The 113004-nt window shown below is 54.8% G+C and carries 112 protein-coding genes and 3 pseudogenes (1 of these 115 running past the window's edge); 41 read left to right on the top strand and 74 right to left on the bottom strand.

What is annotated here, in order from left to right:
* A protein-coding gene (locus tag QEN58_RS05415) for a hypothetical protein (protein WP_280106129.1) crosses the window boundary here: on the bottom strand, window positions 1–423 show its 5' portion. Its footprint begins 174 nt before the window's first position; 423 of the gene's 597 nt are visible here — the first part of the coding sequence; it begins with the start codon at window positions 421–423; the stop codon falls past the left edge of the window.
* Window positions 424–567: 144 nt separating this feature from the next.
* On the opposite strand from QEN58_RS05415, the gene QEN58_RS05410 reads away from it, so the two are divergent.
* Both QEN58_RS05410 and QEN58_RS05405 read left to right on the top strand, forming a co-directional pair.
* On the top strand, window positions 568–1374 hold the full coding sequence (locus tag QEN58_RS05410) for a sulfite exporter TauE/SafE family protein (protein WP_280106128.1): 807 nt from the start codon (window positions 568–570) through the stop codon (window positions 1372–1374).
* Between the two features lie 114 nt (window positions 1375–1488).
* On the top strand, window positions 1489–2853 hold the full coding sequence (locus QEN58_RS05405; protein WP_280106127.1) for a hypothetical protein: 1365 nt from the start codon (window positions 1489–1491) through the stop codon (window positions 2851–2853).
* A gap of 213 nt (window positions 2854–3066) precedes the next feature.
* Here the strand turns inward: QEN58_RS05405 and QEN58_RS05400 are convergent, their stop codons facing one another.
* A complete protein-coding gene (locus QEN58_RS05400; protein ID WP_240716112.1) occupies window positions 3067–3336 on the bottom strand; it encodes a hypothetical protein in 270 nt (89 codons plus the stop codon).
* Window positions 3337–3657: 321 nt separating this feature from the next.
* On the opposite strand from QEN58_RS05400, the gene dusA reads away from it, so the two are divergent.
* A complete protein-coding gene (gene dusA, locus QEN58_RS05395; protein ID WP_280106126.1) occupies window positions 3658–4671 on the top strand; it encodes a tRNA dihydrouridine(20/20a) synthase DusA in 1014 nt (337 codons plus the stop codon).
* Between the two features lie 62 nt (window positions 4672–4733).
* Here the strand turns inward: dusA and QEN58_RS05390 are convergent, their stop codons facing one another.
* Window positions 4734–6206: a catalase gene (locus QEN58_RS05390; protein ID WP_280106125.1), complete on the bottom strand. Its 1473-nt coding sequence runs from the start codon at window positions 6204–6206 to the stop codon at window positions 4734–4736.
* Between the two features lie 207 nt (window positions 6207–6413).
* Window positions 6414–7445: a succinylglutamate desuccinylase/aspartoacylase family protein gene (locus QEN58_RS05385; RefSeq protein WP_280106124.1), complete on the bottom strand. Its 1032-nt coding sequence runs from the start codon at window positions 7443–7445 to the stop codon at window positions 6414–6416.
* Window positions 7446–7660: 215 nt separating this feature from the next.
* On the opposite strand from QEN58_RS05385, the gene QEN58_RS05380 reads away from it, so the two are divergent.
* On the top strand, window positions 7661–8272 hold the full coding sequence (locus tag QEN58_RS05380) for a TetR family transcriptional regulator (RefSeq protein WP_280106123.1): 612 nt from the start codon (window positions 7661–7663) through the stop codon (window positions 8270–8272).
* A gap of 77 nt (window positions 8273–8349) precedes the next feature.
* Window positions 8350–9282, top strand: coding sequence for an alpha/beta fold hydrolase (locus tag QEN58_RS05375; protein WP_280106122.1), 933 nt, complete (start codon window positions 8350–8352; stop codon window positions 9280–9282).
* A gap of 54 nt (window positions 9283–9336) precedes the next feature.
* On the opposite strand, the gene QEN58_RS05370 is transcribed toward QEN58_RS05375, so the two are convergent.
* The 5 genes from QEN58_RS05370 to QEN58_RS05350 all read right to left on the bottom strand — a co-directional run bounded on the left by QEN58_RS05370 (window position 9337) and on the right by QEN58_RS05350 (window position 18317).
* The gene (locus QEN58_RS05370) at window positions 9337–10023 is read right to left on the bottom strand and encodes a hypothetical protein (RefSeq protein ID WP_280106121.1); all 687 of its coding nucleotides are present in this window, start codon (window positions 10021–10023) and stop codon (window positions 9337–9339) included.
* A gap of 188 nt (window positions 10024–10211) precedes the next feature.
* On the bottom strand, window positions 10212–13400 hold the full coding sequence (locus QEN58_RS05365; protein WP_280106120.1) for an efflux RND transporter permease subunit: 3189 nt from the start codon (window positions 13398–13400) through the stop codon (window positions 10212–10214).
* Window positions 13400–14650, bottom strand: coding sequence for an efflux RND transporter periplasmic adaptor subunit (locus QEN58_RS05360; protein ID WP_280106119.1), 1251 nt, complete (start codon window positions 14648–14650; stop codon window positions 13400–13402). Before QEN58_RS05360 ends, QEN58_RS05365 begins: the two co-directional genes overlap by 1 nt.
* Before the next feature lie 77 nt (window positions 14651–14727).
* Window positions 14728–16191 carry a TolC family outer membrane protein gene (locus QEN58_RS05355; protein WP_280106118.1) on the bottom strand — a complete coding sequence of 488 codons (1464 nt, stop codon included), beginning with the start codon at window positions 16189–16191 and terminating at the stop codon, window positions 14728–14730.
* 167 nt (window positions 16192–16358) lie between these two features.
* On the bottom strand, window positions 16359–18317 hold the full coding sequence (locus QEN58_RS05350; RefSeq protein WP_280106117.1) for a sigma 54-interacting transcriptional regulator: 1959 nt from the start codon (window positions 18315–18317) through the stop codon (window positions 16359–16361).
* A 366-nt stretch (window positions 18318–18683) separates the two neighbouring features.
* Here QEN58_RS05350 and QEN58_RS05345 point away from each other — a divergent pair, with 366 nt between their 5' ends.
* Both QEN58_RS05345 and cynS read left to right on the top strand, forming a co-directional pair.
* Complete coding sequence (locus QEN58_RS05345) at window positions 18684–19496, top strand: formate/nitrite transporter family protein (RefSeq protein WP_280106116.1); 813 nt, start codon at window positions 18684–18686, stop codon at window positions 19494–19496.
* A gap of 60 nt (window positions 19497–19556) precedes the next feature.
* Window positions 19557–19997 (top strand): cyanase, encoded by a 441-nt coding sequence (gene cynS / locus QEN58_RS05340; protein ID WP_280106115.1) that lies wholly within the window; start codon window positions 19557–19559, stop codon window positions 19995–19997.
* A 53-nt stretch (window positions 19998–20050) separates the two neighbouring features.
* Here cynS and QEN58_RS05335 read toward each other — a convergent pair whose 3' ends face one another.
* The 12 genes from QEN58_RS05335 to QEN58_RS05280 all read right to left on the bottom strand — a co-directional run bounded on the left by QEN58_RS05335 (window position 20051) and on the right by QEN58_RS05280 (window position 32600).
* Window positions 20051–20893 carry a fructosamine kinase family protein gene (locus QEN58_RS05335; protein WP_280106114.1) on the bottom strand — a complete coding sequence of 281 codons (843 nt, stop codon included), beginning with the start codon at window positions 20891–20893 and terminating at the stop codon, window positions 20051–20053.
* A 44-nt stretch (window positions 20894–20937) separates the two neighbouring features.
* The gene (gene tal, locus QEN58_RS05330; protein WP_280106113.1) at window positions 20938–21891 is read right to left on the bottom strand and encodes a transaldolase; all 954 of its coding nucleotides are present in this window, start codon (window positions 21889–21891) and stop codon (window positions 20938–20940) included.
* A gap of 20 nt (window positions 21892–21911) precedes the next feature.
* Complete coding sequence (xylB, locus tag QEN58_RS05325) at window positions 21912–23399, bottom strand: xylulokinase (protein WP_280106112.1); 1488 nt, start codon at window positions 23397–23399, stop codon at window positions 21912–21914.
* Window positions 23399–24904, bottom strand: coding sequence for a mannitol dehydrogenase family protein (locus QEN58_RS05320; RefSeq protein WP_280106111.1), 1506 nt, complete (start codon window positions 24902–24904; stop codon window positions 23399–23401). The genes xylB and QEN58_RS05320 overlap by 1 nt, the downstream gene beginning before the upstream one ends.
* Window positions 24905–25019: 115 nt before the next feature.
* Window positions 25020–25640, bottom strand: a complete 621-nt coding sequence (locus QEN58_RS05315) for a nucleoside/nucleotide kinase family protein (RefSeq protein WP_280106901.1) — start codon at window positions 25638–25640, stop codon at window positions 25020–25022.
* A gap of 7 nt (window positions 25641–25647) precedes the next feature.
* Window positions 25648–26433, bottom strand: a complete 786-nt coding sequence (locus QEN58_RS05310; RefSeq protein WP_280106110.1) for an L-iditol 2-dehydrogenase — start codon at window positions 26431–26433, stop codon at window positions 25648–25650.
* 32 nt (window positions 26434–26465) lie between these two features.
* Complete coding sequence (locus QEN58_RS05305; protein ID WP_280106109.1) at window positions 26466–27146, bottom strand: HAD family hydrolase; 681 nt, start codon at window positions 27144–27146, stop codon at window positions 26466–26468.
* The gene (locus QEN58_RS05300) at window positions 27143–28294 is read right to left on the bottom strand and encodes an ABC transporter ATP-binding protein (RefSeq protein WP_280106108.1); all 1152 of its coding nucleotides are present in this window, start codon (window positions 28292–28294) and stop codon (window positions 27143–27145) included. The genes QEN58_RS05305 and QEN58_RS05300 overlap by 4 nt, the downstream gene beginning before the upstream one ends.
* Window positions 28295–28306: 12 nt before the next feature.
* Complete coding sequence (locus tag QEN58_RS05295) at window positions 28307–29173, bottom strand: carbohydrate ABC transporter permease (RefSeq protein WP_280106107.1); 867 nt, start codon at window positions 29171–29173, stop codon at window positions 28307–28309.
* Window positions 29174–29202: 29 nt separating this feature from the next.
* Window positions 29203–30093 (bottom strand): carbohydrate ABC transporter permease, encoded by an 891-nt coding sequence (locus tag QEN58_RS05290; protein WP_071695689.1) that lies wholly within the window; start codon window positions 30091–30093, stop codon window positions 29203–29205.
* A gap of 62 nt (window positions 30094–30155) precedes the next feature.
* Window positions 30156–31475: an ABC transporter substrate-binding protein gene (locus QEN58_RS05285; protein WP_280106106.1), complete on the bottom strand. Its 1320-nt coding sequence runs from the start codon at window positions 31473–31475 to the stop codon at window positions 30156–30158.
* A gap of 174 nt (window positions 31476–31649) precedes the next feature.
* A complete protein-coding gene (locus QEN58_RS05280; protein ID WP_280106105.1) occupies window positions 31650–32600 on the bottom strand; it encodes a sugar-binding transcriptional regulator in 951 nt (316 codons plus the stop codon).
* A 141-nt stretch (window positions 32601–32741) separates the two neighbouring features.
* Between QEN58_RS05280 and QEN58_RS05275 the strand changes: the two genes are divergently transcribed.
* A complete protein-coding gene (locus QEN58_RS05275) occupies window positions 32742–33053 on the top strand; it encodes a YqfO family protein (RefSeq protein WP_280106104.1) in 312 nt (103 codons plus the stop codon).
* Between the two features lie 27 nt (window positions 33054–33080).
* Here QEN58_RS05275 and QEN58_RS05270 read toward each other — a convergent pair whose 3' ends face one another.
* Window positions 33081–33638 carry an NUDIX hydrolase gene (locus QEN58_RS05270; protein ID WP_280106103.1) on the bottom strand — a complete coding sequence of 186 codons (558 nt, stop codon included), beginning with the start codon at window positions 33636–33638 and terminating at the stop codon, window positions 33081–33083.
* 94 nt (window positions 33639–33732) lie between these two features.
* Here QEN58_RS05270 and QEN58_RS05265 point away from each other — a divergent pair, with 94 nt between their 5' ends.
* Window positions 33733–34404 (top strand): CoA pyrophosphatase, encoded by a 672-nt coding sequence (locus QEN58_RS05265; protein WP_280106102.1) that lies wholly within the window; start codon window positions 33733–33735, stop codon window positions 34402–34404.
* Complete coding sequence (locus QEN58_RS05260) at window positions 34401–35069, top strand: 2OG-Fe(II) oxygenase (protein WP_280106101.1); 669 nt, start codon at window positions 34401–34403, stop codon at window positions 35067–35069. The genes QEN58_RS05265 and QEN58_RS05260 overlap by 4 nt, the downstream gene beginning before the upstream one ends.
* Window positions 35070–35072: 3 nt before the next feature.
* Here the strand turns inward: QEN58_RS05260 and QEN58_RS05255 are convergent, their stop codons facing one another.
* Complete coding sequence (locus QEN58_RS05255; RefSeq protein WP_280106100.1) at window positions 35073–36029, bottom strand: L,D-transpeptidase family protein; 957 nt, start codon at window positions 36027–36029, stop codon at window positions 35073–35075.
* A gap of 422 nt (window positions 36030–36451) precedes the next feature.
* On the opposite strand from QEN58_RS05255, the gene QEN58_RS05250 reads away from it, so the two are divergent.
* Complete coding sequence (locus QEN58_RS05250) at window positions 36452–36889, top strand: PRC-barrel domain-containing protein (protein WP_280106099.1); 438 nt, start codon at window positions 36452–36454, stop codon at window positions 36887–36889.
* A 191-nt stretch (window positions 36890–37080) separates the two neighbouring features.
* Here QEN58_RS05250 and QEN58_RS05245 read toward each other — a convergent pair whose 3' ends face one another.
* Window positions 37081–37503: an OsmC family protein gene (locus tag QEN58_RS05245; protein ID WP_280106098.1), complete on the bottom strand. Its 423-nt coding sequence runs from the start codon at window positions 37501–37503 to the stop codon at window positions 37081–37083.
* Between the two features lie 204 nt (window positions 37504–37707).
* On the opposite strand from QEN58_RS05245, the gene QEN58_RS05240 reads away from it, so the two are divergent.
* On the top strand, window positions 37708–38613 hold the full coding sequence (locus tag QEN58_RS05240) for a DMT family transporter (RefSeq protein WP_280106097.1): 906 nt from the start codon (window positions 37708–37710) through the stop codon (window positions 38611–38613).
* Here the strand turns inward: QEN58_RS05240 and QEN58_RS05235 are convergent.
* From QEN58_RS05235 to QEN58_RS05210, 6 genes are all read right to left on the bottom strand, one after another.
* The gene (locus QEN58_RS05235) at window positions 38567–39415 is read right to left on the bottom strand and encodes an MOSC domain-containing protein (RefSeq protein WP_280106096.1); all 849 of its coding nucleotides are present in this window, start codon (window positions 39413–39415) and stop codon (window positions 38567–38569) included. The two genes, QEN58_RS05240 and QEN58_RS05235, sit on opposite strands and share 47 nt — an antisense overlap.
* Before the next feature lie 70 nt (window positions 39416–39485).
* Window positions 39486–40481 (bottom strand): gluconate operon transcriptional repressor GntR, encoded by a 996-nt coding sequence (gene gntR, locus QEN58_RS05230; RefSeq protein WP_280106095.1) that lies wholly within the window; start codon window positions 40479–40481, stop codon window positions 39486–39488.
* Window positions 40482–40566: 85 nt separating this feature from the next.
* On the bottom strand, window positions 40567–41094 hold the full coding sequence (locus QEN58_RS05225; RefSeq protein WP_280106094.1) for a gluconokinase: 528 nt from the start codon (window positions 41092–41094) through the stop codon (window positions 40567–40569).
* 29 nt (window positions 41095–41123) lie between these two features.
* Window positions 41124–42404 carry a TRAP transporter large permease gene (locus tag QEN58_RS05220; RefSeq protein WP_280106093.1) on the bottom strand — a complete coding sequence of 427 codons (1281 nt, stop codon included), beginning with the start codon at window positions 42402–42404 and terminating at the stop codon, window positions 41124–41126.
* Window positions 42405–42406: 2 nt separating this feature from the next.
* Window positions 42407–43000 (bottom strand): TRAP transporter small permease, encoded by a 594-nt coding sequence (locus tag QEN58_RS05215; protein WP_280106092.1) that lies wholly within the window; start codon window positions 42998–43000, stop codon window positions 42407–42409.
* A gap of 70 nt (window positions 43001–43070) precedes the next feature.
* Window positions 43071–44144 (bottom strand): TRAP transporter substrate-binding protein, encoded by a 1074-nt coding sequence (locus QEN58_RS05210; RefSeq protein ID WP_280106091.1) that lies wholly within the window; start codon window positions 44142–44144, stop codon window positions 43071–43073.
* 200 nt (window positions 44145–44344) lie between these two features.
* Here QEN58_RS05210 and QEN58_RS05205 point away from each other — a divergent pair, with 200 nt between their 5' ends.
* Together QEN58_RS05205 and QEN58_RS05200 are read left to right on the top strand one after the other, a co-directional pair.
* On the top strand, window positions 44345–44794 hold the full coding sequence (locus QEN58_RS05205) for a MarR family winged helix-turn-helix transcriptional regulator (protein ID WP_280106090.1): 450 nt from the start codon (window positions 44345–44347) through the stop codon (window positions 44792–44794).
* 119 nt (window positions 44795–44913) lie between these two features.
* Window positions 44914–45345 carry an organic hydroperoxide resistance protein gene (locus QEN58_RS05200; RefSeq protein ID WP_071695673.1) on the top strand — a complete coding sequence of 144 codons (432 nt, stop codon included), beginning with the start codon at window positions 44914–44916 and terminating at the stop codon, window positions 45343–45345.
* A gap of 6 nt (window positions 45346–45351) precedes the next feature.
* Here QEN58_RS05200 and QEN58_RS05195 read toward each other — a convergent pair whose 3' ends face one another.
* Window positions 45352–46056 (bottom strand): aspartate/glutamate racemase family protein, encoded by a 705-nt coding sequence (locus QEN58_RS05195; protein ID WP_280106089.1) that lies wholly within the window; start codon window positions 46054–46056, stop codon window positions 45352–45354.
* A 106-nt stretch (window positions 46057–46162) separates the two neighbouring features.
* Here QEN58_RS05195 and yghU point away from each other — a divergent pair, with 106 nt between their 5' ends.
* Window positions 46163–47035, top strand: a complete 873-nt coding sequence (yghU, locus tag QEN58_RS05190) for a glutathione-dependent disulfide-bond oxidoreductase (protein WP_280106088.1) — start codon at window positions 46163–46165, stop codon at window positions 47033–47035.
* Between the two features lie 75 nt (window positions 47036–47110).
* Here yghU and QEN58_RS05185 read toward each other — a convergent pair whose 3' ends face one another.
* The 13 genes from QEN58_RS05185 to QEN58_RS05125 all read right to left on the bottom strand — a co-directional run bounded on the left by QEN58_RS05185 (window position 47111) and on the right by QEN58_RS05125 (window position 59495).
* Window positions 47111–47425, bottom strand: coding sequence for a DUF6693 family protein (locus tag QEN58_RS05185; protein WP_280106087.1), 315 nt, complete (start codon window positions 47423–47425; stop codon window positions 47111–47113).
* Between the two features lie 101 nt (window positions 47426–47526).
* A complete protein-coding gene (locus QEN58_RS05180; RefSeq protein ID WP_227404653.1) occupies window positions 47527–48048 on the bottom strand; it encodes a DUF421 domain-containing protein in 522 nt (173 codons plus the stop codon).
* Window positions 48049–48131: 83 nt separating this feature from the next.
* Window positions 48132–48464, bottom strand: a complete 333-nt coding sequence (locus QEN58_RS05175) for a hypothetical protein (RefSeq protein ID WP_227404652.1) — start codon at window positions 48462–48464, stop codon at window positions 48132–48134.
* 47 nt (window positions 48465–48511) lie between these two features.
* Window positions 48512–49495 (bottom strand): lipid A deacylase LpxR family protein, encoded by a 984-nt coding sequence (locus tag QEN58_RS05170; RefSeq protein WP_280106086.1) that lies wholly within the window; start codon window positions 49493–49495, stop codon window positions 48512–48514.
* A 247-nt stretch (window positions 49496–49742) separates the two neighbouring features.
* A complete protein-coding gene (locus QEN58_RS05165) occupies window positions 49743–50285 on the bottom strand; it encodes a YaeQ family protein (protein ID WP_280106085.1) in 543 nt (180 codons plus the stop codon).
* A gap of 69 nt (window positions 50286–50354) precedes the next feature.
* Window positions 50355–51056 (bottom strand): glutathione S-transferase family protein, encoded by a 702-nt coding sequence (locus tag QEN58_RS05160; RefSeq protein WP_280106084.1) that lies wholly within the window; start codon window positions 51054–51056, stop codon window positions 50355–50357.
* A gap of 54 nt (window positions 51057–51110) precedes the next feature.
* Window positions 51111–51728: a LysE family translocator gene (locus QEN58_RS05155; protein WP_280106083.1), complete on the bottom strand. Its 618-nt coding sequence runs from the start codon at window positions 51726–51728 to the stop codon at window positions 51111–51113.
* A gap of 103 nt (window positions 51729–51831) precedes the next feature.
* Window positions 51832–52605, bottom strand: a complete 774-nt coding sequence (locus QEN58_RS05150; RefSeq protein WP_133731228.1) for an enoyl-CoA hydratase-related protein — start codon at window positions 52603–52605, stop codon at window positions 51832–51834.
* Between the two features lie 117 nt (window positions 52606–52722).
* Window positions 52723–53571, bottom strand: a complete 849-nt coding sequence (locus QEN58_RS05145) for a 3-hydroxybutyryl-CoA dehydrogenase (RefSeq protein ID WP_280106082.1) — start codon at window positions 53569–53571, stop codon at window positions 52723–52725.
* Between the two features lie 55 nt (window positions 53572–53626).
* Window positions 53627–55255: an acyl-CoA synthetase gene (locus tag QEN58_RS05140; protein WP_280106081.1), complete on the bottom strand. Its 1629-nt coding sequence runs from the start codon at window positions 55253–55255 to the stop codon at window positions 53627–53629.
* 129 nt (window positions 55256–55384) lie between these two features.
* Window positions 55385–57172, bottom strand: a complete 1788-nt coding sequence (locus tag QEN58_RS05135) for an acyl-CoA dehydrogenase (protein ID WP_280106080.1) — start codon at window positions 57170–57172, stop codon at window positions 55385–55387.
* Window positions 57173–57296: 124 nt separating this feature from the next.
* The gene (locus tag QEN58_RS05130) at window positions 57297–58670 is read right to left on the bottom strand and encodes an MFS transporter (protein WP_280106079.1); all 1374 of its coding nucleotides are present in this window, start codon (window positions 58668–58670) and stop codon (window positions 57297–57299) included.
* A gap of 180 nt (window positions 58671–58850) precedes the next feature.
* Window positions 58851–59495, bottom strand: coding sequence for a class I SAM-dependent methyltransferase (locus tag QEN58_RS05125; protein WP_280106078.1), 645 nt, complete (start codon window positions 59493–59495; stop codon window positions 58851–58853).
* 40 nt (window positions 59496–59535) lie between these two features.
* Between QEN58_RS05125 and QEN58_RS05120 the strand changes: the two genes are divergently transcribed.
* From QEN58_RS05120 to QEN58_RS05105, 4 genes are all read left to right on the top strand, one after another.
* Window positions 59536–59919, top strand: coding sequence for a VOC family protein (locus QEN58_RS05120; RefSeq protein ID WP_280106077.1), 384 nt, complete (start codon window positions 59536–59538; stop codon window positions 59917–59919).
* Window positions 59920–59991: 72 nt separating this feature from the next.
* Entirely contained in the window at window positions 59992–60381 is a 390-nt protein-coding gene (locus QEN58_RS05115) for a DUF4870 family protein (RefSeq protein WP_280106076.1), read from the top strand.
* Between the two features lie 2 nt (window positions 60382–60383).
* The gene (locus QEN58_RS05110) at window positions 60384–61319 is read left to right on the top strand and encodes a lysophospholipid acyltransferase family protein (RefSeq protein ID WP_280106075.1); all 936 of its coding nucleotides are present in this window, start codon (window positions 60384–60386) and stop codon (window positions 61317–61319) included.
* 13 nt (window positions 61320–61332) lie between these two features.
* Entirely contained in the window at window positions 61333–61683 is a 351-nt protein-coding gene (locus tag QEN58_RS05105; RefSeq protein WP_280106074.1) for a DUF4870 family protein, read from the top strand.
* 20 nt (window positions 61684–61703) lie between these two features.
* Here QEN58_RS05105 and QEN58_RS05100 read toward each other — a convergent pair whose 3' ends face one another.
* Both QEN58_RS05100 and QEN58_RS05095 read right to left on the bottom strand, forming a co-directional pair.
* Window positions 61704–63113: a mannose-1-phosphate guanylyltransferase/mannose-6-phosphate isomerase gene (locus QEN58_RS05100; RefSeq protein ID WP_280106073.1), complete on the bottom strand. Its 1410-nt coding sequence runs from the start codon at window positions 63111–63113 to the stop codon at window positions 61704–61706.
* Window positions 63110–64774 carry an alkaline phosphatase family protein gene (locus QEN58_RS05095; protein ID WP_280106072.1) on the bottom strand — a complete coding sequence of 555 codons (1665 nt, stop codon included), beginning with the start codon at window positions 64772–64774 and terminating at the stop codon, window positions 63110–63112. Before QEN58_RS05095 ends, QEN58_RS05100 begins: the two co-directional genes overlap by 4 nt.
* Window positions 64775–65068: 294 nt before the next feature.
* Here QEN58_RS05095 and QEN58_RS05090 point away from each other — a divergent pair, with 294 nt between their 5' ends.
* From QEN58_RS05090 to QEN58_RS05080, 3 genes are read left to right on the top strand one after another with little or no spacing between them, the layout of a single operon-like run.
* Window positions 65069–66574 carry an OpgD/OpgG family glucan biosynthesis protein gene (locus QEN58_RS05090; RefSeq protein WP_280106071.1) on the top strand — a complete coding sequence of 502 codons (1506 nt, stop codon included), beginning with the start codon at window positions 65069–65071 and terminating at the stop codon, window positions 66572–66574.
* A 48-nt stretch (window positions 66575–66622) separates the two neighbouring features.
* Window positions 66623–67405 (top strand): FkbM family methyltransferase, encoded by a 783-nt coding sequence (locus QEN58_RS05085; protein WP_280106070.1) that lies wholly within the window; start codon window positions 66623–66625, stop codon window positions 67403–67405.
* A 32-nt stretch (window positions 67406–67437) separates the two neighbouring features.
* Window positions 67438–68214: a creatininase family protein gene (locus QEN58_RS05080; RefSeq protein ID WP_280106069.1), complete on the top strand. Its 777-nt coding sequence runs from the start codon at window positions 67438–67440 to the stop codon at window positions 68212–68214.
* A gap of 28 nt (window positions 68215–68242) precedes the next feature.
* Here QEN58_RS05080 and ribA read toward each other — a convergent pair whose 3' ends face one another.
* Window positions 68243–69346: a GTP cyclohydrolase II RibA gene (ribA, locus tag QEN58_RS05075; RefSeq protein WP_280106068.1), complete on the bottom strand. Its 1104-nt coding sequence runs from the start codon at window positions 69344–69346 to the stop codon at window positions 68243–68245.
* 115 nt (window positions 69347–69461) lie between these two features.
* On the opposite strand from ribA, the gene QEN58_RS05070 reads away from it, so the two are divergent.
* Window positions 69462–70337, top strand: a complete 876-nt coding sequence (locus QEN58_RS05070; RefSeq protein WP_341870843.1) for a RibD family protein — start codon at window positions 69462–69464, stop codon at window positions 70335–70337.
* 60 nt (window positions 70338–70397) lie between these two features.
* On the opposite strand, the pseudogene QEN58_RS05065 reads toward QEN58_RS05070, so the two are convergent.
* The 4 genes and pseudogenes from QEN58_RS05065 to QEN58_RS05050 form a co-directional block, all read right to left on the bottom strand.
* Window positions 70398–71306, bottom strand: a pseudogene (locus QEN58_RS05065) (lysylphosphatidylglycerol synthase transmembrane domain-containing protein); the annotation flags it as partial.
* Window positions 71307–71310: 4 nt separating this feature from the next.
* Complete coding sequence (locus QEN58_RS05060; RefSeq protein WP_280106067.1) at window positions 71311–73299, bottom strand: glycosyltransferase; 1989 nt, start codon at window positions 73297–73299, stop codon at window positions 71311–71313.
* Window positions 73296–73694, bottom strand: a complete 399-nt coding sequence (locus QEN58_RS05055; protein ID WP_280106066.1) for a 6-pyruvoyl trahydropterin synthase family protein — start codon at window positions 73692–73694, stop codon at window positions 73296–73298. Before QEN58_RS05055 ends, QEN58_RS05060 begins: the two co-directional genes overlap by 4 nt.
* 27 nt (window positions 73695–73721) lie before the next feature.
* Window positions 73722–74741, bottom strand: coding sequence for a zinc-dependent alcohol dehydrogenase (locus QEN58_RS05050; RefSeq protein WP_280106065.1), 1020 nt, complete (start codon window positions 74739–74741; stop codon window positions 73722–73724).
* A 360-nt stretch (window positions 74742–75101) separates the two neighbouring features.
* Here QEN58_RS05050 and QEN58_RS05045 point away from each other — a divergent pair, with 360 nt between their 5' ends.
* The 3 genes from QEN58_RS05045 to QEN58_RS05035 all read left to right on the top strand — a co-directional run bounded on the left by QEN58_RS05045 (window position 75102) and on the right by QEN58_RS05035 (window position 77570).
* The gene (locus QEN58_RS05045; protein WP_280106064.1) at window positions 75102–75830 is read left to right on the top strand and encodes a CDP-alcohol phosphatidyltransferase family protein; all 729 of its coding nucleotides are present in this window, start codon (window positions 75102–75104) and stop codon (window positions 75828–75830) included.
* A gap of 126 nt (window positions 75831–75956) precedes the next feature.
* A complete protein-coding gene (locus QEN58_RS05040) occupies window positions 75957–76907 on the top strand; it encodes an erythromycin esterase family protein (protein ID WP_280106063.1) in 951 nt (316 codons plus the stop codon).
* Window positions 76908–76916: 9 nt separating this feature from the next.
* Window positions 76917–77570, top strand: a complete 654-nt coding sequence (locus tag QEN58_RS05035) for a phosphoribosyltransferase (protein WP_280106062.1) — start codon at window positions 76917–76919, stop codon at window positions 77568–77570.
* 90 nt (window positions 77571–77660) lie between these two features.
* On the opposite strand, the gene QEN58_RS05030 is transcribed toward QEN58_RS05035, so the two are convergent.
* The 3 genes from QEN58_RS05030 to QEN58_RS05020 form a co-directional block, all read right to left on the bottom strand.
* Window positions 77661–77990 (bottom strand): four-helix bundle copper-binding protein, encoded by a 330-nt coding sequence (locus QEN58_RS05030; protein WP_280106061.1) that lies wholly within the window; start codon window positions 77988–77990, stop codon window positions 77661–77663.
* Between the two features lie 148 nt (window positions 77991–78138).
* Window positions 78139–78609 carry a GFA family protein gene (locus tag QEN58_RS05025; protein WP_280106060.1) on the bottom strand — a complete coding sequence of 157 codons (471 nt, stop codon included), beginning with the start codon at window positions 78607–78609 and terminating at the stop codon, window positions 78139–78141.
* Between the two features lie 181 nt (window positions 78610–78790).
* The gene (locus QEN58_RS05020) at window positions 78791–79750 is read right to left on the bottom strand and encodes a LysR family transcriptional regulator (protein WP_280106059.1); all 960 of its coding nucleotides are present in this window, start codon (window positions 79748–79750) and stop codon (window positions 78791–78793) included.
* Window positions 79751–79858: 108 nt separating this feature from the next.
* Here QEN58_RS05020 and QEN58_RS05015 point away from each other — a divergent pair, with 108 nt between their 5' ends.
* The gene (locus QEN58_RS05015) at window positions 79859–80818 is read left to right on the top strand and encodes a sodium-dependent bicarbonate transport family permease (protein ID WP_280106058.1); all 960 of its coding nucleotides are present in this window, start codon (window positions 79859–79861) and stop codon (window positions 80816–80818) included.
* Here QEN58_RS05015 and QEN58_RS05010 read toward each other — a convergent pair.
* Window positions 80791–83979 (bottom strand): efflux RND transporter permease subunit, encoded by a 3189-nt coding sequence (locus tag QEN58_RS05010; RefSeq protein WP_280106057.1) that lies wholly within the window; start codon window positions 83977–83979, stop codon window positions 80791–80793. The two genes, QEN58_RS05015 and QEN58_RS05010, sit on opposite strands and share 28 nt — an antisense overlap.
* Window positions 83980–83985: 6 nt before the next feature.
* A complete protein-coding gene (locus QEN58_RS05005) occupies window positions 83986–85182 on the bottom strand; it encodes an efflux RND transporter periplasmic adaptor subunit (protein WP_280106056.1) in 1197 nt (398 codons plus the stop codon).
* Between the two features lie 398 nt (window positions 85183–85580).
* Between QEN58_RS05005 and QEN58_RS05000 the strand changes: the two genes are divergently transcribed.
* From QEN58_RS05000 to QEN58_RS04990, 3 genes are all read left to right on the top strand, one after another.
* Window positions 85581–86540 (top strand): AraC family transcriptional regulator, encoded by a 960-nt coding sequence (locus QEN58_RS05000; RefSeq protein ID WP_280106055.1) that lies wholly within the window; start codon window positions 85581–85583, stop codon window positions 86538–86540.
* 338 nt (window positions 86541–86878) lie between these two features.
* Complete coding sequence (locus QEN58_RS04995; RefSeq protein WP_280106054.1) at window positions 86879–87439, top strand: manganese efflux pump MntP; 561 nt, start codon at window positions 86879–86881, stop codon at window positions 87437–87439.
* Between the two features lie 239 nt (window positions 87440–87678).
* A complete protein-coding gene (locus QEN58_RS04990) occupies window positions 87679–87939 on the top strand; it encodes a hypothetical protein (RefSeq protein WP_280106053.1) in 261 nt (86 codons plus the stop codon).
* A 143-nt stretch (window positions 87940–88082) separates the two neighbouring features.
* On the opposite strand, the gene QEN58_RS04985 is transcribed toward QEN58_RS04990, so the two are convergent.
* The 7 genes from QEN58_RS04985 to ilvY form a co-directional block, all read right to left on the bottom strand.
* Window positions 88083–88271 (bottom strand): hypothetical protein, encoded by a 189-nt coding sequence (locus QEN58_RS04985; RefSeq protein WP_280106052.1) that lies wholly within the window; start codon window positions 88269–88271, stop codon window positions 88083–88085.
* Between the two features lie 15 nt (window positions 88272–88286).
* Complete coding sequence (locus QEN58_RS04980; protein ID WP_280106051.1) at window positions 88287–89642, bottom strand: ammonium transporter; 1356 nt, start codon at window positions 89640–89642, stop codon at window positions 88287–88289.
* A gap of 10 nt (window positions 89643–89652) precedes the next feature.
* Window positions 89653–90387 (bottom strand): type 1 glutamine amidotransferase, encoded by a 735-nt coding sequence (locus tag QEN58_RS04975; protein WP_280106050.1) that lies wholly within the window; start codon window positions 90385–90387, stop codon window positions 89653–89655.
* A complete protein-coding gene (locus QEN58_RS04970) occupies window positions 90387–91247 on the bottom strand; it encodes a phytanoyl-CoA dioxygenase family protein (RefSeq protein ID WP_280106049.1) in 861 nt (286 codons plus the stop codon). Before QEN58_RS04970 ends, QEN58_RS04975 begins: the two co-directional genes overlap by 1 nt.
* A gap of 59 nt (window positions 91248–91306) precedes the next feature.
* Window positions 91307–92689 (bottom strand): type III glutamate--ammonia ligase, encoded by a 1383-nt coding sequence (glnT, locus tag QEN58_RS04965; RefSeq protein ID WP_280106048.1) that lies wholly within the window; start codon window positions 92687–92689, stop codon window positions 91307–91309.
* 124 nt (window positions 92690–92813) lie between these two features.
* Complete coding sequence (gene qhpR, locus QEN58_RS04960) at window positions 92814–93782, bottom strand: AraC-like transcriptional regulator QhpR (RefSeq protein ID WP_280106899.1); 969 nt, start codon at window positions 93780–93782, stop codon at window positions 92814–92816.
* A gap of 377 nt (window positions 93783–94159) precedes the next feature.
* Window positions 94160–95038 (bottom strand): HTH-type transcriptional activator IlvY, encoded by an 879-nt coding sequence (gene ilvY / locus QEN58_RS04955; RefSeq protein WP_280106047.1) that lies wholly within the window; start codon window positions 95036–95038, stop codon window positions 94160–94162.
* 230 nt (window positions 95039–95268) lie between these two features.
* Between ilvY and ilvC the strand changes: the two genes are divergently transcribed.
* Both ilvC and modF read left to right on the top strand, forming a co-directional pair.
* Window positions 95269–96741 carry a ketol-acid reductoisomerase gene (gene ilvC / locus QEN58_RS04950; protein WP_280106046.1) on the top strand — a complete coding sequence of 491 codons (1473 nt, stop codon included), beginning with the start codon at window positions 95269–95271 and terminating at the stop codon, window positions 96739–96741.
* A gap of 118 nt (window positions 96742–96859) precedes the next feature.
* Window positions 96860–98377, top strand: a complete 1518-nt coding sequence (modF, locus tag QEN58_RS04945; protein ID WP_280106045.1) for a molybdate ABC transporter ATP-binding protein ModF — start codon at window positions 96860–96862, stop codon at window positions 98375–98377.
* Between the two features lie 48 nt (window positions 98378–98425).
* Here the strand turns inward: modF and QEN58_RS04940 are convergent, their stop codons facing one another.
* Entirely contained in the window at window positions 98426–98596 is a 171-nt protein-coding gene (locus QEN58_RS04940; RefSeq protein WP_162836261.1) for a hypothetical protein, read from the bottom strand.
* A 238-nt stretch (window positions 98597–98834) separates the two neighbouring features.
* Between QEN58_RS04940 and QEN58_RS04935 the strand changes: the two genes are divergently transcribed.
* Window positions 98835–99698: an SDR family oxidoreductase gene (locus tag QEN58_RS04935; RefSeq protein ID WP_280106898.1), complete on the top strand. Its 864-nt coding sequence runs from the start codon at window positions 98835–98837 to the stop codon at window positions 99696–99698.
* 49 nt (window positions 99699–99747) lie between these two features.
* Window positions 99748–101034: an AGE family epimerase/isomerase gene (locus tag QEN58_RS04930; protein ID WP_280106044.1), complete on the top strand. Its 1287-nt coding sequence runs from the start codon at window positions 99748–99750 to the stop codon at window positions 101032–101034.
* Window positions 101035–101038: 4 nt separating this feature from the next.
* Here QEN58_RS04930 and QEN58_RS04925 read toward each other — a convergent pair whose 3' ends face one another.
* Together QEN58_RS04925 and QEN58_RS04920 are read right to left on the bottom strand one after the other, a co-directional pair.
* A complete protein-coding gene (locus tag QEN58_RS04925; RefSeq protein WP_280106897.1) occupies window positions 101039–101161 on the bottom strand; it encodes a DUF899 family protein in 123 nt (40 codons plus the stop codon).
* A gap of 14 nt (window positions 101162–101175) precedes the next feature.
* Window positions 101176–101934, bottom strand: coding sequence for an alpha/beta hydrolase (locus QEN58_RS04920; RefSeq protein WP_280106043.1), 759 nt, complete (start codon window positions 101932–101934; stop codon window positions 101176–101178).
* Window positions 101935–102102: 168 nt separating this feature from the next.
* On the opposite strand from QEN58_RS04920, the gene QEN58_RS04915 reads away from it, so the two are divergent.
* The 4 genes from QEN58_RS04915 to QEN58_RS04900 are packed head-to-tail and all read left to right on the top strand — an operon-like array spanning window position 102103 to window position 105010.
* Window positions 102103–102924 carry an aldo/keto reductase gene (locus QEN58_RS04915; protein WP_280106042.1) on the top strand — a complete coding sequence of 274 codons (822 nt, stop codon included), beginning with the start codon at window positions 102103–102105 and terminating at the stop codon, window positions 102922–102924.
* A 51-nt stretch (window positions 102925–102975) separates the two neighbouring features.
* Window positions 102976–103389 (top strand): hypothetical protein, encoded by a 414-nt coding sequence (locus QEN58_RS04910; RefSeq protein WP_280106041.1) that lies wholly within the window; start codon window positions 102976–102978, stop codon window positions 103387–103389.
* Window positions 103386–104345, top strand: coding sequence for an aldo/keto reductase (locus tag QEN58_RS04905; RefSeq protein ID WP_280106040.1), 960 nt, complete (start codon window positions 103386–103388; stop codon window positions 104343–104345). The genes QEN58_RS04910 and QEN58_RS04905 overlap by 4 nt, the downstream gene beginning before the upstream one ends.
* On the top strand, window positions 104342–105010 hold the full coding sequence (locus QEN58_RS04900; protein ID WP_280106039.1) for an MFS transporter permease: 669 nt from the start codon (window positions 104342–104344) through the stop codon (window positions 105008–105010). Before QEN58_RS04905 ends, QEN58_RS04900 begins: the two co-directional genes overlap by 4 nt.
* A 386-nt stretch (window positions 105011–105396) precedes the next feature.
* Here QEN58_RS04900 and QEN58_RS04895 read toward each other — a convergent pair whose 3' ends face one another.
* The 4 genes and pseudogenes from QEN58_RS04895 to QEN58_RS04880 form a co-directional block, all read right to left on the bottom strand.
* On the bottom strand, window positions 105397–105786 hold the full coding sequence (locus QEN58_RS04895; protein ID WP_280106038.1) for a YybH family protein: 390 nt from the start codon (window positions 105784–105786) through the stop codon (window positions 105397–105399).
* 99 nt (window positions 105787–105885) lie between these two features.
* A pseudogene (locus QEN58_RS04890) lies at window positions 105886–106242 on the bottom strand (GNAT family N-acetyltransferase); the annotation flags it as partial.
* Window positions 106243–106820: 578 nt separating this feature from the next.
* Window positions 106821–107594, bottom strand: coding sequence for a class I SAM-dependent methyltransferase (locus tag QEN58_RS04885; protein ID WP_280106037.1), 774 nt, complete (start codon window positions 107592–107594; stop codon window positions 106821–106823).
* Between the two features lie 36 nt (window positions 107595–107630).
* Window positions 107631–108185, bottom strand: a complete 555-nt coding sequence (locus QEN58_RS04880; protein WP_280106036.1) for a DUF8051 family protein — start codon at window positions 108183–108185, stop codon at window positions 107631–107633.
* Window positions 108186–108388: 203 nt separating this feature from the next.
* On the opposite strand from QEN58_RS04880, the gene QEN58_RS04875 reads away from it, so the two are divergent.
* Both QEN58_RS04875 and QEN58_RS04870 read left to right on the top strand, forming a co-directional pair.
* Window positions 108389–108640, top strand: coding sequence for a type II toxin-antitoxin system Phd/YefM family antitoxin (locus QEN58_RS04875; protein WP_280106035.1), 252 nt, complete (start codon window positions 108389–108391; stop codon window positions 108638–108640).
* Window positions 108637–108891: pseudogene (locus QEN58_RS04870) on the top strand (Txe/YoeB family addiction module toxin). Before QEN58_RS04875 ends, QEN58_RS04870 begins: the two are co-directional and overlap by 4 nt.
* A gap of 152 nt (window positions 108892–109043) precedes the next feature.
* On the opposite strand, the gene QEN58_RS04865 reads toward QEN58_RS04870, so the two are convergent.
* On the bottom strand, window positions 109044–109649 hold the full coding sequence (locus QEN58_RS04865; RefSeq protein ID WP_280106034.1) for an outer membrane beta-barrel protein: 606 nt from the start codon (window positions 109647–109649) through the stop codon (window positions 109044–109046).
* A gap of 268 nt (window positions 109650–109917) precedes the next feature.
* Here QEN58_RS04865 and QEN58_RS04860 point away from each other — a divergent pair, with 268 nt between their 5' ends.
* Window positions 109918–110055, top strand: coding sequence for a type II toxin-antitoxin system YoeB family toxin (locus QEN58_RS04860; RefSeq protein ID WP_280106033.1), 138 nt, complete (start codon window positions 109918–109920; stop codon window positions 110053–110055).
* A gap of 62 nt (window positions 110056–110117) precedes the next feature.
* Here QEN58_RS04860 and QEN58_RS04855 read toward each other — a convergent pair whose 3' ends face one another.
* The 3 genes from QEN58_RS04855 to QEN58_RS04845 form a co-directional block, all read right to left on the bottom strand.
* Window positions 110118–110966, bottom strand: coding sequence for a sulfurtransferase (locus QEN58_RS04855; protein ID WP_280106032.1), 849 nt, complete (start codon window positions 110964–110966; stop codon window positions 110118–110120).
* 336 nt (window positions 110967–111302) lie between these two features.
* Window positions 111303–111650: an anthrone oxygenase family protein gene (locus QEN58_RS04850; protein WP_341870842.1), complete on the bottom strand. Its 348-nt coding sequence runs from the start codon at window positions 111648–111650 to the stop codon at window positions 111303–111305.
* Between the two features lie 382 nt (window positions 111651–112032).
* Window positions 112033–112968 (bottom strand): LysR family transcriptional regulator, encoded by a 936-nt coding sequence (locus QEN58_RS04845; protein WP_280106030.1) that lies wholly within the window; start codon window positions 112966–112968, stop codon window positions 112033–112035.
* Window positions 112969–113004 lie beyond the last annotated feature (36 nt).

The following is a 113004-nucleotide window of genomic DNA, read 5'->3' as shown; positions in this document are numbered from 1 at the left end:
CGGCTGCACGCTGCCTTCGGAAACCTCAACCTGCACTATATAGCCGCCATCGGGTAAGCCACTGCCAGGGCCAAATGGCCCCGCTGCAAACACTCCATCTGCTACACGTGTCCTCTCCCGCCAACGCACACTGCTAATCTCGCGTTCGACAATAATCTGCACTAACGTTTCGTCAGGTAAATTGCTTTCGCCCTCGACCATTAAACGTCGATCGCTGCGCAGCGATACATGCGCCGTTATCTCGACGATAAGCGGCTCAACGTCTTCCGCCTCGGCAACTTCTGGCTCGGCAGCTGTCGGCTCAGGGGCTGACGTTTGTTCTGCGGCTGACACCGATTCACTCGGCTCGTCTGATTCGCCACAGCCCGCCAGTAGCGCAACGGATATCATCAACACGCCAACACTGCTTATTACATTGCGCATACACACTCCGAAATATTACTTGTTCTGCAGCTTACCACTGCATAGCTGCTACCACAGTGGAATACTTGTTTTGACTCCGCTGCAGGCGACGCTTCCGGTACAATATGATTATCATGCTAACAAGACATTTTAGGAGCAGCGGCTTTGGACATCATTTGGTGGTTGGCCTATGTAGCACTGGGCGGTTTTGTAGGTTTGATGGCAGGCTTATTGGGGATTGGCGGTGGCGGCATTATGGTGCCGATTCTCACCTCCCTTTTTGTACTCCAAGGCGTCCCCCACGAGCACCTTGCCCACTTGGCCTTAGGCACCGCCATGGCGGCCATCATTCCCGCCTCTACCGCTAGCTTGTTCTCCCACCACCGGCACGGCGCCGTTCGCTGGGACATCGTGCGCTTTATTACCCCTGGCATATTAATCGGCACTTTTTTGGCGACCTTTATCGCTGCGCTGATTCCCACCCGCGGCCTAGCCATCTTTTTCGCCTGCTTTATGGTGTTAATGTCGCTCCAGATGCTGGCTAACATCAAGCCTAAACCGAGCCGCGGCCTTCCCGGCCCTATCGGCGTCAGCGGTGTGGGCCTGGGCATCGGCGGTATTTCCGCGCTCGTCGCCATTGGCGGTGGATCACTAACAGTGCCCTTCCTCACTTGGTGCAACGTCAAGCTACCCCGCGCAATCGGCACCTCCGCAGCCGTAGGGCTACCCATCGCCATCGCCGGGGCGCTTGGCTACATCATCAACGGCTGGTCTACCCAAGGCCTGCCCAGTGCGGCGCTCGGCTACGTTTACCTGCCCGCCCTACTACTCATGGCGCCCTTCAGTATTCTTACCGCCCCCATCGGGGCAAAGTTAGCGCATAGGCTACCCATAAATCTCCTCAAACGGGTATTCGCTTTTATGCTGATGGGGTTGGCACTGCAAATGGTGTATGCAGTGTTTACGGCGTGAGCTATTTCGTGCGCACGCCTATGGGACGGCCTTCACGTTTAAAGCTTACGATTGACATTCAAAGTAAATTTCGCTCTTGTGGATTGATTAACCAAAAACAATTCAGGAGTCCACATGAGCGAAACTCGTCCCGATTACACATCACAAGGTAAATATGCCCGTTTAATCCCCACTCTGGCTGACAGTAAAAAAGAGGAACGAGCAACCTCTATACTGTTGGCAGCGCTCATGTCGGTATACGAGTTTCGTAAAGCAATGCTTCAATCGATCAACTTGCGTGTTGGAGCGCGTACAAAGCTTGAAGCCTGGACTGAAGTCGTTTTCAAAGACGAAACCCTAGCCAAAAAAAAGGGTCCCGACGACAGACCTGATGGCCTTATTGTCCTAGATACGGGACGTAAAAAATGGCATGCACTGATCGAAGCAAAAGTAGGAAGTGAGACCGTCGGAGAAGAGCAGCTACTAAAATACATCAAGCAAGCCAAAGAACACGGCATTGATGCTGTTATCACCATCACCAACCAGTTTGTAGCGTTACCAACCCACCATCCCGTTTCCATTCCCAAGAAGAACTTGCGCTCGGTTGAGATTTTTCACTGGTCATGGACATACATCGTTACGATGGCTCAGCTGCTCTTAACTCAGGACAAAATAGAAAGCCAGGATCAAAGGTTTATTCTGCATGAAGTGGTGAAATATTTAGAAGATCCAAGTAGTGGGAAGACTGGCTTTACCAGCATGAACGCCGAGTGGAAGACGGTGGTACAAAGCGCCTTTAACAACTCCAAACTTAACAAAAACTCTGATGAGGTATTAAAGACAGTCAGTAGTTGGCACCAGGAACAGCGTGAGCTTTGCCTTCAAATGTGGCCGTTGGTCGGAGAAAAAGTCGAAGTTAAGCTTCCTCGAACTCACCGTAATGACCCTAAGCAGCGCCTTACTGATGATTGTGACAAACTAGCTTCAGAGCAGCTTCTCTCCAGCACCATTGCCATTCCTAATGCTGCTGCGGACCTGCTGGTCACCGTCGATATTGCGCGAAAATCGATCACATGCAGCATGCGGCTTGAAGCACCTAAAGATAAGAAAAGCAGCTCAGCAAAAATCAATTGGCTCACCCGCCAATTACCTACTAGCGAAAAGGGGCCAGCAATTAGAGTAAAGGCTATCCGCAAAGGACAAGCCATGGATACCGATAAGCCTCTTGAAGAAGTACGCCAAAACCCAGTTATTTTAGATGCAGAAAACACAGACTCACTGCCTGTTTACTTTGAAGTATTTACATCACTCGACTTGGGCGGAAAATTCTCAGGCAACCGCGTTTTCATTGAGCATCTTGAAAAAATTGTTCCAGACTTCTATCGCTATGCAGGCCAATACCTGAAAGCCTGGGTAGCCCCAGCGCCACGTGTTAAGCACGTTGAAGAAGACCCTGAAGAAGAAACAGAAGCGCAGCTAACAAAGCCTGATGATGATTAACCAGCTTTCACCGAAATCCCCCCAGCCTTACATAGGCCGAAGTCTTACGCTAACAAAAGGCTTTTGCCTGTGCGTTTGATACATCAGCCGCCGTTGGTCTGCCCATTGCCATCGCCGACAGCGGCGTAGCCAAAAAATGCCCCAGCCATCTTTTATGACCGGGGCACTTTGCATCTATTGAGCATTAACCTGCACGCTGCTGCGATCAGTCGATTACAGGCGTTGATCAAGCCACTTTTTTACGTCCAACTGCTCGCGTGTATCGCTCGGCAACTCATCACGGATCATCTCTTCACCCTTGTGAAGCGCCGTGATGGGAGCGGAAGCGGACAACACCGTGTTCAGCATATAAAGCACTTCGTAACCCTGCTGGCGATTAAATAGCGTGCTGTCAGGCTCACCCGTTACGCGTGGATCATCGCTAGGAGCTGCGTCCCAATCGTAGTGATCCAGGCTCATGTTCGTTTGTGTAAAATTAGCCATGTGGCACCTCATTCATCCAATGAAATTGCCCCAGAAACCAGGGGCCGTAGCCGCCTCCTTCATGGCGACACCCCCAGCGTAGCAAAGAATTTCATTTATGCTCGCCCAATCACGGCGCTGTGGCATATACCCTGCTATGTGCGGCGCCCCCTTTCTTCCGTACAATGGCGCCCATACAACACGCTACCTGTGAGAAAGCTTTCAAGGTGTACCCGGTTTTTTGAGGCTTCAGTCACTACCGCTGCTGGGCACATCAGGTGCGTTAATTACGGTTTTAAGAGGCAATATGGCGGCCTTCATCGCAGCCAACTGTTTTATTAAATGACTAATTTATCTAAAGAAAATAGTGCAGATCGGGGCCGGCTTTTTTCGGTTGCGCCCATGATGGAATGGACTACAAAGGACTACAGAGCATTTGCTCGCACCTTAACCAAGCGAACGCTGCTGTATACCGAGATGGTGACGACCGGTGCGATTCTGCACGGGACGCCCCGTGAGCGCTTTTTGGGCTATAACGAGGTGGAGCATCCGCTGGCGCTGCAGTTGGGCGGTAGCGATGCCGGTGAGCTGGCGGAGTGCGCGGCGATTGCTGAGGCGTGGGGCTATGATGAGGTGAACCTGAACGTGGGTTGCCCGAGCGACCGCGTGCAGAACAATATGATTGGCGCGTGCTTGATGGGTTACCCCGAAAAGGTGGCCGATGCCGTGAGGGCGATGCAGGCGGCGGTGTCGATTCCGGTCACGGTGAAGTGCCGTATTGGCATCGATGACCAGGATGAAGACGCCGACCTTGAGCGCTTTATCGCTATCGTTGCTGACGCAGGCTGTGAAGTGTTTACCGTTCACGCCCGTAAAGCATGGCTGCAGGGTTTGTCGCCCAAGCAGAACCGCGATGTGCCACCGCTTAACTACCCCCGCGTTCACCGCTTAAAGCAGAGCCGCCCTGAATTGCATATTGGCATCAACGGCGGCATTAAAACGCTAGCCGAGTGCCGTGAACAGCTAACCCATGTGGATAGCGTGATGGTGGGGCGTGAGGCGTATCAAAACCCTTGGATGCTGGCAGGCGTCGATGAGCAGCTGTTTGGCGAGAAAGGCCCGGCGGCAAGCCGCTTGGATGCCGCAATAGCTTTCCGGCCGTATATTCAGCAGCGCTTGGATGAAGGCGCGAAACTGAATCACATTACCCGTCACCTGCTGGGCCTGTTTCAGGGTTGCCCTGGCGGCAGGCGCTTTCGGCGCCATTTGTCGGAACACGCCCACAAAGAAGGCGCGGGATTGCGCCTATTTGATGATGCGCTTAGCTTGGTGAACGAACCCGAGTGCGTTGTATAAGTGCGTCGTATAAAAAACCCGCTACGCAAGCGTAGCGGGTTCGTTTTTCTCATAACGTAGGCTTACTGACCGTTTTCCCGACGGTTCGCCATTACGCCCTTCTCGACACGCTCACCGATCGTTTGGTCGACGTTTTTCCAGTACTCAAATACTCTCGACAGCACCGGTTCTTCAACACCGTCGGAAACGTGGCCCACAATGTTGTTTACCAATCGGTCGCGGGCAGCGTCATCCATTACCTTATTGACCAGGTCATTGGCCTGGTTGAAGTCGCCATCGCCTGAGCGCAGCGTGTAGGCGGCGCGAACCAACTCGCCGTCAGTCTCCCATACCGCATCTTCCGGGAACCTTTCCGGGTTGGCGTGCGCGCCCCCTTTGCTATTAGGCGCGTAAACCGGATCGGTGGAGTGGTTAATACGCATCTGACCACCCTGGCTGTAACTGTTCACCGGGGTCTTGGGCGCGTTAACGGGGATATGCTGGTAGTTCACCCCTAAACGCGCGCGGTGCGCATCAGCGTAGGATATTACCCGCGCCAACAGCATTTTATCAGGCGAGAAACCGGTACCCGGTACCGCATTGCTAGGCTGAAACGCTGCCTGTTCGATTTGGCTGTGGAAATCGACGGGGTTGCGATCCAACGTCATCTTACCGACTTCATGCAGCGGGTAGTCGGCGTGTGGCCACACCTTGGTCAAATCGAAGGGGTTGATGTGGTAGGTCTTCGCATCTTCAAACGGCATAATCTGAACTTGCAGCGTCCAGGTTGGATAATCGCCACGTTTAATGGCGTCGAACAGGTCACGGCGATGGTAGTCGGCATCCGCGCCCGCCATCTTATCGGCCTGTTCCTGGGTCATGCACTTAATGCCCTGGTCAGTTTTGAAGTGGTACTTCACCCAAAAGCGCTCGCCTTCAGCGTTCACCCACATATAGGTATGGCTGGAATAGCCGTTCATGTGGCGCCAAGTGGCGGGGATACCACGATCGCCCATTAGCCAGGTTACTTGGTGTGCAGATTGCGGAGAAAGCGTCCAGAAGTCCCACTGCATATCGTGATCACGCAAGCCGTTATCCGCTCGGCGCTTTTGTGAGTGGATAAAGTGCTGGAATTTGAGCGGATCGCGAACGAAGAACACAGGGGTATTATTACCCACCATGTCGAAGTTGCCCTCTTCGGTGTAGAACTTCAACGAGAAGCCACGAGGATCGCGCCAAGTATCCGGACTACCCGCCTCACCGGCCACCGTCGAGAAACGAGCCAACATCTCGGTTTTCTTGCCCGGCTGGAGAAAGTCAGCTTTGGTGTATTGGCTAACGTCGTGAGTGACCTGGAAGTGACCAAAGGCGCCGCTCCCTTTTGCGTGGGGCTGACGATTCGGAATCATTTCCCGGTTAAAGGCAGCCATCTGCTCCATCAAATAGTGATCATGCAGAACAATCGGCCCATCGGGGCCTACTGAGAGTGAGTGTTCATCACTGTTGACTCCTATGCCCGCATCCGTTGTGGTGTGCTTAGGTTTATCGCTCGTCATCGCTTTTCCTCCGTGTCACGGTAGACGTGGCGTTTGATCGCCACTCGTTCGAGTACGATGAAAGCTTAGCTATCTATTTTAGTTGTTATCATTTTAACAGCCGCTAACAAAGCCCACCCTTAGGTATAGTCAAACGGCTGCTAACTTGCCATTTTTAGTAGCTATTTCTTAACTATGAGAGCAATAGCCTTTCATTATGATAAGCCATTAATAAAACGAATCAGGCGGCGGCACCAAGCTTGAGTTAAAGCTCTCGACAGCCGTTTCAGCCTCATCAATTTCATCAAAGCGGGCAATATGAAACAGTGCCTCGCCTTCATTGGCCAGGGGCAAACGGCTCATGCCAATCACAATGCCATCGGCGACGGCACGCACTTCGCCCTCATCATTGCCAAAGGGGTCGGCCACTTTGCCCAGCACCTCGCCTTTGGCAACGCGGGCGCCTAATCGAACCTTGGGCCGCAAAATGCCGTCGATAGGTGCCCGCGCCCAGCTTGACCCTTTGGCAAGCTCGGCGGGTGCTGGCGTTCGGCGGCGCTGTTCACCGGTCAGCATACCTAGCCGGCGCATGACGCGCAGCACACCACGCACCCCTGGGGCAATCGCCCACTCGTCAAAACGCAGTGCTTCGCCAGCTTCATAGGTCAGCACTGGAATCCCGCGGTTCTGGGCGTAGTGGCGCAGGCTACCTTCACGTAGTTCCGCATTTAGCACCACGGGGGCACCGAAAGCATCGGCCATGCGCTCGGTTTCGCTTCCAGGACGGAGTTGCGCACGAATTTGCGGCAGATTAGTGCGATGGATTGCGCCGGTATGGAGATCAATAATATGAGTAGCGTAATCGACGATTTGTTCGCGAAACAGATTTGCAATACGGGCGCCGAGTGACCCCGATTCGCTGCCTGGAAAACAACGATTTAGATCACGCCGATCAGGCAAATAGCGGGTTTGCTGCAAGAAACCAAGCACGTTTACAACAGGTACAGCGATCAAGGTGCCGCGAATACTACTAATCGCTTTCGCGCGCAGTACCCGACGAACAATTTCCACCCCATTGATTTCATCGCCGTGAATGCCGCCACATACCAACAAGACCGGGCCATCCTTGCGGCCATGAACGACTTCGACAGGTATATGCAGAGGCGTATGGGTATATAAGCGCGCCACCGGCACATCAACTTGTAAGCGTTGGCCGGGAATAATGGTATGTTCGCCCAGCTGAAAAGGAGCTCGCGTCATGCTTTCTATCCTGTTTTTTAATCCGTTTTGCTCACGACGTGAGTACGCATATGGACTAATCTCACCGCCTGTTTATACGCTTTAAGTCATGAAATGACGAATTTGTTAATCCACGTTATGAGATGGCTCATTTAACCATACAGTTTTGAATGTAAATGTGCTGCAGCTTAGGCTAAAATGTGACCATACTGAGTCGATAATGAGGTTCCATTTCCATGGCAAGAAAGACCAAAGCGGAAGCGGCTGCTACTCGCGAAGCCCTGCTTCACGCTGCTGAAGAGGTATTTTTTGCTAAAGGCGTGGCGCGCACTTCCCTTGAGCAAATTGCTCGCCATGCAGGCCTCACTCGCGGTGCCGTTTATTGGCATTTTAAAAACAAAGGCGATCTGTTTATGGCGCTGGTTGAACAGGTGCGTATGCCCTTTCAGTCGTTGATGGATGAGGTCGACAAAGCTGACGCTGAACTATCACCTCTGGAGTCTATACGCTTGGCGTGTCATGCGGGCTTGGTGCGCCTTGAGCAGCCCTCTTACCAGCGGATACTCTCCATCCTGCTGCATCGCTGCGAGTTCTTCAGCGATATTAACCCGCTCGATATGCAGGAGCAGATCGGCAACGAATGTTTTGAAGAAATGCTGAATGTCTTTGTACTCGCTGAACAACAGCAATTACTGCGCGAAGACCTTAGCCCGGAAGTGGCAACGCGCTTGATGCAGTCAATGCTCGGCGGCCTTTTCCACGATTGGCTGCGTAACCCCGAGGCCTTTTCGATTCGTGAACGCGGTGGCGAACTGATTGATACTTCTATTCGCATGATGCAGCGCTAAACAGCCAATCCCGCCCTCGCTGCAATGCAGCAAATATGCTTATACTGGCCTTACAGTTTTAGCCGTGTGAGTACACTATGGATGCCTTGGAGTTTGTCCGCGTACGCGAATTAGAAGTGGCCGTACGCATCTGGAACCCTACCGCCCCCCGCACCCTGATCGCCTGGCATGGCTTTGCCCGCCACGGTGGAGACTTTAGCGCGCTAGCGAGGGAACTCGGCAGTGAATGGCGGATTATCGCCCCGGATACCCCAGGTCGCGGGTTATCAAGTTGGTCGCTGTTCCCTGCCCACGACTACCTTTATAGCCATTACGTAACCATTGCAATCGCGCTACTTGACCACTTTGAACTCGAATACGTTGATTGGCTGGGCACCTCAATGGGGGGCCTGCTTGGCATGCTGATCGCTGCTGACCCACAGCACAGCGCGCGTATTTCTCGACTAATTCTTAACGACGTTGGCCCCGAGCTGAACACCCAGGGGCTTATTGGTCTTTCCAGCTATTTCGGCGTTACCCACCGTTTTTCCACGTTTAGCGAACTCCAGCAAGAGCTCAACCTGCATTACGCCAGTTTCGGTATTACCGGAGAATTTGCAAAACGCGAACTAGCCCTCAACAGTGCACGTCGGTTACCAGATGGTAGTTGGACATATCACTTTGATCCGCGTATAGGCGAACAGTTTGTGCATGATACGCCGCGAGACATGTGGGCGGACTGGACAAACATTCGCTGTCCGTTGATGGTGATACGGGGTGAGGAGTCGACGCTATTAGACCCCGAAACACTGCCGCGTATGGCCGAAGCACAGCCTAAGCTTGTGACCCTTACCGTGCCTAACTGTGGTCATGCACCCATGCTGGACATACCCGCACAGGTTGATCCCATTCACCAATTTTTAACTCCTCCCGCACCTCGTCCAGCCCCCGTTTATAAAACGCAACAAGCCACTCGCTGGCAGCGTGCAATACACTGGCTGGCGCAGCAGTGGCGGCGTTGGTGGAAGTAACCGGGATGTCTAAGGTCCGTGCTTCCCGGCGGCTCGACTGTGTGCAATGACGTATCAGTGAGAGGGAGAATAGTGGTTTGAATGGCGATTTTTGTGATTTAGCCGCAGCTTTTTCAAACGAACTCGCGTTTCAAGATACGCCTGCTCTGAGACGCTGCGGTAGGCTCCCTCATCAGGTAAGTATTTCACCAGGACTCGGCGCTCTCCCTGCACAGGCAGGGCATCGCTTTTGCTAAGTAGCTTCACCGTGCTATTGGGTTCATTATCAATCACTGCAGACGCCTGTTCACCCGTACCTTGATACCCAGTCACTACCACCGTTTGGCCTAGCAGGCAGCGCCGGGTGAAGGGACGGTAACGGTGCAGCCCACGGTGCAACGCCTGGCAGAGCATTGCCGCCACGGGTGAGGCAATCACCAACGTGGCCCAGAGCACCACCACGCCCACCGGAATACGTATCAAGCCGAGTGGCAGCCAGCGCAATACCAGTAGTTCGATTGCGAGTGTGAGTGCAGCAGCAATGGTCAGAATGACCGTTAAGGCTAACGTAGCGGGCACCCCAGCGAAACCTAAAGAAACCAGCGTGCTGGCCATGTGATCTTCTTTGAGGCTATCGCGTTCAAACAACTCTAAGGGGGCTAAGCGGATAATCACTAATAGCCAGTAAAGGGCTAACAGCCCGAGTAGAACCGTAAAGACAATGGTTGGAAATTGCGTAGCAGCGAGCACTAAGTGGTTCATGGCGACTCCTCCCCCGGTACTTAGCCGGCGATGTATTGTTACTTCCAGCTTAGCCCAGGTTAGCTTTTGGCCGCCAGCACTACCTTGATCTCGATCATCGCAATAAAAAACGGGCGCCACCCGAAGATGACACCCGCTTGTTCTCACCCTTTGTTGTTCGCTAAGGGCTAAAAGGTAACCGCTAAGCGTTAATGCTGGTCGTGCTCCAGCGCTGTCCGATTGGAATCATGCTTTTCCCCCTTCATTTTGCGACCCAACCAATCAGAGGCTGTCGCAATCATGGCATAAAAGCTGGGAATAAACAGACTCCCCAAGGTGGCAACAGAGAACATGCCCATGGCCACCGTGGTGCCAATATGGTGGCTGCTCACGTCGCTGGCGCCGGTCGCCAAGGCCAACGGCAAGGTGCCGAAAATAAACGCCAAGGAAGTCATTACAATGGGACGGAAACGCAGCTCTGCCGCGGTAATCGCCGCTTCACGGATTGATTTTCCCTGTTCCTTACGCTGCAGCTCGGCGAACTCAACGATCAGGATCGCGTTCTTCGCCGCAAGCCCGACCACCACCAGCATACCGATCTGCACATACACACTGGTATCCAGCCCGCGCAGCGCGATGCCACCTATACCACCAAGGAAGGCAAAGGGCGTTGCAGTGAGTACCGCCAGCGGCAACGACCAGCTTTCATACTGAGCCGCCAGAATCAGGAAGACCATCAATAGCCCGAAGACGATAGCCAGCGTCGCGGCGCTGCCCATGTTGGACTCTTGATAAGCCGTGCCGGTCCAGCCCATGCCCCAGTCAGAGCCTAGCGTCTCTTGTACGATCCCTTCCATCGCCTCAATGGCTTGGGCAGAGCTGTAGCCAGCCGCAGGCTCACCCTGGAACTGAGCACCCGCGTAAACCCCAAACCGTGATACGACTGCCGGGCCGGTTTGGCTCTCAAGCTCGACAAATTCGGAAAGCGGAATACGTTCGCCGTTGCCGCCGCGTACATAGACGCTGCTAACGTCTTCCGGTGTTTTACGGAATTCGTCTTCGTTTTGCAGATACACCTGGAAGTTGCGGTTTTGATAGCTAAAGTAGTTCACAAAACCATTACCAAACGTATTGCCTAAGGCCGAGTTAATATTCTCCAGTGCCACGCCATAACTCAACGCTTTCTGTTGGTCGATATTGGCGCGATATGACGGCACGTTCACGTTGAAGGTGGTGAAGACCCGGTTCAAGGCGGGATGCTGGTTAGCCTTTTGCATTATTTGCAACGAAGCCTGATAGAGCTCGCGTGTCGATGCTCCGTCAAAGGACTGAAGGTAACCGGTAAACCCGCCGGTGGTCGAAAGCCCCATGATCGGCGGCAAATTAAAGGCCATGGCAGAGCCACCATCAATACTTGCGCCTAGCCCCATAATACGCCCGACCAGATCGCTGGCTGTCAGTTCACGCTCAGACCAAGGGCTAAGATTGATAAACATTACTCCGCGAGCAGTATTCACTGCGCTTGAAAGGATGTCATACCCCGCCACCGCTGAGGAGTATTCCACCCCGGGAATATCTTCAATCGCCGCACTGAGTTTCGCCATATAACGTTGAGTACGGTCAAGCGAGGCCGCATCCGGCAACGACACGCTCACCAACACAACCCCCTGATCCGTTTCAGGCACCAACGTTGAGGGTGTATTAGCGTAAAGCCAGTAAGAGCCCACGCCCGTGAGCACCGTTAGCGCTAGCGCCAGCAGCCAAAACCGCACCAAGCCTTTTACGACCCACATATAGGCGGCGGTAATACCGGCAAACAGCCGGTCAAACAGGCGAAACGGTGTATTCAGGGCACGTTTGAACTTGGATTGACCGGCGCCCGCGATTTTATGTTTAATAAATATCGCCGATAGGGCTGGTGTAAAAGTCAACGCCATCACCGCAGAAAGCGCCACCGAGAGCGCCACAGTGATCGCAAACTGCTGATAAATCTGTCCGGTAAAGCCGCCCAGGAAAGCCACGGGTATAAACACAGCGGCCATAATCAGCGAGGTCGCAATCACTGGCCCGCCAACTTCTTTCATGGCCCGGATAGTGGCGTCGCGCACGCTGATATCATCCTCTTCACTCAGCACGCGCTCGACGTTCTCCACCACCAGAATCGCATCATCGACGACTATCCCTATCGAGAGCACCAGCGCAAATAGTGTCAGCAGATTGATCGAAAAGCCTAATAGATAGAAACCCGCAAACGTACCCACTACCGCTACCGGTACCACTGACATTGCAATCACGGTGAAGCGCCAGTTCTGCAAGAAAATAAACAGAATGACGATAACGATTAGAAACGCTTCAATGAAGGTATGAATGACCGTTTCTACCGAGGCATCGATAAACAGCGTGGTATCGTAAGGTGCCACATACTCAAGCCCGGGCGGGAAGCGAGTGGACAAATCTTCCATCGCCGTACGCACACCCTGAGCAGTTTCCAGCGCATTTGCACCGGGCTGTTGATTAATAATAATCGGCGCCATGCTTGAGCCGTTCAAACGCGCATCAACCCCGTAAGAAGAAGCCCCAAGCTCAAGGCGTGCAACGTCCTCCAAACGTAGTGAAGAGCCGTCGTTATTGGTACGCAAGTAAATGTTACGGAAGTCATCGACATTATTGAGGCGACCTCCAGCGGTAATCGTATAGGTGTACGCGCGTGGATCACTTTGCGGCGTCGATGCCAAACTTCCCGCTGGCACTTCCGTATTTTGCGCTCTAATCGCACTGGCTACTTCGCTAGGAGTGAGATCGTACTGGGCTAACTTATCCGGATCCATCCAGATTCGCATGGCAAACTCGCCGCCACCCAGTACTTCTGCATTACCTACCCCAGGTACCTGGCGAAGTTCGTCAAGCACATTGAGGGTAGCGTAGTTCTGCATGTAAATTTTGTCGTAGTCGCCGTCCGGCGAGGTCAACGCGATAAACATCAAAATAGAGTCGGAACGAAGCTCAACGGTGACGCCTTGCGACTGCACCGCTTCAGGTAGCTGAGAGAGCGCGCCTTGAACGCGGTTATTCACGTTAATCGTATTAATATCGCCATCGGTGCCGATATTAAATGCCACGCTCAAACTCATAGTGCCGTTATCGGAGCTGTTTGAGGTCATGTAAAGCATGTCCTCAACGCCGTTAATCGCTTCTGCGATAGGTGCCGCCACGGTCTGTGCAACAGTTTCCGCATCCGCCCCGGGGAACTGAGCCTGTACCGATACCGTTGGCGGTACCACGTTGGGATACTGCTCAATAGGCAGTATACGCATGGACATCACGCCCACCAGCGTCACGATTATCGCCAGTACCGTGGCAAATATCGGCCGACTGATGAAGAAGTTAGAGAAGTTCATTATTGCGCACCCTCTTCCCCTTCAGCGGGTTGGCCATCGGCTGCCCCCGCTTTCATCTCTTGCGCTTCTTCTTGCTCGGCCTCTTCGACCACCGCCTCAGCGTCGCCACTAAACGGCTGTGGATCAATCGTCATACCGGGTTCTAAACCGGCAGGGTCGCCGACAACAACGCGATCCCCCGGCTCGATGCCCTCACGAATCAACTGCCAAGGGCCTGCCACTTCGCCTAAAGAGATCGTCTGTTCGCGAGCCTTATTCTCTTCGTCTAGCACATACACCTGCGGGCCCATTAAGCCTTGGGTCACAGCGATTTCTGGCACGGCCAAGACATCAAAGCGCTTTAAGCCTTCAATACGAACGCGCACAAATTGGCCGGGCAGTACGCTAGCATCAGGATTTTCAAACGTTGCGGATGCCTGAACAGTGCTAGTGCCTTGATCCACACTGGAACCCAGGAAGTCTAAACGCCCTTCCAATTGGGAATCGCTGCCGCCGCTCACACCTGGAATACTCAAACGTGCGTGAATATCTGACGTTTCACCGCCCTCACTCAACTGGCGGCGCAGCTCAAAAGCGTCGCGCTGAGGCAGTTGGAAGCGAACTTCCAGCGGGTCTAAAGGCGTTATAGTGGCCAGTTCCGTTCCGGAAGTGACCAGATTACCGACGTTGACTTGGCTCAAACCAATCATGCCCGAAACAGGGGCGGTCACCTGCGAATAGCCTAAGTCCAGGTTAGCGCTGGTTAAGGCAGCCTCTGCTTGAGCAACGCTCGCTTGAGCGACCCGTTGGTCGGCCAATGCCTGGTCATACTGCTGACGGCTTACCGAGTTCTGGCTCAGCAACTGCTCGAAGCGCTGGGCATCACGCTGGGCGCGTGAAAGCTCGGCACGAGCACTTTGTAAATCGGCCTCACGCTGGTTGACGGTTGCCTGATAAAGATCTGGCTCGATGGTATAGAGATTATCGCCCTCCTCCACCAACTGGCCGGGTTCAAAGTGGCGCGCCTCCAGAAAACCGTTTACACGGGCAACCAGGGTGACTTCATCGTCACTGCGCAGCAACGAGGGGTAAGATTTATCCAGCGGTATGTCTTGACGCGCCATTTCGGCCACTTCGACCTTATGGGGCGGTGCTTCTTGCTGGGCACCCTGTTGAGGTGCCTCGGCTTGTTCTTGACCGCAGGCTGAAAGTGCCAGCGCAGCTACTAGCGTCACCAGACTCGCTCGGCGTGAGTGAATCATCTTCTTCATACGTTGCATTCCCATATATCTTTTTTAAGGTGACCGATAGCACATCCGCACCTGAATCACTTCCCACCGACGGGCAATTACATGCCAGGCTGGGGCGGTGCACCGATGTTGAGCGCGGGCTCATAGCGGTCATTGCCGCCGCTTTCTGGTAGGGTAAAGTTCACTTCATCGCCGGTTAACCACGCATTGACTTCCTCAATGGCACCGACATCCAGTCGGCCAGCCTGCTGGCGCAGCGAGAGTAGATTCACCACGTAGTCGTAGCGAGCCTCTGCGTAGTTGGCGATGGCGTTATAGAGATTTTGCTCAGCATTCAAAACATCCACGATGTTACGGGTGCCGACTTCATAACCAGCGCGAGTGGCCTCCAGTGCACTCTGGTTTGAAACGATGGCCTGCTCACGGGCCTCAACGGTTTCCACATCGTTGCTGACTTGGGTATACAGCGAGCGGACTTGTTGGATCGACGAACGCCGCTGGGACTCAAAATCGTACTGGCTACTTTCCAGTTGGTAAGTCCCTTGGCGGATGCTGGCACTGGTACTACCGCCGGTGTAGATCGGCAAATTGGCTCTTAAGCCCACCTGGCTAGAGGAGTCGTTTCCGGTGGTATTATCAATATCACTGTCACCATATTGATAGTTACCAAAGGCTTGAAGGGTGGGTAAACGACCCGCACGGGCAATTTCCACGCCGCTACGGGAAACCTCAATGCCCGCCTGCTGAGCTAATACTTGAGGGTTAAGTTCAAGGGCTTGCTCCACCCAGTAGTCGCGGCTGCTTGGCTCTGGGAGTGCAATTGGCATGCTGTCGCCCAACGCTTCAATGCTGGCGTAACGCTGGCCGGTCAATTGCTCTAATGCCTCAAAAGCCACCTGCAGATTACTCTCTGCGGTAATGCGATCAGCACGAGATTGGTCAAAGGTGGCGCGCGCTTCCTCAACTTCAGTAATTGCAATCAAACCAACTTCAAACTGCTCGCGCGCCTGCTCAAGCTGACGACCGATGGCCCGCTCTTGAGCTAAACGCGCTTCTAGCACTTCGTAAGCACGCAGAATGTCGAAATAGGCGCTGGCCACATCGATTAGCAACTGTTGCTCGGTCGCCGCTAACAGATAAAACTGCTGGTCAATTTGACGCTCGGCTTGAGTGACTTCTCGGCGAGTGACTTCATCATAAAGCGCTTGGGTGGCTTCTAACGAGAGCGATACGGTGTTGTAACGGTCATCACCTGCACTCACATTACCCGTGCCAGTACCTGCTCCCGCTCGGGTTGAACCCTGACTTTCATACTGTTCATTATGCGCCACGGTGCCCGACGCGTTGATTTGGGGGAGCAAGCCACTTTGAACAACATCTCTACCTGCTTCAACGCCCAAATACTCGGAACGTGCCGAAGCAAGCTCAGCGTTATTGTCCAACGCATCACGGGTAATCGTGATGAGGTCGGCAGCTTGAGCAGGCAAAACAAAGGAAGCGGCGAATACCGCTAACATTAGGGGTCGTAAAGGGGCATTGACTGCCCAGTGTGCCAGTCGCATGGGATTGCCTCTAGGTATCAACGTCAGGATGGCGCAAGTGCTAAACCAATTAGCGCATTAAACCATTCAGAAAGATGAGCATTATAGTTACATTCATGTATGTATGCTAGCCTTGAACAATCTAAAATTGTGTGTACAGCCTATTGTCAAGTCGCTTTCAGCTTACCTTAGTCCAAAGCGTGATGGGTTGGCGATAAATCGAACTTTCTTTTGCGAAACTCCCGTGTATCAATTCCCCATTTATTCAGGCGTGAAGCAAGCGTAGTGGGCTTGATGCCCAGCAGCTCCGCCGCACCTCCTGCCCCTGAAACTTTACCTCCCGCCCGCTCCAGAGCGGCAATCGTGCTCTCCCGCTGGCGCTGGCCAAGCGCATGTTCGGTCAGCAGCAGTGTTTCACTTTTCTCCACGCTAGCGTGGGCTGACGCGGGCACCGGGTTAGTACGACCTATTGAGCGCGGTGGCTCCCCCAACAGCAGGTCATCAAACATCAAGCGGCGGTCCTGGGTCACAATCACTTGGCGCTCAATAATGTTTTCCAGCTCACGAATATTGCCCGGCCATGGGTAGCGCTGAAGAATTTCCAACTGGGCGGGAGGAATGCGTACTCCAGGTTTATTAAATTTCAGGCAGGCACGCTGTAAAAAATGCCGTGCCAGTAGCGGTACATCTTCTATTCGTTTGCGCAACGGTACCGAATCAATCGGGAACACGTTGAGGCGGAAATAGAGATCCTCCCGAAAGTGGCCCGCGTCGATCATGTCACGTAGCTCACGGTTAGTAGCAGCAATCACCCGCACATCCACTTCGCGGGTGCGGTTATCGCCCACGCGCTCAAACTGCTGATCCTGCAACACCCGCAGCAGCTTGCTCTGCAGTTCCAAAGGGATTTCACCAACTTCATCCAAAAATAGCGTGCCGCCGTGTGCAAGTTCGAAGCGCCCTGGACGATCCTGTACCGCGCCGGTAAAGGCGCCTTTTACATGGCCAAAAAACTCGCTCTCAAACAGATCACGGGGAATAGCCGCACAGTTCACACGGATCAGTGGTCGATCACTGCGTGTACTCCCCGCATGGATGGCGCGGGCAATCAGTTCTTTGCCGGTACCCGACTCTCCGCTGATCAGCACGTTGGCGCTAGTAGGTGCAACCAGCTCAATCTGCTGGATCAGTTTTGCCACCGCCGGGCTATTGCCAACAATATCGCGGTGGTTAAGCTCCGCTTTTATCTCTTCTTGAAGGTACTCATTCTCCAGCTCCAGACGTTGCTTGAGTGACTCCACCTCTACAAGGGCATCACGCAGTTGCTGCTCGGCGCGCTTGCGCTCGCGAATATCGCGAAATAGCACCACAGCCCCTACCAAGCGGCCCATTTCAAAAATGGGGGTGCTGGTGTACTCAACCGGAATCGCTTCACCATTTTTATGCCAGAAGACTTCATTATCGACGTGATGCACCTGGCCATCGCTAAACGATGCGTGAATAGGGCACTGCTGCACCGGGAAGTGGCTGCCATCGGCGTGTGTGTGGTGGAACATCAGGTGCGCGCCGTGGCCTACCATATCCTCGGTACTCCAGCCCAGAATGCGCTCAGCAGCGGGATTAACAAAGGTGGTTTTACCCTCTGCATCCAGGCCATAAATGCCCTCACCCGCCGCGCCCAGAATCAGCTGGTTCTGTTTCTCAATCTGTTCGAATACCTGCTCGACCCGCTGCCAGCCCACCTCTCCCTGGCGGTGTTGGCGGCCTAATTCCGCTTTTGCTCGCCGCTGCTCAGCTTTATTGCGGTCGATCAGCGTCAGTAACAGCTGCGAAGAGTCTTCAATATGCTGAGCATAAACTTCTACTCGATAAGGCTGGCGCAGCATGTCTAGTATCACTAGGTCATCTGACCAGGCCGTTTTTTGCACCAGCGCCTCATCGGTAAAACACACCCATAACGGCAGTGAAGCACTCAAACGATGGCTAAAAGGCGCCTTTAGAGGGAGTGCTTCACCAATATTCAGCAACTCACAGGCGGCAGGGTTAGCGTCTAGCAACTGATCGGCAAAAGGGTCGACCACGACCATCGCTAGGGGTGAGAAGCCGCCCATCAAGGCTGCGGCGTGAGTGCGTTTTTGCTCATCCATTGGCATATCCATGGTTAAAGGTGGTCTCTCCTTAACCATTCAATTCCCGCGCCATTTACGAAATTTCGTCAATAAATCAACGAAATATCATTAATTACGATTTTTCGTAACGCATCAAGCGTTTCAAAAACATCTTCGTAAAATTAATTAATTAATTAAAAACAGATAATTAAAAACAATAAGCGCGAATTGGCACGCAAATAGCAGTAGTTAGGTGACAGTGCGATAGCGCCACACGCTTAATCTTTTTTGCACCAGGACGGCGCAGCCATCGGTTTTATTGCTCCTATTTATGGCTCCTAGCAGGAAACATTAAAACTCTTGGGTTAGGCGTTCATTAACCGAAATGACACAGGAGACATGCTTATGTCTTATCTAATGCCCAGTGAATTTGTCACCAAGTTGGTGGACCAGGGTGAGTCAAAAGTCTATATGGGCACCCGGGATACGCTTATCCGTGCCTTTATGGCGGGGGCGACCCTTGCGTTGGCGGTTATTTTTGCCATCACCATCGCTACGCAAACCGGCCACTTTTTGATTGGGGCGCTGCTCTTTCCCGTGGGCTTCGTCATGCTCTATCTGATGGGCTATGACCTGCTCACCGGGGTATTTATGCTCGTGCCTATTGCATGGCTCGACAAAAGACCCGGCGTGACACTGCCGAGAATGCTGAAGTGCTGGGCGCTGGTGGGGCTTGGCAACCTTGGGGGCGCCCTATTTATTGCCACCTTCGGCTACTTGAATTTCACCATGGGTGGTACTGAGGAGATCAACGCTGTTGGACAAACGATGATGGCCGTCGGTGAAAGCCGTACCGTGGGTTATCAGGATGCTGGCATTGCCGGTTGGATTGTGCTCTTTCTGAGAGGCATGTTCTGCAACTGGATGGTATCCATGGGCGTGGTTGGCGCTGCCATCTCCACAACGGTGTCCGGCAAAATCATGGCCATGTGGATGCCGATTATTGTGTTTTTCTATCTAGGTTTTGAGCACTCCGTGGTCAACATGTTCTTGTTCCCGATTGGTCTCATGCTGGGTGCTGATTTCACCCTGTATCAATACATTATGTGGAACGAAATCCCCACCGTACTGGGCAACCTGGTAGGCGGTCTGACACTGGTTGGACTGGTTCTCTATACCACCCACGTCCGTACCCAAGCCAAAAAAGTGTTGTCTTGATATCAAGCCTAATAGGCCAAAAAGGGCGTCAAACGCCCTTCACTCTAGAGGAGAACCATCATGGATAAGCTCGAAATGCGTCATACCCTGCTCGCCGCTAAAGCGCGTAAAAAGATGAGCTGGGACGATATTGGTAAAGCGGTCGGCATGTCGCCAGTCTGGGTCGCCTCCGCCTGCTACGGCATGAATAGCGCAAGCAAAGACGTTGCTCAACAGATATGCGATACGTTGGGCGTGGAAAGCGATGTCGCCGAAGCGTTAGTGGCGTTTCCCACCAAGGCCTGGGATGAAGCGATCCCCCAGGATCCCTTTATCTACCGCCTCTATGAAGTCGTCGGTGTGTACGGTGAGACCCTTAAAGATGTGGTGCAGGAGAAGTTTGGCGACGGCATTATGAGCGCCATCGACTTCACCATGGAGGTCGACAAAATCGAAGACCCCAAAGGCGACCGGGTATTATTAACCTTAAATGGTAAGTTTTTGCCCTATAAGTCTTGGTAAAACCTAGGCCCAGATAAAATCTAGATCCTGATGAAATATTAGACCCTGATAACTCAAGTGAAGGACTCAAGCCTCGCCACGCAGCGTTCAACCGCCGAACGATAACCGGCACCGAATAGCAGCAGATGATTCAGTAAGGGGTAGAGCTGAAACAGGGCTTCACGCCTCGGCCAATCGGTCGGGGCGTCACCGTTCCAATAGGCGTCAAAAAATGCCTCGCCCGGCGAACCAAATAGCGTCAGCATCGCCACGTCCACTTCTGGGTAGTGGCGATACACGGCCGGATCGATAATCGCTGGCCCCCTGGTGGTGAAGAGTACATTCCCCGACCAACAATCACCGTGTAGCAAGCCGGGCGGTGCATTCGGCAACCAGTGTTCTAAATCATGGGCTAAGCGCTCGATACGCCCTCGCAGTTCATTACCCAATAGACCATGCTGGTGGCATGCCTCACATAGCGGAAGTAGGCGCCGCACGCGCTGAAAAGCCCGCCCGTCGCTAAGCGGGGCATTCGGCTGAGGCGTTTGCCCACAGGCATTATCTTGATGCCATCCGTGGGCATCGCCAATTACGCTATGCAGGCCGCGCAGCCCTTCACCAAGCGCGGCCTCGCTCATCGGCTGCCCAGGCACTGTGTCTAATGACTCAATGACCAGCCAGCCCGCCGATAAACCTAGCACTTCCGGCACCACAAGCTTATCACAGGCGCTACGCAAAGCCCGTAGTCCCTCGGCTTCACCGCGCACCCGCGCCGCATCGTCGTGCTTGATAACCACCTGCCCCTGCTGGGTCTCCAAGCGATAAACGGCAGCAATATCACCCCCACTGAGCGGCTGCAAAGCGCCGGTGGGGGTTAACTCGATAGACTCGAGCAAATGGCTCAGGGTGGCATCCATCGCGTGACTCCCTATAGGGATGAGTGCGTCCGAAGGTTTGTAGATTAATTCAACCGTTTATCGATCAATGATTCCAGTTCCAACTGATCATCGTGGAAGCGGCGGATACCTTCAGCGAGCTTGTCGTTGGCCATGGCGTCTTGATTGTGCCCCCAGCGGAAGGCAGTTTCGCTTAGCGGCTCAGTAGGTTTGCCACTGCCTTTGCCAGATTGAATCTGCGCGGTGACGCTGCCTTCGGTGGCATCCAGCTCTTCCAGTAAGGCAGGCGAAATCGTTAGCCTTGGGCAGCCTGCTAAGGCGAGCACCTGGCCGGTGGTGCGGAAGCTCGCACCCATTACCACGGTGTCGTAACCGCCCTGGTTGGCACGCTCACAAACACCCTGAACAAACTGAACGCCTGGATCGTTCTCCGGCGTGTAGTCGTTGCCGGTCTCTTTTTTATACCAATCGGTCACACGGCCGACAAAGGGAGAGATCAGGAATACCCCGGCATCAAAGCAGGCCTGGGCCTGGGCATCGCTGAACAGTAGCGTCAGGTTGCACTGAATGCCCTCGCGTTCGAGCACCTCGGCGGCACGAATGCCTTCCCAGGTGGAGGCCAGCTTGATCAGCACACGGTCACGTGACACGCCGCGAGCGTCGTACAGTTCGATTAACTCATGGGCCTTGGCGATGCTGGCCTTAGTATCAAACGACAAACGAGCCGCCACTTCGGTGGAGACACGGCCCGGTACCACGGCGGAAATCTCACTGCCCATCGCCACCGCCAGACGGTCAACGGCATGCTTGACCTGCTCTTCACGGTTGCCGCCAGAGGCTTTTACGCTGCTCAGCTCTTCGTCGATCAGCGCTTGGTAACCGGACAGGCTAAACGCTTTGAGCAGCAGCGACGGGTTAGTGGTGGCATCCTGGGGCTGATAACGGCGAATAGCCTCAAGATCTCCGGTGTCGGCGACGACAAGCGAATGTTGCTTTAACTGTTGCAGCTGGCTGGTCATAAAATCTCCTTGATATGCTTTTAAGCGCCGCCATGGCGTTGTTCAAGTGCTGCGCAATAACGCGCATAAATCGGTTGGTAGGCGGCCACACTCTCTGGTTGTGGGTCGGCCAACGACTTGGCATCCAAATGGACGAGCCGCTCACACAAGGCCTCCAGAGTTACGCCCCCTGAACGCTGGTCACACCAAGCCGCTTGTATTGCCGCGCCAAGCGCGGCCGCGTCGGTAATCTCAGGGCAAATCACCTGGGTACCGGTAATATCCGCTACCATCTGCCGCCATACGGGGCTGTTAGCGCCGCCACCGATCAATCGAATCTGACTCGCCCCGGCGGGTAAATCGCCCAACAATTCCAGCCCATAGCGTAGCCCGAAAGTGGCCCCCTCCACCACGGCCCGACATAAATTAGCCTGGGTGGTATTCAGACTGGTCAGGCCAAGGAAATCCGCGGAAGCATCGGGCAGCATCGGCACCCGCTCGCCGTTGAAAAACGGCAATACGGTAATACCCTCGGCGCCTATCGGCGCGCTGGCTACTTTTTCGCCAAAGGCGGCCAGATCCAAGCCAAACAGCTCGCGCACCCGCGTAGTGGCTGACGTGACATTCATCGTACAGATCAGCGGCAGCCAGCCACCGGTACTGGAGCAGAAATTGGCGACCATGGCACTATCGCATTCAACAGGGTCAGCCGAGTAAGCGCAAACGGTGCCGGAGGTGCCTAAACTCAATGTGATGAGCCCTGGGGCAATATTGCCGGTGCCAATGGCCCCCAGCATGTTGTCACCGCCGCCGGAGGAGACGACAACCTGATCGCCAAGCCCAAGTTCGCGGGCCACCGCCGAGCACACAAAGCCTACCGGTTCATGGGCTTCCAACACCCGGGGCAATACCCGCGCTGGGTCTAGTTCTGGGGCTATTTCGGCAAAAACATCCAGCTGCCAGCAGCGCTTACGGGTATCGAAGTAGCCAGTGCCGGAAGCATCGCCCGCCTCGGTGACCCGTTCACCGGTTAGCCAAAAATTGAGGTAGTCGTGGGGTAGCAGCAGGCTTTCAATGCGTCGATACGCATCCGGCTGATGCTCTCGTAGCCAAGCGACTTTAGACGCGGTATAGCCGGTTTGCAACACCAGCCCCAGCTTCTTTAAACAGCCTGCCTCGCCACCCAGTCGGGCAACTAAATCAGCGTTCTGGGCGCTGGTCTCGGTATCGCACCACAGCTTGGCGGGATAGACCGGCATACCTTCGCCATCAAGCGCGACCATGCCATGCTGCTGGCCAGAAACACCTATGCCGCGCACTTGGCTAGCCGATACAGCAGCTTTATCCAACGCAGCAAAAAACGCCGCTTTCAAGGCGGCTAACCACTCCTCGGGCGCCTGCTCTCGACGACCATTTTCACCCTCGTCCAGGTGATGAGGGCGACTTGCTTCAGCCAGAATCTTGCCACGCTCAACGTCTACCACCACTACCTTGGTACTCTGGGTACCGCAATCTACCCCGATATACATCACAATGTTCCTTTGGACGACGCCAGACCCTCTAGGGTAGCGCGTGCGCCGCGTTCATGCAGTGAACTTAGGGTCGCTAAATAGGCATCAACAAAACGGGTGCTGTCGATTAAGTCACCAAACAGCTCGCGGTTTTCGATAAAGGCCGTTGGCCGTTGGCGGTTCTCAGCGGCAATCGCCATAAGCGGCGCTTTCAAGCGATCGACAATTTCAATGGGCTCGCCCTGCTCGTCTACCCCTTCTGCGTAGCGCGCCCAGCTGGCCACCACAGCGGCGCTGCGCTTTATCTCGCCACCTTGGGCCAACTGCTGGCGAATCACCGGTACTAGCCACTTAGGAATGCGGTCAGAGCTCTCGGCGCAGAGCCGTGCCAGGGTATCTTTGATTTGTGGGTTGGCGAAGCGTTCAATCAGCGTTAAGCGGTAGGTTTCCAAATCAACCCCCGGCACTGGCGCCAGGGTCGGCGTACCCTCTTCGCGCATATAGCCCAGTAAAAAATCAACGAATAGCGGATCTTGGCACACCTCATGGGCGTAGCGGTATCCGGCTAAATAGCCAAAATAGGTCAATGCCTGGTGGCTGGCGTTGAGCAGCCGCAGCTTCATCAGCTCGTAGGGTTCGACATCCTCCACGACCTGGACACCCACTTTATCAAAGGCAGGACGTCCAAGTGGGAAGTGATCTTCCAATACCCACTGGGTGAACGGTTCACAGACCACCGGCCATGCGTCCTCTACCCCAAAGCGCTGGCTCAGTTCATCAATATCCGTGGGCGACGTCACCGGCGTAATGCGATCCACCATGGCGTTTGGAAACGCCACTTCGCTTGTAACCCAAGCGCCTAGCTCGGCGTCCCGCGCCTGGGCATAGGCGCCAAACATACGCTTGGCCACATCGCCGTTGCCTTGAATATTATCACAGGACATCACGGTGAACGGCGCAATGCCCCGCGCACGACGGCGGACAAGCGCTTCCACTACCAGCCCGAAGCTGGTGGTCGGCTGGGTAGGGTTAGCGAGATCGGCGCGCACCTGGGGGTTATCGAGGTCGAACTCGCCGCTCACCGGATGAAAATTGTAGCCGCCTTCGGTCACCGTCAGCGACACAATGCGAATCGCTGGATCGGCCATCTGCTCAATGACGGTCTCGGTCTCTTCCGGTACAAACAGATAATTCACCATACTGCCAATGACCCTCGGCTCATACTGGCCATCGGGGTGTTTCACCACCAGAGTATAGAGATAATCCTGCGCTGCCAGTGCCTGCTGCATGCGTTTGTCGCCAGGCATCACGCCCACACCCACAATGCCCCAATCCAGCGCTTCGCCCTGGTTCATTAAAGCATCCAGATACATCGCCTGGTGGGCGCGGTGAAAGCCGCCGACGCCGATGTGTACGATGCCGGGGGTGAGCGTCTTGCGGTCATATTGAGGTTTGGCAACATCGCTAGGCGTGGCAACATCGTCGGTTAGCTTGCCCAGGTTGTGATTGTTAAGTCGGGTCATGGGACTCTCCAGCCAAGGCCTACTTGGCGCGATGGGGTGAATAACGTCAGGTAACAAGTGGCGATATAAGCGAGTTAACACAAAAGGCGAGCACAAATGGTCTAACAAGCAGGTATTAGCGCCAGCGCTGGTCGGGCGGTAAACAGCAATTTTTGACTAATTGAGCGTTGAGCATATCTTTGTGATGGGTGCGCTCCAGCGCACCGGCTCGTCCCTGGCCCATCTCAAGCCAGCGATTGATCAGCCGCTCAACCAGCACGACGTCATCGACGTCTATAAATAGCGTCCAATCAAACAGCGGGCGCAGTTCGCGCCAGGGGGAGCGATCCAGCAGAAGGTAGTTGCCTTCAACAATGACGATGCGCTGTTCAAGCGTGATGAGTCGTCCACCGGCACGGGCGATATCCAACGGGCGGTCAAAAACCGGCACCGCTACCGGATGAACCGCTTGGCGGATGCGCTCGAGGTCGCAGCGCAAACCCTCTACATCGAAGGTGTGGGGCGCGCCTTTTACCGGCACCTGTTCTTCGCCCAGCACTGCGTTATCGAAGTGGTAGCCGTCCATAGGCACCAGCCCGGCCTGGCCCGGCAAGCGCTGATTAATGGCATCGCAGAGCTGGACGCTGCGATAAGATTTCCCCGCCCCCGGCGGCCCTGCCAGCGCGACTAGATAGCGGGAAGCGCCTTCGGCGGCATGAATAATCTGTTGTGCTAAGGCATCAAGATCAGGGGTCATCGCCATCTCAACTCATCCAGTTGCCGCCATCGACATTGAGCGTCTGGGCGACCACGTAATCGCTATCCTGGCTGGCCAGAAAAACCGCAGCGCCGGTATGATCTTCCGGCAGGCCCATGCGTCCGAAAGGAACCGCTTCGCCTACCAGGCGTTTCTTTTCACCGAGCGGACGGCTCTCATAACGGGCAAACATTGCATCGACCTCTTCCCACATCGGCGTGTCCACCACGCCGGGGGCGATGCCGTTGACGTTAATGCGGTGTTTGATTAGATCCAACCCGCTGGATTGAGTGAGGCTGATGACAGCAGCCTTGCTGGCGCAGTAAACGCTTACCAGGGCTTCACCGCGGCGACCTGCCTGGGAAGCCATATTGATGATTTTGCCCCCCTGACCGCGGGCCACCATCGAACGGGCAACCGCCTGCAGGGTAAAAAACATGCCCTTGGTATTGACCGCAAACTGCTTATCAAAGCTTTCCTCGGTCACCTCAAGCACCGGTGCCATATCAAAGATCGCCGCGTTATTGACCAGAATATCGATGCCGCCAAAGCGATCCGTTACTGTGTTGACCATGGCATCAATTGAGATCTGATCGCAGACATTCAACTCGACCCCCATCGCCTTTTCGGCAGGCGCCTGTTGCTGCAGCGTTGCTAAAGCATCATCGATAGCGGCACGATCGATATCGGCCACAACCACGCTGGCGCCTTCGCTTAAATAACGCTGGGCAATGGCCAAACCAATTCCCCGAGCCCCGCCGGTAATCACCGCAATTTTATTGTTTAATTTCATCGTTATCTCCAGGTTACTCAGCGGGGCCTTTATCAATTAGCCGGTCGACTATCGGCTTGCCACTCGTCTATCAGGGCTTCCAGGCCGTGCATATGCTCTAAAATGCGCCAGGCGCCAGCTTGAATAAGCCGCGCCGACTGCTCGGCATCTACATGGCTGGCGCCGACAAAACCAATGACGCACATCCCCGCCGCGTGGGCGGCGGTCACCCCGGCCACACTATCTTCCACCACCAGGCAGTCCCGCGGTACTTGGCCTAAGTGGGAGGCTGCCAGGCGATAGAGGGCGGGGTCGGGCTTGGGGCGCGCCACCTGATCAGCGGTAAAAATAGGCACCGTACCCAAGGCATTGTCCAACCCCGTGCTTGTCAGTGACGCCAATACACGGCTGCGCCGACTGTTGGAAACCACCGCCTTTTCCAAGGTGATGCCGCGAATCGCCTTATCGACACCGTCTATGGCTTTAAGCTCCCGAGCCAGTCGCGCTTCAATGGCTGTGTCCACCTGCTCTGTGGCGTCGGTTGGCAGCGTGTGGGCACTTAACGCTTCGAGATGATGCAGAATATCCCCGGTGGTCATCCCCAATGCTTGACCAAGCGCTTGATCAATATTCAGATCGGGCAGCCAGCGTGAGAGATACTCCACCAGCGTGCCTTCCGCAAGGGCCTCGCTGTCGACCAGCACGCCATCGCAGTCAAAGATGAGCGTCCTCATGCAGGCTCCTCAGAAGGCGAACCGGGGGCACGGTTATCGTGGCGGGTCAGCCCCGCTAACGGATGCTGCTGCAAGCTCGGCAGGGCCACACCGCCCGCGTCAAACAGGTGAGCACGCTCAGGATCAAAGCCGAAGCGCACGGTATCGTTGACCCGATAGGCCACGTCGCCATCGGCCATGATAGTGATTAGCTCATCGTCCATTTGAACGTAAAGCGAGGTTTGCCCACCCAAACGTTCCAGTACCTTGATTTCGCCGCTCAACGGCCCCTGCTCCTCGAGTACCAGGTGTTCAGGACGAACACCCAGCTCAAGGGTAGCGTTAGCATCCAAGTGCGCACCGTCGACCGGCACGCTGCGCTCGCCGCCGCCGGGCATCCGAATGCCGACCCCGTCAGGCGTTACGCCGGTTAGCGTTACCGGCAGAAAATTCATTTTCGGTGAGCCAATAAACCCCGCTACAAAGCGATTGCAGGGGTGATGGTAGAGCGCCATGGGCGAGCCCACCTGCTCGACCACGCCGTCGTGGAGCACGACGATTTTATCCGCCATGGTCATCGCCTCGATCTGGTCGTGGGTAACGTAGATCATGGTGGCGTCCAGCTCATCGTGCAGTCGCGCCAGCTCGATGCGCATCTGCACACGTAGCGCGGCATCCAGGTTGGAGAGCGGCTCATCGAACAGAAAGATGCTGGGGTTACGTACAATCGCACGGCCAATCGCCACCCGCTGGCGCTGACCGCCAGAGAGCGCTTTGGGCTTACGGTCTAACAGCGGCTCTAGCTGGAGAATCTTGGCCGCTTCCAGCACCTTGGCGCGGCGCTCTTCCTTGGGCACACCGGCCAGGCGCATGCTGAAGCCCATGTTGCCTTCGACCGTCATGTGCGGATAAAGCGCGTAGCTCTGAAACACCATGGCGAGGCCGCGGTCAGCTGGGCCGACGTCATTGATTCGCTGGCCGTCAATCAAAATATCGCCGTCGGTCGCGCTTTCCAGCCCGGCGATCATGCGCATCAGGGTCGATTTGCCACAGCCGGAAGGGCCAACGAAAACGACAAATTCGCGGTCGTTCACCTCAAGGTCGATGCCTTTGATCACTTCGGTGTCGCCGAAACGCTTGGTAATATTGTGCAGTTGTAGTGTTGCCATGAGGAAAATCCTTTACTTGACGGCACCAAAGGTCAGGCCACGTACCATTTGTTTTTGGGTCATCCAACCGAGTATCAAAATTGGCGCAATCGCCATGGTGGAAGCAGCGGACAACTTGGCCCAGAACAGCCCCTCTGGGCTCGAGAATGAGGCGATGTAAGCGGTTAACGGCGCAGCATTTGAGGTCGTCAGATTGAGACTCCAGAACGCCTCGTTCCAACTCAAAATGACCGATAGCAGGCCCGTTGACGCGATACCCGGCAACGTTAGCGGCAGCAGCAAAAAGAACACTTCCTGGAGGGTCGAGGCACCGTCCATACGCCCTGCTTCAAGAATGTCTTTGGGCATATCTTTAAAGAAGGTGTAGAGCATCCACACCACAATCGGCAGGTTCATCAGGGTATAGATGATGATCAGCCCGGTGCGGGTATCGAGTAGCCCGGTGTCTCGGAAGATCAGATAAATCGGCACCAGCACGCCCACCGAGGGCAGCATCTTGGTAGAGAGCATCCATAGCAACGTGCCCTTGGTACGCTTAGTGGGCAAAAAGGCCATGGCGTAAGCCGCCGGAATCGCAAGGAGCAGCGCTAAAAATGTAGAGCCAAACGCCACCGCAACGCTATTTAGCGCAAATCGTGCGTAGCCCGAGCGGTCCTGTACCGCTTGGTAGCTCTCTAGAGTGGGTGAAAAAATCAGCGAGGGATCAGCAATCGCCGCCGATTCGGTTTTAAAACCGGTGAGAATCATCCAGAAAATCGGAAAGAAGATCACCAGCGCCACCGTCCAACCCAAAAGCGTCAGCAAGATGCGCTTGCTTTGCGCTGACCGCCACCCTGATACCGAGCGTGGCGCTGCCGTTTTGGAACTTAATGTTGTCATCGAAGTACTCCCAAGACACAAGTGCCGGTCTAGTCTTCCAGGTTTTTGGCCACCATACGGACCAGGAAGATCGCCACGATATTGGCGAGAATGATCGCGATCACTCCACCGGCGGAGGCAGTGCCCACGTCGAAATCAAGTAGCGCACGAATGTAAATCAGATAAGCCAGATTGGTGGTCGCCAAGCCTGGGCCACCGGAGGTGGTGACAAAAATCTCGGCAAAAATGGTCAGCAGGAAGATCATCTCGATCATGATGACCACGCTGATGGCCCGCTTTAGATGCGGCAAAGTGATGAAGAAGAAAATCGCCACCGGCCCTGCGCCATCCATACGTGCCGCTTCCACCTGATCTTCATCCAGCGACTGCATCGCAGTCAGCAGGATCAGCAGTGCAAACGGCAGCCACTGCCATGCCACGATGATCACAATTGACGTCAGCGGCAGCGAGGAGAACCAGTCGACGGCGGGCAGACCGATGGACTCAGACAGCCACGCCAGCACCCCATTGGAGGGATGCATCATCATATTTTTCCACACCAGAGCACTAACGGTGGGCATTACAAAAAACGGTGAGATCGCCAGCACACGGGCGATACCGCGGCCCGCGAACTCCTGTTGGAACAGCACCGCCAGCAGGGTGCCGCCCACCACGGTAATCGCCAGCACCCAACCCACCAGCAGCAACGTGTTGCCCATGGCAGCCCAAAGGGCTGGGTCGGTGAGAAGATATTCATAGTTTTCCAACCCGGCAAAGCCGGTCATGCCGGGCATTAGCAGGTTGTAATACTGAAAGGAGAACCATAGCGTCATGCCTAACGGCACAATCATCCATAGCAGCAGTAGCGTCACGGCCGGCGCTTGGAGCGACAGCGTTCTCAGCCCACCGACGGTACGGCCGGAAGCACGTGTTTTATTCATGGGATTACCTGCAGAAACAGTGTGGGTGCAATGCCTGCCTAGCTAGGCAGGCATTGCGGCCATCAATCTAGATAACCAGCCCGCTGCATGGTGCGTTCGGTGGCACGCTGAGCACTTTCTAACGCCTGCTCCACCGTGGTATCACCGGTTAGCGCCGCGGCAATGGTTTGGCCTACCTGGGTACCGATCGACTGAAACTCTGGAATACCGACGAACTGCACACCCACGTAAGGGTTGGGTTCCAGGGTAGAGTCGGTTGGGTCGGCGTCCTGAATAGCCTTTAGCACGAAGTCAGCAAAGGGGGCTGCTTCGGTGTACTGTTCATTGGCGTAGGTCGACTCACGGGTACCTGGCGGCACGCTGGTCCAGCCTTGGGTTTCACCGACAAGTTCAATGTACTCTTGTGAGGTCGCCCAGGTAATAAACTCACGTGCCGCTTCCTGGTTCTCTGAAGAGGCTGGGATAGCTAGCGCCCAGGACCACAACCAGTGTGAGCCTTTGGGTGTTTTTGCCACCGGTGCCGGGGCAAAGCCTAAGCTGTCCGCCACATCGGATTCATTACCGTCATACAGCTTGCCCGCTGCCGACGTGGCATCCACCCACATCGCGCAGTTGCCACGGGAGAACAGCGCCAGATTTTCGTTAAAGCCATTGGAACTTGCGCCTGGCGGGCCGTAGTCGTTGAGCAAATCGACATAAAACTGGATGGCGCTAACCCACTCCTCAGAGTTGAGCTCAGGGTTCCACTCCTCGTCAAACCAGCGGCCACCGTAGGTATTCACCAAGGTGGAAACAAAGGCCATGTTTTCACCCCAGCCTGGTTTACCGCGCAGACAGATACCGGCCAGACCCTCTTCGCTGCCGTGCAGCTCGCCCGCCCACTCACGCACCTCTTCCCAGGTGGGCTGTTCGCTCATTTCGATGCCCGCCTTATCAAACAGATCCTGGCGGTAGTACATCATCGAGCTTTCAGCATAGAAAGGCAGCGCATGCAGCGTGCCGTCCAAGCTCAAACCATCGCGCACAGAGGTCAGCAGATCATCTTCGTTGTAGTCGTCAGGCAGATTATCCAGCGGGGAGAGCCAGCCGCGCTCTGCCCAAATAGGCACTTCGTAAGTACCGATGGTCATAACGTCGAATTGGCCGCCACCAGTAGCAATATCGGTGGTCATGCGCTGACGTAACACGTTCTCCTCAAGTACCACCCAGTCCAGGGTGATATCGGGGTGAGCCTCTTCGAAAGCCTCGGTGAGGCTCTGCATGATCACCATATCGTTGTTGTTAACCGTGGCTACGGTAATTTCGGTTTGCGCCTGGGCGTGGCCCGACATGGCAATGGCGGCCGCTAGCGTGGTAACAGGCAAGTGACGTGCGAGTCGCATAAAGTACTCCTATGGGCTGATATTGGCATTGTTGTCGCCTTGATCTTATTGATCATCTATCGAACAAATGATCGTACGTAAGCCAAAAAAAAGCAAAGCTGATTGACTTAGACTTTACGCTAACTTATCACCCCTGACGCATGTTGCAGTGCACCCGCTTAGGATTTTAATGCCCTAGAGTGCTTCGACGATCTGCCTAGCAGCCATTTCGTCGGTAACCAGGCCTTTTAGCCAGCCGCCGCGCAGCGCGGCGTGAATCGCCGGGGCTTTTTCGTGGCCTCCCGCAATCGCCACCATATGGTGCTTACCAAAGCGCTCCAGAGGAAGACTGGTGACCCGCCGCGTAATTGAGCAGTCGATCACTTCGCCGTCACGATTCAGCGGCCAGCCGAGCAACTCACCTACCGCCTTCAGGCCCAGCAACTCATTCAGCTCGCTTTCACTAATGAAATGATCTTGAAACAGCGTGGCCTGACGGTCGATACGCCCAATGCCGATAAACGCCGCTTCTGACTCCCGTGCCACATCGGCAATCGCCTTAAAAAGACGTTGCGCCAGCATTGCCTCTTTTTCAGCCAGCGATTCGGCGACCACCGGCGCAGGCAGTAAGAAGCGCTCACCACCCGTTTTATCCGCCATGACCATCACCGCGTCATACCGGTTAGCCGAACCGTCCCGGGCAACATTACCGACCAGCGATACAAAGCGGTGCTGGGGCCTTTCAAGCCGGCTAAGCGCTTCTACCGCTGCCCGCACCGAACGCCCGGTGCCCAGCGATAGCGTTAACGGCTCGCTGCGCTCAACCAACTGCGCAATCCGCTCGGCGGCTGCGATTGCCAGGTAGGATGCGGCGCTTTCGGCGGCGTGGTTATCGGCGGGCACCACTTCACAGTAGGTCAAGCCAAAGTGATCGCGCAGCGTGCTGCCCAGCGCCATACAGTTAGAGATAGGATGATCTATATGCACTTTGACCAGCCCTTCCTGGCGTGCTAACGCCAATAAGCGCTGCACACCAGGACGCGAGACACCCAACTGGCTGGCGATTTCATCCTGGGTCATTCCACCGACGTAAGACATCCAGGCGGCTCTGGCTGCCTGATCCAGCTTTACCTCAAATTTATCCATAGGGTGGCTCACATAAAAGACGTAGGTGACAGTCATAAAAGCATCATCATACAAAGCCAAGCCCGCGACCAGTAGTCGCCTATCCGCTAACATGGCCTGAGCTCAGCGTTTCACAATGGATAGCTTGCTTGGAGATACAGCATGTATAAACTCGCTTTTTTTGTCCCCATAGAAGATGCCGAAAGCGTTAAGCAGGCGGTGTTTGAAGCCGGCGCTGGCCGGATGGGGGCATACGAAAATGTCTGTTTTCAAACCCAGGGGACGGGGCAGTTTCGCCCAACAGAGGGCGCCCACCCGCATATCGGCTCGGTGGGCAGCTTGGAAAAGGTCGAAGAGTTCAAAGTAGAACTGCTCTGCGATGAAGCGCATATTCACGGCGCCATCGCGGCCTTGAAGCTTGCCCACCCCTACGAAGAAGTCGCTTATGATGTATGGCAGTTGGCCGATCTGTAAGTGGATTTTCGCCGGGGTGAGAATGACTCACGCGCTGCCAAAATAGCGCTCGCGGTCTTCAGGGGTCACCATGCTGATATGCAGCGGAAACTCATTGTGGGCGCGGTCAGCGTAAAAGTGGCGTAGTGTGCGCTCAATGGTGGTGAAAGCCAATTCATCCCAGGGGATTTCATGCTCTTCAAACAGCGCGACTTCCAGGCTTTCCGGCCCGGCGCTGAAGCCACCGACTAGCTCGGCACGGAAAATCATATACACCTGATTGATGTGCGGTAGGTCAATCAGGGTATAGAGGTTGGCCAGTTCGACTTCGGCGCAAGCCTCTTCACGGGTCTCTCTGGAAGCTGCCTGCTGGGTTGATTCGGCATTTTCCATATAGCCTGCGGGCAGCGTCCAGTAGCCTTTGCGCGGTGAAATCGCCCGCTTACAGAGCAGCACTCTACTACCGCTAACGGGCAGCGTACCGGCCACAATGCGTGGGTTTTGATAGTGAATCGTGCCGCAAGCATCACACAGGTAGCGTGGGCGGTCATCCCCTTCCGGGACGGCAAAACGTACTTTATCACCACACTGGCTGCAAAAGTTCATCGCGTATTCTCAACGGCTAGTGAATAGAAGCCTCGACGCGCTTGACGTCAACGACCGCTGCTGGGTAAAAGAGAACAAAGTAACGGGATACCCCATGTTAGAGAAACTGCGTAAACAGCTGCAACAACTGACTCCTCAACGCTTGGATCACATCGTGATGCCCGAGGCCGCCGTGCTGTTGCCGATTGTCGAACGCCCAGCGCCTACCTTGCTGTTTACCCGCCGGGCCAGCCATTTGAGCACCCATAGCGGCCAAGTGGCATTCCCAGGCGGCAAGCGCGAGCCCTTCGATAGCGACCTTTACGCCACGGCGCTGCGCGAGGCAGAAGAGGAGATTGCCCTCGACCCCGCTCTGGTGCAACCCCTGGGTCGGCTGTCGGACGTTATTTCGCTGCACGGTATACGCGTTACCCCCTGGGTCGGCATTATTCCACCGGATTTACCGTTGATGGCCGACCCCGGCGAGCTGGACGCTATTTTTGAAGTGCCGCTGAGCCACTTTCTGGACGATCACCGCACCCATACCGATGTCATTACCGTGGATGGCGTTGCCCACTACGTGCCCAGCTACCACGTGGCAGGTCATGTAATTTGGGGGCTTTCGGCGATGATGCTGGTGGAATTGCTGGCCGAGGGCTTCGGTATGCCGATTGATTTATATCAGCGCCCCCAGGGGCCGCTGCGTCACCACCCTGAACGCAAAAATCGACTTTCTACATCTTCTACGACCGCTACCGGCTCAGCGCCATCGAGATCCAACCAATGACTCCCAGTGTTGCTACGTCGACACCTGCGCTTCAGCCCGCGACGCAGGTCGCTCTTGTGGATGCGCTGGTTGAACAGGGCTGGTATGTGGGCCGCGGGGCTATTGACCTGGCACTATGCGGCGCGCTGAATAATGAGCTTCTCCATCGGGCGGCCTATAACGGACTGGATGAAGCGGGCATTGGTCGCGGCCAACAGCACCTACTGCGTAAAGATATCCGCGGTGACGCTATTCACTGGCTTGATCGGGAAAGCGCTGCCCAACGGCGATACTTAGACGCCATGAGCGAGCTACAGCAGGCGCTTAACCACGCGCTGTTTTTGGGTTTATTTGAGTACGAAGCCCATTTTGCCCACTACCCACCGGGCGCTTTTTATCAACGCCACCTGGATAGTTTTCGCGGTCGCGCCAATCGGGTCATCTCGACCGTTGGCTATCTGACGCCCGACTGGCCAAGCGATGGTGGCGGTGAAATGGTGATTTACCACCCTGACAACCCCAACCAAGAGGTCGCCCGGGTGGTACCCGAAGCGGGCACCTTCGCCTGCTTCTTATCTGAAACCATTCCCCACGAAGTGCTGCCTACCCGCTGCCCGCGTAGCAGCATTGCGGGCTGGTTTCGGCGTAATGCATCGCTGGGTGGAGTGTTGGATCCAGCACACTAACGTTTAGCTAATCGGCACGATCTGACCATTCGCTTGCTCTAATATTTCACTTACCTGCTCGTAGTTGACGCTAGCCGCGTTTCCATCGCCATGCTGTTCAATTAAGCCAACAACGTTTAACAGCGTTTCCATACCAAATGCTTTCTCATCCGTCGCAGTGAAGGCTTGTATGTAACTCTCTTTCCCTTCACCCCAGCCTACTTTAATCGGCGAATCGATAATATTGACCTGGGTGCCGACCGGCACCCGCCAGAAGATCGACTCGATATCTTCCGGGTGCATGCGAATACAGCCTCGACTAGCCCGCATACCAATACCATCGGGCTGGTTGGTGCCATGAATCAGGTAACCGGGAATATCCAGCAAAATAGCGTATTGACCTAAGGGATTATCGGCGCCGGGGGGAACCACCGCCGGGGCTGGATCCCCCCTCACGGCGGCTTCACGACGAATCGACTCAGGTGGGTACCAGGCTGGGTTTTCAAGCCGCATGGTGGTTTCGGTAATGCCTAGCGGAGTGTTATAAGCATCCCGCCCGATACCAATAGGGTATGTTTCGACCCGCGGCATCTCACCCCCTTCCACCTCGGGGTAGTAGTAAAGGCGCAGCTCCGCCACGTTAATCACAATGCCGATACGCGCCACATCGGGAAGAATATACTGCCCGGGGATCGTCACTTCGGTGCCTTCTCCCGGCACCCAGAGGCTGGTATCAGGATTGGCCATACGAATTTCTTCGTAGCCCACGTTGTGTGCCCGGGCAATATCCAGCAGCGTATCCTCTTGGGTCGCCGTGACGGTATACACCTGGCCCACCATATTGCCCTCTTCAGGCAGCAGATAATGGCCTTTGGGCAGCTCGCTGCTGTCGGCCACAGCGCTTGAGGCTATTAGCCAAGCGCCTAGTGCAACGCTGCTAACACAGAACTGCTTTAAATACTGCAAAGGGTGGGATGTCATGGTCAAGGAGTCTCCTTTTTATGCGACCTCACTTTTATCAAACCGGAGATAAAAAGCGTGTCATTTGAAGACGAATATGAACACTGGGCGGTGGCGGGTCAACTCGAAAGACTGTCGCATGGGGACAAGAGCCTAGGCCAATAGGAGCGAAAAAAAGACGATCATGTTCCCTAAAAGTTTCAATTGAACGGTTGTATTTTTGAACACAGCGACTAACCTGATAGCTGTCTTAGTGCAGTGAAGCGCAAGATAGCGTCAATTATCCTGATGCATTCAATCGCCAGGATAATTAACATAATTAGGAATAATAGTACCGGTGTAGCCATCGTTTATTTTAAACGAAGCCAAACCCGCCACTATTGATTTATTCGGGTTGTTACGCGGAGTCGTTAAGCCCAATAAAATCGCAAGGAGCAAGCAAAATGAAAATGATCAAACCCGCTATTCTAGGTACTCTCATGGTTCCAGCTTTGATGTTTACCGCTGGCACGGCAAATGCCGAAGAGAACACCACCACCATGGAAGCAACCTACCTGACTGAAACGCCAGCAGGCACTTTCCATACTGATGCCTTAACCGGCAATCGAGTCAAAAGCAGCGTCGAAGATGACGAAGATATCGGCACCATCACTGATCTGGTGATCGATGAAGATGGTCAAATTAACGCTGTCGTCGTTGGTGTTGGTGGTTTCCTCGGTATTGGCGAGAAAAACGTGGCCATCGAATGGGATTCACTTGAGCTGACAAAAGACGAACAAGGCGAAGATTACGTTATCACCGTTAATGCGTCAGAAGATGCGCTTGAAGCAGCTGAAGAGTATAGCCGCGACGAAGACGAAGACAAAGAAAAAGGCGAATAAGCACTAGCCAGTTACTAAAAGCCTTGGCAATTGCCAAGGCTTTTTTAATGTTTGCCTTTTTAAAAAACCATAAATATTTAAAATATTCTAATTAGGTTAGACAGCAAAATGGCTCGCGCACACTGTTTATACGCGAGCCATCCATGTTAAAAAACCATCTATTGATAAACGAACTAAAGCCTAGATCAAGTTTAGGCTTTAAGTTTAGCCGTCATGCTAATATCAGCATTAAGGACTTTGGAAACAGGGCAATTAGCTTTGGCCGTTTCCGCTGCTTCCTGAAAAGCGGCCTCATCAGCGCCACTGATATCAGCAACAACGTCGAGGTGAATTTTTGAGATATCAAATCCTGCGTCGCTTTGCGAAAGGGTCACTTTGGCGCTGGTTTCGATAGAGTCAGCAGTATAGCCCTTCTCACCCAAAATCATTGACAGTGCCATTGAGAAACAGCTGGCGTGTGCCGCACCGATCAGTTCCTCTGGGTTGGTCCCCTTTTCATCTTCAAAGCGCTTGCTGAAGGAGTACTTGGCATCTAAAACGCCACTTTCGGTTGAAACGGAGCCTTTTCCATCCTTGAGACCACCTTCCCAACGTGCGCTAGCTTTACGATCCATGAACAACTCCTTGTGTGTGCCAATATGCATAGACATTTTGTCAAACAGGGTCTAACGGCGGTTGCCGCTAGTCCACCTAACCAGCGTAGCTGATTTTCTGCTGTTCTGCTGTCCCTGTGTTGCAATCGCTTCCATCCCCCTCTATTCGGCCTTAAGCTAGTTAGCTACCTAACTGCATTATTTCTTTGACGTTAAGGACTCGCCATGTCGTCGGCTGACGCGCTGCGCTTGATACTGCTCTCTTCACTGTGGGGTCTGTCGTTTATTTTTATGCGCGTGGCCTCCCCCGAATTCGGGGCGGTGCCGTTGGTGCTGGTGCGCATGGGCATTGGCGCGCTGCTATTGATGCCGCTGCTGATCAGTCTGCACTACCTGCGGCTCATTTGGCAGCACAAGGGTCCACTGCTGTTTTTAGGAGTGGTCAATCACGTACTGCCTTTTTCACTACTGGCACTTGCCACCACGCGCCTAGAAGCAGGCTTTACCTCATTGATAAATGCCACCACGCCTATTTTCACTGCGCTGATTGGCGCGCTGTTTTTCGCTACCGCCATACAGCGTCAGCAGTACTTAGGCCTCGCCTTGGCCCTACTAGGTGTTTACGTACTCTCTGCGGATCGGCTCGATTTTGCCTTGGGCGGCGACGGCTGGTTCATTTTGGCCGTTTTAGGCGCAACGTTTTGCTACGGCATAGCAGGCAACTACTCCAAAACGCGCCTTGGCCATCTACCAACCCGTGTGCTGGCCGCAGGTAGCAGCGCTATGTCGGCGCTGGTGCTGCTGATTCCGGGCATACTGCTATGGCCAAGTGACCCTGTCAGCCCACTGGCGTGGGGCAATGCCCTGGCCTTGGCAGGGCTTAGCACCACGCTGGCTTTCCTGCTTTACTTTGGCTTACTCGCCAGCGCGGGCGCCACTGCCACCTCCACGGTCACGTTCCTGGTTCCGGTGAGCGCGCTGATATGGGGCTATCTGCTGCTGGGTGAAACACTTAATCTTCAGATTATCGCCGGTATGGTGATTACCCTGATCGGCACGGCAATCGCCACCAAACTGCTGCGCATTAAGCATCGCGAGTCACCGCCGTCAGTCTATCCCCCACACGAATAACGCTACCTGAACCTTCGAGAAGCGTGGCGTTTTGGCCAAAGTGGGCGCCTTTAAGGCTGGGTTGCGTATTGAGTTCAATCAGGGTTTTCAGTGGTTCCGCAGGGGCAGGTACCGCCGCCGTATGCTGATCGATGGTGGTGATTTTGCAGCGTTTGCAGGGTTTACGCAGCGCTAATTGAAAGGCGCCACCTTGCTCATTCAGCGTTGCCCAACGGTCTTCCGCCCACGCCTCCTCGCTCTCTACAACGATATTGGGCCGAAAGCGATTCATGGGCACGGGGGCGTGCCCGCCCGACACTAGCGCTTGGTTTAGAGCGTCTAGCGACCCCGTAGTAGCAATCAAAAAAGGGTAACCGTCGGAAAAGTAGGTATGCGCCGCCCCGCCATCCAGGAAATCCTCTTCAACGGCACGGGTAAATTCGGTGGCAAAACGCACCATGCTAAGCCCCTGGGCCTGCTCGCCTAAAGCAGCGACCAGCCAGCGCGCTACTTCTTCGCTCTCAGGCAGAGCCTTGCAGTGATCATTCCACACGCTGACCAGGCGCAGATTCCCCTCTGGCTCGGCCAGCGGCACGCTCAATGGCTCGACGTTGGAATGCGACAGCACCAGGTGTTCATCGGTTAGCGCGACCTCAACGGTGGCAAGCGCCGGTAGCTGGCGCTGGGTCACAAAACGCTGCTGCGCGTCCACCAGCATCCAGCGGCGATCCCAGGCTAGGCCGTGTTCCTGCAGCTCGCTGTGAGTCACGCTGATGCCTTTCAGCGATTTAACGGGATAGATGTTGAGTTGAGTAATCTGCACGACGGCCTCGCGACGAGTGAAAACTCTACTTTAGCCACTCACTGCCTTGGCGGCTACTCGAAAACGCGCCCTATAGCGTCATCCCTGTTTCGATACGATAGCCCAAATCGACCACTTTTTGGGTCAGCGGCTCACCGCGAAGCCGCGCTAATAGCTCTCCCGCTGCCGCTTCGCCAATGGCCTGACGCGGGGTCACCACGCTAGCTAGGCGCGGCGTCATTACATGGCCTACATCGTGGCCATGGAAGCCCGCCAGCGCCATCTCCCTGGGCACGTCAATGCCCCGCCGCTGGCACTCGAAATAGGCCCCGACCGCGACGTCATCGTTGGTGCAGAACAGACCATCTGCCGCAGGGTAATCAGTAATCACCTGTTGCAGCAGCGCCGCCCCCACGCTGTAAGAGGAACGCTGGGTGCTTTGAAGGGTAACGGGCGTTAAGCCGTGCTCTTCCATCGCTCGGCGGTAGCCCAGTTCGCGTTGGCGAGTACGCTCATCCAGGCGTACCGCCAGATATATCACTTGGCGTCGACCCCGTCGGATCATCTCGCTGACCATGTCGTAGGCGGCTTGAACATTGTCGTAGCCCACCACCTGCTGTAGCGGAGGGCGGTGGGTGTCCATGATTTCCACAATCGGGATACCGGCGGTTTCCAGCATCCGCAGGCTCCGCGAAGTATGGTCACGGTCTGACAGAATGATGCCGTCGACATTATAGGAGAGCAAAGATGCCAGGCTGCGCTCTTCAAGCTCTGGGCTATAGCCATAGTGGGAAAGCATCAGGTGATAGCCCGCCGGTTCCGTCAGCGTTTCGATACCGAGGATGACTTCGGCGAATACCTGGTTGGTAAGCGATGGCACCAGCACCCCGATGGAGTGGCTGGTCGACCTGGAGAGCAGATCCGGCGCACGGTTGGGAATATAACCAATCTGTTCGGCAATCGAGAAGATGCGTTCGCGCAGGCCTTCCGAGACCGTTTCAGGGTCGCGCAGGCAGCGGCTTACCGTCATTTTGGTAGCCCCGACATGGTCGGCAATATCCTGCAGGGTGGGGCGTTTCTTCTTCAAAAGTCACTGCCTTATCCAAGGTATAAGCATTGAGGCCTTCCCTAGAGCGGACCTCAATGATTATTTTGCCTTTAGCTTACTTCCTTTAAATGGGCGAGCGCCTAGGCGTCGATAGCGTGGCAGCAAATTGCGTAACGATCACCTGGGGCGATAAGGCAATTGAGGCATTGAAGGCTTCCTCTTCGCTGGGCGGCTCCAGGTCGGCCAGTTGACTGGCCAACATGGTATCGCCTTTGAAGAAGTGCCCTGCCCGGGTTTCAAGTCGTTCAAGTAGTAACTCCCGGCTGCCCTCTAAATAGAGGATCTGCAGCGCTGGATCGCCTTGCCGCAGCCGATCTCGGTAACGTTTCTTCAACCCCGAGCAGGCAATCACCAGCGATTCACCCTTTGCTTGATACTCAGCAAACAACGCCGCCAAGGTATCCAGCCACTCGCTCCGGTCATCGTCGTTTAGCGGCTTGCCGCTAGCCATTTTGGCCACGTTGGCGGGCGAGTGGTAGTCATCGCCATCGATAAACGTCGCCCCCACGGTTAGCGCCAACTGGCGACCAATGTGCGACTTCCCCGAGCCGGATACGCCCATCACCAAAATACGATGTGAGAGGGTCTTCACAGCGGCTCTCCTATTCATTACCAACAACCTTAATTGCCGCGCACGGCGGTAAGATCAGGCAGCCAGGTCACGATGCCAGGGAACGCGATCAGAATTACCAATACGACCAAGAGTGCCGCATAGTAAGGCAGCATGGCTTTGACCAACGACTCCATGGAGACTTTACCTACACCACAGCCGACATAGAGACAGGTGCCCACTGGAGGGGTTAAGAGTCCAATGCCCAATACAAACGCCATCAGTACGCCGAAGTAAGCCGCATCAACGCCCACCGAGGTGACAATAGGCGCTAGCATAGGCGCCATGATGACCATCGCCGGGGTTAAGTCCATTACAAAGCCCACCAACAGCAGCAACGTCGCCACGATCAACAGTAGTAGGAACGGATCTTGGGTAATCGCCTGCACTTGGCTAACCAGGGTCTGCGGCACCATATTGATGGTCAGGAACCAGGCAATCACCGTGGCAAATGCCAGCAGCATCATCACCATGCCGGTCAAACGAGCAGTACGAATCAGCATACCGCCAAGCTCTTTGAGCTTGAATTCACGGTAAACCACCAGCGAAATCGCCAACGCATAAAGCAGTGCCGCCACGGCCGCTTCGGTGGCGGTAAATACGCCTCCAATAATACCGCCAATCACAATGACCGGAAGCACTAGCGCAAGCCATGCATCTTTAAAGGCTTTCCAGAGACGATCCCAACGAAACTGTTGCACGCCGCCGCCATCCTTTTTGGCAAGAATATAGGTGGTCACCATGAGCGCAAAGCCAATCAATAGACCTGGGATAATACCGGCAATAAACAGGCGGCTAATCGATGTCTCGGTGACGATGCCATACAGAATCAGCGGAATCGAGGGAGGAATAATGATCCCGATCACCGAAGATACCGTATTAATCGCAGTGGCATTAGCCGCGGTATAGCCCTGCTCTTTCATCGAAGGAATCATCATCGCGCCGGTGGCAGCCGTATCGGCAACGGCTGACCCGCTGATACCGCCAAAGAACATTGAGCCGGTAATGGCTACCTGCCCCAGACCACCGCGCATAAAGCCTACCAAGGCACCAGCCAGTTCCATCAAGCGGCGGGCAATACCGCCATTGCTCATCACCTCACCGACTAAAATAAAGAACGGGATCGCCAGCAGCGGAAAGCTGTTCACCCCGCGGATGGACTGCTCAATCATGATCGACAGCGGAATATCAGAGAGCACCGCCATCACCAGCGCTGCAACGCCGAGGCCAAAGGCAATGGGCAGCCCAATAACGATGGAGGCCAATAAAATAGCCAGAAAAATCCATAGCATGATTAGCGCTCCCGCTCTGGTTGACGAATAACGGTCAAACTGACCCACATTCGCCAAGTTGAAACCACCGCAATAAAGATGACGCAAAGTACCAGCGAAAGACTGATGAAACTCAGCGGCACATCCAGAATCGCCGAACGCCCACTAGAGCGCGCCAGCACTTGATAGCCGCCCCAAATCATCACTACCATCAGGGCGGTAATAATCAGGTGCTGCAGCAGATATAATATATGCGCCACGCGCAGCGGCAGTCGCCGTACCAGTGCGTCAACGGCTATGTGCTCGTAGCGGGAAAACGCTGCAGCAGCACCGATAAATACCAGCCATACAAACAGCATACGCGCTAGTTCATCCGCCCAGGGCAACGAATAGTTGAACAGCGCACGCCCCACCACGTTGCAGGAAACGGACATAATCAACGCCACTAAAATAGCGCCGATCAGATACTCCATGCCCAAGGTGAGCCAGCGAAAAAGTGCTGGGCCCTGGCGAGTATCGGTATCGATTTCCAGCAACTTGCGATTAGGGTCATCCAGATACACCGTTGGATCTTCAATCGGTGTGGGGGTATTAGGGGGTGTAGAGGAGAGTGACATAGGAGCTCCAGGGGCACTGACACGCTGGGCAGGCTCGATGGCCTGCCCAACGGTGCGCTAAACGTAAGGTTTAGTTGCTGCTCTCTTCAACGATCTTCTGAATGTCCGCGATCAGGTCTTCACCAATGCGCGGCGCCCACTCTTCATAAACCGGCTGAGTGGCTTCTTGGAAAGCGGCTAACTGCTCATCGTCCAAGCGGGTAATTTCCATACCACGCTCTGCTAACTGGTCGCGTGACCAATCATCGTACTCAGCTGACAGCTGAATTTCATATTCAGCGGACTGACGAGCGGCTTCCAGCACCAGCTCTTGATACTCAGGTGCCATGCGATCCCAAGTACGCTCGGAAAGCATCATGATAAAGGGAGTATAGACGTGGCGTGTTTCAGTGCCATAGTCCTGCACTTCGTTGAAGTTAGAGGTAAGGATGGTGCTCCAAGGATTTTCCTGGCCATCAACAACGCCCTGCTCCATCGCGGAGAACAGCTCACCAAAGGCCATCGGCGTTGGGTTAGCGCCTAAGGCTTCCCAAATCGCCAAGTGCACCGGGTTTTCCATGGTACGAACGCTCAAACCGCGCACATCGAGACCTGCAACATCATCAGGGCTCGTCACCGGGCGAGCACTGTTAGAAAGCTGACGATAGCCATTCTCAGAGAAAGCGAGCGCTTTTAGACCGGTACCTTCAAAGGCGTCTAGCATGCCTTGAGCCACATCGCTCTGCATCACGGCGACAGCGGCTTCACGGCTCGGCAACAGGAAAGGCAAATCGAAGGCTGACAGTTCTTCAACGTAACCGGTGGTAGCTGAGCTTGACGGATAGGTCATATCCAGCGTGCCGGTTTGCAGCATTTCCAGCATCTGAACGTCGTCACCTAACTGACTGTTAGGGAAAACGTTAACGGTGATACGACCGTCGGTGCGCTGCTCCAGAATCTCACCAAAGTATTGGCTGGATAGGTACTGCGGAGAGCTTTCCGCAAGACCGATGCCCATGCGTAGGGTATGCGAACCGTGATCACCAACCACCTCACCTTCGATTTCAGGCGGATCAGAGAGCTCTGGGCTCTGGGCATGGGCCATACCAAGCGTCAGGGTGGTCGCGCCGACTAAGGTCAGTGCGTTGCGCCAAATAGCGGTCATAGCGTTATCTCCGAATACTCGTTGTTGTTAATAGCCAATTCAATGACCGGCAACTTGTTACCGGTAACATTCAGTAAGCGAAGGCTAGCTATCTGCCCTGTGCGTGTCAAAACAAAACTGCTAACTTACGACCAACGTCTAGCTCTAGTCACTGGCGCGTCATCACGCTACATTAGCCTACGTATTTCAGATCGGAATCCATGCTTGTGCAACCGTCTTGTAACGAATTAGAGCTCGATCAACAGCTTTGCTTTGCGCTCTATTCAACCTCGTTGATGATGACCAAAGTTTATAAACCCCTGCTCAAAAAGCTGGGGCTTACTTACCCGCAATACCTTGCCATGCTGGTGTTGTGGCAAAACGATGGCATCACAGTGGGGACAATGAGTAAGCGACTACTAACCGATCCTGGGTCGCTTACACCGCTGCTTAAACGCCTTGAAGCCGACCAACTGCTGAACCGCAAACGCAGCCACGAAGACGAGCGCGTGGTAGAGATTTATCTTACTGACAAAGGCAAAGCGTTGCGTGAACAGGCGTACGATATTCCTAGCTGTGTGGTGCATGCCAGCGAGCAGTCGGTTGAGGCACTGACCACGCTAAAAGAGGACTTGGTGCGGCTACGCGATAGCCTGCAAAAGAACCAGTAGCCCTTCACTTTATGGCTCAGAGATCAGAATTTATTTGCCATTTACCTTGCGCACAAAATAAAGCTGCGCTAACTTAATGGCACAGATTAATCACTAATAACGCAGCCAGGAGATACAAAATGACGACCACTATCGAAAACGTTGTTTATCGCGCCCACGCCACTGCAACCGGCGGCCGTGAAGGCCAGGCAAAGTCATCCGACGGCGCGCTGGATGTTAAATTAAGCACGCCCAAAGAGCTGGGCGGCGCAGGCGGTGATGGCACTAATCCCGAGCAGCTTTTTGCCGCTGGTTACTCGGCCTGCTTTTTAGGTGCGCTGAAGCACGTGGCGAGCCAGGAAAAAGTAAAGCTTCCCCAGGATACGAAAATTGATGGTCATGTAGGTATCGGCGCCATTCCTACCGGTTTTGGCATCGAAGTCGAGCTAAAAATCAGCTTACCCGGCCTTGAGCAAGACGTAGCCCAGCAGTTGGTTGATAAAGCCCATGTGGTCTGCCCCTACTCCAACGCCACCCGTGGCAATATTAATGTCACCCTGACATTGGTCTAAGCGTCATTACTTAGCTTGATCATTTAGTGCCCACGCCACCGCTCTTTGGGCATGCAGAGCGGTGGTGTCGTAAAGGGGCACCAGGGTATCGCGCTGGCCCACCAGCATGGCAATTTCAGTACAGCCTAAAATCACTGCCTGGGCGCCTTGGGCATGCAGAGAATCAATGATTGCCAAGTAGCGCTGCCGGGATACATCTTCTACACGGCCCTGACAAAGTTCATCAAAGATCACCCGATGAACAGTGTCGCGCTCAGACTGATCAGGCACCACGACCTCAATACCAAACTGTTTTTCTAAGCGGCCGATATAAAAGTCCTGCTCCATGGTAAAGCGCGTACCCAATAGGCCGACGCGAGTGATACCGTCTGCGGTGAGCTGCTCAGCCGTAGCATCGGCAATATGCAGCAGCGGAATGGTAATCGCCTGTTCAATAGCGGGCGCCACTTTATGCATGGTATTGGTGGCAATCAGCAGACAATCGGCGCCCGCTCGCTCGACGCTTTGGGCAGCGTTGGTCAGCAGTTCGCCAGCGGTCTGCCAATCGCCCTGCTGCTGTAATGCTTCAATTTCGGCAAAATCGACGCTCACCATCACGATCTTGGCCGAATGAAGGCCACCTAGCGCTACTTTTACGCCCTCGTTTAGGGCTCGGTAGTAGCCTTGGGTCGACTCCCAGCTCATACCGCCTAACACACCAATTACACGCATCCGCCACCTCAATTTAGGAAAATGGACTACTTTATTAACAGGCTAATCACCAGCTAAATTTAGTAGCCACTTTGTTACCGATAAACTATTTATAACGAGGAAACGAATGAGCGACAACACCTATACTCCCCCGAGCGTTTGGAAATGGGAACCTGGCAACGGCGGTAAGTTTGCCAATATCAATCGCCCAATTGCTGGCGCTACTCATGACAAGGCCCTGCCGGTGGGCAAACATCTTCTTCAGCTTTACTCCCTGGCCACACCCAACGGTGTCAAAGTCACCGTGATGCTGGAAGAGTTGCTGGAGAAAGGCATAACGGGCGCCGAATACGACGCTTACCTGATTCAAATTGGCGAAGGTGATCAGTTCAGCAGCGGCTTTGTCGAGGTGAACCCTAACTCCAAAATTCCCGCACTGATGGATCACACGACCACTCCACCCCAGCGGGTGTTTGAGTCGGGGGCGATTCTGCTCTATCTGGCAGAGAAGTTTGGCGCATTCTTGCCCAGCGACCCGGCGAAACGCACCGAATGCCTCTCCTGGCTGTTTTGGCAAATGGGCAGCGCACCGATGCTAGGCGGTGGCTTTGGCCACTTTTACGCCTATGCACCGGAAAAGTATCAGTACCCGATTGACCGCTACACCATGGAAGTGAAGCGTCAGCTTGATGTACTTGACCGCCATTTGGCGGATAACCGCTTTATGGCAGGCGATGAGTACACCATTGCCGATATGGCGATTCATCCCTGGTACGGTGCGCTGGTGAAAAACCGTGTTTACGAAGCGGCTGAATTCTTGGAAGCCCACACTTACAAGAACGTTCTACGCTGGACTGAAGAACTCGATGAACGCCCTGCCGTCAAACGCGGCCGTATGGTGAACCGCACCTGGGGCGAACCCCACGAGCAGTTACACGAGCGCCACGACGCCAGCGACTTTGAGCTTCGTACACAAGATAAACTGGCTGACGGCGAGTAAGTAAGCGCCAAAAAAAGGGCCTACGCTTGATCTCTCAACGTAGGCCCTGGGTAGCTTTCAACTTACAGGTTAAGACTATTCAACCCGTGAATTATTCAACGCGTAATTCCATACCCGGTAGAAGTAGAAAATATACCCCAGCCCAAAGGTGACCAGCGAAATCAGCATCCAAAGGATAATATGGCCGATATTGCTGAACAGGTTGATATCACAAACCATTTTTCGCTCTACCCCAGCAGTATCCACTACCGAGGTACGGTTAATAACAAAACGCGAAAACGAATAGGGGAAGAAAAACAGCGCTATGCCAAGAGTAACAATACTGAGTACCACCCAAACAATCAGATGGCCAATAATATCGAGAATGGAAAGATCAGCTTTGATATTCACGTTGCGTCCTTAAAATTAACAGTGGCGAAGAGTACCACTGCTAGGCAGAAACGTGAACGCAAAAATTAATATTACTTAGACATATGAGCTATGAATTGGCTTCAATGGGGGCCCCTAACACCCTCTAAGCTGGATTGACGGCTCTCCGCCTGCCGTTTGACGACACTTAACGAACCATCGGTTTCTAACACCACTGCTTCTACCCTGGTCACGTCACTAAGCCCACTACTGCGAATGGCCGAAAGGACTTCGTCTTGGGTTACCCGCGCTTGTCGCAGCGACGTTAACAGAAACTCGCCCTGATAGAGCAGCATCAGCGGCTCGCCAGTGACTAACCGACGAACCCAACGAAATCGCACGCTTGTCCAGGTAATTATAAATTGAAGTGAAATCAGTAATGCTAACGCGACCGCCCCATCCACCAAGGCGACATCTTTAGATAGCAGCACAGTGGCCAGCGTGGAGCCCAGCGCTACCGTCACGATTAAGTCGAAGGCATTCATTTTCGAAAGCGTACGATTGCCTGACAGGCGCAGGAAGAGAACAAGCGTGGCGTATGCCAGTACTCCAACGATCACAATGCGTAATAAACTACCCCAGCTATTGAAAAAACCCAGTTCCATTGACCCTTACTCCTAGACGCCGAGTGGTATGTGGACATCACACACCTCTACGTAGGCTAGCAGCCCTGAGTCTGTTGTATACGCTAGGAGGGCATTGAGTGATGACGCTCCCACCACTCGGCATAGGAACTGTTATGGGGCGCAAGGCCGCCTTCATCGGGGGCTTCATCATCCCACCAGACGGGGCCACGCTCTCCGAGTGCTTCTTTAGCGCTCTGCACTGCGTTGCGGGCTTGGCGAAGCGCATCTTCATCGTCTTTTTGCTGGGCTGCTCTAACCGCTCGACGGGCTTTCATCAACTCTTTGATATGGGCTCGCCTTTGCTCTTCATCTAAACGCGGGTCAGTGCAGCGCCAAAGCCGATTTTTGGCGACAAAGTAGCGCCCATCTGGGGTGTGGGGGTACTTGTTAGCCATAAGCACTACTCCTTTCCCGTTGAACGCGAGTGACTAACCGAACTGTTTTAGAAGCGTTTAGATAGCGTGATAGAACCAAACTTATCCTGCTCTTCCTGGCCGTCAAATTCACGTGAGCGTTGAACAGCCGCGTAGGTGACCTGCCAATCATCCCAGGCAAGCGCCAACCCCGCGGAGACATCGCCCACCCACTCTTTGCGATCTACCGAATGGCTACTCCTAAACGTATTGCCGTCAAGCGTCAGGTTTTGCGCCATATAGTAACCGTCGACGCTGGCAAAAAGGTACCACTGCCACCCCTCTTTACCGGTCATATGGTGCCGGCTGCCGGGGCTTGGCGTTAGCGTAGGAATGCCTGGGGCCTCATCCCCCCAACGAACGCTATACCCAGCGCTTGCGTAGGTATAGAGGTTACCCAAAGCGGCGCTGACGCTAGGGCCATGGGCAAACTGCTTGCCGATCAATGGGGAGCTATGCCACCACTGGCGACGCATGGCGACGTTGACGATGGCCTCATCACCAAGCTGGTTTTTCCAACCTCTAGGGCGCTCGCTGTCGGTGATGCGATGCACTTCGCGTTGGATGCTATCGGCAAGTGACGAGGGCCCTACCAAACCAATATCCAGGTGCAGATCCGTCGCTTGGCGCCAGTTACCCATGGGCACATCTTCGTAAAGTGATATACCGCCATAAACAATTCCTGCGTAGGGGCGATCATCTTCAACCAACTCACGCTGCTCAATATTGTTGGGCGTATAAATCTGATGCACTAGCCGGAAAGCGGCCATATCCGCGTTGCTAATGATGCTATCAGGCAAAGCAGTGGCCAAACGCTGTGTCCAGCTTTGCGCTTCAGGCTCATAGGCCCAATTAAGTTCGAAACCACTGGTAAAGTGGCCATCATCACTACTGGCCATGCCATCATTTGCATGCTTAATTGAGAGGACGCTATCGTCGGCTTGCGCCAGCGTTGACGCCAAACTCATTGCGGCTATCAGCGGCAACCATCGTAAGGGGAGATTTCCTTTCATTACTCGTTCCTTGAGATTTTCCTAGGGAGTGTTTTTGAGAATGCTTTTGAAGAACGACAACAAACATTGTTGATTGTATGTAATTGTGCAAAAAGATAGCAAGCATACTTTTACTGTTTTCTACAGAAAAGAGCTAAGTCACTAAAAATTAATGGGTGGTCCGTAGACCACCCATTATGCTGCCGATTGCTTAGGTTTATAGCGTAGTAGACTAGACGAAAACTTGAAGGCTACTGGTCGAGATCTATCACTCTCTATCGCGTAGCAGCCACTGCGGAGTAATCTCATGCTGGCCATTCTCATCGGTAATAAACAATGATCCTTCGCTGATCATTACCGCCCAGTTAATCGCCCTTGGCAGGTCTTTAGCGATAGTCGCTAAAGCCTCTTGTGGCAGCCCCGCCACGTGCACATTTTTCAGCGACGCCACGCTGGGCAGTACTTTGTTCTCCCATAGATCTACCCGACCATAAGCGAGCAGCGATACGCGCTCAGCTCGCCGTGAGCACCAGGTGATGCGCTCAGCATCCGGCAGCCCCACTTCGATCCAGTGCAGCAAGCGCCCGTCTAGGCTTTTCTCCCACAGCGCCGGCTCGTCTACATCGGAAAGCCCACGCCCGAAGGCTAGCGTCTCGTTGTACCACAGCACATAGGCAAGCAAGCGCGCGGTCATGCGCTCTTCGGTCTCGGACGGATGGCGAGCCACGGTAAAGCGCAGCGTTTCATACACCCCGCGATCCAGATCGGTCAGATTGATATCAACTTTGTAGGGCGTTGCGCTAAGGGCCATGGATGTTTCCAAACGAAATTTGCGTCAGTATACCCGACGCTGGGTGTTCTTGGTGAATAGCCTGACAGGTTAAGCTTTGCGGTAATCGGCTGTTACTGTGCCATTTTTCAGCGTATCGGCCTCGTGCATGGCCTCGCGCCACGGCTCTTCTAGCGCGGCTTGATACCACGCCTGCATGGCAGGCAACGCTAACAAGCGCTCGACATACGCCTGGGACTTCTCACTAACCGGCAAGCTGAATGTCTGCATGCGAAAGGCCACAGGGGCGTAAAACGCATCTACCGCGGAGAAGGTTTCACCCGCTAAAAACGGCCCGCCAAAGCGCTCAAGCCCTTGCCGCCATAGTACATCCAAGCGTGCCAGATCGGCCTCAAGCTTGGCCGATAGGCTATTCAATTCCACCCGCATACCGCAGTTCATCGAGCACTCGTCGCGCAGGGCGCCAAAGCCGCTGTGCATTTCGGCAGTGGCTGAACGTGCCCAGGCGCGGGCGGCCTTATCACTCGGCCAAACTTTAGCGTGCTGCTCGGCCAGATACTCGACAATCGCCAGGGAGTCCCACACCGCCAGCTCGCCTTTGTCCGTTACATCCACCAAACAGGGCACCAAGCCTGAAGGCGAAAAGCGGGTAAAGGTGGCATGACTAGCGCCAGTGCCGCCTTCAAAGGGCATCAGGTGTTCGTTAAACGGAATCTCCAGCGCTTTCATCAGCACCCAAGGGCGCAGCGACCAAGAAGAGTAATTCTTGTTGGCAATATAGAGATCAAACATGCAGCGCTCCTTTTGTGGAGAATTGAATTAACCGATCGATGAAGGCAGCCTCTCTTAACGTGCCGCCTGAGCCAGCGTATTACCGCCTAACCCCATTAATACACCACCGCCAAAGCGCTGAATGAGTCGGGAGGAACCATGGGATTTTTGTAACCACTCACGCAATGGGCTGGCCAGCAGCACCACCACAACATCCGCCGATGAGAACAGCGCATTGGTGGCGATACCTAACCAGAGCAGTTGCCACGCTACCGGCATAGCGCTCTCGGGCTGCACAAACTGGGGAAGAAACGCGACAAAGAAAAGCGCGGTTTTAGGGTTGAGCACCTCCACCAAAAAGCTGTCACGCAACACGCGTTTAGTGGTTGCCAGCGGTACCTCATCACCATGGGCACGAATGCCCTGTTGCCATAGCCGCAACCCCATCCAGAGCAGGTAGAGCCCGCCAATGATTTTCATGGCGATATAGGCAGGCGGAATCGCTGCAAACAGCAGTGCCAAGCCTAACGCGGCGGCTACCACATGAACGTAGCAGCCCATGTGCACACCCATGACCGCTAACCACCCTGCTCGTCGGCCACGCCCCAGGGTTTGCGCTGCGGTATACAACATCGCAGGCCCAGGTAGGTAGGCAAAACCCAGCGCGGCGAGGATAAACGCGGCCCATTGCATCGTGGCAACTCCGAAGAGATCAGTAGTAGGAAGCCTTTGAGAATAAAACGGGGATGACGCAAGCGCCACCCCCTAAATAAGTAAAACTGGAATGAATAAAGGCTTAGAAATTAGCTTTACGCTTCTCGACAAAGGCCGCCATACCTTCTTTCTGCTCATCACCGGCAAAGCAGAAGGCAAACAGGCTGGTTTCCAGCGCCAGCGCGCTGTCCAGGTCTTGATCCATCCCGTCGTGAACCGCCTGCTTGGCACCGCGCACTGACTGCGGGCCGTTACCTTTAAGCTGTTTAGTGAGCTCTTCAGCGTAGCTCTCCAGCTCCGCTTGCGGCATTACCCGGTTCACCAAGCCGATACGCAGCGCCTCTTGGGCGTCGATTTTGCGCCCGGTGGTGACCAGATCAATCGCCATCGCGGGGCCAACGCGGCGTGGCAGACGTTGCGTACCCCCAAAGCCAGGAATGACGCCCAGCAGCACTTCCGGTTGACCAAACACCGCGTTGTCGCTGGCTACCGCCCAGTCGCAGGCCAGTGCCAATTCGCAGCCGCCGCCAAGGCAAAACCCGTTCACCAGCGCGACCACCGGCACGGGCAGAGTCTCTAGGCGTTTAATGGTTCGCAGCGCTTGCATGGCAAAAGCCCGCGCTTCTTCAGGCGTTTTCTCACGCATTTCAGTGATATCAGCACCCGCTACGAAGGACTTCTCGCCCGCGCCTGTAATCAGCACAGCACGTAGATTCGGGTGGGACTCAAGCTCTACCAGATGCGCTTCCAGCGCGGCTAATACATCGCTGTTCAGGGCATTCAGCGCTTTAGGACGATTGATGGTGAGACGTACCATCCCATCGTTATCAACCTTCTCAATCACTGCTTCGCTCATGGCGGACTCCTTATTTGATTTGTTATGGAATAGTAAAGTGAACACCACCCAACCCTAGCGAACGCTTGGTTGAGTGGCAATGACTTCTTTATGCCGCGCTCTTCGCTTCAGCGCAAGCTAGTCATAGTGATAAAAACCGCGCCCGCTCTTACGGCCAAGGTAGCCCGCTGCGACCATGCGCTTAAGCAGTGGGCAGGGACGATACTTAGGGTCGCCAAAGCCCTCTTGCAGCACCTGCATAATCGCCAGACAAACATCCAGTCCGATTAAATCCGCCAGCGCCAGCGGGCCCATGGGGTGAGCTGCGCCGAGCTTCATGGCTTCATCCACCGCTTCTGGTGTTGCGGTACCTTCTTGAACAATAAACGCCGCTTCGTTGATCATCGGTACCAGCAGGCGATTCACCGCAAAGCCCGGCGCGTCGCCTACCGGCACGGCGGTTTTACCCAACGCTTTAGCCAGGGTTTCAATCTCGCCAACGGTAGCGTCCGAGGTTTGCTCGGCACGAATCACTTCCACCAGCTTGAGCACTGGCACTGGGTTAAAGAAGTGCATGCCCACTACTCGCTCGGGGTGCTCGCACACCGCTGCCAGCCGGGTAAGCGACAGCGAGGAGGTGTTGGAGGCTAAGATAGCCGTGCTGCTCATTTGGCTAAGATCTCGAAACAGCTTCTCTTTGAGTTCAGGCTGTTCGGGGGCGGCCTCGATAATAATTGCGCAGTCGCTTAAGTCATTGAGTGTGGTAGTGGTAGAGAGACGGGCTAGAGCAGCGCTTTTATCCGCCTCGCTGATCTTTTCTTTCGCCACCAGCTTGGCTAAGCCTTTGTCGATACTCGCCTTGGCGCGGCTTAACTGCTCCTCAGCCACATCGTAAAGGTGCACCTGATAGCCACTGGCAGCCACTACCTGGGCAATGCCCTGCCCCATAGTACCAGCCCCGACAACGCCAACTTGTTGATCACTCATGCACGCTCTCCTCTATCTATTATCACCACTATCTATTATTACCACTGGGGAGTTATCAATGCTGCTTGGCTTCTTCGCGCAGTACGAATTTCTGAATCTTGCCCGTTGAGGTTTTGGGAAGTTCGCTGAAGATGACCGTTTTGGGCACTTTGTAGCCCGCCAAATGTTCGCGACAGTGGGCGATAATATCGGCCTCGGTGACTTCACCATAACCGACTTTGAGCTTCACGAACGCACAAGGCGTCTCGCCCCACTTCTCGTCGGGCTTGGCAACCACCGCTGCCTCTTCAACGGCGGGATGGCCGTAAATTGCGTCTTCCACCTCGATGGTCGAGATATTTTCACCGCCGGAAATAATGATGTCCTTGGAGCGGTCTTTGATCTCGATATAGCCATCCGGGTGCCATACCGCCAGGTCGCCAGTGTGGTACCAGCCGCCCTCCAGCGCCTGCTCGGTAGCTTCCGGGTTCTTTAAATAGCCCTTCATAACGTTATTGCCGCGCATGAGTATTTCACCCATGGTTTGGCCATCCTTGGGCACTGGCTCCATGGTGAGCGGATCAGCCACGCACAGCGCTTCGAGCATGTGGTAGCGCACCCCCTGGCGGGCTTTAATTTTGGCTCTTGCTTCCAGCGGCAATTCATCCCACGCTTCCCGCCAAGCGCATACGGTTACCGGCCCGTACACTTCGGTTAAGCCATACACGTGGGTTACCTCAATGCCCAGCTTTTCCACCCCGGCAATTACCGAGGCAGGCGGTGCGGCACCGGCGGTGGTGACTTTGACCGCATGATCGAACTGATGCTTATCTTCTGCTGGCAGGTTCACCAGGCCATTAAGGATAATCGGCGCCCCGCTAAAGTGAGTGACCTTCTCTTCGGCAATGAGCTGCATGATCTTTTTAGGATCGACGCGACGCAGACAAATGTTCACCCCGGCGTTGGCGGCAATCGTCCACGGGAAGCACCAGCCGTTGCAGTGGAACATCGGCAGAGTCCATAGGTAGATCGGATGGTGGGGCATTGCCCACTCCATGATATTGCTCACCGCATTCAGGTAAGCACCGCGGTGGTGGTAAACCACCCCCTTGGGCTTGCCGGTGGTGCCAGAGGTGTAATTAAGCGAGATCGCATCCCACTCATCGGCAGGGAGCTGATAGGCAAAGTCAGCATCGCCCTCGTTGAGTAGCGCCTCGTACTCAATCTCCCCAATGCCCTGGGTCTCGCCGAGAAACTCCACATCGGCGACATCGATGATCAGCGGCTTGTGAGTAAGCTTGGCAACGGCTTGCTGGATGACCTCGGCAAATTCTGGGTCGACAAGAATGGCTTTGGCCTCGCCGTGCTCCAGCATATAGCTGATCGCTTCGGCATCAAGGCGAATATTCAGTGTATTAAGCACACAACCCGCTAGCGGCACACCGAAGTGCGCTTCAAACATCGCCGGGATATTGGGCAGCATCGCCGCAACCGTTTGGCCTGGCTGAATGCCTCGCTTTTCGAGCGCAGAGGCAAGCTGGCGACAGCGTGACCAAGTTTCGCTCCAGGTGCGTCGCGTACTGCCATGTACCACCGCCGGGTAGTCGGGATAGATCGACGCCGAGCGCTCGATAAAGGTCAGCGGAGATAGCGGCACGTGGTTGGCAATGGTTTTGGGCAAGCCTTGCTCAAAGATAGCGGTCATAATCGGCTCCTGAACTTTGTTGATCTTATTGAAAGCGTTCGTTTTAAGGGTTCGTTTAAAATAATTGTTTTGATAGCTTAGAAACAATAACGCCGCCCAAAGAGGCGGCGATACTGGCTGAAATTAGCGTTAGTGAACCTCAAATTCGCTTAAACACTGCATACCTGCCTCAATCACCGCGCGTTGAGCGCGGCCTACCGGCAGCCATTGCGTGATGGCAAATTCGGCGCTGCGCATCTTGGCAGCATAGAAGGGATCATTGCTGCCGTTGTTAACGGCGGCCTGGGCGCAAAGCGCCGCCTGCCCCATCTGCCAAGCGCACAGCACGTGGCCCGCCAAGTTAAGGAACGGCGTAGCATAAGCCTGCACCGCATCTGCGCCTTTTTCAGGGTCGCGGCCTTGTTCCAGCACAATCGCTTGAGCGGCTTTTAAATCGTCCAAGCCTGCGGCCAGGCCACTGCCCAACGCTTTTAGTGCGGGGTCGACGTTTAGCTGTTCCACAGTGGCGGCAACGTCGTGAAGCAGTGCGTTGAGCGCTTCGCCGTTGTCACGCTGGAGTTTACGGCCCGCCAAATCGAGCGCCTGAATGCCGTTGGTGCCTTCGTAAATGGGTGCAATCCGCGCATCGCGCAGCAGCTGTGCCGCGCCGGTCTCTTCCACGTAGCCCATCCCGCCGTGTACCTGAATCCCCATGGAGGCAATATCCACCGCTTGATCGGTAGAGAAGCTTTTGATCACCGGAATAAGGATATCGGCGCGGGCCTGGGCAGCCTGACGGGCATCGTTACTTTCAGCTTGGCGGGCGGTATCCAGCTCGGCTGCGCAGTAGAGCGCCAGCGCACGCAGCGCATCGGTGCGGGAACGCATCGAAAGCAGCATACGGCGTACGTCTAAATGGTCGCTGATGCTGCACTCAGCGCCGCCACGCGCTTTGGGAGAACGTCCCTGACGACGCTCCAACGCATAGGCAAAGGCGTGCTGGCAAGCTCGCTCGGCCACGCCTATACCCTGAATACCGACTTTGTGGCGCGCCTCGTTCATCATGGTGAACATGTGGTTAAGGCCACGCCCTTCTTCACCAACTAAATAGCCGATGGCGCCACCGTTTTCGCCAAAACTCAAGGTGCATGTCGGCGAGCCATGAATGCCCAGCTTGTGTTCAATAGAGGCACAGGTGACATCGTTGCGCTCGCCCAAGGAGCCATCGTCATTGACTAGGAACTTGGGTACCAAAAAGAGGGAGATGCCTTTGTTGCCTTCAGGGGCATCAGGCTTGCGGGCCAGTACCAGGTGGATAATGTTTTCGACGGCGTCGTGCTCGCCCCAGGTGATATAGATTTTCTGACCACTGATGCGGTAGTGGTCGTTGTCAGGCACTGCGCGGGTGCGTACTTGGGAAAGGTCCGACCCTGCTTGGGATTCGGTCAGATTCATGGTGCCCGTCCAGGTGCCTTCCACCAGTTTGGGCAAGTAGGTCGCTTTGAGCGTTTCGCTACCGTGATGAGCCAGCGCTTCGATGGCACCGGCGGTTAACATGGGGCAGAGCCCCAGCGCCATATTAGCGCCGTGGAGCATCTCCTGAACCGCACTGGCAACCACTTCGGGCAGGTTCTGACCGCCTAGCGCTTCGGATACACCAATACCGTTCCAGCCACCTTCAACATAAGCCTGGTAAGCGGCTGCGAAGCCTTCCGGTGTCGTCACGCTGCCATCGGTGTGGCGCTTGGCCCCCTGCAGATCACCACTCTTGTTTAGCGGACCCCAGACGTCACCGGCCAGCTTTGCGGCCTCTTCGAGTACCGCCTCGACCAAATCGGGCGTGGCTTCTTCAAAGCCCGGCAGGCTGAGCGAACGGTGCGCTAATAGCTCTTCGAGCACAAAGCGCAAATCACGTACCGGTGCGGCGTAAACATTCATGGTGAACCTCGGGCTGAAAAATTAAACAATTGTTTGAAAGTGTGCCATAGATAGTAGTAACACTCTCCTGCCTACACCATTAGCCCAAGGTATCACCCGTTACCGATAGCGTCTCCATGCCGCTTTATTTTCGCTCAATGGCTTGCTCCACATCATCATAATAAGTGATATGGCTCTCATCTTCCGCGGGCGGCCCCACCACCGGTTCGGCGGCATTAACGTCCCATACGGCTTTGGAAAGATCCTCCAAGTGCTCGTGTTCCAGTGCACCTTGCATCAACTCTTCGGTGACCACTAGCTCGGCACCGGCTGCGGTCATTGGCGTAGTGGGTGTAAATGGTGCCACGGGCACAGGTGCTGGGCGTACGCTGCGACGCCAGGAGAAGAACATTAAGAAGAATAGACTTAGTGAGCCAAAGGCCCAGAACAGCCCTGCATCGCCCATCAAGGTCATCACCGGGGAGATCATCAGCGGGCTGATCGTGGCGCCAATAGAGTTAATCAACAGCAGGCCTTGGCTCATGCGCACCAGCGCCCCTGCGGGTGCGCGGTCGGCGGCGTGACTCACCGCCACCGGGTAAAGCGCGAACACCCCACCACCGAGCAAGAACAGCAGTACCGCCAACAGCGGCGTAGAGAGCGGCAACCAGAGCATCGCCGCCGAGATGAGTACACAGAAACCACTAATGCCAATCAGCACCATCTGGCGATCATGGCGATCCGACCAGCGGCCAATCGGGTACTGCAGCAGCATCGCCCCCATAATCACCACTGCCATCATCTGCCCCACCTGGCTGACACTCATGCCATTGCGCTGCAGATAGAGCGGTAAAAGGGTATACGCTGCGGCTACCACCATCCCGGAGCCTAAACTGCCCATCACGCCGGTAGGCGTCAGAGTAATCAAACGGTGTGGGGGAAGCGGTTCAGCGTGCTCCATAATCGGTGATACCCGGGGGATCATTGCCATCGGTAACACAGAGAGCGAAGCCAGTAGCCCAATCACCATAAAGGGCGCAGTGACGCCCATGGCGTTGGTCACACCAAGAAGCAGTTGGCCCAATACACCGGCGGCATACAGCGAAATCATATACAGCGCCAGCAGGCGGCCACGAACCTTCTGGTCGCCTGACGTGAGCAGCCAGCTTTCAATGACCAGATAAACCCCAACCGTGGCCCAGCCGCCGATCAGGCGTAGTACAAACCAGGCCCAGGGGTCGAAGAACAAGCCTTGCAGCAATACTGTGACGGCCACCAAGGAGGCAAAACTACCGTAGGCGCGAATATGGCCAATGCGCAGCAGCAGGCGGTCATTCACCATCGCGCCCAAGGCTAAGCCGATAAAGTAGGCCGACGAGACAATACCGATTACCGTGGCTGACTCACCGGCGGCATCCAATCGCACGGTAATTAAGGTGGCAAGGAAACCATTGCCAATCCCGAGAATGAAGAGCCCTAAAAGGGGCGCCAGCGCCATAGCTAGCAGTTGCCGCGACATGAAAACCTCGTCTTGCCTAAAAGTGGTGAAACAAAGGGCTGAAAACAGGTGTGAAAACGCTAAAAAGCGTGTCCACGAAGACCGTTATCTCACCTGGCACATCGAGTCAGGCCGGGATAGCGGCGCGCAATTATTGCCCTCAAGGGGGTAAAGTCAATGCTTTTCTAACGTTACAATTGTTCACGTTAGCGTTTTATATAGAATCACCGTGTCTGGCCCAGGAAATTCCACTACTAAACTATTCTTTTGTGCCCACCACCGAAAGGACGTTTCACTAAAAAAGCTGATATGGGTGGGATCGCTAATATAGTGCCAGCGGGCAAAGGCTTCAGGCGAAGCAACACGTTTGGTCATTAACCCCAGATAACCACCTGGCGCGAGCTGAGCAATCAACTGCTCAAGCACCTTGCCGGGCTGCGCCAAGTGCTCAACAACTTCGGTGGCAGTGATAAAATCAAACGTCTGGGTGAGCGCCGACGTATCAGGAGCGTAAAAAGGGTCGTAAATAGCCATCGAGTGTCCCTGCTCTGCGAACATCACCGACAGCGTCGGCCCTGGCCCCGAACCAAAATCAAGACCGCGGGCGTTGGGGGTAAGCTTAGCTAACAGCGGGGTAAATAAACGCCCTAAAAAACGCCGGTATCCCGTATCATGCGGCGAGTTTTGATGTTTATCGTATTCAGCCTTTTCTGCAGCGGCGCTCAAATGCTGCTCGGGGGGGACAAATACCAGCTCGCACGTGGCACACTGATAGTAGTCACGACGCCGATCCCGGTGGTAGAGCGCAGTAGTGGTTTCCGCGCATAGCGGACAGCGACGCATCATCGTATTCTCTGGCTTATCGTTACTTATTAAGGAAAGTGGCATGCTATCAGGTCTGGATCATCTTGTTGTAACCGTGACCGACATGGGTCGCGCCGTCGATTTTTACTCGCGGGTTTTGGGCTTGGATGTGCGCTATCGGGATGCTCAACGGGTGGACTTAATGCTCGGAGATACGGCGCTACGTCTGCATCAAACTGATACTGACATTGCGCCCATTTCAGCGACGCCTACGCCCGGCAGCCTGGATTTATGCTTACGTTGCCAACTGCCGTTGGATGAGTTTAAGCAACACCTGGATGCACTGGCTATTGAGGTAGAGCTGGGCCCCGTGGCTCGCCAAGGCGCCAATGGCCCAATTGAGTCAATTTACCTACGTGACCCGGATGGCAACCTGCTAGAGGTTTGCCGCCCCGCTTCGCGCTAATGTTAAGTGTAATAAGCCAAGGTATCATCAACCACTGCGGCACTTAATACAGATTTATCGAAAGGAAACGTTATGCTTGATAACGAAAGTGATTCTCCACTCGAAGGCAAAGTCGTCAGCGAAGAGCAGCACCCTCAGCCAGATACCACCATGGCCATGGTTATTTATGCGCTCTATCTGGCCAGTTTTATCCTTGGTTTTACATCGATTATCGGTGTGGTTATCGCCTACGTCTATAAAGGCAAAGGCCCTGTGTGGCTGGACGAGCACTACCGCTATCAGATTCGTACGTTCTGGATAGGGTTGGTTTATGGCGTTATTTTTTCGCTTTTGACTCTGATCCTGATCGGTTTCCCGTTACTGTTGGCGCTCGCGGTCTGGCTGATTATCCGCTGCGTCAAAGGCTTTAAAGGGTTACAAGAAAAACGCGCCCCTTCTAACGTAGATTCCTGGCTGTTTTAGATATGACGCAACCAACGGATAACACCAGCAGGCGTTTTTCAAAGGCCAGTGCCATAAGCTGGCTATGGCGTCAGCTGTCACGTTGGCCGCTTGGCCTGCTATGGCGTTTTTCTTCACTGCTAGGCCCGTTGGTCTATCACTTCAGTCAACGCGAACGCCGGGTAACAGAAGCCAATCTTGACGTCGTAAACCCGAACTCCACAGTTGATGAGCGAAAAGAACTCGCCAAACACAGCCTGAAGCATTCAGCAGCCACCATGCTGGAGTTGGGACACGCCTGGATGGCGGAACCTAATAAAGTGGAAGCAAGCATTCTAGCGGTGCATGGTCGCGACAAACTCGATAACGCCCGCAGCGAAGGCCGCGGCGTGATTGTGCTTGCGCCTCACTTCGGCAACTGGGAAGTACTTAACTTTTGGCTATCGAGCCATTTCCCTTTCACCGCCATGTACGAGCCACCCCAAATCACCGCCCTCGACCCAGTGATTCGCCGTGGCCGCGAGCGGATGGGGGCAAGTCTAGTGCCCACCAACCCCCGCGGAGTAGCAGCACTACTTAAAGCGCTGAAACGCAGCGAGGCGATTGGCATACTGCCTGATCAAGAGCCCGATTGGGGCAGTGGCGTTTTCGCGCCCTTCTTTGGCCGGGATGCCTACACCGCTACCCTGCTGCCGAAACTGGTCGCACGCACCCAGGCACGTGTTGTTACAGGCGTCGCGCTACGTATCCCTGGCAAAGGGTTTGAAATCCATTTTTTAGATGCCGACGAGCGGGTCTATAGCGACGATGATGTGCAGTCTGCCACTGGTGTCAATGCCAGCGTCGAGAACGCGATTGCCCTGGAACAAGCCCAGTATCAATGGGAATACAAACGCTACCGTAAAGTAGTGCAAGAACAGCAAAAACTGGCCAACTTCCGCGACTTCCGGCTTTATTGATAAGAGCTTACTGATGACTCAGAAATCTATACCTCGCGATGATATCCGCACACCGCAGATTATTTACGCACTTTACTTAGCAGGCATCGTCACAGCCAATATCACCCTGCTAATTGGCGTAATCATCGCCTATGTTTATCGTAAAGAAGCGGCCCCCTGGCTGCAGCAGCACTACCGCTACCTGATCCGCACCTTCTGGATCGGCACGCTGTATGCCTGCATCGCTTTTTTGCTCAGCATTGTGATAGTCGGCACCCTGCTGTGGCCGCTGCTAGCGGTATGGCTGGGCGTGCGCTGCCTGCTCGGCTGGATTGATATACGCAAAGGCCAGCCCCCAGCACGCCCCGCTAGCTGGCTTTGGTAAGGGGCGCGTTACTCCGTCCTTCACTCATCGCTATCACGGGCGTAAACATCATCTAGGCGCTCTATATCGTCTTCGCCCAAGTAGCTACCCGACTGCACTTCGATCAGTTCAAGGGGTATTTTGCCGGTGTTTTCCAGCCGATGCAGAGCCCCAATGGGGATATAGGTGGACTGGTTCTCGGTTACCAAGAAGCTACTCTCATCAAGGGTTACCTGGGCGGTACCTCTCACCACAATCCAGTGTTCAGCGCGATGATGATGGCGTTGCAGAGAGAGCCGCCCACCGGGCTTCACGGTAATGTGCTTAACCTGGTAGCGCTCGCCGCTGTCCATCGCTTGAAAGCTGCCCCAGGGGCGCTGTACTTGGGGAGCCGAACAAGGTTCGCTGCGCCCCGCCTGGGAAAGCGATGCCACCAAGTGCTTCACGGCTTGCGCCTGATCACGGCGGGTCACCAGTACGCTATCCGATGTCTCCACTACGATAAGATTCTGCACGCCTAGCGTAGCCACTAGGCGGTGTTCGGCAAACACCAGCGAATCCTGGGTATCGGTCAGCCATGTATCGCCTTTAGTGGCGTTGCCCGCCGCATCAGGCGTAACGGTCGTCCATAGCGCATCAAAACTACCGATATCACTCCACGCAGCGGCTAAAGGCACCACGGCTGCGTGATGGCAGTGTTCCATCACCGCGTAGTCGATGGAGTCCGCTGGGCAGCGTCGAAATGCCGCCTCACCCAAGCGCAGAAAATCCAGATCATGATGCGCACTGCTAACCGCCTCCTCGCAGGCTTCAAGCATGGTTGGCTGTAGCCGTTTTAGCTGGTCTAAATAGCTGGAGGCACGCAGCAAAAACATGCCGCTATTCCATAGGTAATCGCCGCTGTCGACTAACTCGACAGCACGTTTGGCATCGGGTTTTTCAATAAAAGCGGCAAGATGGTGGCCACCTTTCAGCGGGGCACCACAGGCAATATAACCATAACCTGTTTCCGGCTGCGTCGGCACAACCCCAAAGGTGACGAGGTAACCCGCTTCGGCTAACGGCTCGGCGAGTGAAACGCTGTGTTGAAACGCCTGAACATCGCCAATCACGTGATCTGCCGGAAGCACTAGCAGCAGCGGATCATCACCAGACTGGCGAGCCAGCAGCGCCGCACAGGCAATCGCCGGGGCGGTGTTGCGGCCCTCTGGTTCAAGCACTAGAGTGGCGGCTTGATCCATTTCACGCAGCTGTTCGGCCATTAAAAAACGGTGGCTATGATGGCCCATCAACATTGGCGCTGCGTCGGTTAACCCGACTAAGCGGCTTAGGGTTTGCTGGAGCAGGCTCTGGGAGGAGGTTAAACGCAAAAACTGTTTCGGCATCTGTTCCCGAGAGAGCGGCCAGAGCCGTGTGCCGCTACCGCCGCTTAAAATCACTGGCTGAATCATTGCTGCGTCCTTGTCATTGTCTTTGAGCCAGAGGCTGACCGTGAATTAGCGATTTTCCCTGTTGCCGAGTCAGCGACTACGTCAATCGCCAACTCTCCAAAATCGGCCTGTAGCCAGTGGCGTAACTGGCTCATTCTTGGCGCATCGCTCGCCTCTTCGAGCGCAGGCAATGTACCGGGAACAAAGCCACGCTTTATAAAGGGTGCCAATAGCTCTGGGTCGCCGCTAATAACATGCACCGGTACTGCCGCGTTAGCATCGTCGCCGGTAATCAACGGCGCAGCTTGATGGTCACCCAGCACTATCATCAGGGTATGGTCATCCACGACGCGTTCGGCCCAGCGGCCAGTGACTTTCACAGCGTAATCCACCGACCAGGCGTAGTGATCGCGAATACGCTCAATGTCCTGCCACAACACTTCTGGCGGGTCACCAGCGTCCTTCCAAGGGGCAAAAATACGCCCATCGCCAATGGATTCCCAATCATCCAGTACTGGCAGGATAGGTGTCCAGGGGGCATGGCTGGAGATCAGTGCCAATTGGGCAAACACCGGCGTCTCGCCCAGCAAGTAACGCTGGGTGTGATCGAGGGTAAATTGATCCGGCATGGTTACCCAATTGAGAGCAGGCCCGGCATAGGCGATATCTTTCGCTGCGGCAATCTCATCGAAACCGTAGGCCTCCCCTTCCGGCCACGCCAGGGTAATCGCGGGCATCACGCTGAGGGTGCGCTGCCCAGTGGAACGAAAATCATCGATCAAAGTGGAGTGTCCGCTATCCAACATCAGCCGATACCACAGCTGATTGTCGATCCATCGGCCGCTGAGGGCGGTCGCGTGGGCCAGCCAGGATTGCCCACCGCGAATCGGTGACGCCAACATCCCCGAGACCACGTGGAGATCACGCGCTGCTAAGCGCTGCTGCATATCGGCAAGGGTGGGGAGCAGAACATCCGCATAACGCGGATCCTCCAGTGCCGAGATACCGTAAGACTCAATAAAGGTGAGAAGTACATTGTGTCCTTCAAGCCCCGGTAACGGCTGGGCTTCCAGCGGTGCGGCTTCCAATTGGGCGGTAAAGGCCAGACGAGCGGCATGGGTATCGGTAATTTGCTGCCACTGAAAACGCGTGGTGTTCACCATTGGCAAGCGCGCGCCATCTACCAGTCGCACACCATTGAGTTCAAGCGCTGCGCTTGTGGTAGCAATGACCATCAGCATTAATGCGACTGCGCCAGGCAAGCGCTTAACAGAATAGGTGACGGGTGGATGCATCAGGCGCGCCAAGCCGACAGTGATAGCGACTAGCATGGCGGGCCCCGCCAGCATTGCGCAAACTGCCAGCAGTTGGCCTACATTACCCACTAGCAGATGATAAATTGAGCGCAGCAAGGGCACGTCAAGATAGAGATTGAGTGGTCGGGCAAAGGCCATTTGGGTGGCGGCAGTACCTAGATTCGCAGCGGTTGCCAGCATGACCCAGATGACAAGCCCGCCCCCCACTATGCGGCGCGCCTGGCCGGCAGGAAGCAGCAGCATAAGTGGCGCAATGATCAGCGCCTCCCAGGCAAGCCAATGGGTGCTGATCTCGCCAAAGCGCCACCACAGCGGCGCGACGAGTAAGCAATTCAGCATTAAAATCATGAGTAATAATCGACTCATCGCATCCCCATAGGTGCCTGCTTTAGCATACAGTGTCAAAGATACAACCTGGCAGCGCCCAGCCTTCAAGAGAGGCTGTACCCAATCGCAAGATAAGAGAGCAAGGAATAAGGCTGCTGAAGCACACAATAATCATGTACTGTAATATTTTATCGTATAGTTATTGTGTAAACATTTCACTCTTTGCTTGGCATAGGCTATGCATTTTGCAGGCCTTCACAGGAAAGGAATTCGCCTATGTATTGTAACCCCGTTGGTAGGTGGCAAGTTGGAAGGTGGCAGGCTGGTAAGTGGATGGTGTTAATCGGCTGTACGCTCGCCTTACCGGCGTTTGCCGAAGACGATAGACACTTTAGTGCTGTCATTGAACGCGCCCAACAGCTTGCAGGAGAGGCCTACCAAGCTCCCGAAGAGACATTGCCCGCGGTATTGCGTGAGCTTGATTACGATACCTATCGGCAAATTCGCTTTGACCCCACCCAAGCCTACTGGAAGGACGAGAGCCCTTTTAGCCTACAGCTGTTTCACAGCGGTTTTATCTTTCAAACCCCGGTTGCACTGAATGTCATTGAAAACGACACGGTCACCCCCCTGCCTTTTTCGGCGGAGGATTACTCCTACGATGGCAATGCCGAAAAGCTTAAAGAGCACGATTTATCCGCTAGCGACCACGCTGGGTTTCGTCTTCACTACCCTCTTAACAGCGATGCCTACGACGACGAATTTGCGGTTTTTCTCGGCGCTAGCTATTTCCGCCTAGTCGGGCGCGATCAGGCTTACGGGCTCTCCACCCGCGGTTTGGCAATCGATACGGCCTCCTCTGAAGGCGAAGAGTTCCCGGCATTTCGCGAGTTTTGGCTCTATAAACCCGACGCTGATGACGAACAGATTGAACTATTGGCGTTAATGGATAGCCCCTCGGTCAGCGGCGCCTACCGGTTTATCATCCAGCCGGGTGAAAATACCCAGGTAGAGGTCGAAGCGGAGCTGTTTGCTCGCGAAGATATTGCCAAGCTGGGGGTCGCCCCGCTCACCAGCATGTTCACTTACGGTGAGGCAAGCCGCGAGCGGCCGGACGATTTTCGCCCCCAGGTGCACGACTCCGACGGCCTGCTGATGCATACCGGCAGCGGCGAGTGGATCTGGCGCCCACTGAATAACCCATCTCACGTGCGTACATCTGCTTTTATTGACGACTCTCCCCAAGGCTTTGGGTTAATGCAGCGAGAGCGTGACTTTAACCGCTACCTGGATACCGAAGCCCAGTACCACCGCCGCCCCAGCCAGTGGGTTGTCCCGCTAGATGAGTGGGGGCCGGGCCGAGTAGAGCTTGTCGAAATCCCTACTCCTGATGAGACTCACGACAATATTGTCGCCTACTGGGTAGCGGACGATACGCTGGATTCAGGCGACTCCATACGCTTGCACTACCTCACCCACACGCTGAACGGCCAGCCCGACGCACACAACCTTGGCCGTGCCATTCGCACTCGCCATGGCAGCGCGGGTGTGCCGGGGCAAGCGAATTCCCCCTCGCAAGATCAGCGTCAGTTTATCGTCGACTTTCAGGGTGGCCCCTTAGACAACATCGCCGCCGACCAGCCCGTCGAACTCGATATCAGCACCCAACAAGGCAAGGTACTACTACCTCAGGTCACCGCGCTGCCCACCAATGGCTGGCGGGCGAGTTTCCGCCTGCCCGCTAGCGATCAACCCAGCGATGTTCGCCTAAGGCTAACCTTAGACGGCGAGCCGGTTAGCGAAACCTGGAATTACGTGTGGTATCCCGATGGCGAATAATGCTGATAAAACAAACTATTTTACGTCAGCGTCCGGGGAGCCCAACTAATGCGGCGCATGGCGCTACAACGACTGCGTAGCGCGGGTGGGCTAGCTCGCTCGCTGTTTATTTATTGGCGGCCGGGGCGTCAACGCGGGCTCCAGCGCCTGTATCAGCCTTTTATTCAACCCGGTACCGTTGCCTTTGATATTGGTGCGCACTTAGGTGACCGCAGCGCGGCTTTTCATGCACTCGGCGCCAAGGTGGTTGCGCTAGAGCCCCAGCCCGACCTTGCCAAGTGGTTCAAGCGCCTGGTGAAGCCGCCGACCATCACCCTGCTGCCGATGGCGGCAGGCCCGACGAAGGGCTTTGCCGAGATTGCTATTAGCCCCAGCAACCCCACGCTTGCCACGCTTGCCACTGAGTGGCGAGAGCAGATAGGCGAACGCAACGCAGGCTTTAGTCAGGTGCGCTGGGAGCAACGGCTACGGGTGGCGGTGACAACGCTGGATACGTTAATTGAAGAGTATGGCGAACCGAGCTTTATCAAAATCGACGTCGAGGGCTTTGAGGCGGAGGTATTGGCAGGGCTAAGCTCCCCGGTGCCCGCGCTTTCGGTGGAGTTTGTTAGCGGTACTTTAGAGGTTAGTCACGCCTGCGTGAGCCATCTAAGCCGCCTTGGCGAATACCGTTATAATGTGGTGGTCGGTGAGCAGCGACATTTCCGCTGGGCCGAGTGGCAAACGCCGCTGGCGCTTTGCGAGTGGTTAAACGCCGGGGCCGAAGAATTGCCATCTGGCGACATTTACGCCTGCCGCTCAGACCATCCGCTACTGCTGAGTCCACTTTGATTTTTTAAATTTCCTAATAGGCACGTCACCCAATGATTCACCACTGGCAAACTCTCACCGCGCCGCAGTTAGCCGAGTTCGCTCAGCACGACCCGGTAGCGGTACTGGTGCTCGGAGCGATTGAACAGCACGGCACTCACCTCCCTTTAGCCACCGATCTCACCATTGGCGAGGGTCTCCAGGCCGCTATGCTGGAGCAACTAGATCCCTCACTTAACGTGATCTGCCTACCGCCGATTGCGGTAGGCGCCAGCGATGAGCATGCGAGCTTCCCTGGCACGCTCAGCCTGCCCGCTCCGCTGGCGATTGCCACCCTAGAGGCCTACGGCGACAGCTTAGCCCGCGCCGGCATTCGACGCCTGGTGCTGCTTAACAGCCACGGCGGCAATAAGGCGGTGATGGATTTGGCAGGGGCAACCCTGCGGCGGCGGCATGGCATGCGCGTCGTCAAAGCCACCTATACCCGGTTGCCGCCTTTAGAGGGTGCGATTGCCTTTGAAGAGCTGCGCTACGGGTTACACGGCGGGTTACTCGAAACCGCAATGATGCGCTATTTGGCACCATCGCTGGTACGGCTGGATAGCTACCAGGCCACCCCGCCGGCAGTGCCTCAAGGCGATGCATTGGTGAGCCCAGAAGGTGCTGCAGCCTTTGCCTGGTTGGCGGAGGACTTAAGCGCTCAAGGGGTCGCAGGCGATGCCAGCCAAGCAAGCGCTGAATTAGGCGAGCAGCTGGTTCAACACTACGCCCGCCAACTGGCGGCCGTAGTGACCGAAACCGCTCACCTGCCGCCGTTAACCCACAATTGAGAGCACCGACCTGACCGCTTGGTACGGTTTAGCGCTGGTCGCTTAATACGTCTTCCAACAAGTGCCCACCCCGGGTTGCCTTGGCATTAAGGTAGCGCTGGTTATGGTCGGTAACGCTGCCGTACAGCGCCTGACGTGATACCACTTCGATTCCACCCTGGCGCAACGCTTCCATCTTCAAGGGGTTGTTGGTCAGCAACTGCACCTGGTCGATGTTGAGCGCATTGAGCATATCCACCGCCACCGCATACTGGCGCTCATCGTCACCAAAACCGAGGACTTGATCCGCATCCACGGTATCCAGTCCACCATCCTGCAAAGTGTAGGCACGCAGCTTATTGGCCAGGCCAATGCCCCGACCCTCTTGCGCCAAGTAGAGAAGCACGCCGCCGCCCATGGCTTGAATATCCGCCACGGCGTTGCGCAACTGCTCGCCGCAGTCGCAGCGCAGGCTGCCGAACAGGTCGCCAGTTAAACACGCCGAGTGCAGGCGCAGTGGCACTGCGCCTTCCCAGCGCTCCGGCTTACCAATCACCACCGCAACGTGCTCACGCAGGCCGTCCGGCTCCCGGAAGAGCACAAAGCGGCTGTCAGCGGCATCCTCAAGAGGGATATTCGCTTCACTCACCCGTTTGAGCATACCCGGCGCTCCGGCAAGGCACTGTTCAGCATCTTTAGCGGTGACTTCCAGCAGCCGCCCTTCTGCCAGCTGCTGCTCAATATCCGCTGCGGCCTCGTCACTAACAAAGGCGCAGAGGGCGGCGGGGATTAGCAAAGCGCGGCGCATCAGGGTAACCGCGCCTAGTTTGGCTAAACCTGCTGGCTTTAAGCCGCTTAGCAGTCCACTAGCGGGCTTGGAAAGCATTTCCTCAGTGGCCAGGGTATGCAGCTGGCTGGTGGTAACGGGGGCCACCAGCGGCAAGCTGCCGGCTTCTGCAGTTAAGCTCACGCCCAGCGCCGCTAGGCGATGACGGGTAAGCACCAGCGAAGGCCGCTCGCCCGCCAACTGTGCAAGCGCTTCCACTGACTCGCTGCCTTCCAGCGCCTGCACTAGCAAACGTTTCTCACCGGCATTCACCACCACTGGCAATCCACGACGGATATCGAAAATAGCTCGTTCAATCTGGTACATGTAGGCCTCCTGGCTTCCTTACGAGGGGGATGGTGCACGCTTGCACTGAGTTGTTTGCTCTCAACTGCCCGACTTCCTGCTCTGAACAACTTGCTCTCAACTGATCAGAGCCCGCATGATGGAGCGGTTTTTTTTGTGCGGAGGCGTCATGCCCGAATCCCCTATCAACATTATTGCGCTGGACGATGCCTGGGCATGGCTGCTGGCGATGCGTCATCAGCGCTCTTGCGATGTGGCGATCACCTTGACGCCAAACGGCGAGTGGCAAACGGACGAAACGGTCACCGCTGAGGCGCGTGAACTGCTCGATTGCCTGATCCCACTGGCCAGCCGACCGGCGTGGGTGGTGGCTCAACTGGGGCAAAGCATGGATGGCCGCATTGCCACAGAAAGTGGTCATTCTCACTACATCAACGGTCATGAAAGTTTGGCTCACCTGCACCGTCTGCGCGCCATGGTCGACGCGGTGGTCGTCGGCGCGGGTACCGCCAGCGCCGATAACCCGCAGTTGACCGTCCGCCATGTTAGCGGCACTAACCCGACGCGGGTGGTGCTGGATCCGCGAGGCCGCATTCCCAACGACTTGGCGCTGATGAATACCGATAGCGCCCCGACGCTGCATATAGTGGGGTCTGCCGTGGGGACTGAGTCGCTGGCGACGGCGGGCTTGGCCCACGTTGAACGTTGTGTGTTGCCGCTGAATGCCAGCGGCCAGTTCAACCCCAGTGATGTTGTCACCCTGCTTGCCGAGAAGGGCCTGCCGCGGGTACTGGTAGAAGGCGGCGGCATTACGGTGTCTCAGTTTATCGAAGCGGGAGCCGTTGACCGGCTGCACCTGCTGGTCGCCCCACTGCTGATCGGCTCCGGCAGGCCAGGACTTAAGATGACGCCCATCGAAACGCTTGAGAGTGCGCTGCGACCGCCCACGCGAACCTTCCGCTGCGGCGACGACACGCTGTTCGACCTGCAACTGCGGGATACTACCGCCTGAGGGCTGAGCCTCTTTACGATGGCCCATCGCCACCCACATACCCGGTAGGCTCGCCAGCAATACCAGCACACCGTAAGCCAACGATACCGCTACTCCTTGGGCAGACGGCAAGCCAACCAGCACCCAGACACCAGCGGCGGCGCCTTCGCGAAGCCCCCAACCGGCCACCGAAAATGGAATCAGCATGGCCAGTAGCAGTACCGGTGTGAGCGCAAGCACTTCCAGCGCCGGTAGTTCCACGCCAATCGCCCGGGCTGCACAGACCATTACCAGGCCATAGCTCAGCACAATCACTAGCGACGACAGCAACTGCCGAGGCCATACGCCGCGCTGCAATAAGCCACGCTTTACATCACCAGCCAGGGCCTGGCACCAGTCCGGCAGACTTGACAACCAATGGTGAAAACGTTGACGCAGCAACAGGCCGCTGGCGATGATCAGCGCAAGAACCGCAATAACGCTTAAGCCCACCGCTGTAATCACTAGCCCACCCAGCGCGGCATGCCAGAGCGGCGATAACAGCAGTGCCGTTAGCGTTAGCACCACCACGGCTACCTGTCCCGAGGCGCGTTCAATAATCACCGCTCGCCACGCACGCCCCGTAGACTGCGCTTGCGTGGCATGGCGGTGCGCCCGCCCGGCGTCGCCTAATACACCGCCTGGCAGGATTTGATTGACCAGCAGAGCCAAGTAGTACTCACGCAGGGCGTAAGCAAACCGCAGCGGCACATCGATAAGCCCGGCGGTAAACTGCCAGCGCCAGGCGCAAAGCATAATCTGTAGCGTGCTGATGGCTAAGGCCAGCACGACCCACCCAGCCGAGAATCGCTGCACCTCTGCCACGATAGCCTGAGGCTCAACCCATAGTGACACCGCACCCAGCAGTGCCAAGCTAACCACCACGCGTCTAAGCCATGGGCTTTGCAATTGAACACCTAGCCGAGTGTGCCCCCCCTGAACAGGCCCCATAGGCTTAGGCCTCTTCTCTGGGGTTGGCAAACAGGGGTGTGGCAAACAAATCGCGATGCCCCACCCAAATACCCAGTTCGCCATTGGCCACCGCTTGCTGGCGCTGCTTCAGCCAGGTGGCAATGCGTGCCGCCGCTTCCGGGGCTTGCTCGGTAGCGGCTTCGGCCCAGCCCTCAAGCAGTGCCATCATCAGCGGCTGCTGTTCTTGGCTGCCAGCAGCAAGCTGCCAAGGCGTTTCGGCTTGCTCGACGCGGTAATCAGCCCCCTCTAACGCGGCGACTAACGCCTGGTGGGCCTGACCGCCCAACGCATCGCCCAAGCCTTTATCGCGCTGCTGATGGGCAATAAACATCGCCAGCAGCCAGTGGTCTTCGTCATCCAGCACCGGCGCGCATTGAGGGTCAATAAAGTGCCATTCACCGGTCACGCTTAGCGTTATCAAAAGCGCTTGCTGCTGACCGGCAACACGTGTCACCAAGGCGTCAATCCACTGCTGGGAGACCAGGTCCAGTAGCGCCGATGCGGTCACCAAATGCGCATCGTCGAGCGGCACATCGGCAAGCGGCTCCAGCGATACGCAGTGCGTCTCAACGGCCACGGGCTGCCCTTGGCTATCGCTTAGGCCAGCGGCGCGCTGGCGCGCCTGGGCTAACAAAATGGCATCGTGGTCGATCAGCTTCCAGCGCTGGTGGCCGCTCAGGCGCGGCGCCAGAAAGCGCATATTACTGCCCCGGCCACAGCCAAGGTCTGCTATCAATGGCGTTGGGGCGCGGGCGCTCAACCACTCCGCGGCAAACCCGGCAAGGCGCTGGCTGCGTGAATCGACATCAGCTGCCTCACGCAACGTCAGCCAGTCGGACTCAAACTGGCTTCCTGCGCGCAGGTTCGGGAAATCGCCTAGTGAGTCCGCTGTGGAACTGCTTAATCGATTGGCTGGCGCAATTAATGCCGCTGCAAAATTAGCCCCGGCTTCCTGCCAGTCGCTTAACGCTTCGCGGGCCTGAGCAGCTCCCTGGCGCAGCTGGTGGCGCAGTTCGTCATGATGGCAAAAACGGCTCAAGGCGTCTTGAAGCGCGTCGGCATCACCCGGTTCAACGCCTAACCCGGCACCTGTAGGCAAGGTATCGCGCAGCGCACCACCGGTGGTGGTAATCACCGGCAGGCCGTGGGCCAAGGCTTCGGTGACCACCATGCCGTAGCCTTCATACCAGGAGGGCAGCACCAACGCGTGGGCGCTGCGATAAGCCGCTTCAAGCGTCTCGCTATCGCACTCGCCATGAAGCTTCACGGCGCTTTGTAAGCCGTTCTGATCGATCAATTGCTGTACGAGCTGGGTAAAGGCGGTATCTCGTGCGCCGCCGTAGCAGTCGCACTGCCAGTGAGTACCGGCAACGCCCGACAACGCTTGAACAAGAATATCCTGTCCTTTGCGCGGCGTTAGCGTTGCTACGCATAGCAAACGCAGTGCCTCACCAGACTCTGCTGCGGGGCTTATCGGCGCCTGGGAAACGCCCGGCTCAACCACAGTGACACTGGTATTGAGAGGCAGGGCGTAGTGGGCTGCCAGCTCCGGTAAGCGCCGGGCGGTAAAATGGCTGGTGACAATAATCCGCGCCACGGGGGCAAGCGCGGTTAACTCACTGCGATGAAAGCGCTGCTGATCGGCCTCGTTAAGGCCCAGCTCATCGCCTAAGGGGTGGTGCAGCAACGCTGTGATTTCCAGCCGCGGGGCATGTTGAGCTACCACCTCGGGCAGCGCCCCCATGGCTAGGCCATCAATTACCACCGACGCCTGATCGGGAAGCGACTCAAGAGCCTGCGTGAGCGCTTCTGCCGCCTCGGCATCCGCGTCGGGGAAAATACCCGCCAAGCCGACAACGTCAATTGTCCAGCCCTGGTCACGCAGGGCTGAAACAATCTGGGCATCATAGATATAGCCGCCGGTACGCTGAGCTGGGTCACCGGCAACAATCAGGGTAAACCGCTTACTCATAGCGCGCCTTCGTAGCTTGCCCAGGCCACATGGGATTCATGCAGTTTGATCTCCATATGGGTAATTCCTTTGGCGGTGATACCCATTTTGCCCTCACCAATCGCTTTGGCGAGCTGGTCAAAGATCACCTTGGCCATAAACTCGGTAGTCGTGTTCTTACCCTTAAATTCAGGCACTTCATCGAGATTGCTGAAGTTGTAGTCAGCCAGTACCGATTTCACCGTTTCGCTGGCAAGGCCGATATCGATTACTAGGCCATCCTCATCCAGTTCAGGGCGCTGAAAGACCACATCGACAACATAGGTAGCGCCGTGGGTACGCTGGGCAGGGCCAAAGATCTCCCCATTAAAACTGTGGGCGATCATAAAGTGGTCACGGACACATAAACGAAACATAGAGACTCCAACTGATAGGTAAATAGGTTATGAGGAGTAGCGCAGGCGGTGGCAAAGCTCAACACTGCCGCGGCCAAATAGCTTAGGGGCAAGCGTGGGCAACTGGGCAAAGTCGCTTTCGCCGCTGATCAGTGCATCCAGGCGCTCATCCACCAGTAGGCTTAACGCTAGCCGAAGGCGTCGCTGGTAGTCCCAGCGGGGGCGTAGTTTTGGCGATAGTTGGCCTACTTGGCTGGCCTTGAGCGTCAGCCGCTGAGAGTGGAAAGCCCCCCCTAATGGAATGGCGACATCCCCCTCGCCAAACCAGCTCATTTCGATAATACGACCTTCACCGCCGACTAATTCAAGGGCATGGCGTAAACCCGCTGATTGGCCGCTGGCATGGATCACGCAATCTTGGTCGTCAGTAGCTTGTTCGGGAGTGCAGAATGCCACGCCTAACTGCTCGGCCAGTTGGCGGCGCTCGGGGTTGATATCGACCAACTGGACGATAACGCCGGGCACCTGGGCGCATAGGTATGCCACCAACGCGCCCACCACGCCTGCGCCAATCACACTGATTCGCTCACCCAGCATCGGTTCGGCGTCCCACACGCCGTTAATGGCGGTTTCCATATTGGCAGCCAATACAGCGCGTTTGGCAGGTACATTCGCGGGCACTTCAAGCACTGCCGAAGCAGGTACGATGTAATGGTCCTGGTGGGGAAACAGGCAAAAAATGGTTTTATTCAACAGCGCGTCTGGCCCTTGTTCTACGCGGCCAACGCTGCAGTAACCGTACTTGACCGGAGCTGGGAAATCACCTGACTGAAAGGGGGCCCGCATGCGTGAAAATTCGCTTTCGGGTACGCGACCGTTAAACACCAGCGATTCGGTGCCGCGACTGATACCGCTGTACAAGGTGCGTACGAGCACATCATCTTGCCCGGGGGGGCTAAGCTGTTCACTACGCAGCTCGCCTTGTGCTGGGTTGGTTACCCAGAAGGCTGTGGCCGAGTTTTTTTTGGCAACATAGCGGTTTCTGCCAACATCGTCAGGCGCCGACATGAGCGTTCCTTTTCGTTACGAGCCCCAATAACCCGGGCTCTTTTTCATTCCGTTGAAAGTGGCGTGGCACCAATGGGCTGCAAGTTAAGACTAAGTTACACGTTGTATGCCGTGGGCCATTACCATAGTGGATGGCAACATACTGGGTGACTCCATGCAGAACAGTTTTCAATGGACCACCTCCTTCAGCGTAGCGGGTGACAAGAAAATATTCGATTAACCAATTGGAACAATTGAAACTAACCTGTCTATTTCTTGATCATATGAACAACCCTACCTTCTTCTACAAGAATGGTACATATAAAAATAGTTGCATCATTTATTTCAACTGCGGATAGCGACGCCGCTTCGTGAGCCCCCATGCCGCTTTTTTCCAACACTTCTTCTTTTACTCTACCCAAGCGGCTTTACAGCGCCGCAGAGGTGCTGCTGGGCGGTTTACCGCTTATAGCTGTGGGAAAGGCCCTACCGCTTTTAATGGCGACCCCTGCTAACTGGTGGGTGGCTATAGGTTTCTACACGACTATATCCACCCTGGTCGTCATCTTCTGGCCCTTTGGCTCACTGGGCTGGGCCAACCGGGTCACGCTGGCCCGTGCGGTACTGGTTGCGCTAGTGGCAGGCGCGCTCGCCGCCAATGCCTTTGTAGGGGCAATATGGCAGTGGCTGGCTATCGCGGTAATCGCCCTACTGCTGGATGGCATCGACGGCTGGATAGCCCGACGCACCAAAAGCCACACCCGGTTCGGTGCGCGTTTTGATATGGAGTTGGATGCCCTGCTGATCTTGCTGCTGTGTGCGGGACTGTTGCGACTGGAGTCACTGGGCCTTTGGGTGCTAATGATTGGTGGTATGCGCTACTGCTTTATCGCTGCCAGTTGGCAGTTCCCATGGCTCTCAAAACCGCTGTTTGATAGTTTTCGCCGCAAGGCTATTTGTGTCTTTCAGGTAGTCGCACTGTTGCTGGCATTAACGCCTATAACCTCCCACCTAGTCGCCAGCCTCCTGGCCATTAGTGCGTTATTCTCATTGCTCTATTCATTTGGTGTCGACGTATGGTGGCTGTATCAAAAAACACAGCGTTCGTAGCGCACTACATCTTATTAACGAGCCGCTTGGCGACTCCGAGCGATAACGGCTTGGATAAGTTATTTTTTCCTGACTATAGTCGTTGTTAGGCTATCTTTTCGCCATTTCGAGCCCTGGGAGATTCCTATGGATCCCTCGATAATAGCCCCCTATACGTCCACCCAACAAACAGCGCAGGCTGTCACTCATGCCTGCGAACCGCTGCCAAGTTTGCAGGAAGAAGATGCGTTCGGCGCCCATTTTGATCGTTTCGGCGATGCCAAGATTGTGTTGCTAGGTGAGGCGTCCAACGGGAGCTCTGAATTCTATCGCGCCCATGCCGTATTACGAAAAGAACAGGATACGTGCGAAGAAGCGGTAGTTGAGCAACTTCAGGAGCTACTGAAACACCGCATTGAGTACATGGCTAAGGAAAGCGAAGAAGCCTATTTTAACGCCACTCAGAACGCCCGCGTAGTGAGAGCCGCCGAACAGTATTATCGGCTTATGTACCATGGTTCTACCCAGTCATGGAACCTACGAGATCGCCACATGTTCGATACGCTGCAGCAGGTTATAGAAGCCAAAGGGGCAGACGCTAAGGTGGTGGTCTGGGCGCATAATTCCCATATCGGTAATGCGCCTGCCACTGAGATGGGCTGGCAGGGTCAATTCAATATCGGCGAGCTATGCCGCACCGCCTATGGGGATCAAACAATTTTAATCGGTTTCGGCACACATACTGGGAGCGTGGCCGCGGCTGACAACTGGGATTCGCCGATGAAAATCAAGCAGATCGTACCCTCACGAGCAGACTCATTTGAGCGAATTTTTCATGAAACACAATTGCCCCAAGCCCTAATTGATCTGCGCAACCCTCAACACTCTAATGTTCGGGAATACTTAACTCAAACACGCCTAGAGCGTGCTCTTGGCGCTATCTATCGTCCCGAAAGCGAGTACTACAGCCATTACTTCAAGGCCTCGCTAGCGGAGCAGTTTGATGCCTATGTGTGGTTCGATCAGACCACCGCAGTGACGCCACTGTCGAGCGAAAGACCCCAGGGAGTACCCGATACTTATCCTTTTGGGGTTTAGGAGCCACACATGCGCAAGCATCAAGAACTTTTTGATAATCGACGAGCATCAGGGCGAAAGCTTGCCCACGTATTATCGGGCGCGCATTACGACCTAGTGCTGGCATTACCTCGTGGGGGCGTACCCGTTGCCTACGAGGTAGCGACAGCACTTAAACTTCCGCTTGATGTGGTCATCGTGCGTAAGATTGGTGCGCCTGGACAACCCGAGGTTGGGCTAGGCGCTGTCGTCGATGGCGACCCACCTCAAGTGCTGTGGACACCGGCTTTGCTGCAGATTTTTCAGCCTACCGAAGATTATCTGGAAGCTGAAGTACAGCGCCAACTAAGCGAGATAACCCGCCGTCGTCAGACTTATATTGGTGACCGGGCGCCCATTAACGTTAGCGAACGTCACGTATTATTGGTAGATGATGGTATCGCCACAGGCGGAACCGCTAAAGCAGCCGTCAGAGCACTACGCCAAGCAGGAGCCGCGTCCGTTACCCTGGCAGTGCCTGTCGCCCCGCAGTCCACGCTGGATGAGCTGGCTACCGAGGTTGACGGCTTGATCTGTTTAGCTACTCCCGAGCCATTTATCGCCGTTGGCCTTCACTATCAAGATTTTAACCAAACCAGCGATGACGAAGTGATCTCCCTATTGAAGAAGGCTCACTCTTTTTAGCTTTTAGCGCATTCTTTGATATAAATTAAAATACAAAAAAGCCAGCTTTCACTGCGAATGAAAGCTGGCTTTATTTAATCAATTAGGCTTTTAGGCAGCCATCGCAGCACACTCACTGGCGCAATGATGGCACGCTTTGGCACACTCCTGACAATGCTCAGCATCGTGTTTGGCACACTCATCACCGCACGCTTTACAGATATCAGCGCATATCCGACAAATTTCCTTGGCGTATTTACTCCCCTGGGCCATGAAGGAGGCTGCCAAGCGGCATATCTGTGCACATTGACGATCCGAACGGATGCACTCTGCCATCATTTTTACATCAACTTCCTGCAAGCATGCCGTTGCGCAAGAGTCACAATAAACTGCACATACATTGCACGCTTCAATACATGACTTATATTTTTCAAATTCCATCTTTCTACCCTCCTTGTCATCAAACGAGCACACGGCCCGCTACCTGCACAGGCGGGACAAGCCGTATGTTGAGTTCCTGAAGAACTCGTCTAATAGAGTAGAACAGAGAGCTTGCAACACAAGCGCGGCAAACGGCGCCACTTAAGCTCTAACGCTCCAACCCCAGGCGCTGGTGCCACTCAGCAAGACTTTCATCCGGGTATTCGTCGAAGCATTTATCTTGGAACTGCGCATTGACCTCGACCCAGTCCGCACGGCTTCCCAGCATCATGTGCGTTTTCCTCGGAGGGGTCGGCAAGTCCGTATCAATCGCCGACGCGAAAGGATGTACAAGCTCGGGCCAGTCGGGATCGTAAACCCACAGCGACGAGGCGCAGTGCTTACAGAAATGCCGCTCTCCCGTGCTTTGTACGCCGTTGATGACCGCGCGATAGACGGAGATGTGCTCACCACCACTTACGTTAAGCGTTTTGCTTTCTCCACTCAGGTTGATAGCGTAACCACCCCCGCCGGCCGTTTTGCGGCACACAGAGCAGTAACAGCGATTGAAAGGATAGGGGTGGTGCGACTTCACGCTGAATGCCACTGCCTGGCAGTGGCATGATCCTTTAAGCAGCATAGTTACCTCCGTTTGCAGCGGTTACCCAAGAGGAATATCGAGACACGGCTTCATGAACCGAGTGCGATCTTAAGTACTCTTTTAAGCGCTCTCTCAGGCCTTCTCTTACTATCTTAGTTTAGCGCATAGGTTCTAGGCCGCTTTCAACGGGGATAATTGACGCTGTTTGTAAGCTAAGGCATCAGCGTTCAGCTTCCAAGGCTTGAAGCAATTCAGCCACGGCCATCTCCCCTTCAGGCTCGTCAAACGCTTGAGCCAGCGAACCTTGTACATAGCACAAAAAACGAATGGCGGCGGGGGGTAAGCGGCGTTGCCGTCTGACCACAAAATGCCAACGACTTTTCAGCGGAAAGCCCTGCAGCGGCAGCTCTTGGACACCGTTTGGCGAATCGCCAACAACGTGGCGAGATAACACCGCTAGGCCCATGTTTGACGCTACCGCTAGCCGAATAGCCTCGTTACTGGCGATCTGCTGGGTAGAGCGTAGCTCAATACCCGCACTGTACAGCCAGGCATCAAAGGTGTGCCGAGTCGCAGAGCCCGGTTCGCGCAGCAGAAATCGCTCCTCTTTGAGTGCGTCCATGCTGAGACCTTCTACGCTTGCCCAACGACAATGCTGGGGCCCCACCACGACCAATGGATTACTCAGAAAAGGCGCGGCCAATACATCGTCATCAATAGGCGGGTGGCTAAATACGTAGATGTCATCCTCATGGCGCTCAAAACGATTGAGCATCTGCTGGCGATTACCTATCTCCACCGTGACATCTACCTGGGGATTAGCCTGACCAAACGGCCCTAACAGCCGTGGCAGTACATATTGCGCGGTGTTCACCAAGCCGATACTGAAGTGCCCGCGCCCTCCGCGGTTGTACTCTTCCAGGTACTGACTAAACACATCGGCACGGCTAAGCAAGTCCTGGCTGAGTTGATAAAGCGCCTGACCAACCTCGGTGGGCACTAGGCGCCCTTCCTCATGGCGCACAATCTGTTCACCGACAATCTCTCTCAGCCGCTTTAACTGCTGAGACACTGTGGGTTGGGTCAGGTGGAGCCGATTTGCCGTGGCCGTCAGTGAGCCTGTACGAACCACGTCAGCATAGACCTGTAGCAAGCGAAAAGTGAGTTGTCGCACCTTCATAGCCAACACCATAGAAAATCATCTATGACTGTATAAAGTTTATTTGTTTTCATCAATCTCTTTGGGTCGCTAAAGTAGCCACTTTAATACTCATCAAGGAGATTTGCCGTGCCGGATATTGTGGTGATGTTTTTTGTGCTAGGTGTGGTTGCCGGTGTGGTGCGCTCCGATCTCAGTATTCCCAAAGCCGCTTATGACATATTGAGCCTGCTGTTGATGCTGACCATTGGCCTTAAAGGCGGCATGGCGCTGCATGGCAGTTTGAGCATATCGCTGCTGGTCGAGTTAGCGGGTGTCACTCTGCTGGGGATCATCATTCCACTGATTATCTTTCCGGTGGTTCACTATTTGGTGCGGCTATCCATCGCCGACAGCGCCAGCCTTGCGGCCCACTACGGCTCCGTTAGCGCCGGTACGTTCGCCGTGGCCCTGGCGTACACCGAAGCACATAACCTGTTGACCGGTGGGCAGGTGACGCTTTACCTGGTACTGCTCGAACTACCGGCCATCATGCTGGGCCTGTTGCTCTACCGGCGCTTTAGCCGTGAAAAAGCCGCTGACACAACGTCAGAGCCGATCAAAACTTCCGGGCTGTGGCACGAAACGCTGACCAATCGCGGCGTGATCCTGTTGGTGGGCGGTGTCCTTATTGGCTGGCTATACGGCCCCGATGCCGGTGAGTCGGTGACTGGCCTATATACCAAAGCCTTCCATGGCATTCTGGCACTCTTCCTATTGGAGATGGGCCTGGTCGCGGCAGAAACACTGCGCAGCCTACGGTGGGGGCACAGCCGTCTGATTATATTCGCGCTAACGGCACCTATCGTGCTTTCCTGCTTTGGCCTGCTAATGGCGTACTGGCTAGGACTACCCGCTGGCTCAGCGGTTATTCTGGCGAGTCTTACCGCCAGTGCCTCTTACATTGCAGCCCCCGTTGCCATTCGCGCCGCTATCCCAGACGCCAACATTGGCCTGGCCATGTTGGCGTCATTAGGACTTACCTTCCCCTTTAACGTGCTAATCGGCATCCCGCTCTACCATCAACTTTGGGCATGGCTGGTAGGATGAAGTGAAGTATCAAACGTAGTGCTGTGATGGCTGACAAGCGGTTGCGAGCCCGAGAGTTTACGCAGCGCCACGTAGAACACCGGAGTCAGGAACAGGCCAAACAGGGTGACGCCGATCATGCCGGCAAATACCGCAGTTCCCAGTGCCGCCCGCACCTCGGCGCCTGCGCCGGTAGCGATTACCGAAGGCAAGACAGCTGCCGTGAAAGCGATCGAAGTCATGATGATCGGCCGCAGCCGCAGTCGGCAGGCTTCCAGGGCTGCTTCCAATATACCCTTGCCCTGCAGTTCCAGCTCGCGGGCGAATTCCACGATCAGGATGGCGTTCTTGCACGCCAGGCCAATCAGCACCACCAGCCCCACCTGCACGAAAATGTTGTTGTCACCCCCGCCAAACCAGACGCCGATCAGCGCCGCGAGCATCGACATGGGCACGATCAGGATGACCGCTAGCGGTAGCGTCCAACTCTCGTAAAGAGCCGCCAATACCAGAAATACCAGTAGGATCGACAGCGGGAAGACCACCAGCGCCGCATTCCCTTGGGTGGACTGCTGATAGCTCAGGTCGGTCCACTCCAACGCCATGCCCGGAGGCAGCACCTCTTCCGCCAGAGCGTTAATGGCGTCCATCGCCTGGGCGGAAGAAAGCACGCGTGGGTCAAATTCGCCGGCCAAGTCTGCCGCTGGGTAGCCGTTGTAGCGCAGCACCGGGTCTGGCCCGAAGGTTTGCGTGATATTTACCATCGTGCCGATAGGCACCATTTCTCCCTGGTCGTTGCGGGTGCGCAGGCGGGCGATGTCCTCCACGCTGGCCCGGTAGGGAGCGTCCGCCTGGGCGATCACCTGCCAAGTGCGCCCAAAGCGGTTGAAGTCATTCACATAGGTCGAGCCAAGATAGGTCTGCAGGGTGTCGAACAGTTCGGTCAAGGGTACGCCCTGGGCCTTGGCCCTTAGCCGATCCACCTCGGCATCCAGCTGCGGCACGTTGGATTGATAGCTGCTGATCGGAAAGCCCATTCCCGGCGTCTGCGCAATCGCGCCCTGGAGTTGATTGACCGCCTCCTGTAACGCGCCATAGCCAAGATTGCCGCGATCCTCGATGAACAGCTGAAACCCCGAACCATTGCCTAGCCCCAGAATCGGCGGTGGCATAAAGGAGAACGCAAAGCCCTCTTTCAAGCCGCCAATACCCTGGTTGATCCGTGCATTTATTTCCGCTGCGCTGAGGCTGCGCTCACCAAAGGCGCTGAGGGTAAGAAACGCCACACCGGTGTTGGAGGTGTTGGTGAACTGCAGCGCGTTCAGGCCGGGAAAAGCAATGGCGTGCTCCACGCCCTCGGTCACCATGGCAATATCCACAACGTCCTGAAGCATCTGATCGGTTCGTTCCAAAGACGCCCCTTCCGGCAGAATGACGCCCGCAATCAGGTACAGCTTGTCCTGCACCGGAATAAACCCAGGCGGCACCGCTTTGAACATCACCCCGGTGCCCAGCAGTAACAGCGCATAGACCACAAACACCGCGCCACGATGTTTCAGGGATCGGGCCACGCCACCTTGGTACTTATTGGAGCTGGCGTTGAAAAAGCGATTGAAGGGACGGAAAATCCAGCCAAACAGCTTATCGATCACTCGGGTGAGTCGATCTTTAGGCGCGTCATGGGGCTTGAGCAGCATTGCGGCCAGCGCGGGCGACAGGGTCAGCGAGTTGAGGGTGGAGATCACCGTGGAGATGGCAATCGTCACCGCGAACTGGCTATAGAATTGACCGGTCACCCCTGACAGGAAAGCCATGGGAATAAACACCGCACACAGCACCAGCCCCACGGCGATAATAGGGCCGGATACTTCACGCATAGCCTGATGCGCGGCGGCCTGGGGCTTCAGGCCCTCCTCAATGTTCCGCTCCACGTTTTCCACCACCACGATGGCATCGTCCACCACGATACCGATGGCCAACACCAGCCCAAACAGCGTCAACGTGTTGATGGAGTAACCCAGCAGGTAAAGCGCCCCGAAGGTGCCGATCACCGATACCGGCACCGCCAGCAGTGGGATAATGGACGCACGCCAGGTCTGCAGGAACAGCGTCACGACCAGCACTACCAGCAGCACGGCTTCCAGCAGCGTCTTCACCACGGACTCAATCGAGTCATTCACGAAGATCGTGGTGTCGTAGACCGCTTCATACTCCACGCCTTCCGGGAACTGTTCAGACAGCTCGTCCATAGTGGCGATAACCTGCTCGCGAATCTCCAGCGCATTGGCCCCCGGCGCCTGGAATATCCCCACACCCACCGCGTTATTGCTGTCCAACTTCGAGCGCAGCGTATAATCCCCAGCGCCCATTTCCAGCCGGGCCACATCCGAAAGCCTGAGTATCTCGCCGCCCTCGCCGCGCTTCAGCACGATGTCGCCAAACTCCTCCACCGTTTCCAGCCGCCCACGGGCGTTGATCAGCGTGAGGAAATCACTCTCTTCAATGGGTTCGGCCCCCAATTGCCCGGCGGAGACCTGCACATTCTGTTCGCGCATGGCCCCGACCACATCGCTGGCCGTCAGGCCACGGGCAGCTATCCGATCAGGATCGAGCCACGCTCGCATGGCGTAGTCACCCCCGCCGAAGATTTGCGCGTCCCCAATCCCTTCGAGCCGGGCCAGACGATCGCGGACATTCAGCCGCACATAGTTGCGTAGGTAGAGGGTGTCGTATTCACCGCTGGGCGAGGTCAGGTGAACGACCATTAGAAACGTAGGCGACTGCTTCTGGGTGGTAACGCCTTGACGACGCACGGCTTCCGGCAGCCGGGCCTCGGCCTGACTGACCCGGTTCTGCACTCGGACGGCAGCCTGCTCGGCATCGGTACCAGGGCGGAAGGTAACGGTCATCTGCAGCACGCCATCGGAGCCCGCCACGGACTTGAGGTACATCATGTCCTCGACGCCATTAATGGCTTCTTCCAAAGGCGTTGCCACCGTTTCAGCGATCTCTTTCGGGTTTGCTCCAGGGTAAATCGTTCGCACCACCACTGAGGGCGGCACCACGTCCGGGTACTCGCTAATCGGCAGGTTGGGAATGGAGATCAGCCCCACTGCCAGAATAATGATCGACAGCACCGCCGCAAAAATCGGGCGGTCAACGAAGAAACGGGAGAAATTCATGGCGGTTTACTCCTCCCTGGCCGCAATGGTGGGCTGATCGTCGGAACTAGGGATATCGGCCGCTGGGGCGGCCGCTACGCTTTGCGGGCTCACTTCCATTCCCGGAAAGAACACTTTTTGCACACCATTGACGATCACTCGATCCCCCGCCTGGAGCCCATCGGTGATGACTGTTCGTTCTGCCACCTGCCGCCCTGTGGTTACCTGGCGCCGCTCTGCCAAGTTATTCTCATTGACGACATAGACGTAGCGGCGATCCTGATTGGTCAGCACTGCTTTGCGATCCACTAGCAATGCTTGCTCTAAACGAGCGACTGGCATTTCAACCCGTGCAAATTCTCCAGGCCGAATGCGACCATCCGGGTTAGCCAGCACCGCACGGAATTGAAGGGTGCCCGTATTGGGGTTTAAACGGTTATCGATAAAGTCCAAGGTACCAGTGAACTGCCGCGTGGCGTCACCACCCAGTTCGATCTGCAGGCTGTTTGGCTCCTCGCCACTCAGAAGTGCATGACTGGCAAACGCGGCCTGCTCGTCCGCCTCGAAGTAGACGTGGATCGGATCAATGGTGACCAGCGTGGTCAACAGGCTTTGGTCAGCGTTAGCCAAATTACCTCGGGTCACCATTGCCCGACCGACGCGGCCACTGACCGGCGCGGTAATGCGGGTGTACTCAAGGTCAAGCTCGGCGGTCTGCAACGCTGCCTCGGCGGCATCGACCATGGCACGAGCGTTACTCAGGGCCGATTGACGCTGGTCATGCACCTCCTGTGAAATGGCCTGACGCCCAAGCAAGACGCGGGCACGCTCAGCTTCACTGCCCGCCTGCGCCTGCTGGCTCCGGGCCTGGGCTAGATCTGCCTGGGCAGCGCTGACACGGGCCTGGTAGGGACGCGGATCAATTAGGAAGAGTAGATCTCCCTGCTCTACCAGCTTTCCCTCCTCGAAGGCCACTTCCTGGATATAGCCGCTGACCCGGGACCTTAGTTCAACTGTTTCCGCGGCTTCCACCCGTCCGGTGAATGATTCACTCAACACTACCGGCTGAACGACGATTTCCGCTACGTCAACCTCTGGTGGCGGCGGAGGCGCTGCCGCCTCCTCGCTCTTGGCCTCACAGCCGGCGAGTAAGACCGCTATTAGCAAAAACGGGATCACCGCTCGGCTGCTTGCAAAGCGGGCTCTTTGAAACAAACTACCCATGATGACTTGCTCCCCTGGCTACCGGTATTCGATAGCAGCGTTCGTTATATAGATGAGTACCGCGTTGGCAGTTATGTAGTCGGTTAAGCAGCGTAAGATTCGACCACAAACCAAGGCACCGACCGGATAACAGCTAACATAGGTGAAGGGAGAGCTCGGGAGGTATCAGGTTCCTGCGGGAAGATTGCCTAATCCTGTCGTCGGAAGTAAAAGCGCAAATAAAAGAGTGAGGCGAGATAACGACCTATTTCGGTGCATAGGTACGATGACAACATGATGACATTTAGTGCAAATTGTCGGTTTCTACGGGGTGCTTGCCTAATTCTGCAAAACCAGCCGAAAAGCCTTCGATTCCTCAAGCGAGGGCATATACTGCAAACTGTTAAGGAGGAGAGCCCGTGACCGTTATCGCACCTGAGCAGATCACCCATTTCAGCGGCGGCCTGCCGCAGCAATTGAGCCAAGTCGTCCGCCGCTGGTCGCCCCTGGAAGCACTTCAGGACACGGCGATTGCAGAGGTTCAACTGGTGCGCGTTGACGCCCCCACCAGTTTTCACTGCGCCGTCTATGAACCATGCCTGTGCTTTGTCATTCAGGGCAGCAAGACCGTGCTACTGGGTGACAAGGAGATCGTCTACACCGGCCCCAGCTACATGGCGAGCGCCGTTCACTTACCGGTGGTCGGCAGGGTTGACCACGCCACGCCGGAAAAACCCTACTTGGCAGTAAAAATTTCGGTAAACCCTCAGGAAGTAGCCGGACTGATATTGGAACTGGGCGATAGAGCCCCCGCAGCAGGAAGTGATGCTATCTGCCCGGAGATGGATTGCGGCTTGAAATCGGCCCCCATGGATGAACGGATGCAGGGCGCGCTCTATCGGCTGCTGAGCCTGCTCGACTCCCCGGAAGATATTAAGGTGCTTTCGCCCTTGGCTCGGCGGGAGCTGATCTACCGGGCATTAATGGGCGCAATGGGCCCACATATGCGCCGGTTTGCCGCCTCGGACTCCCAAGCTCATCGTATTGCGCAGGTTATCTACACCCTTAAAGAGCACTATGCCCAGCCGCTTAAGATCCGTGATCTGGCAGATGCAGCCAATATGAGCGAGTCGACGCTTTATCACAGCTTCCGCCAAGTCACTCGCATGTCGCCTCTGCAGTATCAAAAAAAGCTTCGCCTACATGAGGCCCGGCGGCTGATGCTGGCAGAAGGACTGGAGGCGGCCACCGCCAGCTATCGTGTGGGTTACGAAAGCCCTTCACACTTCAGCCGCGAATATAGCCGCATGTTCGGCGCGCCACCTCGCGCTGACGTCAGCCAATTGAGGAGGCAACAAGCGGTACCTCAGCCCGCCTAGGCGCCAACCTTTTAAGCGGGCATTCTTAAATATTTAAACCGTTAACTCTTAGTTTCAAATTACTCAACAACACCGCTTTTAAAAGATAAACAAAACACTAAAAATCATTAAACATTAAAATCCCAACAAAATAAGCTAACACACACATTGTTAGCCACGGCTATATTAGTTCGCATCTACAAACTTTATTTTTTAACCAGCCTACTTATTTAAGCATTAAAGCATGCTAGCATTCGTCGCTATTAACCACCCTATATTTACACTCAGACATGGTTTTTTATGGCCATGTTCTTGGATTTATATACCCGGTATTTTTTCAGCGAGAGAATTCCTCTTTAATGACACCCATCACTCTGCTATTTCTGGCTGTTTCCATGTCAGCGGATGCCTTTGCTGCTTCTATAAGCAAAGGCGCCGAGCTGCAAAAACCTCGGTTCCGTCATGCTTTGGGCATTGGTTTGGTATTTGGCCTAATCGAAGCTTTAACGCCGCTACTCGGCTGGGCGGCTGGCAAGGCATCGCAACAGTATGTGCAGGCCTGGGATCACTGGGTGGCCTTTACGCTACTCTCAATTATTGGCCTGCATATGATTTATGCCGGGCTCAAAAAAGACGACAAAATAGAGCACCGCAAGCAAACCCTCTGGCTGTTAATCCTCACCGCCACCGCCACCAGCATTGATGCCATGGCCGTCGGCGCCAGCCTGGCGTTTATCGATGTCAGTATCATCGCCACCAGCTTGGCTATCGGCCTCGCGACTACGGTAATGGCCTCTATGGGTACATTACTGGGCAATAAGCTTGGCAAGTTTGTTGGCCACTGGGCAGAGCTTATTGGCGGGCTTGTGCTTATCGGAATTGGATTAGCAGTACTGGCGGAGCATACGGCTTTTTTTTGAACCTTTGTACTTATCACCTTGCTTTTCATTAATAGTCATAAACACTTTTCTAGCATTTATAATTTAAACTCTACCCCTTCCAACCTCCCCACTCCCTCTGCCCATTAGGTCTTCAACCTGTACTGTTCGAGCTTAAGGGAGTAGGGTAGCCAACCGGATCGACTTCCCCAGCGCTTTGTTGTGATTCACTGTGGAAGTCCATCTGCCTTCCTATTTAAGGCGTTTCCAACGCCTGACACTTGCACGACCTGATCGCCTTTGGGTTTTGCGGAAGTCGCGTCGGCTTAGTCGTCAGCGCTCTATGTGCCATTGCGCTTGCTTACTTCAGTCTTGGATTCCTGCGCGACTACACGGTGCTACTGGCTTCATTAATGGCCTACGGCGTCAGCACCATCGTCTGCATCGCGGTCAACCTGATGAGTTCGAGCAAGTTCGACTTCTCGCAGATCGATCAGAAAGTGATCAACTACGACCCGGCCAAGCCCGCTACGCAAGGCTAAGCCAAGCGTTACGCTAGAGCCACTTCATTACAGTACTAGAGCCTATTGACACTTCACCGTGGTCGCGGAGGAAGCGTCAACAGGCCTTAGTGGTGTAGAAACCTAGTTTATTATGGCAAAAGTCGCTCACCCCAGGCGGATACCTAGGTCGTCTTCTCCACCTCCTCATTAAGATGTTCGGCAAATGCTTCGTCTTCGTGCCGTTTTATTGAGGCGACCAAGCCAATACACATCAAGGCTAGTATGAAGGCGAGTATTATCAACACTATCAGCTTGTCGGCGAATATAAAGTAGGCAGCGACTTCATCCCAGCTGTTGAATGATGTACCCATTGTTTATCTCCTGTTTTAAGCATTACCCAATTTATTGGGAACTTCGCTCTGTACCGTGGCAGGCACGTTGGCCTCTGGATAGGACTTGGCAATCAACTCAACCTCATCAATACCCAGGTCTTCCACCTTTTCAGGCACCCGCAACAGGTTGAGCTTTTTGAGCGCTAAAGAGACTCCGTAGCCTGGAACGAAGCCAACCAATGCCATCACGACTGATGCGATCATTTGGCCGCTGAGTGAAATAGGCGGATAGCCATTCGCGTTCGGAGTACCACTGGCAAATATACCGACCAGAATCAACGCTGCCACGCCTGCGAAACCATGCACGGCAACCGCACCCACGGCATCATCGATACCTCGACGTTCCAGTAACTGAGCAAACTTGACCGCCATTACGCCGACACCCGCCGCCGCGATGAAAGCCAACGCCGGATCATAAAGATCAAGGCCCGCCGCAACAGAAATGATACCAACCAACCCGCCTGACATGGTCCAAAACGGGTCTCGAGTTGCAAAATAGCAACCAACAATGCCACCAGCAAAGCCCATCAAGGTATTGAAGGCAAACGCCGAGAGATTGGTTGGTGTGTTGTAGATGGTCGTCCAGCCAATGTCACCGGTATTGAAAATGATGCACCCCCCCAGGAAACCAAAGAAACCAAAAATGATCATCATCAAGCCGATTAGCGTCATTGGCAGGCTATGGGGCGCGATCGTCTGAGCGATGCCATTAATAAACTTACCCCGACGCGGCCCAAGGTTGATAAGTACCCCCAACGTAAAGAATCCGGCTACCGCATGAACGACACCAGAGGCCCCCACATCGTGATAGCCAAGTTTGGCCAGCATCCATCCGCCCGGGTGCCATCCCCAGGCTGCGCCCAATATCCATACGATGCCACCCACCAAAACGGTGAGAATCAGGAAAGCACTCACCCGGATTCGCTCTATTACCGCGCCGGACAGGATGGAACCGGAAGTTGCACCAAAAAGTGCAAACGCTGCCCAGAATACACCAGTCCCCATTTCATCCAGGTTCGGCCCCATACTGGCCGACCAGGGCAATGCTGCAGACACCGACACGGGTATCAAGCCCCCTGGGAAGGAAAGGTAGATCCACCATCCCACCAGATAGAACACGGGTATAATCATCGCGAGGGCAAGAATGTTTTTAACTCCTGCTGCCAGGGCGTTCTTACTACGCGACGCGCCCATCTCATAGGCAAGAAAACCTGCATGGATCATTAACATCAGCGCCGTACACCACCAGTAGAACACCTCCATATTCATCGACTGATGCATCTCGATAATCGCTTGTTGCGCGTCAAGAGAAGCCCGTAGGCTCTCAAGTGTTAGCGTTTCAGTGCCCATGGGGCCCTCCTTACACCGCTCGGGTGTCAATAAGATCCAGCCAACGGCGCACCACGGTGCTAGCAAACGCAGTTTGCGCCACTTGATACTGCTTAAAGCCGTTTTTCGCCTCGGCCATCATGTCTGCGATTCGATTCTGGTCGTGAGTGGGGTTATCAACCAGTTCTCGTCGGTTCCAGATATCGACTATCTCCGGGGTCACCTCAAAGTGACATTGGAACGCATAGATTCTGTCCCCCAAGCGATAGGCTTGGTGCTTGACCGACTTTCCGTACATTAAAAGAGTGGCGCCTTCTGGCAGTTCGAAGGTGTCCGAGTGCATCTCAAAAAGGATTGATTGGGGTGGCAAACCGGCCAGGAGCGGATCGTTGAGACCCGTCTCAGTCAGCGCCAGTGGTGTGAAGCCATATTCCAGAAACCCCTGAGGCTTTACGTTTGCGCCAAAGGCATAGGCAATCGCCTGACAGCCAAGGCAGGAACCCAGAATCGGCTTCTCAGACGCGGCAAAACGGTGGATCAACCCTGCCAGCTCATTGAAGTAGTCTTGTAGGCGTGGATCGTGAACACTCACTTCTCCACCAAAGACAATCAAGGCATCATAGTCCTCAATGTCATGAGGTAAGTGGTCGCCGCGACGTCGGTAGAACCAGTGCAAACGACCACCGCACTCTGCCACCACCTCGCCGATTCGGCCAGACTCGGCGGGGCCCTCCATCCCGCCGGCCATGATGGCAACAATGTTCATTACATAATTCCTTTGGCTAGATAATCGTCCAGCCCTGGCGTTCGGTAACCATCTTTACGGTAGGTAATCGGAAAATAGCTTTCATCGACCTCATTAGATCCGAATTTCTTGTACTTGCCGTAGATCGGCCCATTACCGACAGTCATCAGTTCGGGATTGAACTCGATATCATCCTGGAAGAAGTGCGCTGCCAGCGCCCTGCGAGGCACCGCTGCTTGGTTAATGCGTGAGCCATGCCATAACCAACCATCATGGAAGGCACCACCACCTGGCGGTACCACAACCGGCACCAGCTCCAGTTCAAGCCCATGAGACTCGGCCCATTCGCGGACCTCTTTAAGATCATCTTCGGGGCCGTGGAACTGCATGATTGGCTTGGCTTCACCCCACTTGTGCGACCCCTTGATATACACCAGGGTGCCGCCATCAGAGGTCGTTTTATCCAGCGCCACCCAGCAACTAACCAATGCGGGCTTGTTGATCCAGAGTGAGTACATACTGTCTTGGTGGAAGCCGATAGAGCGACCTTTAACGGGTTTCCAGAGCAGGTTATCGATCATCAGGCGACTTCCCTCCCAGCCACCCAATTGCGCGCAGGCTCGCCCCAGGTTCTCCGACAGGATGTGCCGCGCAACGCTGAGATCCGATTTCCAGGCATTACAAATCTGTTTGGTATAAGGCGGGTCGCCGACCGGCAGGTTTACTTCATCCGGCTTTATGCCGGTTTGATAGGTGCCGTCAAAAACGCTGGCAAAGTTTTCTAGAATGTCAGCGGCAGCTTCAGGCTCAATAATTTTATCGACGATTAAAAAGCCGTCTTGGCGAAATTGTGCAATCTGTTCTTGAGTGAGTTCGAGCATGGTCACGTATCCTTATCAATTGAATCAGCAAAGCGAGTTGAGCTAGTTGGCAGGTTGAATCAGTAAAAGGTGAGATAACGGTTGATTTCCCATTCGGAAACGGCACAGTGATACGCATTCCACTCTTGGCGTTTCATGCCAAGGAAGCTAGCGACCAGGCGTTCGCCAAGGGCGTCAGTGAGTATGCTGTCCGCTTCCAGCGCCTTCAGGGCTTCATTCAGGTTTTCAGGTAGGCGAGCAACATCCAGCTCATCAACCTGCCTGGGGCTCAGGTCGTAGAAATTGACCGAATGGGCGCTGGGCGCCTGCAACTCGCGGTCGATGCCGTCAAGGCCCGCCGCGATAATGGCAGCAGTCGCCAGATAGGGGTTCATGCTGCTGTCACCGATACGCACCTCAATGCGCCCGTAAGGAATCCGCACCATGGCGGAACGGTTGTTGTCGCCATAGGCGATAAAGACCGGTGCCCAACTCGGGCTTTGTGGCGTCCCGGTGATCAGCCGTTTGTAGGAGTTCACCGACGGGCAGAGAAGCGCTGTCAGTGCCGGAGCATGCTCGATGACACCGGCGATAAACTGATAAGCGGTTTTCGACAGCCCCATTCCGCTCGGATCACTGGCATCGTGGAATAGATAATTGCCTTCGTCATCCACCAGCGAGCAGTGCACATGCATACCATTGCCTGTGGTCGTCGCTGACAGCTTGGGCAGGAAGCTGCAAATAGCGCCAAGGTTATTAGCTACCTCTTTGGCGGCCATCTTGAAAAACTGCATGCTATCAGCGGACTTCAGCGCCTCGTCGTACTTAAAGTTAAGTTCGAACTGCCCGTTGGCATCTTCATGATCGATCTGGTAGACGTCTAATCCGACCACTGTCAGAGCGTCGTATAAGCCCTCAAGAAAAGCGGCGTTACGGGTAATCCCCTGGTAATCGTAGGTGGGCTTGTCGAGGGTGTCGGTAGAATCAAAAGGTACAACCCTGCCCTCATTGTCCTTCTTGAGGAGGTAGAACTCTGGCTCCAGTCCAGTCATGAAGCGTAGTCCCCGCTCCTTTAGGCGCATGGTTTGTTTCGCCAGCACATTGCGCGGGTCAAGCGGATAGGGCGTTCCCCCGACCATACCGGTGCCTCGCACACAGGCATAACCAGGCAGCCAGGGCAGCAACGTCAGGGTAGCGAGATCAGCCACTACCATGAACTCTGGATCATTAGGTTGCATATCGAAGCCCAGAATCGCGCCACCGGCAAAACCGGCACCGTCCTCTGACAGATCGCGGAGACAATGAACCGGAACCGACTTGCTTTTGATACCGCCGTGCAAGTCAACAAACTGGACAAGGATATATTTGACGGTATGACACTTCAGGAAGATATGGGCTTCCTCCAGCGCGTTCTCGTCAGGGCATACCCATACGGAGGGCAAAACGTTAGGCATCTGAGTCATGATTCCCATCCTTTAATGTTGGACGGTCTCAGTGTCTCAGGGAGGATGGGGAAAGGCGTTGTGCGTGGAAACGGAAGTTTTGTGATTTGGCGCCATTCCGATAGCACCCGGCATCAACAACAGCCTACTGCATACGCCAATCACTCGGACTCACATCTTTCCAGCGCATGAAGGCATGGGTGAACGCGCTGACGTCAGAGTAACCCAAGCGGTAGGCGATTTCGGACACACTAAGGCGCTCATAATTCAAGTAGCAGACGGCCTGCTCTTCGCGCACCTCGTCGACCAGACGCTTGAATGAATGCTTCTCGGCCGCCAACTGCCGCTGCAACGTGCGAGAGGAGAGGTTTAGCCGCCGGGCGACGTGATCCAAACTGGCCTCACCGTCAGGTAGGAGTGCAATAATTTCGCTCTTGGCTCGCTGCACGGTCGTCAATGTCTGCTCAACCAATCCGGCAAGTTCACGGATGGAGCCGAGGGTCACATTATTCAACATCTGGTGGGCATCCGGCATGGGCAGGTCAAGACACGACTCTCGGAACAGGATCACGTTGCGTTCCTGATGAAAGCGAATATCACAGTGGAATGCTTGACGATGCTGCTGGGCGTCCACCAGGGCGGGGTGTTGGAAATGAATTTCAAGAGGGGATCCATGCCCCCCCATGGCCCGCTTCAGTACATTGTTTAGCATCCCCAGTGTCAGTTCGGCATCCTGTCGACGATCCATGATCTCACCGTCAAGTAACCGATATTCCAACTGACAGATGCCCTCTTTCACCTCCATCTGAAGCAGGCTATTGCGCTGGAATACAGGAAAATATTCCTGCATGCCCTCAATAGCCGAACGAAGATCCGGCGATGTCATCGCATGGAATCCGAACAACCCCAACCCTTCCGGCTCGAACTGCTCGCCGAACCATAGTCCAAAGTGCTCGTTGCCAGTCGACAGCGCAGCCTCGTGCATGGAATTTATATAGTGTTTGAGGGAAATATGACGATTCGGGCTTTGGTAGAGCCCCGATGTTAAGCCGGCTCTTGATAACACCTGTGCACTGCGCCCACCCTGCTCATCGATGAACTCTTCTAACCCCATCGTTACGGACGCCAAAACACTAGATGGAACGGTGCCTCTGGAAAATCTCTGTCTAGCGAGATCCATAGTGCAAGCCTCATATTTGTTGTAAACACGGGTGAACAAATTGAAACCTGCATAAAACAGACCAAACCTGCACGCAGGCCCAAAAATAGGCTTAGCACGTCACTGTTGCTTGAATGGCGTCAAGAACGATGCTCTGGAAAGGTGCAATCTTCGACCTGCTTGCTAACAAAAGTGGCAACCATAGTCTATCCCCAGGTTCTGGCTGTCGCAGAGTTGGTATAATTGTCGACACACCAGCCAAACAAAAGGAATGAAGAATTACACTGATAAGGGAAAATAGGTGCGGCAAAGGACAACCGTGGCTTACACGCCTACATCAAGCTCCAAAATGCATCGACCAGCGGGTTTTTTAAGTTTTTCTTTAAGGTGAACAAGCCAATATCGTAGGGTTCCAACTCTGGCGTCACGTCGAGCACCCGAATACGATCTTTCAGTGGGCTGTTATCGAGCACAATTTTTGGCACCACGCCGATGCCAAAGCCCAAGCTCACCATGCTCACAATCGCCTCATTTCCCGTCACCTGTGCATAAATGCGCGGGGCGATATCGCGTTGGCGAAACCATTCGTCCACACGCGCTCTTGAGACACCGCTCTCGGATAAAATCATCGGGATATTCGCCCACTCTTCCGATGCGGTAGGCGAGGTCGTGGGAACATTCGGCACTTGCTGCTCAAGTGGGGCAATAAATAACAGCGGCGACGTCGCTATGGGCTTAAAGGCTAATCCGCGAGGTAAGTTGGCGGGGCGTGCCGCGATGCTGAGGTCTTCCTTACCGTCCAGCACATGCGCAATCGCGTGTTCGGGATCCCCCGTACGTAGCTTTATTTCAATCGCTGGGTAGGCAATACGAAAGCGGCGCAGCAGCTCGTACAGAAAGCTGTAGCTCGCGGTGACGGAACCGTACAAGCTGATTTCACCGCTTAATTGATCAGCGTTGTCGGTTAACTCATGGCGGATCAAGTTCCACTGGCTGCTGGTATCGCGCGCGTATTTAAGAAACTTCTGGCCTTCCTGGGTCAACGCTACGGTTCGGTTGTCGCGATTAAACAGCGGCACACCCAGCTCGTCTTCTAAATGACGAATGTTGCGCGACAGCGCAGAAATGCTGACATGGCACTCATCGCTGGCGCGCCCGAAATGCAGCGTTTCTGCCAGGGCGAGGAACTGCTTTAACAGTTTAATATTCATAATAACGTCGGCGCTCCGCGACTGTGCTTGTTGCAATATCCGAATACTAATCGACTGTTTCGAAAAATGGGACGTGTTATTGCAAATATATCAATTTAAGAAAGAGTCGTACTTGTATACATTACCCCTACTCGCCTAGCGCTAGCGCCCACCACTAGCGACGGCGTCACCCTTTTTAATATCGGTGTATCTTACATCGACACATTGATCACAAAATTAGGATGTTAACGATGGCTAATTATTTCAATACCTTACCGCTTCGAGAGCAATTGGCTCAGCTTGCGCAATGCCGCTTCATGCATACCGCTGAGTTTGCTGATGGCGTCGAAGCGCTGAAAGGCAAAAAAATGGTGGTGATCGGTTGTGGCGCCCAAGGCCTTAACCAAGGTTTGAACCTACGCGATAGCGGCCTAGACGTGTCTTACGCACTGCGCCCGGAAGCCATCGAGCAAAAGCGTCAGTCTTGGAAAAACGCCTCTGAAAACGGTTTTGTGGTGGGTACTTACCAAGAGTTGATCCCCACTGCAGACGTTGTTTTGAACCTCACCCCTGATAAGCAGCACACCTCGGTGGTAAACACGGTGATGCCGCTGATGAAGAAAGGCGCCTGCCTGTCTTACTCTCACGGTTTCAACATCGTAGAAGAAGGCATGAAAATTCGTGACGACTTAACCGTCATCATGGTGGCGCCGAAGTGCCCAGGCTCTGAAGTTCGCGCTGAATACGTGCGTGGTTTCGGTGTTCCCACCTTGATCGCTGTTCACGAAGACAACGATCCCAAAGGTGAAGGCCTTGCGCTCGCCAAAGCCTATGCAGTCGGTACTGGCGGCCACAAAGCGGGCGTGCTGATGTCCTCTTTCATCGCGGAAGTTAAATCCGACCTGATGGGTGAGCAAACGATCCTTTGCGGCATGCTGCAAACGGGTTCTCTGCTGTGCTTCGACAAGATGGTCGAAGAAGGTATCGACCCGGGCTACGCCTCACGTTTGATTCAATACGGCTGGGAAACAGTCACCGAAGCGCTGAAGTATGGCGGCGTAACGAACATGCTAGACCGTCTTTCTAACCCAGCGAAGATCAAAGCATTCGATCTTTCTGAAGAGTTGAAAGAGATCATGCGTCCGCTGTACAACAAGCACCAAGACGACATCATGAGTGGCCACTTCTCTAAAACCATGATGGAAGACTGGGCGAACGATGACGCGAACCTGCTAAAATGGCGCGCCGAAACCGCTGAAACCAACTTCGAGAAAACCCCCGCTAGCGATGTAGAAATCTCTGAACAAGAGTTCTTCGACAACGGCATTTTGATGGTGGCGATGGTTAAAGCGGGCGTTGAGCTTGCTTTCGAAACCATGACAGCAGCCGGCATCATCGCTGAATCGGCTTACTACGAGTCGCTACACGAAACGCCGCTCATCGCGAACACCATCGCGCGTAAGAAGCTGTACGAAATGAACGCGACTATCTCTGATACCGCGGAATACGGTTGCTACCTTTACAACCACGCCTGCGTGCCGCTGCTGGCAGACTTTATGAAAGGCATCAAATCCGACGTCATCGGTAAAGGGCTTTCGCTAGACGACAACGGCGTTGATAACGCACGCCTGATCGAAGTTAACACTGCCCTTCGTTCACACCCCGTAGAAGCCGTTGGCTCGGTTCTTCGTGGCTACATGGCTGACATGAAAAAAATCGTTTAATCGCCTGATTAACCGATAGACGTTCAGGTCTTCAACACCTAGGCCATCAAAAAAAGCCGAGATATCATCACGATATGCTCGGCTTTTTTGTTCCTCGAACAGCGTAAGGAAGAGAGTAATGGATTCGTTAACCCGCCTAGACGATATTCACCAAAACCATATCCGCCTATCAAAAGCGACGGTTAGCTTTGATGACCGCTTCACGCTAAGCGAGATTGATTGGACCATTACGCCAGAACAACATTGGGTGATCACCGGCCCCAATGGCGCAGGTAAATCCGCCCTAGCGGCTGCGCTTGCGGGTATTGGTGACCTTCAGAGCGGGAGCATTCAAGGCACTCCCAACAACGTGGAAATTGTCTCTTTCGAAGTCCAGGCGGAGCTCATCGCCCAAGAGCTAAAGAAAGACGACGCCGACATTATGGACGTCATTTCGCTCGGCACCCCCGTCAGTGAAATGATTTTCGATCATTGCCAAGACACTGAACTTGCGCAATCCTTGGTCGAAAAGTTTGGCCTAAGCAAACTCCTCGATCGCGCGTTTCGCAAACTCTCCACCGGCGAAACCCGTAAAGTCATGCTGATTCGCGCACTGGCCAACAAGCCTGATTTACTAATTTTAGACGAGCCGTTCGATGGCCTGGATGTCGACACCCTCGCCATGCTGCAAGCACATCTAGCCTCACTCATCGACACCGTTCCCATGGTCATGGTGCTGAACCGCTTTGATGAAATGCCGGACTTCATCACCCATGTGGCCTACTTAGATAAAGAGCATGGGGATAAAGAGCGTGGGGAGAAAAAGAGAGGTGATAAACAGAGTGGCGATAAGGGGCGCTTAACGCTCACGGTAGACCGTCAGGACGACACCGCCTTCAATGAGCTCTACCAATTAATGCATTTGAAAACCACCGAGCTAAGCGTGCCGGAGGCCGACCCCACCAACAGGCTCCCTCCTCTCGACCCGAGCCAGCCATTAGTAAAACTAACCCAAGCGTCCATCCAATACGGCGACACAGTGATTGTCGATAAGCTCGATTGGACGATAGAACAAGGCCAGCATTGGCAACTGAGTGGGCCTAACGGTAGCGGAAAGACGTGCGTTTTATCGTTGATCACCGGCGATCATCCGCAGTGCTATACCAACGATATTTTCGTGTTTGGCTTCCAGCGCGGTAACGGCGAAAGCATCTGGCAGATTAAACAGTTTATCGGCTATGTCTCCACTAACCTGCAGTGGGAATACCGGGTGAGCACCAGCTGCAAAAACGTAATTATTTCCGGCTTCTACGACAGCATCGGTATGTACACCAAGCCCACCGACAGCCAGAAAAAAATTGCCGACCAATGGCTCGAACTACTGGGTATGCAAGAGCGCGCCAACCAGCCGTTTAACAAGCTCTCCTACGGCGACCAGCGCCTGCTGCTCATCGCCCGCGCCATGGTCAAACATCCGCCGTTGTTGATTTTAGACGAACCCTGCCTTGGCCTGGACGACATCAACCGCCAACTCGTCCTCGCCCTGATCGAAAAAATCTGCCAAGGCTCAGAAACCACCGTGCTCTACGTCAACCACCACGCGGAAGACCAGATTTCAGGTATCGAGCATTATTTAGGGCTGGAAAAGAATCACTAATTTTCAAATAGTTAAGAACAGTAACGATACTGAAAAATGGCCAGCCAGCTAGTCTTTTTTGTCTATCGTTACTTCAATAGATTTGCTATCACCAGCAAACCATTTCTGAACATACAGCGTGCCCACAATAGGCGCCGTTCCTTCATCCGGCACTTCCTTATAGCGAACGCTATTCTTGGTTTCTTTCTCGTATTCAAACATCACTACTTTCTTCGACATGAAACATATCCAGTAAATAATCATTAGGCATTGGGCGACTAATGCCGCTCAACAGGTTTGTTAGGTTTTGGAGTTAATCAGTCTCAAAGCGAACGGTTACTTTCGATCCACACGCCTGAGCAATGCAACGCGCATAGCCTTCAAGAGATCATTGACCTTGTGATGAGATAGATCAAGGTCTACGTTGGATGCAGGCGCAGCCTGTTGCCGTGCCTTCACGCATCACACGGAGGTGAATATGATCAGCACACTTAAAATCCCTGCCCAGTCACAAACGTTGCCCGGCAGCGAGGCCACCATGGACCCACCGGCCGAGATGATCCGTGATGGTTACAAGGGCGCCGACAAACTTGACGGCAAGGTCGCGCTCATCACTGGCGGCGACAGCGGCATCGGCCGTTCGGTGGCTATCCACTTCGCCCGCGAAGGGGCCGACGTGGCTATCGTCTATCTCAGCGAAACCGAGGACGCCACCGATGCCAAGCGTTTGGTCGAGGCGGAAGGACGCCGCTGTCATCTAATCGAAGGCGACCTGTCAGATGCCGACTTTTGCCGCCGCTGCATCGAAGAGACAGTTGATAAGCTGGGCGGGCTCAATGTGCTAGTCAATAACGCAGGCACACAATGTGTCAGCGAAAACCTAACCGAGCTGCCCGATGAGCAGTGGCGCCGGATGTTCGAGGTCAACATGCACAGCCAGTTCTATCTCGCCAAGGCGGCGCTACCGCACCTAAGCGAAGGCGACTCAATCATCAACACCGCCTCGATCAATGCCTATGTCGGCCCCGACTTCCTCGTCGACTACTCGGCCACCAAGGGTGCAATCGTTAGCTTTACCCGCAGCCTGTCGAATCAGGTGGTGGGACGCGGCATTCGCGTCAACGCGGTAGCCCCCGGACCGGTCTGGACGCCACTACAACCCGCCACCCTGGGCGCCCACAACCCGCAGTGGCTGGAAGGCTTCGGCGAAGATACGCCGATGGGTCGCGCCGGTCAGCCCAGCGAACTTGGTCCGGTTTTCGTGTTCCTGGCTAGCCAGGATGCTTCCTTCATCAGCGGCCAGACGATACACCCCAACGGGGGCACCATCGTCAATGGCTGAGGCACGGAGCCTACTCAATTAATTGAGAGCATTAAGGATAATGGATGCAATGAAACACGATACTAAGCCCTATGAAACTGAGCCCTATGAAACTAAGCCCCATGACACCGATCAAAAGCGCTGGCTCGATAGCGCCACCCACCACTTCTGGCTGACCCGCGAAGGGCTCGCGTTGTTTGAGTTTCACCGCCAGGCGCGTCTAGACTCCGGCGGCTTCGCACCGCTCAATGGTGACGGGCGCATACCCGACGACGCCGTGGCCGACACAATGCTTACCGCGCGCATGGCGCATAGTTGTGCCTTAGCAGCGCTACAGGGCGTGCCGGGCGCTGCCGCGCTGGCCGAGCATGCTATTCACGCGCTGGAAGGTAAGCTGCGCGACAAGCATCACGGCGGCTGGTTCGGGGTCGATCCTTCCACCACCAACGACCACACTAAGCAGTGTTATATCCATCACTTCGTCGCCCTCGGCGCCGCCACTGCGACCCACGCAGACATTCCCGGCGCGGCTGCTCTGCTCAAAGAGGCCGTTGAGGTGATCGACACCCGCTTCTGGTCGATAGATGAACAAGCATTCGTCGAGAGTTTTAGCCAGGATTGGAGCGAACTGAGCGACTACCGCGGCGGTAACAGCAACATGCACGGCGTAGAGCTGTGCTTGGCGCTAGCCGATGTGCGCGACGAGCCGCTGTGGCTTGATCGGGCGCTAGCCATCGTTGAACGGCTGATACACCACCACGCGTCTCCCCGGGATTACCGTATCCTCGAGCATTTTCATGGCGACTGGTCAGAATGGCCAGAGCACAACGCCGACCGCCCCGAAGACGGATTCTATCCCTATGGCGCCACACCGGGTCACGGTTTCGAGTGGTCGCGGCTGATGCTGCACCTGGAGGCGGCGCTTGAGTCTCGCGGCCGTGCGGCTCCTTCTTGGCTATTCACTGACGCTGCAGCGCTATTTGACGCCAGCCTGCGTGATGGCTGGGCCACCGACGGTGCACCGGGGCTAGTGTATACCGTGGATTGGGAGGGTCGCCCAAACTCCCTGCGGCGTCGCCACTGGACTCACGCCGAAGCACTGGCCGCCGCTGCCGCGTTTCTACGGCGCACCGATCAGGCCCACTACGAGCGCTGGTATCGGCGACTTTGGGATTTCATCGACACCACCTTTATCGATCGCGCGCGGGGCGGCTGGTATCAGGAACTCGACGGTAAGCTACAGATCGACACTGCCGAAGGTGATATCAAGCCCGACCTCTACCACGCTTACCAGGCCACGCTGCTACCGCGGCTCCCCTTGGCACTCAATTTAGCGTTGACTGTCGAGCGGCTGTAGTAGCTCAATTAATGATGGCAATGTCTTCGCCCACCAATGTCGTTGCGCCAACGTCCTCGTTGAAAGCGCTTCCGAAAGACGAGTACCAGAGAATCATCCAGCCCATACGTGCTTTGTAGTGCGGCAGTTTAAGACACTACGTTATGATTTGCTGTACGCGATACACGCTTGAACAGCACTCGAAAATCGAGCCGGACTCTCCGCCATCATTAGATGCCCTGTGTCCGCAATGTTGATTCGCATCGTGCATGTCCGAGTTAACCAATCGGGTACGTCCCAACCATCAGGCGATCGAGAGCCAGCAATTAAACTGACAGCAAGACCAGAATCGATAAGGCGAGAGAGTGTTTGGAGATACGTACTCGGCTTCGTCGCTTCGACTACCGCTTTGGCTTGCGCTTTTATTGTCGTCGCGGGCTGATTGGAAAGCCAGGAGGTAGCTAGACGCGACGTCCATTCCGTAATTGGCACGCCGGCGCTCGCGAACCAATCAGATGGCGCGTGCCTATAACCGGACACTATTTCTTCAACTTTCTCTATCGGCATAGAGGCCAATTCGGCAGACCAGAAAGCGTCTTTAATAGTGAGGTTTCCTTCCACGCTTATTAAAGACGCCACTAGCTCTGGAAAACGATCGGCCAGCAAAACTGCAATTGCGCCTCCTACCGAGTGCCCTACGATGTGAGCCTGTTCAATTCCGGCGTCTAAAATGTACTTAGCAACGTGTTCCGCTTGAGCGAGTAAATCGATGCCCGCTGTTTCTTGCTGGGAAAGCGCGCCGTAGCCAATCAAGTCAGGCGTATGCACCTCTACTTGCTCGAACTCGGCCAATATTTTCGGATCGTTCAAAGAGCCAAACAAACCGTGAATAAGAACGACCGCTTGCTTTCTATGCGTCATTTCAATTTCCTCGCTCAATAAGATTCACAACATTATGTCGCTCGTTGAGCATACTCAAGGAGCGTCCGATGGATTGCCATGTTGGTTGATTGGCAGCTTATACTCCTTCGGGTGGTTACTGTATTTAATGAACATGAGTCGGAACAGCATCACAACCGGGAAGAAACTATGCAGACGATTGAGCTAGGCGGAGAAATCATACCCCGTATAGGCCAGGGCACTTGGCATATGGGCGAGAATGCCGGGCAGCGGCAGGCTGAAGTCAGGGCGCTGCGTGAGGGGCTAGATCTGGGCATGAAGCTGATCGATACCGCCGAGATGTATGCCGAGGGCGGCGCTGAAGAAATCGTGGGCCAAGCGATCCGCAACCGGCGCGATGAAGTGTATCTGGTCAGCAAGGTCTACCCACACAACGCCAGCGCCAAGGGTGTTCAAGCCGCCTGCGAGCGCAGCCTGCGCCGATTGGGCACCGACACTATCGATCTATACCTGCTGCACTGGCGCGGCCAGTACCTGCTGAGCGAAACAGTAGAAGCTTTTGAGCGGCTGCGCGAACAGGGCAAGATCCTGCGCTGGGGCGTGTCAAACTTTGACATTGATGACCTAGCAGAGCTCGATGCTCCCGCTTGTGCCACCAACCAGGTGCTATACAACCCCGAATCACGGGGCATTGAATACGACCTGCTGCCCTGGCAAGCACAACATAACATGCCGCTCATGGCCTACTGCCCCATCGGGCAAGGTGGCGCGCTACTGCATGACGCCGCCCTGCAACGCATCGCCGACAAACACAGCGCCACCACCGCGCAAGTCGCCCTTGCCTGGGCACTGCGACACCCCGGTGTGATTGCTATTCCTAAAGCCGTGAATCTGGAGCACCTCAAACAGAACTTTGATGCTGATAACGTCAGACTCGACGCCGATGATCTGGCCCAGATCGACGCCGCCTATCCTCCGCCAACGCGCAAGCAGTCTTTGCAGATGGTGTGAGGAGGAGCCATTAACGGCCCAGGATTAACGGAACAGGACAGGAGCGATGTCATGTCACTGCCCGCCCCACAACCCAACGCCTGGATCAGCTTCCTCGCCCACCTGCTGTTTATACTCGCGGCGTGGACGCTGTTCATCAAATACCTGTTTCCCATGGGTTACTCGCTGGCATACGGCGAGCCCTGGGCACGTTATATCTATTGGGATCTGTGGCCACTGGCGCACGTCTGGCTGGGCTGGGCGCTGCTCACAAGGCCTCGCTATACGCGCGCACTGGCGGTAGGCATGTCCGTCATTGAAATCCTCATCATCTGTACCCTATTCGCCGGTTTTCTCGCCGACCCAGAGTGGACGATCTGGCGTACTAACTGGTTTGTGAATAAGGTGTTTGTACTGACCTGCTTTGTGCTGGTGTTGGCTGCCACGGTGCCGATTCAAAAAAATCGGAAGGAGCGACCACTATGAACCATCTCATCAAGCACCGCATCAAGCATCGCATCACGCGCAGACAAAGCCTTACGCTCATCGGCGCCACTCTCGCCGTCATGGTGCTCCCCACCGCATCGCTTTTTGCCAACACCGGCGGGCTGCGTCAGAAGACTTTTGCGGGTACGGACAAAACGCTGCCCGTTATCGGCATGGGCACTTGGCGTACCTTCAACGTTGGCAGCGACCCAAAATTGCTCAATGCCCGCACCGAGGTGGTTAAGGCATTCTTTGAGCATGGCGGTGGCCTGATCGACTCTTCGCCCATGTATGGCTCGGCGCCGGACGTGATGGGCTATGCCCTGCAACAGCTTGGCACGCCCGAAAGCCTGTTTTCCGCCGAGAAGGTCTGGAGCCCCGCCGGTGGTTCAGCCCGCGAGCAGGTAGCGGAGCTTAAAGAGCGCTGGAAGGTGGAGCACTTCGACCTGGTGCAGGTGCATAATCTGACCGACTGGCGGGAGCACTTAGCAGCGCTGCAGGAGATGAAAGCCGAAGGCCTCATTCGCCATGTCGGCATCACCACCTCGCACGGGCGCCGCCATAGCGAGATGGAGCAGATCATGACGTCAGAGGATATCGACTTCGTTCAGCTCACCTACAACATCACCCACCGCAAAGCAGAAAACAGGCTACTGCCCCTGGCAGAAGAGCGTGGGATCGGCGTGATCGCCAATCGCCCTTACGATGGCGGCAGTCTGATCAAGAATCTCAAACGTCGTAACCCGTCATTGCCCGAATGGGCCAACGCTGAATGCGGGTGCACAACCTGGGCGGACTTTCTGCTGAAGTTCATCGTTAGCCACCCGGCGATCACCTGTGCAATACCCGCCACCACCCAGGTCAAGCACCTGCACGAGAATATGCGCGCTGGCCACACTCCCATGCCCTCACCCGATGCTCGGCAGCGGATGGCCGCCTATATCGAGTCACTATGAACGAGTGGGCGAGCTACCAGCTGCAGGATTTTATTCCCTTCACGGCGGATGTTTACTTTCGCCTGTTGGAGCGTATGGGCGAAACCTTCTGGCCACTGCATCTGCTGACCCTCGCCCTAGGCGCTGCCACTCTTGTATTGGCGCTGCAACAGCGTACGCAAATCGCTTGCCTGCTACCCGCCCCACTCTGGGCCTTCGTCGCCTTCGCGTTTTTCTTTCAGCGCTATGCAGAACTTAACTGGGCCGGGGGCTATGTTGGCGTCGCGTTCATCGCCCAAGCCGTGCTACTGGCATTGATAGCGCTAACGGGATGGGGAATGGATAACGCGCCAAGCGCATCAAACCCACCGGTTGCTCTAGGCATAGCCATCACCCTCTTCGGCCTGATCATCATGCCACTGATGGCGCCGCTAAGCGGCGGCTCCTGGTATCAGGCAGAAGTGTTCGGCATCCATGCCGACCCCACAGCGGTCACCACGCTGGGCTTGGTACTGATCATGCTCCGGCGTTTCGCTCTCTGGATCGCCATCATCATTCCAGCGCTCTGGCTGGTCGTGTCTGGCCTGACCCTGCAGGTGCTGGATTCGACGGTCGCCTCCGTGCTGTTCGCCATACTGGCGATTGCGCTCGTTGGGTTGGTCTGGAAAAGCATCAAGGCCAATTGATAACGTCGCAGCACCTATGCCGTTGAAGCAGAGGCCCTGCGTCTCGCGCTTGGTTAAGGGTTTTATTCGATATTTAAGCGGCGGCTTCAAAAAACGTGGCATGGTCGTCGGCAGTTACATGCCGGTACTTTTCAATATCCGAACTCAATACTTCATGAGCAAAAGAGATCGAGTCTGGCCGAGACAATAGCCCCGACGCTAACCGTTCATTGAGAATGCGACGGGCAGACTCCGATATGACGCGATAGCTCCGCTAAGGCATCAAGGAGCGTCGTTTTTTTCATCACAGAGGCCACCGGTGAGAACGAATAGATGGTTCATATTAATTCTAACGCCACGGTTCACAGGAGAGTGACCGAAGGGAGCGAATCCTGTGCGGCCGATTCTTATGCATTTTTACTAATAACTTCATGGCCGTATGAATTGTCGATAGAACATAGCCAGACGCCACTAGGTGATTTATTGAATACGTATGTAGCCTTACGTTCTGCAGACGGAAAACCTGGGCCAGATATTACAGTGTTTGCTAGCACCAAAGCTGTATCTCCTGACGCTAGTATCTTCATACCGTTTTGCTCAACTTGTAACCCGTTTTTGAAATATACAGCTATAGCTTCAAAAGCTTTACGGATTTCACTTTTCCCCACTGCATTCCGCCCCGGCTCTATAACTAATACTGCGTCATCAGCGTATATATCCATGAGCACATTAAAATCCTCAGCAACGATAGCGTTGTCTGCCCTTTCGATTTGAAGCTGTACGGGATGTTGATTCACTTTCTCATTTCTCCTTTATGCATAGCGCTGTTGTTTAGCGACGACTACGGAGCGCAGCGTAGTAGGCGTCCGAAGTAGGGCCGCCAAGCCCGTAACGCACTACAACAATTTGTAATGCAATGCCCAGTCGTCGAACGTCATTCGATACACTCGCACAGGTCGGGCATGGAACGCTCTAAGCGTATAGTCTCCGAACCCGACCTTCTCCGTCACCCTGACAGAGGCTGTATGCTCCGACTCGATAATAACAATTACCGACTCGCAGTGTTTTTGGTCGAAAGCATACTGGAGAACACCATTGACAGCTTCTGTCGCATAACCCTGATGCCAAAACCTGCGCGCCAGACGATAACCTAGGTTGATTTCCTCAACATCGCCCACCAACTCCGGCCCAACGCCGCAGAAGCCAATAAAATGCCCTGATGCCTTCTCGCACAATGCCCATGGACCGATTCCATGAAAGGTGTAAGACTCAAGGCACCAATCAACAAACTTTCAAGTAGCTTCTTCGTCGCAAACTCCACGGATGGAGAACTTCATGACTTCCGGATCACTGAGCATTGTAATGAACACCGGAACGTCTTGATGGGCCAGCTTCCTTGTAATCAACCTCTCTGTTTCAAACACTGGCATCGATCTCTCCCTGTGCATGACGTTTGGTTAAGGTTCGGGCTTTAGTCGGTCCCAGTGAGCGAAGCGAACGACTTGAACCAGTTGTCAGCCGTTACCTAATACTTTGTTGAGGAGCTCATACCCTGCTCTCTCGGTATATCCAAAGCTATGGTAGAACTTACGAGCGGAATTGTTGTTCACCTCCACCGTATGAACTTAGATTCGGCGTTTTTTAGAAATTCTGCACCAATGCCGCTTCCGCGTTGTGACGACGATGCGAAAAATTCGTCGACGTCTGCTGTAAGACCTAAGTATTCAAGGCTAAATACGTGAACTGCAAGCAGATAACCATTGTGCCGTAAACACAAAACTTAACCAGAGCAACAAATACCAAGCGTAGCGAATCACTCTCAAATTTTTCGTTAGGCGATTTTTCGAGCTTTAATTGAATACAACAGTGGAACCTGCTTTCCCTTATGTAACATCTGATATCCTAAGTTTGGCACTAACTCTAAACCATCAAAACAATTATAGGGGCTATAAGGATATTCAGAGAACAACTCAATAGTTAAACCTGCACCAATTAAAGCGCTTACAACCTCACTTATTGAATGCGACCAAGTCACCACTGTTGAGCTAGCGCCATCGCAGTTTTCTGTATAAGTACCTTCCTCTTCAATGTCAGGTTCGTTGCTTGGGAAATACGAATAACCTAACAGCAAATCATTAAACGCATGGAACTCAACCAGGTGGAATTCACCTCCAACTTTTAATGAACTAGAAATTGTGTGTGCCCAATCAGTTAAATTGGATAGCCAGCACAAGACTCCATATGAGGTAAATACGATATCAAATTGTTGCGTATTTTTACGACCAAATTGAACCACATCACTTTCTATAAAATCGGCTTTTAAGCCCAAAGACTGTTTCAATAAATTTGCTTGCTCGATTGCGTCAGCAGACAAGTCTACACCTGTGACTTTTGCACCCAAGCGAGCCCAAGACAAAGTATCTTGGCCAAAATGACATTGTAGATGTAGCAGAGACTTTCCTTGTACATCTCCAACTTGCTTGAGTTCGATTGTATTTAACGAGCATTTACCATTTTTAAATGACGCAACATCGTAGAACGCTGATTCAACATGCACTTTGGTTCTCTTGTTCCACGTATCTTTATTTATGCTCAAATAATCCATTTTTTGTCCGTATATCAATACTACAGCTTAATACTGTTAATCAGTCATGCGTTTTTTTGCGTCGGCTGAATTAGCTTTTTTAGGCGATTTTCTCATTGCTGCTTTTGTAGCGAATATGACGATTCCACCTCCCAGAAAAACCATAATAACCAACACTATGATCATAGCATTCGATGTGATTCCAGAGGCGTTGACACCACCTTTTGAAATAAACACATTGGCAAGGGATAGGAATGTTAGCGGTATCGACAGGACAAAGCCAACAACCTCAATCCAGAACAATGCACGTGGCATCCTATCTGGAGACACAGGAAATATCTTTGTTAAATCTAGGGCATACACTAGTAAATACGATATGCCACAAAGCGCTGCTGCAATGAATGCAGGTTTGGCTCCTACAATTGAAAAATAGACTAACGCAAAACTACCAATTCCCAAAACAGTTAGAAACACATTAAACATTCCCAATTTCAAGGGGGATATATGTGAGAAATTCCTATTTTCAATTGGTCCGCCTGGAATCAAGGCGCTAAGTAATGCTGCTGATAGTGCAAGTAAGCCCGCCACAGCATATCCGATGTAATTTTCCATAAAATCTCCTCTCACCTAGCGCCCTGCTTAAGAGCAATAACACGTAGACTAAAATCGGAGCGAAGCGACCCAGCGAGCGGATAAAGCGGCTTCGTTTTTGGAGCCGTGAAGCGGTGGAAAACCGAGCGCTGCGCAGTCGATTGTTAAACCACATAACGTACAACATTCTGTACATTAACAACATCCTATACAGCAGCGATCTTATGGATGCCATCAGCTACACGGCCGCTAGAACCAATCTAGCAAAAAACCTGCAGCAGGTCTGTGAAGACCATTCACCGATGATCACCAACCGCAACAAGGCGCAGTCTGTGGTAATGATCTCTCTCGAAGACTATGAGGCACTGCAAGAGACAGCCTATCTTCTGCGCACCCCCAAGAACACCCGCTGTTTACTGGAATCCGTTGCCGAGCTGGAGCAAGGTGGTGGTCAAGAAAAGGAACTTCTTGAATGAAACTGATCTTCTCCGAGAACGTCTGGGAAGACACTCTGTACTGGCAGAAAACCGACAAGAAGGTTCTTAACCGCATCAACAAGCTCATCAAAGAGGCAAAACGAGGGTCATTTGAAGGCATCGGCAAATTAGAGCCTCTTAAACACAGCCTCGCCGATTATGGGTCTCGATGAATCAACGAAGAAGACCGAATGGCTTACAAAGCCACAGATGCCGCTTTGCTTATTGCCCAGTTGCGGTATCACTACTGATCTAACCCCTTATTGGAACCTGGGCTAGCTCTGCGCCTTAGTAACGCTGGCAGCGTGCTATCTGGAAGTATGCGAGGGTTGCGCGAGATAAAACAGCAGCGCCGGGGCTCGCCCCGGCGCTGCTATCGCACATGGTAAAACAAAATTGACGGTTAGAAGCGGAAACCGGCTGACGCGGTAAAGGTGTCGATCTGATAGTCGCTGTCGAAGTCGTAGCGCTCGTATTCGGCACGGACCAGGAAGGGATCGAAGTTGAACTGCGCGCCGACACCGTAGACCGGATCAGTACCGTCCTGATCTTCAAGATCAACGCTGGCACCGCCAAGGTTACCGTCGACGTCGGTTTCCCACTTGGCCACACCGGCCTTAGCGAAGGCGGTAAACCAGGAGGTGATGGGCAATTGACCGACCAGACTCACCCCGTAGGCGTCTGATTCCAAATCGGTATTGGCGTCACTGTTACCCTTCAGGCGCGTACGACCGAGATCAGCATAGAAGATTTCGGTAGCGAAGTAAGGATTGAATTCGTAGCCGACGAAACCTTTAAAGACGTTGTCTTCGTCATCATCCAGATCAAAGTCTTCAGCGCCATCGGAGATGAAATTGTCGATATCATCGTCGTCGTTCTCCAACGAGCTGAAACCGGTACCGATGCCCAAATAGAGTCCATCCGCATTGGGCGCGGCGAATGCCGACGGTGCCGCAGCGAGCAGCGCGGTAGAGGCAAACGAGGCGGTAAGTAGAGTTCTGAGTTTCACGTGTATTCTCCTTGTGACGACTTGCTATGAACGATTCTATGAATCTTCAAGGTATTGAAAGGCTATCCTGCCGTGATTCACGCAATGTGACAGTCGTTTGATTCACACGCATCAACCATAGGAAAAACACTGTTCGATAACAAGGAAGATTCAGTTACGGCAGGTAAGCTTTTGTTACAAAGAAGCATTTCTACCGGAAAAGAAGAGCCGCTTCGGTCATCGACTCAGAGCAGAAAAAGGTTCATCAAAGAGACCCTGCGAGAACCGTTTGAAGGGATGTGGCAAACCAGCGCCACTCAAACAAAGCCTCGCCGTTTACTGGTCTCGGCGAATCAACGAAGTACCCGAATGGTTTAAAGTCACAGATAAAGCTTTGCTTATTGCTGAACATCGGTACCACTACTGATTTAACGCAGACAACACCCGCGGCTGCGCAATGGCAGCGAAGCCGCACTGGAGTAGACGTCGCTACGCCACAGGCAACGATTCACTGCTGCCCCATTCGGCCCAGAAACCGTCGTACAGCGACAGCTGAGCATACCCGGCCAGCTCGGCCGCCAGTAGAATGATGCAGGCGGTGATGCCGGAACCACAAGAAAACACCAACTGGTGCCCGTTGCTGGGCTGAAGGGAGGGAGCGAGGAGAGCAAACGTTGACGCCAGTTGGCTGGCTGGCTTGAATCGATACCCCTCCAACACCTCTGTAAACGGCAGGTTGAGAGAATTGGGAATGTGGCCACCGCGCACACCAGGCCTGGGTTCTGGCGCTTGCGCCAGGAAACGCGCCTTTGATCGCGCATCGATGACCGTTACTCGCTCGTCCTCCAGATGCTGGAAAACGTAGGCAGAATCTCGCACCAGAGTGTGGTCGAGTTTGCCAACCACGCTGCCATGCTTGGCCGCCTCTGCCACCGAAGCAGAATCGACCTCACGCCCTTCGGCCAACCACTGCGGCAGGCCGCCATCCAGAACAAACACCTGTTTGAGGCCCATAGCCCTCAGAATCCACCAAGCGCGTGGTGCCGAATAAATACCCTGATCGTCGTACAACACCACCAGGCTATCGGGCTCGATGCCCAACCTACGGACCTCCGCCGTGAACTGCTCTTCTGTCGGGAAGGCGTGGGCTTGGGAAGCTCCGGTATCGCAAAGCGTTCCTTCCATGTCTATTCGGAAACTTCCCGGGATTAACATCGGACGGTCATAAATGATCGGCTCCTTGCCAACGACATTGGCCATGCTAGCGTCGATCAGTACCAAATGTTCGTTATCCAGATTCTCCTGCAGCCAGTCGGTGGTCACGAGAGGGGAAGGCATGGCGTTCTCCGGTTAGGTCATTATGTAACAGTACATGATCGCGGACGGGCGCAACTAGCAAGTTGACGCGGACCGCGTCATCCGCAGCTGATCGACGAACTACAGAGCGCTGGGCGTGCCGATTGAATCGGGTGCGGGAGCCGTATTCATATCGCCTTTTCTCCACTAATAACTGACGCAGGCGAGGATTTTAGCATCCGCCCCAAACCTCGCAATCAGGCCTGATATTATTCGGGACTACTTACCTCGCAGCCGCAATATCCTCATCTGAGGATATTGCAGCACCCTAACATTTGAATTAAGGGGCGCCGTTAGGCGTCCCGCTTGAATGATGGGTTAGGCGCCATTTAGCAATGCAACATAGATCACCGAAGCAATGAGACTCAATGCGCTCCGTACACCATGGAGCTTGCCCCACTTCTCCAATAGGCCTCGAGTTTCAGTTGTGGAAAGGTCGCGGCCAGGTGCTAGCAGCTCGTTATTCGTTGGCATGATAACGATGAAGGTAAACGGAACGACTGCGCCAATAAAGAGTGCACCTATAAGCCACATTGCTCCGCCACCGAGTAGCCACACTGTGACCCCAGCGAAGAGACCCACAATCGCTAGAGATGCTTGCATGAGTGTGGCTCTTTCGTAGCTTGGCGCCCACACGGTCGCAGCAGTTTTGGTATCGCAGCCCATCCTGGCAGGATGTTCAACGAGGTTAATGTAGACGGCTGCTCCGGCGAACAGACAAGTACTTAGTGTGGCCAGGAATTGTAATGTATGCATTACGATGGTCCTCGGTGTTTTTGTGGCGCCTAACGCCTAAGCTCAGGTAGTTTGATCCGGTGCTACGGCTTGGCGTAGCAAAACCGAGTAGCGGGTCAAACGTCACCTGCAGCGATTTGTTAGATTTCGGCAATATCAGTGGACAGTATATTTAACTAATGCTTCCGGGATGCGATCAGTCCAAGGCTTTTCGGCCCGTAGCGCGAATTACATATACCGCCCCCGGATCACCGAAGATGTACTGATCGACGCATCGGCCGCAACTGACAGGCCCCGGCGTGGCCAGGTTCGTTCAACGCCCCGTCGCTCGTCGAAGACATTCTGTTGCCCACGCAATAGCCGGGTCCCGTGCCGCCCGTCCGTGCCAAATCACGCAGTAATGGATCTCGCCCGCCTGCGGGAAATCGATCACGGCGAGATCTGCCAACGGCGCAACGAGTTCCGCCGCCCGCCGGGGCAGACAAAGCACGCGTTCGGACTGACCGATGAGCAGCGGGCTGGAAAGAAAATATGGCGTTATGGTATCCCCCGGACCTCGTGCTCGGCCATGGAGTGCCAACGGGTCGTCGATCGCTGTGGCACTGCCTTCGGGGTAGAGCAGAACCACTCGGGGCAACTCGGCGAGTCGTGACGGCGCAATGTGGCCGTCGCCGTCTCGATGCGCCAAAACCGGATGATCGTGCCGCACGACGCAGGCGAAGCGTTCGGTGAACAGACTCTCGTGATGGAATCCTGGCGGCACTGCCTCATCGGTATAGAGCGCGAAGTCGAGTCTGCCCTCCTCCAATTCGACCAGCGTTTTACTCTCCCAAGCGCGTAAATCCAGCGATACGCCCGGCGCTTCGCAGGCGGTTACACGCGCAAACTCCCTAATCACGACTGCCGCGCCATAGTCGGTCGTTGCCACTCGCAGGACACGCTCCGAGGATGAGGGGTCGAAGCTCGGCGGCTGAAACAAGCGGTCTTCTGCGGCGATCACCTCGGCCAGTTGCGACATCAAAGCCTCTGCGCGCGCGGTGCGCACGTAACCACCGCCCTGAGTACGCACCAACAGTGGGTCGTCTCCCAACGCACGACGCAGCTGCGCCAGCAGCCGGCTTGCGGCGGGTTGGCTCAACCCCATCGTCTCGCCAGCGCGCGTCACGCTACGCAGACTCAGTACCTGCGCCAGAAAACGCAGTGAACGTAAATGAAGGTGGCCTGTCGCGTGATCATTCACTTTTTGCATGGTGCTCTACCGTAATTCGTCATTCCCAGAATGCAA

It is taken from the genome of Halomonas alkaliantarctica (genome assembly GCF_029854215.1).
GTDB lineage: Bacteria > Pseudomonadota > Gammaproteobacteria > Pseudomonadales > Halomonadaceae > Vreelandella > Vreelandella alkaliantarctica_A.
This window is presented reverse-complemented; position numbering and strand designations above follow the sequence as displayed.

What these genes read in the sequence shown, in the direction of transcription:
- QEN58_RS05405 (WP_280106127.1), top strand. Translation starts at nt 1,489, where the DNA reads ATGAGCGAAACTCGTCCCGATTACACATCACAAGGTAAATATGCCCGT.
- QEN58_RS05400 (WP_240716112.1), bottom strand. Translation starts at nt 3,336, where the DNA reads ATGGCTAATTTTACACAAACGAACATGAGCCTGGATCACTACGATTGG.
- dusA (WP_280106126.1), top strand. Translation starts at nt 3,658, where the DNA reads ATGACTAATTTATCTAAAGAAAATAGTGCAGATCGGGGCCGGCTTTTT.
- QEN58_RS05390 (WP_280106125.1), bottom strand. Translation starts at nt 6,206, where the DNA reads ATGACGAGCGATAAACCTAAGCACACCACAACGGATGCGGGCATAGGA.
- QEN58_RS05385 (WP_280106124.1), bottom strand. Translation starts at nt 7,445, where the DNA reads ATGACGCGAGCTCCTTTTCAGCTGGGCGAACATACCATTATTCCCGGC.
- QEN58_RS05380 (WP_280106123.1), top strand. Translation starts at nt 7,661, where the DNA reads ATGGCAAGAAAGACCAAAGCGGAAGCGGCTGCTACTCGCGAAGCCCTG.
- QEN58_RS05375 (WP_280106122.1), top strand. Translation starts at nt 8,350, where the DNA reads ATGGATGCCTTGGAGTTTGTCCGCGTACGCGAATTAGAAGTGGCCGTA.
- QEN58_RS05370 (WP_280106121.1), bottom strand. Translation starts at nt 10,023, where the DNA reads ATGAACCACTTAGTGCTCGCTGCTACGCAATTTCCAACCATTGTCTTT.
- QEN58_RS05365 (WP_280106120.1), bottom strand. Translation starts at nt 13,400, where the DNA reads ATGAACTTCTCTAACTTCTTCATCAGTCGGCCGATATTTGCCACGGTA.
- QEN58_RS05360 (WP_280106119.1), bottom strand. Translation starts at nt 14,650, where the DNA reads ATGAAGAAGATGATTCACTCACGCCGAGCGAGTCTGGTGACGCTAGTA.
- QEN58_RS05355 (WP_280106118.1), bottom strand. Translation starts at nt 16,191, where the DNA reads ATGCGACTGGCACACTGGGCAGTCAATGCCCCTTTACGACCCCTAATG.
- QEN58_RS05350 (WP_280106117.1), bottom strand. Translation starts at nt 18,317, where the DNA reads ATGGATGAGCAAAAACGCACTCACGCCGCAGCCTTGATGGGCGGCTTC.
- QEN58_RS05345 (WP_280106116.1), top strand. Translation starts at nt 18,684, where the DNA reads ATGTCTTATCTAATGCCCAGTGAATTTGTCACCAAGTTGGTGGACCAG.
- cynS (WP_280106115.1), top strand. Translation starts at nt 19,557, where the DNA reads ATGGATAAGCTCGAAATGCGTCATACCCTGCTCGCCGCTAAAGCGCGT.
- QEN58_RS05335 (WP_280106114.1), bottom strand. Translation starts at nt 20,893, where the DNA reads ATGGATGCCACCCTGAGCCATTTGCTCGAGTCTATCGAGTTAACCCCC.
- tal (WP_280106113.1), bottom strand. Translation starts at nt 21,891, where the DNA reads ATGACCAGCCAGCTGCAACAGTTAAAGCAACATTCGCTTGTCGTCGCC.
- xylB (WP_280106112.1), bottom strand. Translation starts at nt 23,399, where the DNA reads ATGTATATCGGGGTAGATTGCGGTACCCAGAGTACCAAGGTAGTGGTG.
- QEN58_RS05320 (WP_280106111.1), bottom strand. Translation starts at nt 24,904, where the DNA reads ATGACCCGACTTAACAATCACAACCTGGGCAAGCTAACCGACGATGTT.
- QEN58_RS05315 (WP_280106901.1), bottom strand. Translation starts at nt 25,640, where the DNA reads ATGACCCCTGATCTTGATGCCTTAGCACAACAGATTATTCATGCCGCC.
- QEN58_RS05310 (WP_280106110.1), bottom strand. Translation starts at nt 26,433, where the DNA reads ATGAAATTAAACAATAAAATTGCGGTGATTACCGGCGGGGCTCGGGGA.
- QEN58_RS05305 (WP_280106109.1), bottom strand. Translation starts at nt 27,146, where the DNA reads ATGAGGACGCTCATCTTTGACTGCGATGGCGTGCTGGTCGACAGCGAG.
- QEN58_RS05300 (WP_280106108.1), bottom strand. Translation starts at nt 28,294, where the DNA reads ATGGCAACACTACAACTGCACAATATTACCAAGCGTTTCGGCGACACC.
- QEN58_RS05295 (WP_280106107.1), bottom strand. Translation starts at nt 29,173, where the DNA reads ATGACAACATTAAGTTCCAAAACGGCAGCGCCACGCTCGGTATCAGGG.
- QEN58_RS05290 (WP_071695689.1), bottom strand. Translation starts at nt 30,093, where the DNA reads ATGAATAAAACACGTGCTTCCGGCCGTACCGTCGGTGGGCTGAGAACG.
- QEN58_RS05285 (WP_280106106.1), bottom strand. Translation starts at nt 31,475, where the DNA reads ATGCGACTCGCACGTCACTTGCCTGTTACCACGCTAGCGGCCGCCATT.
- QEN58_RS05280 (WP_280106105.1), bottom strand. Translation starts at nt 32,600, where the DNA reads ATGGATAAATTTGAGGTAAAGCTGGATCAGGCAGCCAGAGCCGCCTGG.
- QEN58_RS05275 (WP_280106104.1), top strand. Translation starts at nt 32,742, where the DNA reads ATGTATAAACTCGCTTTTTTTGTCCCCATAGAAGATGCCGAAAGCGTT.
- QEN58_RS05270 (WP_280106103.1), bottom strand. Translation starts at nt 33,638, where the DNA reads ATGAACTTTTGCAGCCAGTGTGGTGATAAAGTACGTTTTGCCGTCCCG.
- QEN58_RS05265 (WP_280106102.1), top strand. Translation starts at nt 33,733, where the DNA reads ATGTTAGAGAAACTGCGTAAACAGCTGCAACAACTGACTCCTCAACGC.
- QEN58_RS05260 (WP_280106101.1), top strand. Translation starts at nt 34,401, where the DNA reads ATGACTCCCAGTGTTGCTACGTCGACACCTGCGCTTCAGCCCGCGACG.
- QEN58_RS05255 (WP_280106100.1), bottom strand. Translation starts at nt 36,029, where the DNA reads ATGACATCCCACCCTTTGCAGTATTTAAAGCAGTTCTGTGTTAGCAGC.
- QEN58_RS05250 (WP_280106099.1), top strand. Translation starts at nt 36,452, where the DNA reads ATGAAAATGATCAAACCCGCTATTCTAGGTACTCTCATGGTTCCAGCT.
- QEN58_RS05245 (WP_280106098.1), bottom strand. Translation starts at nt 37,503, where the DNA reads ATGGATCGTAAAGCTAGCGCACGTTGGGAAGGTGGTCTCAAGGATGGA.
- QEN58_RS05240 (WP_280106097.1), top strand. Translation starts at nt 37,708, where the DNA reads ATGTCGTCGGCTGACGCGCTGCGCTTGATACTGCTCTCTTCACTGTGG.
- QEN58_RS05220 (WP_280106093.1), bottom strand. Translation starts at nt 42,404, where the DNA reads ATGCTATGGATTTTTCTGGCTATTTTATTGGCCTCCATCGTTATTGGG.
- QEN58_RS05215 (WP_280106092.1), bottom strand. Translation starts at nt 43,000, where the DNA reads ATGTCACTCTCCTCTACACCCCCTAATACCCCCACACCGATTGAAGAT.
- QEN58_RS05210 (WP_280106091.1), bottom strand. Translation starts at nt 44,144, where the DNA reads ATGACCGCTATTTGGCGCAACGCACTGACCTTAGTCGGCGCGACCACC.
- QEN58_RS05205 (WP_280106090.1), top strand. Translation starts at nt 44,345, where the DNA reads ATGCTTGTGCAACCGTCTTGTAACGAATTAGAGCTCGATCAACAGCTT.
- QEN58_RS05200 (WP_071695673.1), top strand. Translation starts at nt 44,914, where the DNA reads ATGACGACCACTATCGAAAACGTTGTTTATCGCGCCCACGCCACTGCA.
- QEN58_RS05195 (WP_280106089.1), bottom strand. Translation starts at nt 46,056, where the DNA reads ATGCGTGTAATTGGTGTGTTAGGCGGTATGAGCTGGGAGTCGACCCAA.
- yghU (WP_280106088.1), top strand. Translation starts at nt 46,163, where the DNA reads ATGAGCGACAACACCTATACTCCCCCGAGCGTTTGGAAATGGGAACCT.
- QEN58_RS05180 (WP_227404653.1), bottom strand. Translation starts at nt 48,048, where the DNA reads ATGGAACTGGGTTTTTTCAATAGCTGGGGTAGTTTATTACGCATTGTG.
- QEN58_RS05175 (WP_227404652.1), bottom strand. Translation starts at nt 48,464, where the DNA reads ATGGCTAACAAGTACCCCCACACCCCAGATGGGCGCTACTTTGTCGCC.
- QEN58_RS05170 (WP_280106086.1), bottom strand. Translation starts at nt 49,495, where the DNA reads ATGAAAGGAAATCTCCCCTTACGATGGTTGCCGCTGATAGCCGCAATG.
- QEN58_RS05165 (WP_280106085.1), bottom strand. Translation starts at nt 50,285, where the DNA reads ATGGCCCTTAGCGCAACGCCCTACAAAGTTGATATCAATCTGACCGAT.
- QEN58_RS05160 (WP_280106084.1), bottom strand. Translation starts at nt 51,056, where the DNA reads ATGTTTGATCTCTATATTGCCAACAAGAATTACTCTTCTTGGTCGCTG.
- QEN58_RS05155 (WP_280106083.1), bottom strand. Translation starts at nt 51,728, where the DNA reads ATGCAATGGGCCGCGTTTATCCTCGCCGCGCTGGGTTTTGCCTACCTA.
- QEN58_RS05150 (WP_133731228.1), bottom strand. Translation starts at nt 52,605, where the DNA reads ATGAGCGAAGCAGTGATTGAGAAGGTTGATAACGATGGGATGGTACGT.
- QEN58_RS05145 (WP_280106082.1), bottom strand. Translation starts at nt 53,571, where the DNA reads ATGAGTGATCAACAAGTTGGCGTTGTCGGGGCTGGTACTATGGGGCAG.
- QEN58_RS05140 (WP_280106081.1), bottom strand. Translation starts at nt 55,255, where the DNA reads ATGACCGCTATCTTTGAGCAAGGCTTGCCCAAAACCATTGCCAACCAC.
- QEN58_RS05135 (WP_280106080.1), bottom strand. Translation starts at nt 57,172, where the DNA reads ATGAATGTTTACGCCGCACCGGTACGTGATTTGCGCTTTGTGCTCGAA.
- QEN58_RS05130 (WP_280106079.1), bottom strand. Translation starts at nt 58,670, where the DNA reads ATGTCGCGGCAACTGCTAGCTATGGCGCTGGCGCCCCTTTTAGGGCTC.
- QEN58_RS05125 (WP_280106078.1), bottom strand. Translation starts at nt 59,495, where the DNA reads ATGATGCGTCGCTGTCCGCTATGCGCGGAAACCACTACTGCGCTCTAC.
- QEN58_RS05120 (WP_280106077.1), top strand. Translation starts at nt 59,536, where the DNA reads ATGCTATCAGGTCTGGATCATCTTGTTGTAACCGTGACCGACATGGGT.
- QEN58_RS05115 (WP_280106076.1), top strand. Translation starts at nt 59,992, where the DNA reads ATGCTTGATAACGAAAGTGATTCTCCACTCGAAGGCAAAGTCGTCAGC.
- QEN58_RS05110 (WP_280106075.1), top strand. Translation starts at nt 60,384, where the DNA reads ATGACGCAACCAACGGATAACACCAGCAGGCGTTTTTCAAAGGCCAGT.
- QEN58_RS05105 (WP_280106074.1), top strand. Translation starts at nt 61,333, where the DNA reads ATGACTCAGAAATCTATACCTCGCGATGATATCCGCACACCGCAGATT.
- QEN58_RS05100 (WP_280106073.1), bottom strand. Translation starts at nt 63,113, where the DNA reads ATGATTCAGCCAGTGATTTTAAGCGGCGGTAGCGGCACACGGCTCTGG.
- QEN58_RS05095 (WP_280106072.1), bottom strand. Translation starts at nt 64,774, where the DNA reads ATGAGTCGATTATTACTCATGATTTTAATGCTGAATTGCTTACTCGTC.
- QEN58_RS05090 (WP_280106071.1), top strand. Translation starts at nt 65,069, where the DNA reads ATGGTGTTAATCGGCTGTACGCTCGCCTTACCGGCGTTTGCCGAAGAC.
- QEN58_RS05085 (WP_280106070.1), top strand. Translation starts at nt 66,623, where the DNA reads ATGCGGCGCATGGCGCTACAACGACTGCGTAGCGCGGGTGGGCTAGCT.
- QEN58_RS05080 (WP_280106069.1), top strand. Translation starts at nt 67,438, where the DNA reads ATGATTCACCACTGGCAAACTCTCACCGCGCCGCAGTTAGCCGAGTTC.
- ribA (WP_280106068.1), bottom strand. Translation starts at nt 69,346, where the DNA reads ATGTACCAGATTGAACGAGCTATTTTCGATATCCGTCGTGGATTGCCA.
- QEN58_RS05070 (WP_341870843.1), top strand. Translation starts at nt 69,462, where the DNA reads ATGATGGAGCGGTTTTTTTTGTGCGGAGGCGTCATGCCCGAATCCCCT.
- QEN58_RS05060 (WP_280106067.1), bottom strand. Translation starts at nt 73,299, where the DNA reads ATGAGTAAGCGGTTTACCCTGATTGTTGCCGGTGACCCAGCTCAGCGT.
- QEN58_RS05055 (WP_280106066.1), bottom strand. Translation starts at nt 73,694, where the DNA reads ATGTTTCGTTTATGTGTCCGTGACCACTTTATGATCGCCCACAGTTTT.
- QEN58_RS05050 (WP_280106065.1), bottom strand. Translation starts at nt 74,741, where the DNA reads ATGTCGGCGCCTGACGATGTTGGCAGAAACCGCTATGTTGCCAAAAAA.
- QEN58_RS05045 (WP_280106064.1), top strand. Translation starts at nt 75,102, where the DNA reads ATGCCGCTTTTTTCCAACACTTCTTCTTTTACTCTACCCAAGCGGCTT.
- QEN58_RS05040 (WP_280106063.1), top strand. Translation starts at nt 75,957, where the DNA reads ATGGATCCCTCGATAATAGCCCCCTATACGTCCACCCAACAAACAGCG.
- QEN58_RS05035 (WP_280106062.1), top strand. Translation starts at nt 76,917, where the DNA reads ATGCGCAAGCATCAAGAACTTTTTGATAATCGACGAGCATCAGGGCGA.
- QEN58_RS05030 (WP_280106061.1), bottom strand. Translation starts at nt 77,990, where the DNA reads ATGGAATTTGAAAAATATAAGTCATGTATTGAAGCGTGCAATGTATGT.
- QEN58_RS05025 (WP_280106060.1), bottom strand. Translation starts at nt 78,609, where the DNA reads ATGCTGCTTAAAGGATCATGCCACTGCCAGGCAGTGGCATTCAGCGTG.
- QEN58_RS05020 (WP_280106059.1), bottom strand. Translation starts at nt 79,750, where the DNA reads ATGAAGGTGCGACAACTCACTTTTCGCTTGCTACAGGTCTATGCTGAC.
- QEN58_RS05010 (WP_280106057.1), bottom strand. Translation starts at nt 83,979, where the DNA reads ATGAATTTCTCCCGTTTCTTCGTTGACCGCCCGATTTTTGCGGCGGTG.
- QEN58_RS05005 (WP_280106056.1), bottom strand. Translation starts at nt 85,182, where the DNA reads ATGGGTAGTTTGTTTCAAAGAGCCCGCTTTGCAAGCAGCCGAGCGGTG.
- QEN58_RS04995 (WP_280106054.1), top strand. Translation starts at nt 86,879, where the DNA reads ATGACACCCATCACTCTGCTATTTCTGGCTGTTTCCATGTCAGCGGAT.
- QEN58_RS04985 (WP_280106052.1), bottom strand. Translation starts at nt 88,271, where the DNA reads ATGGGTACATCATTCAACAGCTGGGATGAAGTCGCTGCCTACTTTATA.
- QEN58_RS04980 (WP_280106051.1), bottom strand. Translation starts at nt 89,642, where the DNA reads ATGGGCACTGAAACGCTAACACTTGAGAGCCTACGGGCTTCTCTTGAC.
- QEN58_RS04975 (WP_280106050.1), bottom strand. Translation starts at nt 90,387, where the DNA reads ATGAACATTGTTGCCATCATGGCCGGCGGGATGGAGGGCCCCGCCGAG.
- QEN58_RS04970 (WP_280106049.1), bottom strand. Translation starts at nt 91,247, where the DNA reads ATGCTCGAACTCACTCAAGAACAGATTGCACAATTTCGCCAAGACGGC.
- glnT (WP_280106048.1), bottom strand. Translation starts at nt 92,689, where the DNA reads ATGACTCAGATGCCTAACGTTTTGCCCTCCGTATGGGTATGCCCTGAC.
- qhpR (WP_280106899.1), bottom strand. Translation starts at nt 93,782, where the DNA reads ATGGGGTTAGAAGAGTTCATCGATGAGCAGGGTGGGCGCAGTGCACAG.
- ilvY (WP_280106047.1), bottom strand. Translation starts at nt 95,038, where the DNA reads ATGAATATTAAACTGTTAAAGCAGTTCCTCGCCCTGGCAGAAACGCTG.
- ilvC (WP_280106046.1), top strand. Translation starts at nt 95,269, where the DNA reads ATGGCTAATTATTTCAATACCTTACCGCTTCGAGAGCAATTGGCTCAG.
- modF (WP_280106045.1), top strand. Translation starts at nt 96,860, where the DNA reads ATGGATTCGTTAACCCGCCTAGACGATATTCACCAAAACCATATCCGC.
- QEN58_RS04940 (WP_162836261.1), bottom strand. Translation starts at nt 98,596, where the DNA reads ATGTCGAAGAAAGTAGTGATGTTTGAATACGAGAAAGAAACCAAGAAT.
- QEN58_RS04935 (WP_280106898.1), top strand. Translation starts at nt 98,835, where the DNA reads ATGATCAGCACACTTAAAATCCCTGCCCAGTCACAAACGTTGCCCGGC.
- QEN58_RS04930 (WP_280106044.1), top strand. Translation starts at nt 99,748, where the DNA reads ATGAAACACGATACTAAGCCCTATGAAACTGAGCCCTATGAAACTAAG.
- QEN58_RS04920 (WP_280106043.1), bottom strand. Translation starts at nt 101,934, where the DNA reads ATGACGCATAGAAAGCAAGCGGTCGTTCTTATTCACGGTTTGTTTGGC.
- QEN58_RS04915 (WP_280106042.1), top strand. Translation starts at nt 102,103, where the DNA reads ATGCAGACGATTGAGCTAGGCGGAGAAATCATACCCCGTATAGGCCAG.
- QEN58_RS04910 (WP_280106041.1), top strand. Translation starts at nt 102,976, where the DNA reads ATGTCACTGCCCGCCCCACAACCCAACGCCTGGATCAGCTTCCTCGCC.
- QEN58_RS04905 (WP_280106040.1), top strand. Translation starts at nt 103,386, where the DNA reads ATGAACCATCTCATCAAGCACCGCATCAAGCATCGCATCACGCGCAGA.
- QEN58_RS04900 (WP_280106039.1), top strand. Translation starts at nt 104,342, where the DNA reads ATGAACGAGTGGGCGAGCTACCAGCTGCAGGATTTTATTCCCTTCACG.
- QEN58_RS04885 (WP_280106037.1), bottom strand. Translation starts at nt 107,594, where the DNA reads ATGGATTATTTGAGCATAAATAAAGATACGTGGAACAAGAGAACCAAA.
- QEN58_RS04880 (WP_280106036.1), bottom strand. Translation starts at nt 108,185, where the DNA reads ATGGAAAATTACATCGGATATGCTGTGGCGGGCTTACTTGCACTATCA.
- QEN58_RS04875 (WP_280106035.1), top strand. Translation starts at nt 108,389, where the DNA reads ATGGATGCCATCAGCTACACGGCCGCTAGAACCAATCTAGCAAAAAAC.
- QEN58_RS04855 (WP_280106032.1), bottom strand. Translation starts at nt 110,966, where the DNA reads ATGCCTTCCCCTCTCGTGACCACCGACTGGCTGCAGGAGAATCTGGAT.
- QEN58_RS04850 (WP_341870842.1), bottom strand. Translation starts at nt 111,650, where the DNA reads ATGGGCTGCGATACCAAAACTGCTGCGACCGTGTGGGCGCCAAGCTAC.
- QEN58_RS04845 (WP_280106030.1), bottom strand. Translation starts at nt 112,968, where the DNA reads ATGCAAAAAGTGAATGATCACGCGACAGGCCACCTTCATTTACGTTCA.